Consider the following 113,424-nt stretch of genomic DNA (forward strand, 5'->3'; position numbering starts at 1 on the left):
GAGCCTGCCGGCAACTTCGTTCGCCTTTCCGATCAAGCCCGTTTCAACGAGGATCTCTGCGCATTCGTCGGACACGGCGCTTTCCGGCAACCGGTTGCCGAAGGCTCCGGCAACGATGAGGTTTTCAAAAACCGTCAGCTTCTCGAAAGGCTGCGGGATCTGGAACGTGCGTCCAAGTCCGCTGAGACACCGTTCCATCGGCGGGACGTGTGTTACGTCCTGACCGAGAAACGCGATCCGGCCCTCATCCACCGGCAGATTGCCGGTGATGAGGTTGAACAGGGTCGATTTGCCGGCGCCGTTCGGTCCGATCACACCCAGTGCCTCGCCTTCGGCAAGATCAAACGTGATGTGTTGCGAAACGCGCAGCGCGCCAAAGGCTTTCGACACATTGTCCAGTGCCAGGATCGTCATTGGCTCTCTCCCTCAAGCTCGGCGCTGACACGAGGTCCGCGCCTGTCAGAACTCAGGTGATCGGTTCCATCTTTCCGCCGGTCGGAATGTCCGGTGCGGTTTGGTTGTCGGTAATGACGAGGTCGTAGCCACCGCCGTCTTTCAGCCGCCACTGACCGCCGACCAGTGGTGTCTTGGCAACGTTCCTCTGAGCAAAGGGCGGCAGGCCCTTTCCGTCCCAGGCGATTGGACCGACGATGGTGTCGAGTTTCGTTGCAGCGATCACTTCCGCCACTTCGTCTGCATCCGTCGGATCGTTGGCGCGCTTCATCACATCCGCCGCCAATTCGAAAAGCGCATGAACAAAGCCGATGGGCTGGGTCCAGGGCCGTCCGGTGGCTTCGGTGAAGCCGGATGCGAGCTGGCCCGAGCTTTCGCCAGTGAGCGACGAAGAGAACGGATGCGTCGGGCTCCACCAGACTTCGGACGACAGGTTGTTGCCGGCATCGCCGAGCGCTTCGACGGCCTGCGGAAACAGGATCGCCTTGCCGATCGAGGCGACTTTCGGTGTGAAGCCCTGCTGCTTGGCCTGCGTCCAGAACGTGGTGAAATCCGGCGGGATCATCACGCCTGTCACGATGTCCGCGTTCGCCTGCTTGAAGGCATTGATCTGAGCCGTGAAATCGTCGGTCAGGTTCTGGTAGCGGCCGGGATCGGTCAGGCCGTAGCCGAGTTTTTCGAGGACCGGCGGAAAGCCCACATTCGGGTCACCCCAGGCATTGCCGTCACCGTCATTGGGAAACAGGCCGCCGACCTGCTTGTTGGTGTCGAGCTGCCCCCACATGTTGGTGAAGACCGCGATGACATCCTCAAGGCCCCAGAAGAAATGATAGGAGTAGTAGAACGGTTCCCAGCTTCCCGGGTCACCCGGATTGCCCTGCTGGCCGATGAACCAGGGTTGCCACGGCGCGACTGTCGAGATGCAGGGGATTTCTTCGCTCTCGCATGTGGTCGTGACCGGGTTGGTGGTTTCCGGAGTGGACGCCACCAGCATCAGGTTGATTTCATCGTCGATGATCAGTTCGCGGGCGACTTCGGCAGCCCGGTTAGGGTTGGACTGGCTGTCCTTGACGATCACCTCGATATTGAGGCCTTCGGCTTTCGCTGCCGCGTTGAAACCGCTGATGATGAAATTGTCGGCTTCGGCAAAGGCGGCAAGGGGGCCGGTTTGCGGGCTCACATAGCCGAGCTTGATCGGCGTGCCCTGCGCACGCGCAGGCAGGGTAAGACCGGATGAGCCTGCAAGAGCGGCGGTTGCCGCGGTCGATTTCAGAAATGTGCGTCTATTCAACATGTTGGTTCCTCCCAGACCAGGTGGTCAGACTGCGGGACGCGACCCTTCCCAGGCGTCCTGCAGCAGATTTCGGATGGACGCGCGGTCGATTGGGCGCGGGTTCCAGTACGGATTTTCGGTTGCGATATCGGCGGCGCGATCAAGGTCCGCTTCGCTGAGGCCAAGATCCCTGAGCGCTAGCGGCGCACCGATTTTCGTCGAGAAATCGAAGAGGCCTGCGCCCGGGGTCGCGCCGAAAAGATCGGCAATCGGCTGCAATTGTTCGGGAACTGCGGCGGCGTTGAAACCGACCGTGTGCGGAAGCATGATCGCGTGGGTTTCCGCGTGCGGCGTGTCGAAACTGCCACCGAGCGTGTGGCAGATCTTGTGGTGAAGCGCCATGCCGACAGTACCGAGGACCGTGCCGCAGAGCCACGCACCATAGAGCGCTGCGGAGCGGGCCTCGGTATCTGCCGGGTCTGCCTTGAGCAAAGGCAGAGCCTCGCTGAAGGCAGCCAGACCTTCGGCCGCCATCAGGCTGGAAACGGGATTGCGGTCCTGCGCGTAAAGCGCCTCGGCAGCATGCGCCATGGCGTTCAGGCCGCTGGTGATTGTCATTGAAAGCGGCAGGCCCGTCGTCAGGTCGGCGTCGTAGATCACCACCTCCGGCAGAATACTGTCGCCGCGCACGGTCGTTTTGCGGCCGCCTTCGGTCTGGCCGAGGATCGGCGTTACTTCCGATCCGGCATAGGTTGTCGGAATCACGATCTGGGGCAGGTCGGTGCGGTAGGCGATTGCCTTGCCGAGCCCGGTCGTGGATCCGCCGCCGAGGGAAACGACACTGTCCGCGCCCGACGCCTTCACAAGCTCCATCGCTTCGTCCGTAACGTCGACCGGCGTGTGCATCGTCGCCTTGGCAAACACGCCCACGGCAAGTGCGCCAAGGTCTCCGGCGAGCTTTTCCGCGTCATTTGCCTGATGCGGCGTGGACAGCACCAGCGCCTTTCCGCAACCGAGTTTTTCCACCCATACCCCGGTTTCGGCACGCTTGCCGGCGCCGAACACGATATGGGCTGCGCTGCCTCTGTAGGTGAAGGCGCGGGTCATGCATCAAGCTCCTGTCTGGCCGGGTTCAGGTGAAAGTCAATGTCCAGTTCCAGCGCCGCGTCCGTTCCCGGCCGGGCTTCCCTGAAGCAGCCGACGAGACCGGGCTTGACGCTGAAAAGCGGGTCTTTGCCAAGATTGGGATCCTCTCCGTCGAAGATCTGCGTCGTCAGGGTCTCGAAACCGTCTGCGGTCACCTGGAAATAGACATGGGCGGGCCGGCAAAGCGGCGCGCCGAGTTTTGCAAGCAGGTCTCCGAGCGGGCCGTCCTTCGGCACTTCGTAGCCGGACGGGCGAATGCTGCGATAGGAAACGCGGCCTTGATCGTCCGAAACGAAATGGCCGCGCAGATTGTGTTCCGGCTGAAGGTCAGGCTGCTGGTTCTCGTAGTAGCCCTGCGCATTGGCCTGCCAGGTCTCGACATGCGCCCCGGCAACGGGCTGGTCGTCCAGGTCCTTGAGGTGAAGAGTGACGTCAACGGGCGTTCCCGCACCGTCGAGCGATATGTTCACGCCGTGGTGCATGAGCGGAACGTCCGGCCGGTAGAAGGGCCCCCGCATGGTGTTCGGGGTTGCCTTTCCGGGGCGGTCGGAATTCAGCGCGTCGACGAGCGTTGACATGCCGAGGAGGTCGGATACCAGCACCCATTCCTGACGCCGGTCGTCGCAAAGGTGGCCGACTTCGGTCAGAAACTCGATTGCCGCGCGCCAGTCGTTCAGGCTCGGACGGGTCTCGCGGACAATCGCATGCAGATGCTCGGCGACCTTGCTGAGCACCAGGGCAAGCCGTTCATCCGAAGTCGTATCAAGCCTGTCGGCAAAGAGCCGGTCGGACGTTTCCGTCTTGAAATAGGCGATGTCGGACATGCCGGCCATGGTTCCTCCCTACGGTCATTTCCTGACCCTTCGGGAAGACTATCGGGCGGGAACAGTGCGGTTGATGATTTTCGAACTCAAGTTTATAACAAATTGCTATGAAGCTGGATGAGCGACATTTGATCCAACTGGCTGCAGTCGTTCAGACCGGCAGCGTGACGGAAGGAGCGGAACTGCTCGGCATGACCCAGCCGGCGGTCTCCCGCACGCTTTCTTCACTGGAAAAACGCCTCGGGGAACCGCTTTTTCAGAAAGGGCAGCGACCGTTGCTGCCAACCCCGCTGGCGCAGGCCCTGGCCGATCAGGGCATGGTGATGCTGGCGGCCTCACGCAAGGCGTCGGAAACGGTTCTGAACTTTCAGGAAGGCAAGGCGGGAACCGTGCGGGTCGGCGGAACGCCGTTTTTCATGGATGCGCTCATTTCCAGCATGACGGCCGACTTCCAGAACAGCTATCCGGAGATCCGCGTCGACCAGAGCTACGGCTATGTCCGGGACTTGCGCGAAGCCGTTCATGCGGACCGGATCGATCTGGCGATCTGTCCGATCGATATTCTGGGGGAGGGGTCCGGTCTGGTCTTCGAGGAGATCCTGCCTGGCCGGAATGTCGTTGCCTGCAGCGCCTTGCATCCGCTTCTGGGCAATCGCAGAACCGGGGCACAGGAACTGCTCGAATATCCCTGGATCGCCCCGCCGCCCGGCAGCCCGCTCTACGCAGACCTTCATTCGATCCTGCTTTCGCTCGGAGCCACCGAGATCAAGGTTCGCTATTCAGGCGGGTCGCTCGCCAGCGTGATCAACTACATGACCCGCACGAATGCCCTGACGGTGCTGCCGCACAGTGTTGTCTTTGCCTACCGGAAGGAACGCACGATGACGGCGCTGCCGTTCCAGATCCCGCACCCGGACCGGGCCCTCGGGATCCTGCGCCTGGCCGACGCGCCCTATCTGCCTGCCGTCGACAAATATGCACAGCACGTCGCCAAGAGCTTCGAAAACCTGCGGCACCTGATCAAGCGGCACGAAGATGCCGTTGTCTGGGGCGGTTGACGGTTGGGGGCCAACCTCCTTGCAGGGCAGATCGTCCTAAGACTTACCGTAACCCGGACAAAGAACCGCGTCTGGCGAAAGGGAAAGCAATGCCTCTCTTACACCAGACCTCGGCACGGGACCCCTACTTGTCGCATGCCGACTGATCGGAAGCGTCGCAGAAGTAGAATTTCGGATCTTTCGAGGAACAGTTGTAATGATCGGAATGAATGCCTTCCGGAACGTCTGTATGACACTCCTTCGGTTGGTTCGCGCCACCTTTCTTGAGTTTCACGGCAACATTGTCGTCAAGGTTGTTGCTCAGCTGCCAATGAAGGTCGATTTGATAGCTTGAATGCTTGATCTTCACATCAATTCCGCGGCTTTCCCCCGCGGGAATCGATGTCGGCATTCCTGTAACGCTGCTGTTGCTTGCTTTCTCAACGTAGCCGTTCGTGAAGTCATAGGTGGTGTTGTTGTGTACATGTACTGTCTTGTAGGTGTCATCAGACAGAGCCGACGTTGCAGGCATGACGGACAGGGCTGCGATAGCGGCAATCAGCGGAAATCTTAGCATGGGACAATCCTCGTGATGGGAACACACGAGGCCAGATTATGAGAATAAACGACACGTGAAAATTGTCAAACTAAGTGATGCAATTATTGATAGTGTCTGCAGGGGCAAGCGTAAAAATATCATTATTTGCCAGTGGTTGACCCGCTTTTGAGGCAGGAGAATGATATGAGGGGCCTGGATCGATACCGGTCCGCCAACTCCAACAAACGAGTCGTCCAGTCCATGTCCAGCGATCCGGGAAAAAGAACCTTCAATCCAACATCAGTGCGCGCGCCCTTCGGAGCCTATAATCACGGTCTTCAAGTGCCTCCGGGTGCAAGCCTCCTGGTGACGTCGGGACAGCTCGGCATCAGGCCGGATGACACAATCCCCGCGGACGTGACCGGACAGGCTGAGATCTGCTTCGAAGCGATCGGTGCGATCCTGCGTGAAGCGGACATGAGCTTTGAGGACGTGATTAGGATCTCGGGGTTCGTCACGCGTCGCGAAGACTTCGCCGACTACATGGCGGTGAGGGACCGGTACACTGGTTCGATCAAGCCGGTCTCGACTCTGCTGGTTGTCGGCGGCTTTACGCGCGCGGAGTTCCTGGTTGAAGTCGAGGTCACGGCCGCGAAGATCTTCTGAAAGAGGTCCGCGGCCGGATCATGACCAAATGTGCAGAGACGGCCGGCGTCAGAAACGTTCCATTTCCGCGCCGACCTTGTTCAAAAACGCGGAGGTCGTTTCCGGCGTGCAGTTGTTCATGTCGTAATGCGCCAGATACTTGACCGGCGCACCGATCTTGATCTGGGCGCGGATCACGCGCTTGACGATCTTGCGCGGCGGATCGCCGACGAGCAGCGCACGCCACCGGCTGCCGCCATAGGTCATCACGGCCCCGAGCTTCCGGATATGGCGCAGTGTCGGCGTCAGCTTGCCGTCTTCCAGGTCGAAGGAAACGCCGGGCAGCCAGACCCGGTCGAAATACCCCTTCAGGATCGCCGGAAAGCCGAAATTCCAGACCGGCGTACACAGGACGAGCGCCTCGCAGGCCTGCAGCCGCTCGCAATAGCCGTCGACGAGTTTCCTGTTGTCCGGAACCGTGTGGTAGATGTCCCGGTCATGGGCCGACAGGACGGGGTCGAAGCCTTCGTCATAAAGATTGCAGCGATCGACTTCATGGCCGGCCTTTTCCAGGCTTTCGCAGGTCTTGTGAAAGAGGGCACGGCCGAAGCTTGCCTCCTGCGGGTGGGAATGCAGAACCAGTACTCGCATTCGCTCACGCCTCGGCGAAGGACTGAAGCCCGGGGAAGAGATAGGTTCCGCCGGCATTAAAATCGAAATCCGGATTTTCCCACGCGATCATCTTGCCCGGATTGAGCAGGCCCTTCGGGTCGGTTTCCTTCTTGAAGTCCAGTTGTACCTGGTCCGTGCGCTTCATGCCGCCTTCTTCCAGCGTGTACCTGTGCGGATTGAACACCGCGCACCCGTTTTCCTCGTGCAGGCGGATGATCTCGTCCAGCCGTTCTTCCGTGGTGAACCGGATCAGCGGCAGGCCGGAGCATTGAACCTGACCGTCGAACCGCAGGAATTCCAGGTGCCCGAAGATCTCACCGGGAAACATTTCCGTGGTCTTTTGCACGAGTTCCACGTGGTTGGGGCTTGGATACTGTGTCTGCAGGTAGGTGAAGGAGCTGTCGAACTTGAGTGCGCGCAACGTGGTGTGGTTCCAGGCGAGTTCGTAGGCGTGCGGAATGCCCTTCATGCTCTCCACTTCGTCGGACCGGAACCGAAGACTACCCTTCATGCGCTCGGCAAGCGCCAGGACGGCAGACATGGACTGCGGCGCGACCATGAGTACGGTCACCGCTTCGCCTTCCTTCAGCCAGGGTTTGTGGCGGGTGAAATAGTCAAAGGGAATGGGCGCTGCGATCGGAGCGACTTCCTTGAGGAGAAGTCCGTTGCTGCGCGCGAGCCTGTCGGAGAAGACGACGGCATCCATGAAGGTGTCGTGGCCGACGATCACGTCGACCCAGTCGTATGCCGTGGTCAGGGGCATCTCGACCTCGGTGATGATGCCGTTGGTTCCGTAGGCGTGGCTGACTTTCTGCAGGTCCCAGGTCGACAGCTCGATCACGCGCGGTTCGGCCTCCATCGTGACGATACGCAGGCGCAGGATGTTGCCGAGGTCGCGCAGGCCGCCCCAGTGAACCGAACCCACCCCTCCGGATCCGCCGGCAATGAACCCGCCGATCGTGGCCGTCTGCGCCGTTGAGGGATGAAAGCGCAGTTCCTGGCCGGAATGGTCCCGCGTCTGCGCATCCAGCTTGGCCATCACGATCCCCGGTCCGCACACCACGCGTCCCGGTGCGATTTCCTTGACCTCGTCCATGCGCGACATGTCGAGCACAATCCCGCCGGAGAGCGGCATGGCCTGGCCGTAATTGCCCGTACCTGTTCCCCGTGGTGTCACCGGAACGCCGTGCGCAAAGGCGGTCTTCAGGACCCGGATGACTTCGTCCTCGTTCTTCGGCGAGATCAGGAGATCTCCGGTGACGTTGTCGAGCTGGCGTTTCAGAACCGGGGAATACCAGTAGAAGTCCCGGCTCTTCGCCTGCACGAGGCGCGGATTGTCTTCCACCGCCACACCGTCGAGCTCAGCCTTGATCTTTTCGTAATCGGCCATCGTCAGCCTCTCATCAGTGGGTCAAGTTCACGATAGTCCGGCAGGCGGCGGTCGATGCCCATGCCATTCCGCATCACGATGCGGTCCGCTTGCGGACGGGACAGAAATTCGCTCCAGGTTCTTGCGTTGAACAGAACCAGATCGGCTGCGCGGCCCTCGGCAATCCGGCCGGCACCCGGTTCCTGAAGGATATCCGCCGGCACACGGGTCACGAGCTTGGCCGCAGTGTCGAGCGGGTGGTCGAGATGAGCGATCCTGACAGCCTCGCGAAAGACCTCCACCATGTCGAGATCTCCGTAGGCATAGAACGGATCGCGGGTGTTGTCGGAAGCGACCGCGACGGGTATGTCCGCCGCCATGAGTTCATGCAACAGGGTGATCCCGCGCGATCGCGGGGTCCGGCCCGAATGCCGGTCTTGCAGATACATGTTGCACATCGGCAGGGAAACCACGGAAAGGCCGGCTTGTTTGACCTTCGCGATGGTTGCCGCGGCCGTATCCTCGTCTTGTCTTGCAAGCGAACAGCAGTGTCCGACCGTGACCGCGCCTTCGAAGCCGTTGCGCAGCTTGGCGTCCGCGATGGCGGCGAGGGTGAGCACGCTGGCATCCTGCGTTTCGTCGACGTGGAGATCGACATCCAGTCCTTTCCCGGACGCTGCCTGAAACAGCCGGTCGAGACGGCTGTCGAGATCCGGCATCGGATAGGTGACACCACCGAGCAGGCCACCATGTGCCGCAACGACGTTCACGAGGTCGGAGAAATAGTCCTCGTCGTCGATTGCGTCGATCGGAAAGAGGGCAACGGCCTGAAGCTTGATGCGATCGCTCCAGCGTGTCCGCATGTCCGAAAAGACTTCGAACGAGATCCGGTGCTGCGGTGCCAGGCTGTCGATATGGGTTCGGAGCAGGCTTGTCCCATGCGCATAGGCACAGCGCAGGGAGAAGTCCATGCGGGTTTCGACATCCTTCGCGTGCCAGTTGGCTTCCCGGTCCGCCCGCACCGCCGTCAGGGCGCCGTCGAAATCTCCGTTCGGATTGGGTTGCCGGTCCCAGATATGGCCCTTGTCGATATGCGTGTGCATGTCGGTGAAGCAAGGCCAGACCATCCGGTCCTCCAGGTCGACGCCGTCGATATCTGCCGGGGCCGAACCGGCTCTCAGAACGGCTTCGATCCTGCCGTCTGAAATGACGAGATCGGCAGCGCATAAGCCGTCCTTCGCCGCGCCGGTGCCTTCCGGTGCAAGCACGCTCGGAAGCGTCGCGGAGCGCAGGGCAAACCGGTTTCCTCTGGGAAGGTCGAGCTGCATCAGTTTTCCCGTTTCAGGCTGCTTTCATGCCAGCGATGCAGGGTCCACCAGGAGATAAACGAGGTGAGTGCAAATATCAGGACGCCGAGGCTGGCAAGAAGGAAGAGGGCTGCGAACAGCCGTGAAATGTTGAGCCGGAACTGCGATTCCAGGAGCCTGAAGGCAAGGCCCGAACCGGCCCCGGCGGAACCGGCGGCGAATTCAGCCACCACCGCTGCGATCAGCGCCAGTCCGCCACCGATCCTGAGTCCGGTCATGAAGTAGGGCAGGCACGAGGGAAGTTTCAGATAGATCAGCGTCTGCCAGCGGGTCGCGCCGTAGAGTTCGTAGAGATTGAGCAGATTGTGGTCGACGCTCTTCAGCCCCTGAACCATGTTGGAGAGGATCGGGAAGAACGCGACCACGAATGCGCAGATCAGAAGCGCGCTCTGCGTTGTCGGGGCATAGATCAGGATCAGCGGCGCGATCGCGATGATCGGCGTGACCTGCAGGATGACCATGATCGGATAAAGAGCGGTTTCGATCCAGCGAGACTGGACGAGCAGGATCGCCATTCCGCCGCCGCCGATCAGTGCGAGTGCCAGCGACATGAGCGTGATCTTGGTCGTCACCCAGAGCGCGGGCAGCAGGATATGCCAGTCGGACACCAGCGAGTTCACGACCAGCCACGGCCCGGGCAGGATGTAGTGCGGGATCTCGTTGACGGTCACGACGACATGCCAAAGGACAATCAGCGACGCGATCACGCACAAAGGTATGCTGATCGTGAGAAGGCGTTCCCGCCGTTTTTGCGCGGCCGCGGTTTCCTTTGTCGGCAACTGAACAGCGCCAGGCCGCGCGGCACTGGCGGACATGCTGTCGAGGCCATCCCTGTTTTTGGTGGTCACCTGAACCTTTTCGACCGGGACTGTCATGCGTGTTCCTCGCCCCCCATCGCTTCGGACAACCTGGCAGAGACTTCGGAGCAGGCCTGACGGTACTCTTCCGAGGTCCGGTAGTGACTGTCCCGCTCCAGACTTGTGTGCAGCGGAAAATCGGAATCGACCCGGCCCGGCCTGGCCTTCATGACAACGATCCGGTTGGCGAGGTAGGCGGATTCAAACACCGAATGCGTCACGAAAACGACCGTGATTCCCGTCGATTTCCAAAGCGCCAGAACGTCATCATTGAGTTTCTGGCGGGTAATCTCGTCGAGTGCGGCAAAAGGTTCGTCCATGAGAAGAAGCTTGGGTTCCGTGACGAGCGCACGCGCAATCGAAACCCGCATTTTCATGCCACCGGACAGTTCCCTCGGATAGGCCTTGTGGAAATCGGCGAGCCCGACGCTTTCCAGCGCGGACATGATGCGGTCGTTCGCGGCTTTCCTGGAAATGCCCTTGAGGCGCATCGGCAGATAGACATTCCCGAAGACGGTTTGCCATGGCATCAGGGTCGGTTCCTGAAACACGAAACTGATGTCGCCGTCTGGAAGACCGCGCGCGTTGATCCTGAAACTCGGCCAGTCGATGATCCCCTCGGAGATGCCGCCAAGCCCGGCGATGATCCTGAGGGCGGTCGATTTTCCGCAGCCCGACGGGCCGAGCAGGCTTATGAATTCGCCCGGCATGACCGTCATCGACATGTCCGAAAGGGCAACGGTGCCGTTTGAGAAGACCTTGGTGACATTCTTCATCTCGACAAGGGAGCGAGAGGCGTTGACGTCGGCGGTCGGTTGCAGATGCGTTTCTGAGCTGCCTTGTTCGGCTATGACCATCTTGAACTCTGGAAAGTGTGAGCGCCGCCCCGCACGTCGGCATGCGGGGCGGAAAAAACGCCGGTTCGACCTTACTTTTTCAGGTCGAGACCAACTCCCTTACAGACGAACTCAACGGTATATGACTGCTTGTAGTCAAGGGCCGGATCGACAACCTCGATCGAGGCGAGCGTGTCGAAAAACGCCTCAAAATGCGCATCGGTCATGCATCCGATGCCTTTTTCAAGTGTGTCACCTGAATCGACGATGCCGTATTCCTTCATCTTGGCGAGGGAATACGCGAGCTGCCCGTCGGTCATTTCCGGGTTGTCTTTCTTGATCAGCTCGTTTGCGGCGGCATTGTCGCCATAAAGATAGTTGTACCAGCCTTCGATGGACGCATCGACGAAACGCTGAACCAGATCAGGGTTCTCGTCGACCAGGGCCTTGGATGTGGTGATCATCGTGGAATAGGGCGTCCAGCCCTCGTCTGCCAGAAGGAACACCTTCGGCGCCCATCCCGCCTGTTTCTCGATTTCGTAGGGCTCTGATGTCAGGTAGCCCTGCTGCCCTGATTTCGGATCGACGATGAACGGGGCCGGGTTGAACGTGTAAGGCTTGTATTGCGCGTCGGTAAAGCCGTCGAAATTCTTCTTCATCCATTCGAAGTAGGTGACGTACCCGTCCTTGCCCATGAAGATGGTGTCGAGTTTCGTCAGGTCGGTGAACTTTTCAATGCCCTGATCGGGGTGAGCGGTCAGGATCTGGGGGTCCTTCTGGAACATGCTGGCGACGTTGATCAGCGGAATGCCTTCCTTGACGTAGTCGAACCCCTTGAGCGTGCCGCCCATGTAGAAATCGATCTTGCCGGAGATCAGGAGGGCGTCATTCGCTGCCTGCGGGCCGCCGGGTGCAATGGTGACCTTCAGGCCGTATTTCTCGTAAGTGCCATCGGCGACCGCCTGATAGAAGCCGCCGTGCTCTGCCTGAGCCAGCCAGTTTGTGCCATAGGTGACCTCGTCCAGGGCGAGGGCCGGCGCAGTCGCGGTTCCGGCCAAGAGAACAGTTGCAAGAAGCGTCCTTGCAGACGGGAAAACGGTCATTTCATACCCTCCAATTAAGCAAATCTGCCGCGTAACCGCACTTTTCGATAATATTTGAGCCCTTGAAGTGCGCGTTGAAAAGCATCAAAATTCGCCTGCAGCGATGACTATTAGTCATCACGTATTTCGGGTGGTGATCATTTGTGCTTCATGCACAAAAAGGAGGCGGTCGTTGACGCAGTTACATTCCCGCAAACTTCAGTATCTTGACGAGATCGCCCGGTCGGGGTCGATCCGCAAAGCCGCGGATCGCCTCAATGTCTCGTCTTCCGCGATCAACCGCCAAATTCTTGCGCTGGAGGAAGAATTCGGAGTGCCGTTGTTTGAGCGGCTCCCACGGGGTCTTCGCCTCACGGCCGCCGGGGAGCTGTGTATCGAGCACGTGCGCGACGTCCTGAAGGATTTTTCAAAACTCGAGACTCGCATCAGGGCGCTCAAGATGCCGCAAGCCGGGCGCATTTCGCTGGTCACGACCATCGGGCTCGCTTCAGGGCCGCTGCCGGAGATCATCGGACAGTTCATCGAACAGAACCCGAGGGTACATATCAAGCTGCGCAGCGATGGGGGAACCACCACGGTCAATCCGGTCCTGACCGGCGATGTGGACATTGGCCTTGGATTCAACATCGCGGCGATGCCGGGCATCCGCTCCCTCGCGACGTTCGATATTCCCATCGGTGCGGTCGTGCCGCCGGAGCACAGGCTCGCGGCGGGCACAGGCCCCGTCGACCTCGTGGATCTTGTGCAGGAGCGTATGGTGCTGGCGCAATCGGGAACAAGCCTGAGGGATGTCATCAACCTTGTCCTGTCCTCGATCCCTGTGCCTGTCGAGCCAGTCCTCGAAACGAATTCGTCGGAGACCGTGCGGCAGCTGGTACGCCGGGGGATAGGCATAAGCCTGCTGAATCCGCTTGATGTGGTCGCCGAGTGCCGGCGGGGCGAACTGGTGTTCCGGCCGCTCGCCGCCATGCAGACGCATCACCAGCCGATGAAGCTTTTCACCCGGGCGAGGGCCTCGGTGGACGCGTCGACAAGCCTCTTCATCGAGTTCCTGCTGAAGGAACTCGGTGCGCTGGTCGCGGACCTGCAGAAAGTCGGCAACCTGCCGGCACAAAGGGGATCATTCGGGCCGATAAAGACCTGACAGCGGATATGCGGCGAAGTCGTTCAGCATGTCGATGAAGCCGGACACCTGATGCGCGCAGATGGCCGACCCCTTGTCGGCCGTCGCATTGGAGGCATCACCGACCACACCGGCGGGATTGAGGTCGTGCGCAATCCAGGCCAGCGCGTGCGGCGGTGTCGGCTGAATGTATTTCGAGGCGGCCTTCATGTCCTCGGCCCTTGACCGGAAGTTTTCGGCGTTTTCCATCCGGACAAGATCGGGACGGAAATGCAGCATCAGCGAAGTTTCGACATCGCCGCCATGAATGCCGAAACGCGACTCGTGCTCCGAAACCAGTCCCGCCGGGTGTCCGAACCGGCTCCAGTGCGTCACCAGAACGGCCATGTCGAAGCGCACGCGAAGTTCCCGGGAAACAATGCTGATGATATCGGTATTGCCGCCGTGCGAGTTCACGATGACCATTTTCCGCACGCCCGCCTCGTTGACCTTTTCGCCGATCGCCGTCCATACGGGGATCAGCAGGTCGGCGCCGAGCGAAAGCGTGCCCGGACCATATTTGTGCTCGTTGGCCTTGCCGATTTCCTGTACCGGCAACACGAGAACATCCAGGTCTTCGGGCAATTGCCGGCGCGTTTCCTCCAGCATGCCGCGCGCGATCGAGACATCCGTCGAGATCGGCAAATGCGGACCGTGCTGTTCGGTCGAGGCGGTCGGAAGGATCGCGATGACACGTTCGGGATCCATATCGGCAAAGTCGGACGTGTTCAGTTCATTCCAGTAAAAACACTTTGCCATCTGCGTTTCCTCAAATCACAAAAACACGTTCCCTGATTGGGTTAGGAAAATCGGTGCGGCATGAGAAGCATCATTATGTCCACGGGTTGCTGCCTTTTTGCGGACGGTTGAGGTCCTTTGTCATGCCATTCTTGTTCCGGTTCGGGCCGGTTCGCCCGACTTCCCCCGAGACGGGGCGGGCATTTTCAGGGCTGCACTGGGTTGAACCCCCGGGGACGAGTCTCTCTGTCCGGTTTCCTGCCTGGTCCAAACCGCAGCGCCTTGCCGGTCCGGGGAAAACGTCTGACCCTTGGGAAAGAGCGATTGTTAATGGCTATAGTTAAAATAAGTGCCGTAACGGGAACTGTTTCAATATTGGAATGTTCGATTTTGAGAATTGCTTTGCCCGTTAAGGTTTTCCATTAATGAAATTGTTGACAATGCGCGCGACTTCACGCGTTTAAACGATTGAAAAATATAGAAAAAAGCAACATCCAAAATACGCTCGGATTTTGGCAAAGGAATTGCAGTCCTGTCCTCACGAATGAACCGGAGGAGTTTATTTATGCTTTCCCATGCCGAGTTTACGTCTTTTGACAGCCGCTCCGTGTCAACAGCTGAAGATGTCTTCGTGTTTGACCTGGCGGCGCTGGTCCCCGGCACGTGCTGCCAGATTGATCATGATTTTGCGGTTTACCTTCGCACCTTTGCAAACTCCCGGCACTGTTACCTTTTGACGAGCGTGACCTACAACGAACTGATGGCGCGGCTGCCGACCAGCGTCAGAAAGGCGTTCAGAGGCGTATTCGCGTCCTCCGGCGCCGAGCTTTGGAGTGGTGACGAGGTGGTCGAGCGTGTTGAGCACACGTTCTCGGATGATCTTTACGAGTATCTCGTGAAGGTTGTTCAAAACAGCGCTTATCCGGCCAAGGATGCTCCGCTTATCGAAAACGGGCCGGCAACGCTGAGGGTCTGCCTTGCCGGGACAAAGGCCTCGATCGGACAACTGGGCTCCTACCTGAACTGGGAGACCGAACATCGCGAGTTGCCGGTCATCGTAAATGAACTCCAGTCGAAGTTTCCGGATCACGATGTGCATCAGGATAGTGATACCAGCCTTTTGGTCACACCGGTGACAATGTCCACGTCGCGCGTCCATCGACGCATTGCATCCGAACATGCCAACGCGCGCGTCATTTCTTGCATGTCCCCGCGGTCGGCGAACGGGTTTGCCGGGCCGTTCTGCAATGCGCTTTGCGGGTCGGACCTCGCCACCGAGGTCGGCGGTCCGAGCGATCTCAGCCAGCTCATGAGTTACGAAATGCGCAGAAGAGCGGCAGATGAGCTGCTTGCAGCCGAGTAAGACCTGTTGAACGCCGCTGTCCTGCGGCACCCGATCGAACCGATCTTGATCCCGGGCCAGCGTGCCCGGGATTTTTTGTCGGGTTGGAGCCGGTTCGTTGCCGGTTTCAATCCGGCATTTGGCGCATCAAAGAGCGTGAACAACACGCTGAAAAACGTGTGCTCTTGTCAGATCCTGCCTGAAATGGAAGGCTGTCGGATCATGGGAAGGGGGGCGCATGGATCATTGGGTTGCCAAGGCCGTCGGAAAGATCACCGCGGATGCGCATCGGTCAGCGGACACGCATCTTTTCAAGCTGCAGATACCTCGCCTGGATGGCGTGGATCTCTACCTGAAGGACGAAAGCACACACCCAACGGGCAGTCTCAAGCACCGGCTTGCACGCTCCCTCTTTCTTTACGCGCTTTGCAACGGCAAGATCACGGAAGGCACCACTGTTGTCGAGGCATCATCGGGCAGTACGGCCGTGTCGGAAGCCTATTTCGCCAGGATGATCGGTGTTCCCTTCATTGCGGTGGTTCCCGAAAGCACCGCACACAGCAAGATCCGGCTGATCGAGTTTTACGGCGGCAAGGTCCACTACGTCGCGTCGGCACCGGAAATGCACGGGGCAGCGGTGGAGCTCGCCCGCTCGATCGGGGGATTTTTCATGGATCAGTTCGCCTTTGCGGAACGGGCAACGGACTGGCGTGGAAACAACAACATTGCGGAGAGCATCTACCGGCAGATGGAGTTCGAGCCTCATCCCGTGCCGAGACTGTTCGTCATGAGCGCCGGCACCGGCGGCACCTCGGCAACGCTTGGTCGCTATATCCGCTACAAGGGCCACGACACGGAACTGATGGTCGTCGACCCGGACTATTCCGTCTTCTACGAAAGCTACATGTCCGGCGACCCCGGTCTCACTTCGGCCAGGTCCAGCCGGATCGAGGGTATCGGGCGGCCGCAGGTGGAAGCTTCGTTTCAACCCGACGTGATCGATTCCATGCTCAAGGTGCCGGATGCGGCAAGCGTTGCAACCATCCTGTGGCTGGAAAAGCGTATCGGAAGACGGGCCGGCGGGTCGACGGGTACAAATCTCTGGGGGGCCTTGAAGGCTGCCCGGGACATCATGGAACGCGGTGAGTGCGGTTCAGTCGTGACGCTGATGTGCGACAGCGGCGAACGCTATCTGGACACCTATTACAATCCGGACTGGGTGGCAGAGCATATCGGCGACATCAGCACATATTCGGACGCGCTCAGTGAATGGGGGTAGGGCCGGACGCTCAGGCCCGGTTCGCGGCTACCTGGGTCAGTCTTCATTGCTGCAAAGGCAGGGACGGAAGTCCTAGCGGTCGAAGGCCTGGAGCAGGAGAGACATCACGTTGAGAAACTCGTCGCGCCTGTCGTGCGGCAGTTCGTTCACGTTGGAGACGCCATAATCCAGCGTCAGGATCATGTCCCACATTTCACCAAGGTTTGCCTTGTCGACGGCTGACTTCAGTTTGAGCGGCGACGTCGTTGATGGGGTGACGTGTTCGGGAACGTAGGCCCCGAGCGTCTTGTGAAACTGATGATGCATGCGCCCACTCTGTAGCCTGGATGTTGTGTTCTGCGCCGACCGTTCCAGCCGGCATTCTTATTGAGCGCGAGAAGCTTGGGGATCAAAGGAACACTTTGTCCCTTCACGCTAAAGTAGCTATTAACACAAGTTACGTGTCCCTGTCATCTCACCATGGGGTCAATATTCAGAAAGTTTACGCAACGAACGCCGTTGTTCTGACCCCATGTCGTTTACGTCACTGTAAGGCATGCGTTACAGAACGGTGTTGACTTCCGGGAGAAAGACGGGAAAAAGCTTTTCGGAAGGTTGAACCATCGACCATCGGATCAGGGAACGTTGACATGGTTGCGCGCATCTATCGTCCGGCAAAAACCGCGATGCAGTCCGGCAAGGCTAAGACCCAGCGCTGGGTCCTGGACTATGAACCGGAGGTCGCCAAATCTGTTGAGCCGCTGATGGGCTACACTTCGTCGTCTGACATGAAGCAGCAGGTGAAGCTTTATTTCGACACGCAGGAAGAGGCGGTTGCCTACGCCAAGCGCCACGGCATCGCGCACCGGGTGGAAAAGGCGCAGGAACGCAAGGTGCGCGGCGCGGCCTATGCCGACAATTTCAAATTCAACCGGGTCGCACCCTGGACCCACTGAAACGCCGGACCGCGCATCTCGTGTCCCCGGACGCGGGACGGTTCGAGGATTGCCTGTTGAAACCTTGAAACCCGCATCGACATGAATGCGAAAACAGATTTTAAGACGTAGTCCGACCGGTCTTTCGGCTGGTTCGATTTCAGGCCCCGTAGCTCAGCTGGATAGAGCACTCGCCTTCTAAGCGAATGGTCGCAGGTTCGAATCCTGCCGGGGTCGCCAACTCTCTGATATTGTTTTGAAAAATTGGCTTTCTTTGTCGAGGTTCTGCGTCGAACCGATTTTCAACGCGGAACCGGGCAGTCTCAAAAGCTGGGCAATCCGTCCTAATCCAGAGGTGCGGAGTGCAGCGGAGCCTCAAAGGATGGGCCACGCGGCTCTGAATGTGCCGCTGATCCTTCGAGACGGATCTGCCGGTCCTCCTCAGCTTGAGGACTGACCTTCAAGGCGTCGACCTGCCAACTGCAGCGAATGTCCAGGTTCTTGGAGCCAGATTCTCCGGGCAAACCGATGCAAGCGGCTTTGCTGCTTTTGCCGTCGGACGTCTCAACGCAACGGCAACCAATCACTCGACCCCGATATAGGCGATTGCCCAGACCTGCTGGCGGGCGTGCTCCTCCGTCAGGCTTTCATCTTCGACAGGCGGAAACACGATCATCGTTGGTCCGAAGCCGCCAATTCCCATTGGAACTCCGTCCGAATGGGTTGCCAGAATGGGCTTATGCGTGTCGATGCTCTGCCAGGATATCTTCGCCTGGTAGCCGTCCATGGCCAGCGGCAACGCGGTTTTGCCGTCAGCGCCTGCGGATATCATGACGTCGGACAGAAGCGGTCCGGAGAAGGAAATGTCCCGCTGCTTGTCTTTCGGACCGTAAGGGATCGTGATCTCGACCTGATCCATTGCATTCAGCATGGCTGCGTCGAAGCCGACCGCCATGTCATAGGTTATGTCGTGGAACCCGAGGAGACCGCCATCGGTTTCACGTCTTGCGGGCAGGTTGGTTTCGGTTACGGCACCACCCAGCGTTACGAGCACATGGCCCCGCGGCGCTTCGGTATCGGCAAAGGCCGGCAGTGCGATCAGGGCGAGTAGCAGAGTGGTTAGAATATGGCGCAAGGGTCTTTCCTCCTGATTTGATTGTTGTTGTGAAAATTACATCCTTAGCGAGATCGCGTGTTTCGAAATACAAACATCGCGCCGCAGGGGCGGCCATTTCCAGACGATCCAGCGGCCATCTTTGTTCGCCGCTCCGGCCTTGAACCGGGGCCTCTTGCCAGGTGTTTCCCAGGTCCCGGATCAGGTCCGGGGCGGCGCGGGTTGCGGGGCCATTCGCACAAACAGACGGAATTGACCCAACATCCGTCGCCCCGGTTTCCCTCTCCCGCTGGGGAGAGGGCAGGGTGAGGGGGCAAACGTCTGAGGCGTGCTGATAGCTCTGATCCCTCACCCGGCCTTTCAGGCTGACCTCTCCCACCGGGAGAGGTTATCGACCTTGCGGTGGGTCGAGTGCACGACGCAATACCTCGTTGCAAGAAGAAGGACGAGGCAATCCCGAGCGCCGCCCCGGCCCTGAGCCGGGGCCTTCTGCCAGCCATGTTCAGGTCCCGGATCAGGTCCGGGACGGCGCGGTCTGCGATACTCCTCATCAGAACCGGATCGCAAACCGGGCCATGCCCTCCAGTGCGTCAACGTCATCGGAAAGGTATCCCTGACCATCAAGGGTGAAGCTGGCCTGCGGGCCGAGGTTCAGGTCCAGTGCCGCGCCGAGATAGGCGGCGGAGCGGCCGGTTTCGCCGAGACCGATGGAATTGGTGATGCCGAGCAGCGTCACCGGTACATTATCATCGCCGGTGGAACTGCGCAGCAGATAGCCCGCGCGCCCTGTCACGGTTGCAATGCCGAAGCTTCTGGAAAGGGCGAGTTCAAAATCGCCTTCCACAACACCGAACGTGTGGCTGTCCACCGTGGCATTGGCGGCAGAGCCGCTTTCGGTGTAGCTGCCGGTCTGCTGCAGGGCATAGCGCCCGCGTATGGAGGGGGTCAGCACGATGCCGGTTTGCCCGAGGCCGAGGTCGGCGGAGAGCGATGCTTCCGGGGTCACGAACCAGCTGTCATAGGAGGCATCGGCGGTGCTCTCGCCAAGCGTGAGACCGCCGGTGAGGGCGGTGTTGTCGTTGACGAAGCGGCGGCTGTCACTGGTTTGCCAGCCGCCGGCAAGACCGAGGCCGAACGTAATGCGTCCGAAGCGCCGGTCGCCATGGACACCGGCAAAGACGCCGTTGCTGGTAATGTCCTGCGAATCCGCCCAGGTGCTTCTCGCGCTGATGGAGCCTTTCATGTAACCGAGCATAAGACCAAGGCGCATGTCCGGCGACTGGTGCCAGGCATAGCCGAGGGCCGCGCCGATCTGGTCGATTGTGTGATCGAGGGTGGTGTCATCGCCGTCGTAATTGGCTTCGCCGCCGAAACCGGTGAGCCAGAAGGACCCGGTCTTGAGGCCGTAAGCTGCGTCCGGCCCGGAATTTGTTGCCAGCAACACGTCGAATCCTTCGGAGAGTTGCGCCCCGTCCTCGCCATAGGCCAGTGCGGCGGATGCGGCAGCCGACGCTTCACTCCGCCCCGCCTGCCGGAGGCCGTAGCGCCCGAGGCGGCCGAGCATGTTGGCGGTGTTGGCCATCTGGTTGAAGCCGGTGGTGAGCCCGGTCGGATCGAAGGTGGCGAACTGGCCTGTCGCGCTGTCATAGAACCAGGGGACGGGACCCGAGACATTGGCCTGACCGCCCGCGACATTCGTCGTCGGCAGCTGCCAGAGCACCGAATGCGAGGCCCCGGTGGTGAGGTTCAGCGTCGTCTCGGAATCGAAGGTGATGGCCCCGCCGAGAAAGGAGGGGACGTTCAGATTGACGGTGGTGCTGGTGGAGAAGGAGTCAACAAAGATTGCGTGGCTCTTTTCACTGACGATCACTCCGCTGTTGGTGATCTTGGTGTAATCCGAACTGTAGATGTAAATGCTGATTGCGTCTTGCCCGCTTGTCCGGATATCGCCGCTGTTGATGATCGTGGTGATGTTACCCCAGTTGTAAATCCCGCGTGCGCTGTCCCCGAATGTCCGGATGTCACCACTGTTGATGATCGTGGCGTCGGAACCGATGTTGGAAATCCCGCCTGCGCTGTCCGCGAATGTCCGGATATCGCCGCTGTTGATGATCGTGGCAGTGTTATCGGTGTTGAGAATCCCGTATGCGTCGACCCCTGTTGTCAGGATGTCACCGCTGTTGGTGATCGTGGCGTTGGCACCGGTGCTGTAAATCCCGAATGCGTAGTCCCCTTCCGTCAGGATCAGGCCTTGGTTGCGGACCGTATTGCCGTCGCTCGGGCTGTTAACACCATGTTCGCCACCGCCTGTCGTTGAAATACTGCCGTCGCCGGTTATGACGATCGTGTCGTAGGTGACGCCGTTAACGGTCTGTGTATTGGTGACGGGCCCATCGATGATGAGATCCTGGGAAAGGGCATGGGAGGCCAGCGCAAGAACGAGCGCACCGGCGGAAAAGATGGTCAGCAGCAGCTGACGAGAAAACTTCTTCATTCTGGACGCCTACTGGTACTGACGTCCCCCACACCTGAACAGATTTAGCCTGTCATTTCTTACGATGAAAGCGAAATCTTGGGTTGCATGAAAAATCCCTCCGGAAAACGACAGACCGCATCTTTGCCGCAAGTCCCGTCCTGCTCAATTGATATGCAGGTTCGTTGCACTCACACTGATTTCCGGTTACCGGATCAAGCCAGGCAAAGGTTCCGGATCAGCGTTCAGCATCCGCGCCGCGCATGGCCGGGATAACGAACGCGCGGGGTAGTCCGTCTTTCCGGATGATAGCGGACAGCTCCAACCCCAGGCTCTCTCCCTCTCGCCGGTCATGCCTTGGCTTGACCATGGCATCCATGCCGTTTCGTTTCTTGCCGAAGGGCTTCACCGTTTTTCAAACGGAACGGCATGGATTGCCAGATCAAGTCTGGCAATGACTGAGGAAAAAACATCGACCCTCTCCTTCGTCACCCCGGGCGAACAGCGTGAGACCCGGGGCCGGGGAGCCCCGGGAGGGCGGAGCAAGAGCCTTAAGTCCACTGCCTCCCCGATCCCGGCTCTGCGCTGCGCTTGGCCGGGATGACCTGCGCGTGGGGTAGTCCGTCTTTCCGGATGACAGCCGACAGACCGACCCCGCGCAGACCTTCCTCTCCCGGGTCATGCCATGGCTCGACCATGGCATCCATGCCGTTTCGTTTCTTGCCGAAGGGCTTCACCGTTTTTCAAACGGAACGGCATGGATTGCCAGATCAAGTCTGGCAATGACGGAGGCAAAAAACACCGACCCTCTCCTTCGTCACCCCGGGTGAACGAAGTGAGACCCGGGGCCTACTCTCACCACCGCTTGCGAAAGCGGCGGATTCCGGCTGCCGCCTTGCTCCTTTCGTTCCGCTCTGGAAACGAGTGGGCCCCGGATCTGCGCCGCGCTGCGTCCGGGTGACGAGCGGCGAAAAACCTCATCCTGAGGAAGCGCGCCGGCGCTGTCTCGAAGGATGGGCCGCGCGGCAGGGTGCCAGCCTCCCATCCTTCGAGACGCACGCAGGCGTGCTCCTCAGAGACTGGCCCGAAATTAGTTGAGTGATCCCGGTCGCATGTGATTCCGTTTTTGCGCTAACAGAACGGAGCTTCGCCATGTGGACCGAGACCACCCGCGCCAACTATGACCGTCGCAGCTTGCGTTACGCAAGTGATCTCACGGACGAAGAATGGAGGTTCATCTGTCCCCATCTGCCAGCCCGACGAGATCGAGGTCGTCCGCGCACCACGTCGCTGCGGGAAGTCGTCAATGCCATTCTCTATCTGCTGCGCACAGGCTGTCCCTGGCGGTTTCTGCCTGCCGACTTCCCACCACGTTCCACAGTGCAGAGATACTTTTATGCGTGGCGTGACAATGCGTTATGGCCAGCGCTGAACCGGCGGCTGGTTGAGCGGCATCGCCAATCACAAGCGCGCAATGCTACTCCGACCGCCGGTGTCATTGACAGTCAGAGCGTCGCAACAATCCAAGTCGGCGGTCCTCGGGGACTTGATCCATTCAAACGCATCAAAGGTCGCAAGCGCCACATTGTCACTGATACGGACGGGCTTCTTTTGGACGTTCTGGTTCATCCCGCCAACGTCCAGGACGTCCACGGAGCGGTGCCATTGCTACGCAGCCTGCGGCAGACCTATCCCAACCTTGCTCATATCTTCGCCGATCGGGTCTACCGAGGGCCGAAGCTATTGAAAAAGATCGAGGATTGTGGACCGTGGACGATTGAGATCGTCGAACGGCCAACCGGGGTGAAAGGATTCGCGCTTCTGCCAAGACGATGGGTCATTGAGAGAACATTTGCCTGGTTTGGGCGACGGCGGCGTCTTGCAAAGGACTTTGAAGTCAAACAAGAAACACAGACCGCTTGGCTGTACATCGCTAGCATCGAACTCATCATCAGGCGCTTGGCAAAGGCTCAAGAATGAATTTCGAGTCAGACTCTCAGGATGAGGTCACTGGATTTGGTGACGCAGGCCGGTCTGATTGTGTTCCGGGTTCGCTGCGCTCACGCTGATGTCCGGTTTCCGGATCAGCGTGCAGCATAAGCTGCACTTGTCCGGAATGACGGCGCGAGCGTGTTGCACCCAACAACCGCCGCCCCGGCCTTGCGCCGGGGCCTCTTGCCAGTCGTGTTCCGATCCCGGATCAGGTCCGGGACGGCGCAGGTTGCAGGGCCAACATCACATACGACGGAATTGGGTCGGCGACCGCCATGCACATCTGCCCGTTCGTGTGCAGGTCGGACATCCTGGACGTGGAGTAGGCACATATCCGGCGTTTGTTGGCGAAGTCTGGATTGACGGCAACGGCATCATGCCTGCCGGACTTTCGCAGAACCGGTCACCGATCTCACCACCTGTTTGGACGGCCTGCCAGCAGCACAATCCTTGCAGCCGCTATTTCATTGAGGCCGCTTTTCTTGCCACTTCAGGTGCTCCGTGCGTGTTGGGAATGGCTTCCTTGAACACCTGGATGAGGTCCATGTCTTGCTCTTCGGCCGCGCTTGTCGGGGTGAGCGCCAGATCCGTGTAGGACTTGCGGTTCTCGTCGGCCAGGACGCGTTTCATGGCGGGCCGGAACTTGAGAAAGAGACGCGCCCAGGAAAAAGCGACCCAGACCGCCTCCACAGCGCGTTTGGGATAAAACACCAGCGGGTTCTCGAGTTTCATTCCGTATCTGCGCTGGTCGCGATGCTTGCGTCTGACGATGCCGCATTCAAGCGGGTGAACCTTCTCGATCAGGATCGCTCCGAGGAAATGGATCATCGATGAATAAAGCGCCTTGGTTCTGGCGCCGCGTGCGGCATCCCGCCGAAGGACCGTTTCCACATGCTCAGGCGTGTAGAACTGTTTCCAACTGTCGAAATAGACTTTCTCCCAGTCCGCATCGCTCATGATCGGGTGATGGGTGACGCGGTGATTGAGGTCATACTTGTTGAAGTCCGGGTCCATCCAGACACCCTTGGACGAGAGCACCTTGTGATCCTCCGAGCCGGGCAGGGGTGTCAGGAAGAAGAACTCGATCAGATCGAGCGGAAGCTCCTTCTTGATGATTTCGATGTTGCGCCGGATCTTGTCCGGTGTGTCGTCCGGGAACCCGAGAATGTATCCGGCATAGGTGATCACGCCGGCATCCTTCCAGGCCTGGAGCATCTTGCGGTATTCCCAGATCTTGTTCTGGCGCTTCTTGGCAGCGGTCAGGGCATCGGGATCGATGTTTTCCAGCCCGATGAAGACGCGGGCACAGCCTGCCCGGGCCGCCTTTTCAATGAAGCCGGGGAGGCGGTAGCAAAGCGTGTCGACCTGAAGCACAAGCTTGAATTTCAGCCCTTCTTCCTCGCGAAGCCAGATCAGACGGTCCAGGATCGCTTCCCAGTTCTTGTTCCGGGCAAAATCATCGTCCGTTATGAAGAACCGGCGAATTTTCTGCGCCGCATTTGCCCGGATGATCGCCTCGACATCATCGGGTGTCCTGAAACGCGACTTGCGTCCCTGGACATTGATGATCGTGCAGAACGAGCATTGGAAAGGGCAGCCGCGCCCCGCGTCGAAGCTGGTATAGGCGCCTGCCATCTTGCGGACGGCGTCGGCCGGCAGGATTGGCTGAATAGCACCCTCCAGGTGAGGCAGATCCTTCATGAAGTTGTAGAGCGGCTTGAGCTGTCCGGCCCAGGCATCGGCAAGCAGCGCGTCCATGCGCCCTTCGGCTTCCCCCGCGTAGATGCTGAGACCCATCTCCTGCGCCTTGACAATCTCGGGAGGCACCTCCGGGAGCATGGAAATACTGCCTGCGGCGTGAAATCCGCCCGCGGCAACCGGAATTCCTTCTGCGATGAATTCCCTCGCGATATCGACTGCACGGGGAAACTGGTTTGTCTGCACACCCACCAATCCGACAAGACAACCGTCGGCCTGTTTCAGGGACCTGGCCAGTTTGGCGACGTCCACCTTGGTGTTGGTTTCGTCGATGACCTCGATTTCGATCGCAACATCGTCACCGAGTGTCCGTCTCTCCGCGCAGTCCTTAATGAGGCCGTAGACGGAGGCCAGCGAGTTCGAAGGGATCGGCGCACGTACCCACTGAATCACGTAACCTTCATCATCGTAATGTGAAGGTTTGATCAGCAGGATTGCAAAGCGCTTGGACATGAATCTCCGGACTCTCATTGCAAATCGGTTTGGCAGTGTTTCCGCGACCTCAAGCACGCGGGTTTATCTTTGCGGAACAGGCGATCTGCCGCAAGGGAATAATTGTCGGGTGACCTTGGGAGAGCAGGAACATTTTTCGAAACCTGTTGCCGGCTGCGTGACGGCTGCGAGCCTTTTGCAAGGACAGGCGCTAATTTGCGATGCAAAACAGAATTTACTTTTGATTTCAGAAGTGATTGACCCGAGTCTTGTGCGCTGCAGTATTTTTCCTGTTGTTTTATCAACAAGTTTTCAACAGATTTAGCGTAATCTGTTAAAATACATGAAGAGTACTGGACAGTCGAAAGTAGTTTGGGCACTATCCTATTCACTACTGGTTCGGTGCTGAGAGCGGATTGGCAAACGCAGTCAAGGCCCAATGACCGGTAGCCCATGCCAGGACTGGTGCGAGGTCATCTGATGGGTTCGAGCTATTTCTGGGCGCCACATGGGGAACGCCGGACGCATTCACGTGAAGCGAAGGGCGTCCCGGTAGACCGGTAACGGCGGGTAATCCGTTTGATCGGCGCGGACTGGAAACCTTGTGTTTTCGCGTTCGTGGGCCTGGGTTCTCCAGAGAAATCAGGTCAGTGTAAAAGTGGAGAGTTTTGACAAGCGGTGACTGCTCAGCGCTTATTGTCAAAGCAAAATCTTCCTTTAACGCAGGGGGGCGCTGGTTTAGGCCAGCGTCCTTTTTCTGTGTAAAAGTCTGCGAACACACGGCATCGCCGGATGCAAGGGCAGGCGCAACGGGCCCGCCGCATTCAGGGCAGTTTCCGAAAAATCCGATATCTGTGAAGAGGAGGAGTTGCGCGTCTTGTCGCGTCTTGAATGGCTGCCCCGCCATGGGAGCGGTTGGCTTGCCTGAATTTGCGCCCTGGAAAACCGGGAATATCGCTGCTTTCGGTTAGGCGCTTATGGATGGAACACCGGATCGCTCGGAGCGAACCGGTGTTTCCAGCAAACGTTTCAGATCAGGGGCGGTCTTCAGGACTTCCGCTGTTCCGAGTTGGGCTGTCCAACCATCAACGGCGTGATTTTCGTCTTCAGAATCATATCGAGCTCTTCAGACCCGTCTTCAAGCGACTGAAGTGCCATATCCAGGCAATAAGAGCAGAAAGTACGACCGTCCTTGTCGGCCTCTTTCTTGGTGTAGCGGATCATCCGTTTGATCGCTTCAACCGCGGGTTCCTGCTCATTTGAAATGCGTTCAGACTTACTAACTGTCTTTGACATTGTTATACCCACCAGTATTCGAATTTCCGTTCGCAGCGAAGCTGCCGTAACCATCCACGAGAAGCATGCTGTTGCAGCGTGATACTAGCGTGATAAAGTATTGTTGTATATCAGGTTGTGAGACATTCGCTCGCGAGTGTTAAAACAAACGACAATGCGTGATGGAAATACGGGGAATGAATGGCAAACGCGTCATGCTTTGCATGCCTTGGACGGCCGTTGCTCCTAAGCAAAAATGGCGAGCCTGCTGCGGTCAAGACTCGTAAGGCTCTGGCAATCATGGGCTATTTGAGCCGCGTCAGTGGCATGAACGCGCCCAGAGAAACGCTTGCGGACCTTCTTTGGAGCAATGCGGAACGGCCGAAGGCGATGCAATCCCTGCGCCAGGCGCTGCGTCAGTTGAAGACCGCCGAGCAGGCGGTTGGTCACGATGTTGTTCACGCTTCCAGCAATGACGTCAAGCTTGATCAGTCGGAGTTTTCATCCGATCTTTCGCAAGTTATGAAGCTGCTGGAGCAGGACGATGCCGAAGGATACCTGCGCGCTGGTGAGCTCTGGCGCGGAGAATTCCTGACAGGATTTGAGGAACTCGATCCTGAATTCACGGACTGGCTCCAGGTGGAGCGTGAACGCGTGCGCTCCGACATCGTTACGGCGACTTTCAAACACCTGAATGATGTTTCGACCTCCGACGGCGGGCGCAAGACCGAGGCGGGAGCCAGGTTCCTGCTCAAAATCGATCCCGCCCTCGAGGCAGCGCATCGAGTACTCATCCGCCTGTATCTGAAACTTGGCCAGCGTGAACGGGCTGAACAGCAACTCAAGACATGTGAACGGGAGATGCACCTGCATTTGGATGCGGCGCCTGATCGGCAGACATATTCGCTTCTAGAAGCAAGGAACGATGCCGGCATCAACAACAAGGAATTTCTGCAGCCAGGCATCGGCGGAGCAGTGCAGCCGCCCGTGTCGAATGCCGACGGCATAGTGCGCCTTCCCGAGATCTTTATTGTCTCGGCATCGCTGGCAAAAAGTAACGCTAATGACGCAATTTACCTGCGTGAGGAGATCGTTTCTGGTCTTTCTTCTTTCCGGTCCTTCGAACTCTTCCAGTCCGAGTATTTTGGCGAGGCCAATGCGCCGCAGACCGCTTTGGTTGAAGGTTACGATATGGGCAGCTATCTGCTGAGGTTTAGACAGGATGAGCGCTCGGGCAAGGTCGTGGTCCAATTCGAGGATCGGGAAAACGGTCAAATCGTTTTCAATGAAATCGTCGACCTTGCGTTGTGGGACGGTATCCTTCCGGCAGCAAGCCACATAGTGAGCCGCGTGAACGCGCATGCGATCGAGAAACTCCGCAATCCGTCGAACAAATCAGTTTTTGCGCGTTGGTGTCAGGCGGACGCACTCTTGTGGGAGTTCACGCCTCAGTCAGACGCCAAGGCAATGCGTCTTCTGGATGAACTTGAGAAATCGAACAGACGTTTTTCTAGAACCTATGCAGGCAAGGCCTCCATAATAATGAAGCAGGCACTGCATTTTCCTATGAACGACAGAACATCCGCTCACGGTTTGAGCGATCTGTTGAAGCTGGCTGAGCAAGCGATCATGCTTGATCCCTGGCAGGCGGTGAACCAGCGTGTCTATGGCTGGGCGCTGATTCTATCCAACATGCCGCTCGAGGCGAAGAGGGCGTTCCAGAGTGCAGGGCGACTGAGTTCTTCAGACCCTTCCAACCTGATGTCCGTCGCCGAGGGGCTGGCATTTTCCGGTGACGTCGTCAAAGCACGCGAGATTGCGGAGCGTGCGTACGATCTGTTTTCCTACGTCCCGCGCGTATTCTACGAATACATGGCAAACATATCATTCGCCGAAGAAAACTTTGAAGGTGCACTGCAGCATATCGAGAAGAGCGCAGGAACCAGTCTTAAGGGACTGACCACCCGGGTTGCTGCCCTCGTTTGCCTCGGGCGGCACGCGGAAGCAATACAGACGTTGCGCAGGTATGAGGAGCACCGACTTTCGCTGCTCAGCGCATCCAAGCTAGGTATGCGTGATCCGGAAGACTGGCGCAGACGTGTGAATTTTTTCCAGAACCAACAGGTACACGCCAGTTACGACAAGGGTGCAGAACTTGTGAAGAGATTCCTGTTTGAAGGCGAGCTTTCAGTTTAAGCTTCGGCTCGGGAACAACCGGGACAGGCCACCCAGATACTCGGGGTCTTCGTTTGCGAGTTTGGCCGCATTCAATCTGTAGGGCAGTGTAACCGATTTACTTGAAGTGTCTTCTGAGACGACTTTAAAGTTAAGGAGTTCGGTCGCCTCCGGTGGCAATCCAATTTCACGCAAAAACGAGGCCGGGTCTTGCATGAGCGCATGTCTCACGCTGGCCTCGGTGGCCGCGCGTGCGAGCAATTTACCTAGCTTTGCTTGGTTGCTTTTGTAGTGTGGAAATCGAGCCATTTTGCACCTCTGCCGCAAAACAGCCGCCTGAGTTTTGAGCTCAGGCGGCGGGAGATTCAATGAACTAGGCCTATTCAGGAAGGTCTTCGTAATAGCAGCTGCCCAGGGCGGCAAGGCCAAGCTCTTCGAAATAGGCTTCATCGTCCGCTGCAACACGGGTCTGATCGACCTCCGCAGGAATGATCAGATGAACGAGGTCTGCGGTGTCGGCATAGATCGTGACGTCGGATTTGGCTCCGATCTCGCTCAATACGGCTTCCGGGCTTTCAATGAGCTGCTCCCGCGCTGTAGCATCTTGAATGATAGCGCCGAGTTTCGCTCCAACTTCCATTTCTTTGCGGGAGGTAAGAGTAGCGTGCATGGTGAAGCTCCTGTATTTAAAGTTGAAAATTGACACGGTGAGTAGTTGGATGGTCACGATGTCAAATCGAGAGCAAGAAAAAGCGACGTAAAAAACCAAAACAAATTGGCTTTACTTTGCAATTGCTGCTTTCAACTAAAAATATAGAACCAACAAAAAAAGTACTTCAATAGAAACGGCAGTTTTTTACATGAAATGCAATTTAAGGTAGAGTGTGCACGTTTGGCTGGGTGTTGGTGTGAAGTTCGAGTGAGCGGGAACGGGGGTGGTTACCGATGGCGGGGAAAGTGCCAACTGAGATCGAATTGCCCGATCATTGCTGGTCGGACCTTGTACGCTCAGGTCTTGCATCGCGTGCCGGCGATGCGTCCGGATCCGGACGATTTCATGTCGAGCCCGACCTCGGTTTGTTCCTACCGTTATTGTCCCGTTTCGACGTTCGGCTGGCTCCGATGCATGTAAGAGGCTGTCCTGTTAAATTTTGCACCGGTACGATAAAATTGGCGCGTGATCCGGCGATGCGGCGAAGTGCAGCGGCAACGACGATACCGGCGGGCGGTCAATCGGATACATCTTCTGGTGCAGCTTTAAGTTGTTTAGGCGAACTGTCTGAGCGATTGAGTCTTTGTTCTCTGGGAGAGCAGGATTCCAGAGTTGAAATAGACTTAACATTGCAATCACAGATCGAAATGGCGAAGGTGCTCGGGTTCAGTGCGCGGCAGTTGCGCGGTGTTGCGCGTCAGGTCGGACGCCAGGTGGAGGGCGCGGGTCCCGATGTGCCCGATCTGGAGCAATTCTCCGCAAGGACAGTAAACGTGCGGCGATTGGGGGATGGGATGCCCGCTTCCTGTCCGAGCGCAGGTGTTCTGTTCGGTGAATTCGAGCTAATCACAGGCCGTCCGGGAGGGTTTGCGTCAACGGTGGGCGCTGCGGTTTGGCGAGATCGCGACGGTGCGCGGAAGCGTGCGCTTCTCGAGTTGGTCGAGCGCGATGCGGTTGCTCAGGCATGGTACAACCGCTTGGGGATAACTAGGATCAAAATTGGGTTTGTTTCTTCGGTACTGCCGCAACAGGTGGCCGCGCATCTCGATGAAAGCCGGAGATTTTGGGGACTCTACTCGGTTGCAACCGACCTTCAGGTTCATATCGCACTGGCCGTGTCTTGTGAAGCCGATGGTCGCAGGACGGCTTTCGGCTCTGCTGCCGGCTGGGATCTCGCTTCCGCCTGCAAATCGGCGGTCACCGAGATGCTGCAATCTAAAAATGCTCTGGACCTCATGGAAAGGGCCTATGGGCCGCAAGGCGCCGGATCGCGTGAACCGCAGAAGCTGCCGAAACATCTTTCGTATGCACGGGACAGGTCGGTTTTCGACGATTTTCTTTTGAAGGCGGACGGTTCAAGTGCGCCGCCAGACCCGGAAACCGTTTTCACATACGATGACCTCCTCGATAGCTGCACCGCCAAGGGCATCGCCATTTGGGAATTCGATGCGACCCGATCCGACCTTGGGATCCCGTGCATCAAATTGATTTCGCCGGAACTGTGCAGCTGGGAGCCGCGTTTCGGCAAAGACAGACTGTTTCAGGGGGTCGTCGAACGCGGCTTGCGCGCTCATCCGGCCGCTGAATCCGAGTTCGAGAGCCGTCCGTTTCCGTTTTGAATCCTGATGGGACTCCGGTTTGACACGGTCACCAACCAAGATACGAAAACATGATGAAAAACTCGTATTTAGCGGCGCGTTCGGATGATGACCCGGTCATTCGATCCCTGGAAGAAACTGGGCAGGAAAATTTCGCCCAGCATCACCTGACAGCCGGGCGCCCGTCTGATGTCGGTCGTGCCAGCGTCAGGACCCAGAAATTACGCCACTTGCCGGTATTCCTGTTTGTCCGGGCAACGCCGACGCGCGTGACGTAGGGGTTGAGCAGGTTCTTGTTGTGGCCCTGGGACCCTTGCCAGCCTCTGAACGCAGCTGGCAGGTCCGCATACCCGGCACCGAGATTTTCCGCGCCCGCATAGTTTCCGTAGTTGGCCTTGCTCAGCCTTTGCGACAGGCCGAACGAACTGTGCTGCCAGGTGTCCATGCTGTCACGTTCCGCGATGTGGCGCGCCATTTTTTGCGAGACCTCGTCCAAAACGGGGTCGTGTTTCAGTGCTGGCAGATTGTTCTGGCGTCTGTAGCTGTTGATGAGGGACAGCAGCTGGCTCTTGTCGACAGGCTGATCTGTCAGCACAATTTCGTCTTCGAGCTCCCCGCCGCCCGGCAGGACGCCACATGCATTGAGTGAAACCGCAAGGGCGAGGAACAAGAGGACTTTCAGTCCGGGAGCGAACACGTCCAGGGCTCTCATCTGGGTTCGTCTCCCGGCCAGGAAACGCCTTCATCGGCGAAAAAGTGATAGGGGCCGGGAAAGCTCTCGACATAGGCCATGTGGGTTACGAGACCGGTCTTTTCGCTGTGGTAATGCACGAAATAGGCCGGCGGTTCGAAACGGAACATGGCCGCTCCGTCCGGTGACAGGTCGAGTTCGACCTGATGGCAGGTGCTGGGGGCAAGCGTCATGATCTTGCCGGCGAATTCCGCGATGATCGGCCGGTGCAGGTGACCGCACAGCAGTCTTTGAACCTGGGGATGTGGCGCGATCACTTCTGCCAGCGCCGGCGCATCGAGAAGACCCATCGCGTCCATGTGTGCGATGCCGGACAGTGCAGGAGGGTGATGCAACGCGATCATCGTCGGTGCGCCATTGCCGGATAGCGTTTCTTGCAGCCAGATGAGCTGTTCCTGGCCGATTTGTCCATGAGGGCGGCCCGGCAAGTGCGTGTCCAATGCGATGATGCGGACGTCGTTGACCATCGCCGCGTAGTGGATCTTGCCGTCTCTGGTTTCGCCGATGCCCGGAAAGCCTGCCATCTCCCGGCGCATACCGTTGCTGCTGTCGTGATTGCCCGGCATCAGAAAGACCGGGATATCGAAGCGCTCGAGCAGCGCGCGGGCAACGGCATACTCGCGCGGATCGTCGCGGTCGGTGAGATCTCCCGTCATGATGACCGCATCCAGCCCGGGTGAATAGGCAAGCAGCGACCTTACGGCGCGTTCCGCCATCATGTTGGTATCGGAGACCCTGTAGCAGGCCAGACCTCTCGGACGAAGATGCAAATCAGTTATCTGTGCAATATGGGTCATCTGGAATCCCGGGATTCGGAGCTGTCAAGAAACCTCCGGAACGATAGCTTAGCTCTTGATGAGAGCAAGCACTTGTTTCCCTTTTCCGAAAGCTCATGTAGGAGAAACTCAGTGTCGGAAGCGCGCAGGCCGCTCTCCGCACAGGTCAGAATTTTGGCAAACGGCATTTGTGGCAGGTATGAGCGACAATTCGAAGGTTCACACACGAGTCAAGGCTGAAACGGCAGGAGATGAAGGTACCGGCGCTTCCCGGACCGACCCGGGACCTGCAGACGAAAACGTCTCCGCACAAGACGGCGCTGCAAAACAGTCCGGGACGCTGCGCAAGCCGTTCTGGCTCAAGGTCTTCGGTCATGACCTGACAGCACCTTTTCTTCTTTTGCTCCTGTCGCTCCTCCTGTTCGTGCCGGGCCAATGGACGGTGCCTCCGCTTGACCGCGATGAACCGCGCTACACCCAGGCGACCAAGCAGATGCTCGAGACGGAGGACTACATCGATATCCGGTTCCAGGAGCAGGCGCGTCACAAGAAGCCGGTCGGCATTTACTGGCTGCAGGCCGCTGCCGTGAAACTGACCGGACATGGCGTCGATGCGCCGCTGTGGGTCTACAGGCTGCCGTCGATCATCGGCGCCGTGCTCAGCGTACTGGCGTCCTTCTGGATGGCCCGTGCCTTTCTCGGTCCTTCCGGGTCATTGCTCGTCGGTGGCTTCGTCGCGCTTGCGATCATCGTCGGTGTCGAAGCCCGGCTGGCAAAGACCGACGCGATGCTGTTTGCGACGGTCATCATCGCACAAGGTGCGCTCGCGCGGATCTGGCTCAAGGACGCCGATCAGCGGATGTGGGGGCTGAGCTTCCTGTTCTGGACCGCGCTTGCTGCGGGCGTGTTGATCAAGGGGCCGGTCGGACTGATGGTGGTGGGCTTTACCGTCGCGGGGCTCATGATCGCCGGCAGGAAGGTGAAGTGGTTCAAGGCCGCGTCTCCGCTGCTCGGTTTCTTGTGGTTCCTGCTGCTCGTCTCGCCCTGGTTCGTCGCCATCTGGATTGCGACGGACGGGACTTTCTTCACCGAAGCGATCGGCCGGGACCTTCTCGGCAAGGTCGGACAGGGTCAGGAAGGGCACGGCGCTCCGCCCTTGACCCATCTGGGCGCCATGTTCGGCATCTTCTGGCCGCTGCCGGCGTTCTTCCTGATTTCGCTTCCGTTGATCTGGAAAGAACGCTCAAGCCCGCTTGTGGTGTTCTCTTTGGCCTGGTTCGTTCCGACCTGGATCGTTTTCGAATTGGTGGCCACGAAGCTGCCGCACTACACCTTGCCGATCCTGCCGGCGCTCGCGTTGCCTGTGGCCGCTGCTCTCATGGAAGGCGCCGGGGAGGCGACCGGCAAGTGGATGAGGCGGGTGGGCGTGGTTTTGCTGGCGCTTCCGCCGGTCGGACTTGCCGTGATCTCGTTTGCAGGGCCGTTCGTGCTGGGAGTCTGGCCGTCGCCACCGGGGGCCGTCATCATGGCGATCGGCGCGGTTTTCGGTGTTGCGGCCGCATCAAGGCTGAGCAAGGGGATTGCGCTTCACGCCTTTCCGGCGGCAACGCTAAGTGCCGTCTGCATCGCGATCGGGTTCTGGGGCTTCGTTGGTCCCGCCCTGACCCCGATCTGGGTCAGCCCGCGCCTTGTCGCTGCAATCGACGAGATACCCGGCTGCGCCGCCAGCAGGCAAGTCGTCACCTCAGGGTTTCACGAACCGAGCTTCATTTTCCTGGAAGGGACAGGCACGCGCATCATTTCGCCCAAAGGCGCCGCGGAGTTTCTCGCCGAGGCAACGCCGGACGGTGGCAGCGGATGCCGCATTGCCGCGATCGAAAGCAGGGAAGAAACCTCGTTTTTGCAGGCAGCCAAGGAGATTGGCCTTGTGCCCGAGGTCCGAAAAAGGGTAGACGGCCTCAACATCAATGGCGGCGACAACGTTGATATAGCTCTATATCAGAAAGCCGGCGCGACAACGGGTGCAGAAGAAAGCGGCAATGTCGAACAGCAGTAACAACGTCTGGCGGATACTGGCGCGCATGCGCGGGAACATTCGCCGGGCACAGATGCTGTTCTCCGGCCGCAGAGAACGGGCGCGCCATAGCCTGGATCCTCTGCCGCCCGGGCAACGGCCACAGGATATCTTCGCCATTCTCCTCTTGACTGTCGGGATTGCCGTCGTCGTGTTTGACGTGCCGACCTATCCCTGGCTGCGCTCCCTGCCGAACGAGTACAGAAACGCGTTCCGGGCGTTCACGGACTTCGGCAAGGCGGACTGGATCCTGATCTCGACGGGCCTGACATGTCTTTTTCTGCTGGCGCAGGACGCCGGCCGCTACGCCTTCCGGATACGCATGGCGATCGGGTCGCTCTTCACTTATGCCGCGTTCATTTTCTATTCCGTGGCTGCAACGGGTCTTCTCGCGATCGCCTTCAAGTGGTCGCTGGGACGGGCGCGGCCGAAGCTCTATGAACAGGTCGGGCCGGTCCGTTTCGACTTTCTGGCGTTCGATGGCACCTATACCAGTTTCCCGTCCGGCCACTCGACGACGGTGGCGGCGCTTGCCACGGCGCTTGCCTTCATCTTTCCGGCCTATCGCTGGCTGATCGTGGTTGCCGCGTTCTGGCTTGCCTTCAGCCGCGTCATGGTCGGTGCGCACTATCCGAGCGACGTCATTGCAGGAACGCTTCTGGGCGTGACTTTCACCTTCTTTACCGTCAGGGCCATGGCGCGCCGCAGGGTCGGGTTCCACCTTTCCTCCTCGGGAAAGATCGAACCGAACATGAATGCCAGGTCGGCGCGTGCGTGCGTGCGTGCGGTCTGGAGGGTCCTGCGCGGCCAACGCGGTTTGCATAGGGTGCCGGTCGAACCCGTGCGGCTGGAAGAGACAGATCGGACAACTTGATGCCAAAGAGTTTTATTGAAGGTCTGGCGGAAGAGACGGGGACCCTTGCCGTGACCGTGGTCGTTCCCGCCAAGGACGAAGCGCAGAACCTTCCGATCCTTCTCGACGAGATAGAGGCAGCGCTTCTGGGGCGCAGTTTTGAAGTGATTGTCGTCGACGACGGGTCCTCCGACGGAACCGATATCGTCCTTCAGGATTATGCGGCCACGCATGACTGGCTTCGGCCTGTGCGGCATCAGACCTCCTGCGGACAAAGTTGCGCCGTCAGAACCGGCCTGCACCACGCCCGCGGCAATGTTGTCGCCACGATCGATGGAGACGGTGAAAACGATCCCGCCTATATTCCGCAGCTTGTCGACGCGCTCGAACAGGCGGGCGCGTCGACGGCGCTTGCTGCAGGACAGCGGCTCGGCCGCAAGGCAAGCCTGGCGAAGCGCTACGCGTCGAAATTCGCGAACAAGATCCGCGGTGCGATCCTGAAGGACAAGACGCGGGACAGCGGCTGCGGCCTGAAGGCGCTGCGCCGCGATGTCTTCCTGCAATTGCCTTACTTCGACAGTTGGCACCGGTTCTTGCCCGCCCTTGTCATCCGGGAAGGTTTTGATGTCGTGCACATCGACGTTCAAGACAGGCAGCGGCGCCACGGGTCTTCGAAATACGGGATTTTTGACCGCGCGCTGGTCGGTGTGCTTGATTTGTTCGGCGTCTGGTGGCTCAGGCGCCGGCGCAAGAAAGTGCCGTCCGTCCGGCCACTGACGTGACCGATTTGTGAACCTTCAAACATGACGGGTTTCATTCCCGACCGGACCAATTGGACCTGCCAATGAGTGCTCTTTACGACTGGATCTACGCTGTTTTCGTCGAGCAATTCGATTTCTGGATCATCCTGGGGTTCTTCGCCCAGGCCATGTTCATGATGCGGTTCGTCATACAATGGATCGCGTCGGAACGCGTCGGCCGGTCCATTGTCCCGGTTGCCTTCTGGTTCTTTTCCGTCGCCGGCGGTTCGCTGCTGCTGATCTACGCAATTCAGCGCCAGGACCCGGTCTTCATCGCCGGGCAGGGGCTTGGTCTCATCATCTACTTCAGGAACCTGTGGCTGATCTTCAAGGAAAAGCGCGAAGATCCGACCATCTGAGACCGGCCGGCTGATTAATCCAGTTTGGAGCACGGGCGAAGTGGCCGCCTAACCGGCGGCCGCATCTGTGAGCGCTATCCGAAGGCCTTGCCGAGGGCCTGGCTCAGATCGTTGATGAGATCTTCGGGATCCTCCAGACCGATATGAAGGCGGATCGAACACCGGCTCTCGTCGACCGGTGTCACGGAGCGCGATCCCTTGAGCTTGGCCGGAATGGCGAGACTTTCGAACCCGCCCCAGGAATACCCGAGCCCGAAGATCTTGAGCGCGTTCAGGAAGGTGTTCGACTGATCGCGCGTCGTTCCGGCGACGAAGTCGAAGGCGCAGAGGCCCGAAGCGCCGGTGAAATCGCGTTTCCAGATCGCATGGCCGGGATCGGTGTCCAGTCCCGGATATCTGATCTGGGCGACAACAGGCTGGTCCCTCAGCCAGGCCAGGACGTCGAGCGTGTTGCGTTGATGCCGCTCCAGGCGCACGGACAGCGTGCGTAGACCGCGAAGTCCGAGATAGACGTCATCCGGCGCTACGTGACAGCCCATGGCACCATGCAGTTCATGGAGGCCCTCCCACGCACGTTCACTGGCCGCGATCGTTCCCAGCATCGCATCCGAATGGCCAACGATGTACTTGGTGCCGGCCTGGATCGACAGGTCCACTCCGAGCGCAAGCGGCTGGCAGAAAAGCGGCGTCGCCCAGGTGTTGTCCATGAGCACCAGCGCCCCGGCCGCGTGCGCCGCCTGGGCGATCGCCGGAATGTCCTGCATTTCGAAGGTGAGGGAGCCCGGGGCTTCGGTGAAGACCGCGGTTGTATTGGGCTTGAACAGTGCCGCGATGTCTGCGCCGAGCGCCGGATCGTAGTAGTCGACCTCAACACCGAATTTCGGCAGCACCGTATCGGCGAAATGCCGCGTCGGATGATAGGCGGTGTCGGTGATCAGGATGTGGTCTCCCGATTTGACGCAGGACAGCACGGCCAGGGACACGGCATTCAGCCCGGAGTTGGCAAGCAGGACGCCTTCGGCGCCTTCAAGCTCCTTGACCGCCTCTTCGAGGGAATCGGTGGTGGGGTTGCCGCGTCTTGCATAGGTGTATTTCTGCCCGCCCGGACGCATGGTTTCGACATCGGGAAACAGCACGGTCGATGCGTGCACGACCGGAGGGTTCACGAAACCATGGAAACTGGAAGGATCGCGGCCGGCATGCGCGAGCTTCGTATCGGTTTTGAGGAGTGTTTTGGGATCGGTGTCAGACATGAGCGAATGATTTCGGATTTGAGGGGAGTGATCTCGGGGTTGTACCCGGTAAGGAAGGCTTATTCCAGCCACGTCCGGCACCTGTCAACGGGCCGCCGGGAGGGCCGTTTGGCCGTCGGGTCTATTGATAACCTTGTTTTAAGGTTAACGCCGTGCGGCGCGGGGGAAAATCGGGATGAACTCTTTTTGAGCATTGAATGATTTCGAAATAGCCATGTTCGCTATTTGTGCATACGCGGCCGCCCCATTTGGACGTTCTGTTGCGAAATTTGACGAGATAATGACAGCAAGTACTTGACCCGAACAGCCAAATGCCATCGTATGGGCGCGTTGGGTGGAACGGGAGAAATCTGGAGGAAGCCGCGCTGCGGCAAGCGCTCGTCCGCAAACGAGACGCAGAGGAGGCCTCCCGCTGAGTTCCAACACTAAAAAAAAGTATGGGTAACAAATAAAGGCTGCATATCCATGTCCAATAAAATCCTTCCACTCGTTCTCGGCGCTGCAATGGGCGTCGCTGCTTCGACAGCTGCGGGTGCGACAACCTTGGAAGATGTCAAGGCGAAAGGCTTCATCCAGTGCGGTGTGAGCCAGGGTCTGCCGGGCTTCTCCAATCCGGATGCTCAGGGGAACTGGACCGGTCTCGACGTTGATCTCTGCCGCGCAATGGCCGCTGCAGTATTCGGCGACGCTTCCGCTGTTAAATTCACTCCGCTGTCCGCCAAGGAGCGCTTCACGGCTCTGCAATCCGGTGAAGTCGACGTTCTGTCGCGCAACACCACCTGGACGATGTCCCGTGACACCCAGCTTGGCCTGAACTTCGCTGGCGTGAACTACTACGACGGTCAGGGCTTCATGGTCCGCAAGGATCTCGGCGTGACATCCGCGCTTGAGCTGTCCGGCGCATCTGTCTGCACCAACACCGGTACGACGACCGAGCTGAACGTTGCTGACTACTTCCGTGCAAACAACATGCAGTACGAAATCGTCGCCTTCGAAAAGGCCGACGAAGTTGTGGCTGCCTATGATGCCGGTCGTTGCGACGTTTACACCACGGACGCCTCCGGCCTGTATGCACAGCGTCTGAAGCTGACCAACCCGGGCGATCATATGGTTCTGCCGGAAATCATTTCCAAAGAGCCTCTTGGTCCGGTTGTCCGTCAGGGCGACGATGAGTGGTTCAACATCGCGAAGTGGACCCTCAACGCGATGATCAACGCCGAAGAAATGGGCGTGACCTCCGCAAACGTCGATGACATGAAGGGTTCCGACAATCCTTCGGTCAAGCGTCTGCTGGGCGTTGAAGGTGCTTTCGGTGAAGGCATCGGCCTGTCCAACGACTGGGCGTACAACGTCATCAAGAACGTCGGCAACTACGAAGAAAGCTTCAACGCCAACGTCGGTCCGGACACTCCGCTCGGTATCTCCCGCGGCGTGAACGCACTGTGGAGCGATGGCGGTTTCCTCTACGCTCCGCCGGTACGCTAATCCTCATTCCTTGTGGGGAAAAAGGGGTTCCGGCAATTTGCCGGGACCCTCAATAAAACAAATCCGCGCATCACAAACCGGAAAACCGGTGAACGCGTGGGGGAACACCTGCTTCATAAGCCGATAGGGAGCACGCACCAGCGTGTTGCAGAAGCAGATAAAACGTGAAAGAGGCGAGGCGACAGGCCGGGCTCTTTTCGTGAACTTGGGCGAGGTTCTATGTCAGTAATGGAGCAGGACTCGGCGGGGGCGCCGGCGCGTGCTTCGCTGATGAACGATCCTAAAGTCCGCGGTTACTTCTATCAGATCCTTCTGGTGGTGCTGCTGCTGACCTTCGGATACATCATCGTGACGAACACTATCGCCAACCTGGAACGGCAAAACATTGCCTCGGGTTGGGGATTTCTTGAGAATACTGCCGGCTTCGGCATTATTCAGTCGCTTGTACCATACACGGAAACGTCGAGTTATGGACAAGCCATCTTCGTAGGCTTCCTGAATACGGTTCTGGTTGCGGTCGTCGGCATCTTCATTGCAACGGTCATCGGTTTCCTCGTCGGTATCGCGCGGCTTTCGAACAACTGGGTCATCAGCCGCATCGCCTATTGCTATGTCGAGCTGGTCAGGAACGTTCCACTGCTTCTGCAGATCTTCTTCTGGTATTTCGCGGTTCTGCGCGCAGTTCCCGGCAAGCGGGAAAAGTGGTCGCTCTTCGACACCTTCCATCTGAACATCGCAGGCTTGCGTGGTCCGAAACCCATCTGGGAGCCCGGTGCGGAATTCATCGGCTACGCGCTGATCATCGCTATCGTCGCCTCCGTCTTCGTGTCCCGTTGGGCACGCAAGCGTCAGGAGGAAACGGGTCAGCAGTTTCCGGTGTTCTGGACCGGTCTTGGCCTCATCATCGGCCTGCCGGTGATAACTTACTTCGTCACCGGAATGCCGATAACGCTGGAACACCCGAACTTCGTGGAGACGGGACCGGCACTGCGCAGAGGCTTTGAACTGGGTGTCGGGATGAACCTCATTCCGGAATTTCTCGCCCTGACGGCTGCGCTGGCGATCTATACCGCTGCCTTCATTGCGGAAATCGTTCGCGCGGGTATCCAGGCGGTCAGCCATGGACAGACGGAGGCATCGCATGCCCTCGGTCTGCGCCAGGGACCGACCCTGCGCCTGGTGATCATCCCGCAGGCAATGCGCGTGATCATTCCGCCGCTGACAAGTCAGTATCTGAACCTGACCAAGAACTCGTCGCTCGCGGTCGCGATTGCGTTTCCCGACCTCGTGTCGGTGGGAGGCACCGTGCTCAACCAGACTGGTCAGGCAATCGAAATCATCGGTATCTGGATGGCGGTCTATCTGTCTCTCAGCCTGATTACATCGGCCTTCATGAACTGGTACAACCAGCGCATGGCGCTCGTGGAAAGATAGGGAGCGCACATCATGGCTAACACTGATATCTTTCAGATGAGAACGGAAGAAGCGCCGACATTGCCGGCGCCGGTGTCCACCACCGGTGCTATCGGATGGATGCGCAAGAACCTGTTCTCCTCAGTAACCAACACGATCCTGACGTTTATCGGCATCCTGCTCGCTTACTGGATCATCGCACCCTTCATCCAGTTCGCATTCATTGACGCGGTCTGGACGGGGGACAACCGTGAGGCCTGCCTGCCGCAGGACGGCGGTCACGGAGGCGCGTGCTGGGCATATGTCGAGGCATATTTCCCGCAATTCATCTATGGCCGGTACCCGTCCGCCGAAACATGGCGCGTCGATATCGTCTATGCGCTCTTCGCTCTGCTCCTGGTGCCGCTTGCCATCCCGAGCGCACCGTTCAAACGGACCAACGCGATCCTGTTCCTGGTGGTGTTCCCGATCGTGGCGTACTTCCTGCTCACCGGTCTCGTCATCGGCGACACGGTCGTGCTTCCGATCGTTGAAACTGCGGTTTGGGGCGGTCTGCTTGTCACGCTTGTGATCGCGGTAACCGGGATCGTCGCGTCCTTGCCTCTTGGCATTGCATTGGCGCTCGGCCGGCGGTCGCAGATGCCGATCATCAAGCTGGTGTCGATCATCTTCATCGAGTTCTGGCGCGGTGTTCCGCTCATCACGGTGCTGTTCATGTCGTCTGTGATGCTGCCGCTGTTCCTTCCCGAAGGGGTGACGTTCGACAAGTTGCTGCGTGTTCTGATCGGCGTGACGCTGTTCTCCGCAGCGTATATGGCGGAAGTCGTGCGCGGTGGTCTGCAGGCCATTCCAAAAGGACAGTATGAAGGTGCAATGGCGCTGGGTTTGCGGTTCTGGCCGATGATGTATCTCATCATTCTGCCTCAGGCCCTGAAACTCGTGATCCCGGGCATCGTCAACACCTTCATCGGGTTGTTCAAGGATACCACTCTGGTCCTGATCGTCGGCATGTTCGATCTTCTCGGTCAGATCCAGTCGTCCTTCACGGATCCCACCTGGTCAACGCCAAGTCAGGGCCATACCGGGTATCTGTTTGCGGCGATCGTATTCTTCGTGTTCTGTTTCGGAATGTCGCGATACTCCATTTTCATGGAGAACAAGCTTCATACCGGACACAAACGCTAACGAACTGCAGCCGGAGCGCGCGGACGGCCGCAGCGCTCCGGTCCTTCGAAATTTTGGAGTGAACCCATGAGTGAAAATGCAGTAAACGCGGAAGAGCTCTCCGCCGACCGTTCGAAAATGCAAGTGTCCGACACGGATGTTGCGATCGAAATCAACAACATGAACAAGTGGTACGGCGACTTCCACGTCCTCCGAGACATCAATCTGAAGGTGATGCGCGGCGAGCGGATCGTTATCTGCGGACCTTCGGGATCCGGCAAGTCGACGATGATCCGCTGCATCAACCGGCTGGAAGAACATCAGGCCGGGCAGATCCTTGTTGACGGGATCGAGTTGACGAACGACCTGAAGAAGATCGACGAAATCCGCCGCGAAGTCGGCATGTGCTTTCAGCATTTCAATCTGTTCCCGCATCTGACGATCCTGGAGAACTGCACGCTGGCGCCGATCTGGGTGCGCAAGATGCCGAAGAAGGAAGCCGAAGATATCGCGATGCACTATCTTGAGCGCGTGAAGATCCCCGAGCAGGCCCTGAAATACCCGGGTCAGCTTTCCGGCGGTCAGCAGCAACGTGTTGCGATTGCGCGCTCCTTGTGCATGAACCCCAAGATCATGCTGTTCGATGAGCCGACATCGGCCCTCGACCCGGAAATGATCAAGGAAGTTCTCGACGTGATGGTCGGTCTTGCCGAGGAAGGCATGACCATGCTCTGCGTCACCCACGAGATGGGCTTTGCCCGCAAGGTCGCAAACCGCGTGATCTTCATGGATGCCGGCCAGATCGTTGAACAGAACGAACCGGAAGACTTCTTCGTGAACCCGCAGCACGAGCGCACGAAGCTCTTCTTGAGCCAGATTCTGCATCACTGATCAGTTGCGTCACCAACAACCGAAAAGGCCCTGGAACACGCGTTCCAGGGCCTTTTCTGTTTTCTCTTGGAGCGTCCGCCGGACGGCGTTCGTCTGACTACCGTCACGGTTCCCCGGTCACGACCTCCGTGTCGTCGCGGCCGCCCCATTCGGTCCAGGAGCCGTCGTAGACGCTGACATCCCGGACGCCGAGGACGGTGAGACCCAGAGTGAGGATCGCGGCCGTCACGCCTGAGCCGCAGGTCGTGGTAATCGGTTTCTGCAGGTCGACCCCGGCGTCCTTGTAGATCACTTCGAGGTCGGTGCGTGCGCGAAACGTTCCGTCTTCTTTGATCAACTGCGTGAAGGGAAGATTGAGCGCATTCGGCATGTGGCCCTGACGCAGTCCCGCTCTGGGCTCGGGTGCGGTACCGGCAAAGCGGTCTGCGGACCTGGCATCGAGCAACTGTCGGTCTCCTGTTTCGGTCGAGCGCCTGACCTGCGCCAGATTGGCGACCGCGCCGTGATTGAGCCGGGAGGTGAAGTGGCTTTGCGGTTTGCGCGGCACGTCGTCCGTGAAGGGCCTGTTTTCTGCGCGCCACTTCGGAAAGCCGCCATCCAGCACGTAGACGCTGTCGGCACCCATGGTGCGCAGGGTCCACCAGACCCGCGGTGCGGAATAAAAACCGAAATCGTCATAGACGACGATTGTCTGTCCGTCGCCGATCCCGAGCTTGCGCATCGCGGAGGAGAACACGTGCGGCGCAGGCAGCATGTGCGGCAGGTCGCTGTTCTTGTCGCAGATTTCGTTGACGTCGAAGAACACCGCACCGGGGATGTGCGCGTTCGGGTAGACCGGCGGTGCATCGGGATGCGTGACCGGTGGCATCCAGGCGTTGACGACCACCAGATCCGGGGAGTCAAGATGATCGGCCAGCCATTGGGTCGAAACAAGCGGATGGTCGGACATTGAAACTCCTCAACTCTGGTAGAGCCCTTTGGATTTGTGCCATTCCTCGATGGACAAATCGGGATAATTCTTGAAGTGGACGTGACCGATACCGAGCGGCACCTCGATCCAGTCGGGCTTGTACTCAAGCATGATATGGACGGTTTCAGGTGGCTTTGGCAAGGGGGTGTCGATGACACCGGCATGCGGATGGACCAGATCCGGCCAGCGTGGATCCCAAACCCAGAGATGCGTCCCGCATCGCTTGCAGAAGTGCCGTTCGGCAGGGCTCTGCGTACCGTCGATGTCTGCGTGATAAACGGCTTTCGCCTCAGTTCCTGTCGTCTTCAGACTGTCCGCATCGCCCATGAGGTTTATGGCATAGCCGGCACTACCGCCGACCTTGCGGCAGACGGAACAATAACAGCGCATGTAGGGGTAGGGCGTCTTGCTCTCCAGCTCAAACCGGATCGCCTTGCAATGACAACTGCCGGAAAGGTGCATGATCTTGCCTCCTGTACCCTAGTCCGCAAGACCTATGCGAACCCTTCTGTTCTGTTTGCCCTTCTTCTCGGTTTTGCCGATCGAAAGTTCCCCGATCTCCGAAGTTCTGGAAACGTGGGTGCCGCCGCACGGTTGAAGGTCGACATCCTTTCCGATCCGGACCAGCCTGACCCTGCCGGACCCTCTGGGCGGTTTGACGGACATGGTTTTGACAAGCGCCGGATTGGCGTCGAGTTCTTCGTCGGTGATCCACTCGGTAGTGACCTCGTGATCGCCGGCCGCAAGCTCATTGAGCACCTTGTGCAAGCTGTCCTTGTCCACTGTTTCATCGCCCATGTCGAAATCAAGACGACCTTCCTTGTCGCCGATCTGGCCGCCAGTGACGGGAAAGGGCAGGGCGACGGAGAGCAAGTGTAGCGCCGTGTGGACCCGCATCATCCTGTAGCGCCGCGCCCAATCGACATGCACAATCGCCTCGCTGCCCGGTTCGGGCAGGGATTGGCCCTCCGAAGGAACGTGAACAATGGAAACCCGGTCGGCGTCATAGACGGTCGTCGCGATCTCGATCTGCGTGCCGTCGGCAAGCTCCAAGTGGCCGCTGTCGCCAGGCTGGCCGCCGCCGGTGGCGTAGAAGACGGTTCGATCAAGCAGCAGACCACCGCGCTCGTTGACGCCCGTCACCTTTGCTTCGCACGTGCGCAGGTAGGCGTCGTCACGAAACAGGGGCGTGGTCATGGTTGGCTCCAGGTCATCGTGTTGCGGGCCGGTGAGCAGCCCGCTGGAAGGGTGAAACAGTCCCGCAGCCTATAGACCCGGACGTGATCCGTCGACCTTTGTTGCGGATCTGAAATCACTTGCCGAAGCACTGGTCCATCACGATGGTCGCGGCCGCCATGTTGCCCATGTGCAGGGCCGTCGGCGTGTTCTGGTGCCCCGGATAGGTGAGGTCGCCGGCGGCATAGATATCGGGCTCTGACGTGCGAAATCCGTCATCAACAGCCACGTAGCCCGCATCCGTCATTGTCAGATCCAGATTGGCGACAAGACTGGTCTGACGTTGGTGGGGAAACACCAGCAGGCAATCCAGGTCTGTCGTCCCACCACCCGGAAATTCCGCGCGCTGCAGGTTGCCATTTTCCGAAACCAGCCTTTGCGGCAGTCCGTCAATGATGTTGGCGCCGAGATCCCGGATCTGCTGACGCCTGTCCGGGCTCGGCGATAGTCCGGGGTTGACGAAATAGGTGAGGTTCGGCGTCCAGTTGCGGTAGATCTCCGCGGCATCGAGTACCTCCGGCCGATGCGCATAGATACCCCAGCGCGCGTCTTGCCATTCGATCCCGTGGCAGAACGGACAGTTGATGACGCTTTGGCCCCAGCAGGCCTCCAGTCCCGGCAGATCGGGCAAGATGTCGATCATTCCGGTTGCCAGAAGGACCTTGTCTGCACGGATCGATGATCCGTCATCGCGAACCAGCGTGAAACTGTCCTGTGCACGCTTCAACTCGCTGATGCCAACGTCCTCGATGACGGCATAGGGATAGGCGCCGATATCACCACGAATGTCTTTCCGAACGTCACCTGGCGCGCGTTTGTCCAACCCCGGCAAAGCCGCCACGAAGGGCGATGCCGCGTTTCTGGAGGGGGGCGGGGCATCGAAGACGATCGATGTCATCATGGAGCGTGACAGCGTCAGTGCCGCCGCGAGGCCCGCCGGTCCGCCGCCGATGATGGCCACTTGTGTCTTTTCCATGCTTGTTCCTCTTGGTTCGGCTGATTGCCCGGGCGGTGTAAAGCTGCAACGCAGGACCTGCCTGGCACCCGCAGGCATCCGCCCGGCGGCACAGCTGGACAAGCGTGACCGCCGGCGAACACCGGCAAACGAGACCGCCGGAGCACAAGAATGCAGATGAACAGAGAGCGCGCAACCAAATATATGCCCGGTCCCGGCGCGTGCTGCGCACTCAGAATATGCTGCGCATCCTTCGAGACAGGCCTGTGGCCTTCCTCAGGATGAGGCCCGCGATTGGCGAAACTTGCTTGACTGATGGATATTGTTGAAGAACCCATTGTCCCACCATCGTCACCCCGGGCGAACGGAGTGAGACCCGGGGCCGGGGAGCCCGGGTGTGCCGTGGGAAAGCAGACGAGCCGCAAGGGCAGAGACGCCCCGGTCCCGGTACGCGCTGCGCTTGGCCGGGAAGTCCCGTGTGCGCAAACAAACCTCATCCTGAGGAAGCGCCTTAGCGCTGTCTCGAAGGATGGGCCGGGTACTCGGAATATGCCGCCCATCCTTCGAGACAGGCCTTTGGCCTTCCTCAGGATGAAGCAGAGCGTCAGTCAAACACCCGAGCGGGCATAGGAATTGGGCCAAAACGTTTTGCTACCCACCGTCCTCACCCCGGACGAACGGGGTGAGACCCGGGGCCGTACTCTAGAGGATCGGAGACAGCAACCGGGCACCTTGCGCGAAAACGCGGAAGACGTAGCTTCTAGAGCGGAATGCGTCCGGCCATGTCAGGCTTGCCTTCTCGAAATCCACCTCCAGCATCGCCTCGACGTTCTGGATCATCCGCTCATGCGTGAACCACAGGGTCAGTTCGAAATTGATCTGAAAGGACCGGTTGTCGAAATTCACCGTTCCGATCGAGACCAGGTCATTGTCGAGCAGGGTCACTTTCTGGTGCAGGAAACCGTCCGTATACCGGTAGACCTTCACGCCGCGCTGAACGAGCGTATCCTCGTAGGCATGGGTTGCAAGCCATACCGTCCAGTGGTCCCGTTTCTCGGGCAGCAGGATACGCACGTCGACGCCGCGCATGGCCGCGGCTGCAAGTGCCGTCTGAACGTCGAGTGACGGAACGAGATAGGGTGTCGTGATCCACAACCGCTCCTTCGCGCGCGCAGCGGCCTCGACGAACGCGATGGCGCACTCCTCGAGTTTGTCCGCAGGTCCGGTCGGCATGACCAGAACCGACTCGTCGCCCGGCATCGGAATGTCGCGCACCTGCGGCAGGTCGATGCGCTCGCCGCTTGCCCACAGCCAGTCCTCAACGAATGACAGCGCGCAGGCAACTGCCGCAGGGCCTTCCACCTTCACATGGGTGTCGCGCCAGTGACCGAACCAGCGATCGCGTCCGACATACTGATCGGCGACGTTGTGGCCGCCCACGAATGCGGTACGGAAATCGATGACGACCAGCTTCCGGTGATTGCGGTAGTTCAGCCGCATCGGGCCGAGAAGCCGCAGGAACTTGTGGTTTTCGTTGAAACCGCACACCTCGACCCCGGCATCCTTGAGGCGATTGAGAAAGGCTCTGGACAAGGAATGGCTGCCGACGTCGTCATATAGAAACTGAACCCTGATGCCGTCCCTGGCACGCGAGATCAGGGCGTCCGCCATTTCGCGCCCGAGTTTGTCGTCGTGAATGGCGAAGAACTGAAAGAAGATGCTGCTTTCAGCGGCCGCAATCGCTTCCTTGATAGCCGAAAAGGTCGCATCGCCGTCGATCAGCAGTTCCGACGTGTTTCCGGCGAGAAACGGGACACCGGCGACGCGTGTCAGCACGGGCCAGTCCCGGGTTTCCTCGTGATCCGTAAGCCCGAGTTCGTCCGCACGTCGTGCTCTTTCGGCACGTCCAAGCGATGCCTGTATCTTCGCGTAGTCCGAAAACGACCTCCAGCCGAAGACGAAATAGAGCGGAACGGTCAGGTAGGGCAGGAAAAACAGCGACAGCAGCCAGGCAACGGACCCTTGCGAGGTCGTTGAATTCATGACTTCCCGGACTGCGCAGATAATGGCGGTGGCATACATGAGCACCACGAAGGCGGCGACGAGACCGAGATTGTTCGCCATCATGTCGAGAATGCCGACATCGGTGACGGCGTCCTGGATCACGGCCTGTGCGTCTGCGCCGTCCTGCGCGAGGGTCGGGTCATCCTGCCCCATGGAATTTCAACCCATGCTGTTCGGGCTCACTCGAACGGAGCCTGAAGTGTTGTCTGCTTTTCGAGCCAATCGGGCACCGGTAGATTCTTCGATCTGAGAAAATCCGGATTGTAGAGTTTTGAATGGTACCTGGTTCCGTGATCGCAAAGGATGGTCACGATTGTTTTTCCCGGACCGATTTCCTTTGCCAGCCGCCGGGCTCCGGCGAGATTGATCGCGCTTGAGCCGCCAAGAAGCAGACCTTCGTTTTCGGCCAGGTCAAAAACCAGCGGGAGTGCGTCCTCGTCGGCGATCGTGTAGGCGTAGTCCACCTTCACGTCCTGAACGATCGGTGTCTTGCGGCCGAGCCCGATTCCCTCGGAGATGGATCCCCCTTCGGACGCGACGGCTTCCCCTGTGGTGAAGAGCGATTGCATCGCCGCACCGCGCGGATCGGCGCAGCCGATAACGACGCCGGGTTTGTTTTCCTGAAGGTACTGGGAAACGCCCGACAGTGTGCCGCCGGAGCCGACGGCGCAGATAAAGGCATCCACGCGGCCGCCGGTCTGGGCCATGATTTCCGGCCCGGTCGTGACGTAGTGTGCCTTCTTGTTGTCGAGGTTGTTCCACTGATCGGCGAAAATGACCCCGTTGGGCTCGCTCTTGGCCATCTCCTCGGCCAGACGGCGCGCGACATGCTGGTAGTTGTTGGGATCCCTGAAAGGCTTTGCGGGAACCTCAACGAGTTCTGCGCCGCAAAGACGCAGCATGTCTTTCTTTTCCTGGCTCTGCGTTTCCGGAATGACGATCACGGTCCTGTAACCGCGCGCACCAGCGACAAGGGCAATGCCGATCCCGGTATTGCCGGCGGTTCCCTCGACGATCACACCACCCGGTTTCAGATCGCCCTTTGCTTCGGCTTCCAGGATCATTTGCCGCGCTGGTCTGTCCTTCACGGACTGTCCCGGATTCATGAATTCGGCTTTGCCAAGAATTTCACAGCCGGTTTCCTCCGAGAGGGCTTTCAGGCGAATCAGGGGGGTATTGCCAATCGCGTCGACAACGGAAGCGGACACAGTCATTTTTTCATTCCTGGCTGATCTGGCCACCAAGCGGGAAAAGGCCAAATGGTATTCATTGGACCGGGACGCTAAAGGCAGCAGCATCCAGGATCAAGTTTGCAATTTAAGTGCTTGGCCTTCGAATGCCAGCGCCGGCAACCGTTTTGCGATGGATTTTCCGCTAATCTATTGAAAGTGAGCATGGAGTTGTTCTGCAAAACCACTGGATGAAATTTTAAATTGGAATATTTTTGGTGTAGAACATGATCCGGAAAACGTTGCACTACGTACCGGCTTTAAAGCTAAATGGGTGCTTGGAGTTAAATGAGAGCGGAAATGGAAAAGAACGTGACCGGAATGGATGAACTGCTTGCTGGCTATGCGGCCGGTACGCTGTCCTACCCGGCACAGGCGCTGGTTGGAGCGCATCTGGAACTGAGCGACCAGAACCGGGGCTATGTCTCGTCGCTGGAAAGCCTCGGTGGTGTCAGCTTGAGCGACGCCGATCCGGTTGCATTCAACGACCGGGACTCCATGCTTTCGGCAATCTTCAGTGACGATGCCCCTCTTTCGAACGACAATACACCATTGGTGCAGAGCGGCAGTAATGTTCCGCATTCGCTGCAGAGCATTATCGGACGGTCGATGGAAGGGTTGCCCTGGAAGACTCTGCTTCCCGGCGTGAAGGAGTGCAAGTTCGGCGAAATCGACGGTTGCGCGAGCAGCTTGATCTGGGTGCGCGCTGGCCGGGCCATGCCCTCGCACACGCACCACGGTACGGAACTGACACTTGTCCTGCAGGGCGGGTTCACTGACGAGGACGGGCACTTCGTGTCCGGCGATCTTGCCTTTGCCGATGGCGATGTCGATCACAAGCCTATTGCTGACGAAGGCGAAGACTGCATTTGCTTTGCGGTGACCGCAGGGCGTCTTGAACTGACCGGACCGGTCGGCCGCTGGTTTGCACCTTTTATGCGGTGACCACAAATCCGCACTCCGGGGCCTGTGCGTATAATCGGTACAGGCCAAGGAGATCGTATTGCCTCAGACACAATTCGTTGCCCACCCCACACACGGAGCTGCCTGGATCACGGGAGCAAGCTCCGGCATAGGCTATGCACTTTCCCTCGCACTGGCGAAAGAAGGCTGGCGTGTTGCCGCTACGGCGCGCTCCAAGGATGCACTGGAAGCGCTGAGCGCAGCTGCGCGGGACCTCCCTGGAGAGATTGTTGCCTATCCCGGTGACGTGACGGACACGTCGCTTATGGCGGAGCATTGCCGCTCAATCGAGAGAGATTTGGGCGGTGTCGCACTTCTCGTGGTAAACGCGGGGATTTATCTTCCTCAGGATGGGCTGGACGCGGATGTCGATGCATTTCGCAAGAGTTTTGACGTCAACCTGATGGGCGCGGTGAATGTGCTGCTGCCGGCGATCGAGGCGATGAAACTGAGATCCCGCGGGCAGATCGCGATCGTGTCCTCAGTCGCGGGATACAGCGGTTTGCCGACATCAGCCGCCTACGGCGCCTCAAAGGCGGGGCTGATCAACATGGCCGAGTCATTGAAGTTCGATCTCGACCGGGCCGGCATTCGAATTCAGTTGGTCAATCCCGGTTTCGTCGATACGCCGGCCACCAAGTCCAACCCGTTTCCGATGCCGCATCTGATCACGCGTGAAGAAGCCGCCGGGGAAATCATCAAGGGTCTTCAGCACCCTTCGAAATTCGAAATCGCGTTTCCAGGGGCCTTTGTCAGGCAACTGAAGATGCTCAGGATGCTGCCCTACCGCGCCTATTTTGCCCTTGTCTCCAGATCGACCGGCTGGAACAAGAAAAAGCCCACACGCCTGGAGAGTAAAAGGCCGGCTGAAGAGCCGGCCTGAGAGTGTCTGGAAGCCTGATGCTTGGTCAGGAGGCCTTGACGTAGACCATCTGGCGCACGTCGATATTTCCGGCACGGAACCCGGCTTCACAATAGTGAAGATAGAACTCCCACAGACGTTTGAAGCGCTCGTCGAAGCCCATCGGCCGGATCTGCGGCCACGCTTGGCGGAACCGCTGCCGCCACTCGGCGAGCGTGCGCGCATAGTCCTGTCCGAAGATCTTCTGTTCGGCGAGGTCCAGACCCAGCGACTTTCCGATGTCGACGAGCCTGCCGGGCGGCGGAAGCATGCCACCTGGAAAGATGTACCGCTGTATGAAATCGGTGCCGCGCCGGTAGTCTTCGAACATCGTATCCTGGATCGTGATGATCTGAAGTCCGGCCTTGCCGCCCGGCTTGAGACAGTTGGAGAGCTGGCTGAAATAGGTTGTCCAGTATTTCTCTCCGACGGCCTCGAACATCTCGATTGATGCGATCCGGTCGTAGACACCACGCTCGTCGCGGTAGTCCTGAAACACCACGTCGACCTTTTCGTTGAGCCCGGCGTTGAAGATGCGCTCGCGCGCATAATCGTATTGTTCACGGGAAATCGTCAGCGCCTTGACATGCGCGCCGACCGTCCTTGCGACGTGTTCTGCGAACCCGCCCCAGCCGCAACCAATCTCGAGAACGGTATGACCAGGCTCGATGCCGGTCTGCTTCACCAGCGACGCATATTTTTCCGCCTGAGCCTGTTCCAGGTTGTTGGTTTCGTTGCTGTAGATCGCCGACGAATAGGTCATCGAGGGATCAAGCCATTCCTTGTAGAAGGCGTTCCCGAGATCGTAATGCGCGGAAATGTTCCGTTTCGACCCCCGGCGTGTGTTGGAGTTGAGCCAATGCCGGACCGAAAGCAGGATACGGGTCAACGGCTGTCCCTGGATCGCTTCAAGGGTCGATTCCTGGTTTATGCAGAACACTTCCAGGAACGTCGTTACATCCGGCGACGACCAGTAACCGGCCATGAAGGCCTCGCCGACTCCGACATCGCCCGCCTTGACCACCATGCGGAAGAACCGCCAGTCGTGAATGTCAAGCACGCCGTGAGGCCCGTCCTCGCGGCCCTGGATGCTGAACTTTCTGCCATCAGGAAAACTGATTTCCAGCGACCCGTAGCGGATTCGCAAGGCAAGGCTGGCAGCCATGCGCGCGAGGCGAGGGGCGCCCTTGAGTTGTTTGCGCAGATTATGTCTGGTTAGTGCAACAGGCTCACTCATCGCAAAACCTCTTGAAATGTCACTTGTCCGAAGCCAGTGAAACCGGCCGCTCTCCCAACCGGCCCTGACTTGAACGGTCAACGGGCCGGGGATGGAATGGTACACGCTTGAGCCAGATTTTAAAGGCTTCCCAATGGATTGCCATAATCACCTTCGCCGAGAGGAAGGGAACGCGAACGCATTCCCTGAAAATCGCACGGGATGTCAGCGGCGTACCGGACCCGGAAAAAGTCGCAGACAAAAGTGGCCCTTTGGCGTCCGTTTCGAGGATCCTGACCCTGACCGCATCGCCGGGCGGCAGCATGCGAAAATGGTAGTGCTGCTCCATGCTGATGAACGGCGAAACGTAAAACTCCTTTGACTGGCTCTGTCGCACGCCTGCATTGCTCATCTGACCGGTTTCGATCGGCAGGACGTAGGTGTGCAGCCCGCCAAACGTGTTGCGCACCTCGTAGACGATTGCCGTCAGTTGATCGTCGTCGTCATATGCGTAGTAGACGCTCAACGGATTGAACCCGTAGCCGAGGAGCCGCGGATACGCGAGAAGCAGCACCCTGGAGGGTCTTTTGACCGACTTCTTGCCGAGCAAGGTATCGATATGGCGCCTGAGATCGGAGCCGTCGCGCTTGCCGTGATCCTTCTCGTGAAAGGACAGGAGATTGAACCGGTTCACGGAAAAGAAGCGGGAAAGCTTGCGGGCTTTGCCGAGCTGGTCGAGATCTAACAGCAGTGAGAACACGGAGTAGCTGAACCTGTGTTCTGCAGGCTTCATGCGGTGGTGCATCACCTGACCGGAGTAAATAGACGCCGGACCGTCCGGCGGTTCGCCGTTGTCGCTCATGGTATTCCGGTTTTGCCGGGTCATTCCGCCGCTTCCAGATACGCCGTTTCAGCCTGTGGTTTTTCCCATGGCAGCTGCGCACCGAGCCGTTTTGCCACGGCAAGACCAGAGGCGAGGCCGTCCTCGTGGAAGCCATGTCCGTTCCATGCGCCGCAATACCAGGTGTTGTTCACACCCTGAATTTCTTCCATGCGCTTCTTGGCACGCAGTGCCGCGGCGTCGAATTGCGGATGATCATAGATGTATTTTGCGAAGGTCTTGTCCTCGGAAGGCGCTTCGAAAGGATTGAGGGTCACGAATACGGGTTTGCTGCGGTCGATGTTCTGAAGCCGGTTCATCCAGTAGCTGACCGTCACGTCGCGTGTTTCGCCCGCGTCGCGGTCGGACATGTAATTCCACGATGACCAGACCTTTTTCCGCTTGGGCATCAGGCGTTCGTCGCGATGAAGGTAGACTTCGTTCGGACGGTATCTGATGGCGCCGAGGATGTCCCGTTCCTGCGGGCTCGGATCTCCGAGCATGGCAAGGCTCTGATCCGTGTGGCTTGCCAGGATAACATGGTCGAAGACATCGCTGTGGCCGGTTGCGTCCTTCACCAGAACTTTCTGGTTTTTTCGCGTGATTTCGACGACGGGCGCCGCGAGCCTGATCTTTCCTGCCAGAGGGGCGAGCAGCCTGTTGACGTAGTTCCTGCTGCCGCCCGAGATCGTCCGCCAAAGTGTGGGTTCGAAGGACAGAAGGCGGTGATTTTCGAAAAACGCGACGAAGCTTTCTGCGGGATAGGAGCGCATCTCGTTGATCGGCGTGGACCAGATCGCTGCCCCCATCGCGAGCAGATAGTCATTTATGAACCCTTGCGAATACCGGTTCTTTTCCAGATAGCCGCCAAGGGTCTCTCCGGTCAGCCTTCCTGCGTGCAGATCCACAACGGACTGCTTGTTGAAGCGGAACATGTCCTTCAGCATGAAAAGGAACCGCGGCGACAGCAGGTTTGAGCGTTGCGCGAACACCGTGTTGACCGAGTCGCCGGACCATTCGAGGCTGCCGTTGTCGGCCGAAAGCGCAAAGCTCATGTCACTTGCTTCGGTGGCAACGTTGAGGTGGTTCAACAGCGCGGTGAAGTTCGGATAGTTGCGCTCATTGTAAACGATGAAACCGGTGTCCACCGAAATCGGCGTTCCGTCGTAGTCAATGTCGGCTGTCGCGCTATGGCCTCCGGCCCGGCTTCGTTTTTCGTAAAGCACGATGTCGTGCTGTTCACTGAGGGCCCAAGCAGCACTGTTTCCGGAGATCCCGGAGCCGATGACGGCAATCCGCATGTTCATTCCTTTTCGAGTCTGGGCAGTCCGCAAGGACTTGCGGCCAGGCGAGATTTTATTGCTTTTGTAAAGGGGGTTACGGCGCAGAAATCAGCTCGGATCACGCAGAGCGATGAATTTAATAATTTATTTTGCCCGGCAAAACTGGATCCTGATGCCGGGGGTATCAATTGAAACGTGCCGCGCCGGTTCAATTGCAGGTAACGGCGCACCATTGACGGACGCAAAACGGGCCCGCTCGGAAAACGGGCCCGTGAGTTTCGTCACGAAAAAAAGAAATAGTCCGGTCAGGCCTGCAGCGTGTCAACCAGCCAGTTCCAGGCAATCTCCACACGGGTTCTGGCAGCATCGAAAAACGCGACAATGTTGTTCCAGACCGATTGGCCGAAGTCTGCGACCTGCAACATCGTTCCGCGCTCGACCGGCTCGTTTTCGGTTTCGATCAGTTCGACGGTCGTTGCGTCCGCGCCTTCATTGACAACCCTGCGGGTCACCATGAGAGCGCCTTCGGTGACGAGACGCGACTCGTCCTTGCCGGCAACCACGGTCTCCTGATCCATTGAACGCACGACAACGGCACGCCCGTCAGGCAGCAGATGCGTCTCGTTCTGACTGACCTCGGAATCGTAAATGACTTCACCGTAGGAATCGATGAGTTCCACCCAGACGGTGTTCTTGCCATCGAGTTCGATTTCACCAACCCAGATGGTCAGCTCACTCTCCAGCGGATCCTTCTGGTCAACCGTCGCAGACGCAACGGTAACCGCTAGGCGGTCCTCCGGCAGGGTGATGGTCTCCTGAGGAAGTTGTTCGGCTAATGCGCCGCTCGCCATGGCGAGGATGAGACCGAGCGCAATAGTTCCAGCTCTGGTATTCCGTTGCATGTACGCCTCCCAAGGCTAATACAACCAGCTCAACCGCACTTGGGGCACTTGCGGATACGGCCTGTTTTTTGGCTCTTTTCCGCAGAATTTCTATGTTTTATAAGCGTGCGCCCCACGCTGCGCGGTCACGATTTTGCCATTATCGCACCACATTCTAGGTTTTGAGTGTAACGAACATCACATTTTTCGGTGATATCATTTACTTTCTATAAATAAATGTGGTTTTTGGTCGGCGATTCAAGGTCATTCACCGCGACGTGACCGAAACTATCCTGTTAAAATTGCTGATGAGTTGAAGCTGATCCTGTCATAATTGGCAATTGGTGTCTCTGAAAACAGGCCAATGGTAGCTTTGATTAAAATTTTCGGCAATCGTGAATCGTTCCTTAACGTAAATTTCGATGCTTTACGTCAGGTATTCTGTCCTAATCATTGGCAGTGACTTGAAGGACGCGGCATCTCAGACGGAACGTCTCACGTCCTGTTTTCGTCAAATGTGTCGATGGCGGCTCTCAGCAGCCGCACATGCTCGGCACTCGTCACCCGGATGCCATCCTGCGCTATGAAGCCCAGGCTTACTTCCGGCTGGTTCGATGAGTGGGCCTTCTCCAGTACCGAACAGGACGCGTGTAATTCGTGCACGCCCGTCTCGGCCAGAATGCGCGATGCGTTCAGATGGCTCACGCCCGACCCGGCCATGATGGAGATACGCCCCTCGGCGAGACGGACAATCTCGGCAAGCGCCTGAAGATGCCGGTCCGCTTTCCGGCCCTGGCCGGAGGTAAGAATGCGTTCGAAGCCGGCTTCGATCGCATCTGCGATCGCCAAGGGGAAATCGTGCAGCGTGTCGAACACCCGATGAAGCGTACCTTGAAGCCCGCTGTGGCGCAGGGCAGGGGAAAGGAACTCGATATCGAGACGTCCGTCAGAAGTGGCGGCACCTGTCACGATACCGCTCATGCCGTGGTGACCGGCCAGTTGAATATCCCTGAGCATGATCGTCTTTTCGGCGTCCGAATATCTGAAGTCACCCGAACGCGGCCGGATCATGGCATAGACCGGAATGGGCAATCTTGATGCCGCGGCCATCATGCCTGCAGACGGGGTCAAGCCGCCCTCGGACAGAGCTGCGCATAATTCGATCCGGTCGGCACCGTTTTCTGCCGCAATCCAGGCCCCTTCAATCGTGTCGACACACACTTCCAGGTTCGTGCCGGTCATTCCCCGACGCTCCCGAATATCCTGCGTGCGAAGATGCCTGCGCCGTGCAAGCCTCCGTTCTGCGCGAAGTCCCCCCGCACGACCAGTGGCTCTGCGTAGCTTGCCAGGACGAGATCCCGCGTTTTTCGGTCAATCAGTTCGAGTAGCTTGCTGTCATTGGACAGTCCGCCGCTGACCGGAATGACGTCGGGCCCGAGCGTATTGACCAGCACCGAAAGCGCACGGCAAAGAAGCGTCGTGAATGCGTCGACGGTTTCTGTTGCTTCCTCGGATCCTTGGTGCCAGTCACGGGTTATCTCACGGCTTGATAAACGGGTGCCATGCAATGAGGAATGGATGCGCTCCATTCCGCGGGCGGACCCCACGGCGTCAACGCAACCGACCAGGCCGCAGCCGCAGGCAAAGTGCCCGATCCGGCTTAGCGTTCCACCCGCCGCGGGATCAATGATGGGGCCGTGACCCCATTCCCCGGCAATCCCGCCGAAACCGGTGACGAGATCACCGTTGATCACCAGGCCGCCGCCGACGCCGGAACCCAGAATGATCCCGAAAACGACGGGTTTGTTGCGCCCGGTTCCGTCGACGGCTTCGGCAAGCGCAAATGCGTTGGCATCGTTGATGATTGCGACCGGAAGGCCGAGGGCAGCACTCAGTTCCTTCTCGACTTCGCGCCCGTGCAGACAGGGAATGTTGGCGACATCGGCAATCCCGGTCCTCTGATCGTAGGCGCCGGCAAGCGAAATCGAGATCCGCGATGTTGCCGTGGCGGCCGCCTTCTTCACGGCCTGCACAAATTCTTCCCAGTCGTTTCGGGGGGTCTCTATGCGTTCACTTTCCTCTACGGTACCTGCAGACTGCAGCGCGCCGGACCGGATGAACGACCCTCCAATGTCGTAACAGGATATCATGGCCGGTTCGCTGCTCCTCGTGCGCGACAATTGCAAGTCAAATTAGATACCAATATGCAACCAATTTGCCGGGCAGTAAATCAAAAAGTCGCGCTGCTGGTCGCCGCGTCTCCTGCGCCGGCGTTACAGAAACGAACGCAAATTCCCGTCGTTCCGCGCCAATGCATCTTCGGCGGCTTCGGCATCCAGGTCCTTCAACAGCATCAGGACCGCGACCTTCAACCGGCCATCTGCTTCCGTCAGCGCGTCCAACGCGTCCTGCGGACTGCAATCGGTCAGATCCTGAAGGATCCGCTGCGCGCGCTGTCGAAGCTTGTCGTTGTCCGCTACCAGGTTGACCATGTGGCCCCGCACGGCGTGTCCGAGCTTGAGGGCGACAAGCGTCGACATCATGTTGAGAGCCGCTTTTTGCGCGCTCGCAGCACCGAGCCGCGTTGAGCCGGCGATGATTTCGGGCGGTGTTTTCAGGAAGATGGCGTGTGTAACCTCGCGCATCAGCGGTGTGTCGGCGTTGTTGGCAATACCCACGGTCACGGTGCCTGCACGGTTTGCCGCCTGAACGGCTCCCAGCGTGTAGCGCGTCGTTCCGCTCGCGGAGACGGCAATCAGGACATCTCCCGCGCCAAGACCGGACTCCCCGAAGTCCTTGAGCCCGGCCTGCGTGTCGTCCTCATGCACACCGGCGAGATTGAGAAGATTTTCAGCGCCACCGGCATAGAGAATACACATGCGGTCCGGGGAAAATCCGAAGGTGCCCGGCAATTCAAGGCAGTCGGTCAGCGCCGTGAGGCCGGCACTCCCGGCACCTGCATAACCAATCTTGCCACCGGACGCCGCCGCCGTATGAAGACACGCCGCCGCCCTGCAGATCTGCGGGATAGCATCGCGGGTGGCTTCGAGCGCTTCCAGCTGCCTCTGGAGGATGATCGAGAGAACTTCCTCATCGGGCTTCGTCGACAGGCCAATGGATTGGGGGTCACGGTCTTCGGTCGTCGGCAGGGTCATATTCCGGAAACTCGAACACTAGGGTACGGACTCATAAATGAGGCGGAAATGGTTTGAGGCGGATTGCTTCTCCTCAAGGAGCGGAAGCGCGGGAAATGTGGTTCATTTTCAAGCCTTTCGAGACGCCGGGGAGGCGCAATCCGGTCAAATCCGAAGGACATGGAAATGGCTTCACCCCGTGTCGTCAGAGTGCTTGACCGGGCAGGAAGCCCGCTCTGCGCACCCTTCCTGACGGGATTTTGCCATTTCGCCTGCCATTTCAGTCTCATTTGTGGGTCCGTACCCTTGCGTTTTTTCGCCGAGACAAGCCAAGGAAAAGCAGGTCCACCATAAAGGCGGCTGCAGCTGCCGACGGTGCCTCGCGGTTGGGTGAATTTCTTTTAACACTTGATTTTAGGTTTCGATAGAGTTTAAATTGGTATCTGAAAGGTATTATTTTCACCAAGGCGTCGCGCCCAATGACAGACTTCGTTTCCATGCTGGAAAAAGGCGACTGGCTAGCTGCTTCAAGCGGGCCAAGATACCTGTTGTTGCGCCGGCGTATCCTGCAGGCGATCGACGAAGGCGTTTTGAAGGAAAACGAGCCTTTGCCCTCCGAAAGGGATATTGCCGCGATAACCGAACTTTCCAGGGTCACGGTTCGCAAGGCAGTGGCCGGTCTTGTCGAAGATCAGGTCGTGGTCCAGAAGAGGGGAAGCGGGTCCTTTGTTGCGCCGAAAGTGCAAAAGGTCGAGCAGCGCCTGTCCAGCCTGACGTCCTTCAGCGAGGACATGGCACGCAGGGGAATGGACGCCAGCAGCGAATGGCTGAAGAGAGGCCTGTTTCCCGCATCGCCGGAGGAAATGTTCACACTCGGCCTGAGTTCGGGCGAACGCGTTGCCCGTGTCGAGCGTCTCAGGAAAGCGGACGGCACGCCGATGGCGATCGAAAGGGCGTCGCTGTCGGAAAAGGTGTTGCCCAACCCGGAACAGGTTTCGACGTCGCTTTACGCGGTACTGCGCGCGTCCGGCATGCAGCCGGTGCGCGCGATCCAGCGCATCTCTGCCAGAAGCCTGGAGCAGACGGATGCCGGCATTCTCGGCGTTCCGGTCGGTTCCGCCGGTCTCAAGATCGAACGCGTTTCCTATCACGCATCCGGCCATGTCGTGGAATTCACGCGGTCGGTCTACCGTGGCGATGCATATGACTTCATTGCAGAGCTGCAAATTACGGAAGACTAAATTCAATGTCTGACAGTTCTTCTCCGAACATCCCGACGCATATGCGCCGCGAAATCGAGGAAATTCCGGACGCGGTCCGCCGTTTGCTGTCCGTATCGCGCCCGCGCATCCGCAAGATCGCCGAAGAGGCGGGGTCGCCCGTGTTTCTGGCAAGCGTGGCGCGCGGGTCTTCGGATCATGCTGCCATGTTTCTGAAATATGCCTCCGAAATCTATCTTGGCCTCGCGATGGCATCGCTCGGCCCGTCCGTGTCTTCGGTCTACGGCGGACGGGTTCACCTGGAAAAGGCGCTTGTCGTAGCGATTTCGCAGTCGGGCGCCAGCCCCGACATTCTGTCTGTCGTCGAGGCGGCCGTGAAACAGGGGGCGACCGCGATCGGTCTCACGAATACGGGCGACAGTCCGCTCGCGCGTCTTTCCACCGCGGCGATTGACATCTGCGCAGGCCCTGAACAAAGCGTTGCGGCGACGAAGACTTATGTGAATTCCGTGATTGCCGGCCTCTTGCTGCTCGCAGAGATCGGCAATGATGCAGAGCTGTCCCGCGCCCTTGACGCTGTGCCGGCCCATCTGGAAAAGGCGATTGAAACGGATTGGTCGGTCCTGGCGGATCCGATTGAAAAGCGCGGCTCACTCTATGTGGTCGGACGCGGCCCGGGGCTGGCGGTTGCCAACGAAGCGGCGCTGAAATTCAAGGAAACCTGCCAGATACATGCAGAGGCCTATTCCTCGGCCGAAGTCCTGCACGGTCCGGTCTCCATTGTCGAAGACGGATATCCGGTTCTTGTACTTGGTGTGCGGGATGCTGCCGAGGAAGGCCTTGCCCGGACAGCGGATCGAATGGCGGCTCAGGGCGGGATCGTCTTTGGCACCACAGACAAGCTTGAACACGCGAAACGGCTCGATTTTGAGGCCGCCGGGCACCCTCTGACCGATGCCATCACGCAGATCGTGTCATTTTATGCCTTCATCGAATGGTTCGCGCGCCGCCGGGGGTTCAATCCCGATGTTCCGCGGCACCTGAAGAAGGTGACGCAGACGGTATGACGGAGAGGGTGGCCTACACCGCGCAGCGGGTCTTCGACGGTGACGCGATCCACGAGAATGCTGCGGTTCTCGTTACCGATCGGGCCATTGCGGGTCTTGTGTCCGTCTCCGAGATACCGGACGCATTCCCCGTGGAGGATTTGGGTAGGGGGCTGCTGTCGCCCGGACTTGTCGATCTTCAGGTCAATGGCGGCGGCGGGGTCATGCTCGGAGACGCCCGGTCTCTGGACGATCTGGCCGCGATCTGCGCCGCGCATGTGCCGCTCGGGACCACCGCGATGACGCCGACGCTGATCACGGACACACCCGAGACAACACGCAGGATCGTTGCGCTCGGCATAGAGGCCGCCGCAAAGGGTGTCCCGGCCTTCAAGGGTCTGCACCTGGAAGGCCCTCACTTGTCGGCGAACCGCAAAGGGGCGCATGACGCCGGTCTCATAAGGCCGATAACGGAAGAAGATCTGACGCTTTATCTTGAAGCGGCCGGGCAGTTGCCCAGCCTTATGATCACGATCGCGCCGGAAACGGTCACGCCTGATCAGATTGCGCGCCTCGGAAATGGCGGCGTCCATGTCAGCCTCGGTCACACGGGTGCCGGTTACGAAGCCTGCCAATTGGCAGTGGACGCCGGAGCAGCCTGCGTGACCCATCTGTTCAACGCCATGAGCCCGTTGCAGCATCGCGAACCGGGGCTTGTCGGCGCGGCGCTCGACCTCGGCAACCTAAGCGCCGGGTTGATTGCGGATGGCATCCACGTCGACCCCGTGGCGGTCCGTGTTGCGATGAAATCGAAGCGCGGCCCCGGACGGATTTTTCTGGTGACCGATGCCATGTCACAGACCGGCACGGATGTGAGCTCATTCACTCTGGGAGGGCGCAAGATTTTTCGGAAAAACGGCATGCTGTGCCTCGCCGACGGGACACTGGCAGGCGCTGACATCGATCTTCCGGCGTCGATGCGCTTCCTTTGTGAGAGTGTCGGTGTCGACAGGCACACGGCGCTGAAGATGGCAACGAGTTACCCCGCCGATGTGATCGGACTTCCTGTCGGTCGCCTGCGCCCGGACCGCGCTGCCGACATGGTTCTGTTTGGAGCGGACTTTACCGTCGAGCGGGTCTGGCTCGGCGGAAAGCCTGCGAATTCGCCATAAGTCTTGCGGCCGAGTGGCGCGCCGTTTGGGGCGTCCGATGTCATCTGATCGCATGGCTTCAGGATCGTCCCACCATCCGCCTGAGCGTGTTGTCCCCGTCAACGAGATGATGCTTCAGGGCACCGGCCACGTGCAGGACGATCGCGGCGATCAGTGCATAGCCGGTGTAGTGGTGCACCTCTTCAGCCATTTCCGCCAATCCCTCGTTGAGGGCTTGCGGCCGGCCATTCTCGCCCGGATTGCCGGCCACGAGCTCGAGAGCGAAAATACTGAGGCCCTGGCCGCTCATGAGTGCGTCCAGCAATCCAGACAGAGGCATGATGACGGTTCCCAGGATCAGCGCCCAGTGTACGAAACGCGCGACAACGTGTTCCCAGGCCGGCCCGTCACTTATGCTTTCCGGCCAGCCCTTGTTCAGGCGCACAACCACCCGCACGGCAATGATCATGAACAGCAGCAACCCGATCGACTTGTGAATGTCGTAAAGAGAAAAGCTGCGTGTCTCGGACATGAAAAGCCCGAGGCCGATCAGTCCGACGATTCCGGCCGCGATCGTCCAGTGCAGCGACATCTCGAGCCTCGAAACAGGTTTGCTTTCCATCGATCTATTCCTCGCCGAATTCGGTCTTGCTAGCGCCCGTAGTCGGATTTCGGATTGCGGTACATGGTGTGGTAATGCCCGGCGCCGGACGCGTTGCCGCCGACATTCCAGCCTGTCGACAGAAGTTCGATGATCAGGCTCGGCCCCTGGATGCGCATGTAGGTCGGCGTGTTGACCTCATCGCTGCCGGTCCAGGCAAACGAGATCTCGTCCAGTTCGGCAGCAAGTTCATTCATCCGCCGTTCCGCATCCTCGGCCGGCAGTATCGAAACCCATTGGTGAATGGTGGTTTCCAGAAGATCCCTCTGGACCGCCGACATCGCGGATGCCGCAAGCCCGGCGACCGGTGGCACAACGCCGTCTTTGCCGGGGCCGGTCAGCACGTTGTCCGGCACCGCTCCCGCATCGGCAATGGTTCGTTGATCTTCATCGAGTGCGTCGAATACCGCGAAACCTGCCTGGTGCATGTCGAAGCCGACTTCATAGGCGGTCCCGTCGAGCGTGAAGATCGATGGCTCGGTGCCGACAAAGGAAGGGGAAAGCGATTTGACCGTGTCGCCGTCAATGGAGAGGTTGAGGCCGAGGTGATGGCCGCCGAATTGCCATGCCCATGGGGCCTCCGACGAAGGCGTGCCGTAAATCGCAAACCAGTAATTTTCCGGAGACCATTGAAAACGATCTGCGCGCGCGTCGCGGCTCAGAAAGGCTTCCGCCGCCATGATTTCCGCGACTCGTTCATAGCCGTCCTTGCTGAGTGCCGACGCAAGAAAGTCGAACAGGGACGAACGCTGCTCTGCGTCCATTTCGCCGACCGGGATGCCGGCCCGTTCGACCATGGCGGCGGGAAGGTTTGACCAGGTCGTCCGAGTGTCCGCGTCGAACTCGAAGACGAACCTCGCGGTCTCGCCGTCGTCGAAATGTGCCAGCAGCGCGGCTGCCGCCAGACGAGCCGATCTGGCCGAAGCCTTGCCGTAGGGTTGCGCATAGTCCGGTATTGGCACGACGCCATGGGTTTGCTGGTCCGGTACATCATGGGCGGCGAGCGGCGTTGCGATCAGCAGCATGCCGGTCGCGAAGGTCGGGAATTTCATGATCGGTCTCCGTAGAACTGCTTGACCGGTCCCATGCCTCGAAACGTTGACACAGACCCGACGGCACATCGCCGTATTGCGATGAATGCAACGGTTCGGTGACGACCACGTATCCGCGGCAAGAGACCTCGTGCCGGGATGATTAAACCCCATGCCTTCCGGTCAGGATTATGATGTTTGCGAATCTTCTGGCGATGCGTCCCGTGGTCCGCTCAGAAATCCATTCAAGAAACGGATTCGCACGATGCGGCGGCAGCACGTTTGAAGACCATGTGCGTGAACGTCTGGGTGCCGTCCTGCAAGCCGCGGCCGAACCTGACGCCCTGCGTCGGCAACGACGCGGCGATGCAACCGAGCGCCCGCGCTGCTTTCAATCGTCTTCACGCTTCTTTTTCCGGAGCCACGCTTCGTACTTCGGAACGTCTTCGCGCAGCTTGAGCGCAGCAGCTTCGAGCGCATCGGCAAGCGCTTTCGTTTCCCCGCGTTTCCGTTCCATGAACGAGACCGGATCCTGGTTACCGAATTCCGCTTTTGCTTCCGAAAACCCCATACCGGCATCATCTTCATCATCGTCACTGCGGCCAGGGCCGTCGAACAAGGTGCGTGCCTGAGTGTCGTAGCGCAGAGCATCATGAACGGCTTCAGCCAGTTCCATGAACCCGATCACGAACCCGCCCGAGCCCTGTTCGTCGTTGCTTGGATTGATCTGGAGAAGAAGCCGGTGATCGGCTCCCTTGGCGTCGCCGTTCAGGATCGCGCCGAACAGCGGACCGGACACCGAGTTTTCCCTGTAGTGTTCGACGGCGCGCTGAAAGTCGTTTTCTCTCAACGCCTCTGAGACCTTCTTCTTGGTCTCAGCAGTCTCCACCACGATCTTCGCCATATGTGCCTGCGTCAAAACTAAATCAAAAGTTGCATATAGCCGGACGCTAACTCATGGATTTTGGAAAGGGAAGTGCAGTTCCAGTAAAATACCCTGAGGAATGTACTGAAAAGATAAAACGTAAAGAAATTGTCTGAATTGTATCCAATTTCTTTCGTAGAATGTCTTGGTAAATATTACGAGTTACTGCCTGGTGTTACTCAAACGGGCACGTTGAGCGAATGGGTGCCGGAAGCCTGAGCGGAGTGGCTGAACCGGCCGGCATGTGTGCCGGATTGCGCGCAAAGTCACTCATGCGCCGGTAACCGCGCACGCTAAAGCGCTCACACACTACGTCTTGAATTGTCACATGAAAGAAGAGTGGTAATGGCTCCCCAGGCCGGACTCGAACCAGCGACCCAGCGATTAACAGTCGCTTGCTCTACCAACTGAGCTACTGGGGATCACCACGTTAGGACCGGTTCGCGACCGCCCCGTCGATGGGCAAGCGTATATCAAAGGCTTGATCCGTTTGCCAAGCCCCAGCGCGCGTTTTTTTCATTCAGCCGTCATTTTTTTGTGCTCCGTGTGGAGAACGTCAAGAAAAACAGATGTCTAGACGGATTTCTCAAATCGCGAAACAGCAACGTCCCAAGGCTCCGGGCGTCGTGGGAATCCTTCGGCGCCGCGAGGAAAGGGTCATGAGTCTGCGCCGATCTTCGGCGTGCCGTCGCCTTCGCGGTGGGTTTCCCGCGCTTGTCAATTGCCGAATATGCGTTTAGGAAGGATTCCGACGGTTCCGGAACGGGCTTGGCCCGGACCGGATGAAACGGGAATCCGGTGCAAGTGCCCTGCGCCAATCCGGAGCTGCCCCCGCAACTGTAAACGGCGAGCGATTGCACATGAGCCACTGGTCCGGCGGACCGGGAAGGGGTGCATGAGGCCACCAGCCGTGAGCCAGGAGACCGGCCGTCGGGAGACTAACCCTTGCAGCTGTCGGGTGGACGGCCGGGAGATTGTGGTGATTGAACGAACAGGGCCCCGGTCCACACTTGTCCTTGGGGGCGCGCGTTCCGGCAAAAGCACGTTCGCCGAACGGCTCGCGGTGCGCTCCGGCCTGCAAAAGATCTATGTCGCCACTGGCGCAGCTTTCGATGCCGAGATGGCCGACCGTATCGCCGCTCATCAGCATCAGCGCGGCGACGATTGGCAGACGATCGAGGAACAGCTGGACCTGGCTGGCGTCCTTGCGCGTGAATGCAGGCCCGGCCGGGTCGTGCTTGTCGACTGCCTCACGCTCTGGCTCTCCAACCTGACCTTTGCCGAAAAGGATATTGCCGCCGAGACGGCAAAGCTCTGCGACGCTGTTTCGGAGCTTGCGTCCGCCTGTGTCTTCGTGTCGAACGAGGTCGGCATGGGGATCGTGCCGGACAACCGTCTTTCCAGGTCGTTTCGGGATGCGCAGGGGCGTCTCAACCAGGATATTGCTCAAGCCTGCAGCCAGGTGGTTTTTGTCGCCGCCGGACTGCCCGTGCTTTTGAAACCCAACCCGCACATGGACATTGCACTATGAACACGATGAGCCCGCAGAAGGGACAGAAGATACCGGCAACGATCGTGACCGGGTTTCTGGGAGCCGGAAAGACGACGCTGATCCGGAATCTTCTGCAGAACGCCAACGGCCGCAAGATTGCCCTGATCGTCAATGAATTCGGAGACATGGGATTCGACGGATCTCTGGTGAATGGCTGCGCAGATCCGGACTGCGCGGCGGAAGAGGTCGTGGAACTCACCAATGGCTGCATCTGCTGCACGGTCGCCGACGACTTCCTGCCGACGATGGAAATGCTGCTTGCCCGCGAAACGCCGCCGGAGCACATCGTCATCGAGACATCCGGGCTGGCGTTGCCACAGCCGCTTGTGCGCGCGTTTTCCTGGCCGAGCGTCAAGACGAAGGTGACCGTCGACGGCGTTGTCACGGTCCTGGATGCCGCTGCCCTTGCCGAAGGCCGGATCGCGCTGGACGAGGATGCGCTTGAGGCGCAACGTGCCGCCGATGACGCGCTGGATCACGAAAGCCCGGTCGAAGAACTGTTTCAGGACCAGTTGCGCTGCGCGGATCTGGTTGTCTTGAACAAGGCCGATCTTGTTTCGGGCGACGCGCTGAAATCCGTCGAGGACAAGATCCAGGCGGACGTACGGTCCGCGGTTCACATCGTCTCCTCCGAAAAGGGCACCTTGCCGATCGAGGTTCTGCTCGGCCGCCAGTCTGCGGCCGAAGACGACATGGCGGCGCGCCACGAACACCACCATCATCACCATGACGATGATGACCACCATCACGACGACGACCATCATCACGACGACGACCATCATCACGACCACCACCACGATCACCATCACCACGATGATTTCGAAAGCCACGTTCTCGATGTTCCTGCGTTCCAGAGCTTGAAATCCGTCGAGGAAAGGGTGCTGGAAGGCATGGCTCTCAAAGGTGTGCTGCGCATCAAGGGGGCCGTCCGGATCGAAGGCAAGCCGGCACCTGCCATGGTTCAGGCGGTTGGCCCCAGGGTGGAGACCTGGTTCGCCGCCGGGGCGGAGAGCTCCGGAAGACTGGTGGTGATCGGCCTGAAAGGATTTGACCTTGATGCCGTCCGCGCGCTTTTCGGCAGCGTGAAGGCCGCCGCCTGAATGTGCTGCGGCACCTGATGTCAGCAAATTCGAAATAGCCATACCGCCCAGCGCGCCCCAGGAAGAAGACACGCCCGCATGCACATTCTGGCCAGTCAGACGCGACGGATTGACGACGGTGGTGATGCCGTCGACCTCGGGCAATCGCCCGCCGATATCGTTTTCCTTTCGGCAGCGGACACAGAGCTTGGCGGTTTCGCGTCCTCTCACGCCGCACTTGGGGCAGGCCGCGCGAGCCTGCGTCTCGCCAACCTGATGGCCCTGTCGCATCCCTATTCGATCGATCTCTACGCCGAACAGACGGTTAGGGGATCGAAGCTCGTGATCCTGCGTATCCTGGGCGGTGTCGAATATTGGCGCTACGGTCTTGAACGTATCGGCGAAGAGATCCGGGCGAACGGCAGTGAGCTGATCGTCATTCCGGGCGACGACAAGTGGGATGAGCAACTGACGTCCCATTCGACGCGCGCCGCCGAAGAGGTTCACAGGTTCTGGCGCTACTGCGTCGAAGGTGGTTCACAGAACTACGCAAACGCGTTGCGGTATGCCGCCTTTCTGCTTGGCCTCGCCGACGAACCGGCGCATCCGGTTCCACTCCCGCGCGCCGGGATCTACTTCAAGGGGCAGACGGAGTCGGATCTTCGGGCCTGGAAGGCAGTCTGGCCCGACGCGCCTCGGCCCGTCGCTGCCATCACCTTCTACCGGGCACTCATTCAGGGTGCGCAGACCGCGCCGGTCGATGCGCTTGTCGAGGCGCTCGATCAGGCCGGTATCAATGCCCTGCCGGTCTTCGTTTCCAGTTTGAAGGAAGCCGAATCCGTCGCGATCCTGGAAAGCCTGTTTGACGGGGCGCAGCCGGATGTCGTTCTGAACGGGACCGCCTTTGCGGTGTCCAAGGCGGGACGCGCGCATCAGCCGACACCGCTCGACAGGATAGGCAAACCCGTGCTTCAGGTGGTGTTTTCCTCGTCCTCGAAGGAAGGCTGGGAGGAAAGCGACCAGGGCCTGTCCATCCGGGATCTGGCCATGCATGTCGTCCTGCCGGAGATCGACGGGCGCATTCTGACGCGTGCGGTTTCCTTCAAGGAGGAAGGCGTTTTCGATGAGGCCACGCAATCGACCCCGGTGCGGTTCACGCCTGTTTCCGACAGGGTCGGCTTCGTCGCGGGCCTGGCCGCGAACTGGGCGGCACTCGGCCGGAAGCCCGCGGCTGAAAAGAAGACGGCGCTGATCCTCGCGAATTATCCGAACAAGGACGGCCGGCTTGCCAATGGCGTCGGCCTCGATACGCCCGCATCCTGCACCGCGCTTCTGGCCGCGATGGACGCAGAAGGGTTTGAGACGGGAGATGCACCTGAAACGCCGGCAGCGCTGATGAAGCTGCTCACGTCCGGCGTGACCAACGCGCTGCAAGGACGCGCGGACCGGCAGACTTACGAAGAACTCTCGCTCTTTGACTATCAGCGGGCTTACGGCGCGTTGCCGGCGGACTTAAGGACTGCCGTATCGGATCGTTGGGGGACACCGGAATGCGACCCGCATGTGGTCGACGGAAAGTTCCGGCTTGCGCTGCACCGGTTCGGTAATCAGATCGTCGGAATTCAGCCGGCGCGGGGTTACAACATCGATCCCAAGGAGACCTATCACGATCCGGATCTGGTCCCGCCGCACCACTATTTCGCATTCTACATCTGGATACGGCAGTGCTTCGGTGCCGATGCCGTCGTGCATCTCGGCAAACATGGTAATCTTGAATGGTTGCCTGGCAAGGCGCTTGCCTTGTCGCAAAACTGTTTCCCCGAAGCCGTTCTCGGTCCGCTTCCCAATGTTTACCCCTTTATCGTCAACGATCCCGGCGAAGGCGCGCAGGCAAAACGCCGGACATCCGCCGTCATCGTCGATCATCTGACACCATCCTTGACACGGGCCGAAAGTCACGGCGTTGCTGAGGAACTGGAAACGCTGCTGGACGAATACTATCTCGCCAGCGGTGTCGATCCACGCCGCCTGAAGGTTCTGACGCGTGACATTCTCGATGTGGCGGTGCGTCATGGCCTCGACAGGGACATCGGCCTCGACGACAAGATGGACGAGGAAACGCGGCTCGCCCGTCTCGATGCGCATCTTTGCGATCTGAAGGAACTGCAGATCCGCGATGGTCTCCACATTCTGGGCCAAAGTCCGGACGGCGATCAGCTTGTCGACCTGCTTTGTGCGCTTGCGCGTGTGCCGCGCGGCCCGGAACCCCGTCAGCAGAGCCTGCAAAGAGCACTCGCACGGGATCTGGACCTGGATGAGTTTGACCCGCTCGACTGCGACTTCGCGCAAGCCTGGTCCGGCGCGAGACCCGAGGCGCTTTTGTCGATCACCGGCGCGCCCTGGCGATCGAATGGTGACACCGTTGAAAGACTGGAACTTTTGTCCCGGGATCTTGTCGCAGGAAAATGCACCCCCGAAAGCGAGTGGTCTGAAACCGGCGCAGTGCTCGACGAGATCGAAACAACGCTGCGGCCGTCCGTCCTGGCGTCGGGTCCCTCGGAAACAGCGTCGGTTCTGAAAGCACTCGATGGCCGGTTCGTGGAACCGGGGCCGTCCGGCGCGCCTTCGCGCGGGCGTCCGGACGTGCTGCCGACCGGAAAGAACTTCTACTCGGTCGATGTCCGTGCGGTGCCGACCGAGACGGCCTGGCGGCTCGGCTGGCAATCGGCCGCCCTTGTCGCCGACCGCTACTTTCAGGAAGAAGGCGAATGGCCGACATCCCTGGTCCTGACCTGCTGGGGTACGGCCAACATGCGCACGGGCGGAGATGATATTGCCCAGGCCCTGGCGCTCATCGGGGCAAGGCCGGTCTGGGAGCAGGCGTCGGGCAGGGTGACCGGTTTTGAAATCCTGAAACTGTCGGACCTGGGGCGTCCGCGTATAGATGTGACATTGCGCGTGTCGGGCTTTTTCCGCGATGCGTTTCCGCACCAGATGGATCTGTTCGACAGCGCGGTGCGCGCCGTGGGGGCGTTGCAGGAGCCGGACGAGGCGAACCCGATCGCCACACGCATGAAAGCGGACGCACTCAGCCTCAGGGCGGAAGGCTTCGGATCGGACGAGGCAGAGCGCCGCGCCGGTTTTCGCGTTTTTGGTTCAAAGCCGGGCGCTTACGGGGCCGGGCTTCAGGCGCTGATTGATGAAGGGCTTTGGCAGGAACGCTCGGACTTCGCGGAGACGTTCCTCGGCTGGGGCGGATACGCCTATGGCGGCGGTGCGTCCGGAGCGGGCGCGAAGGAGGAGCTAACGACGCGTCTCACGTCTGTCGACGCGGTTCTGCACAACCAGGACAACCGCGAGCACGATCTCCTGGACAGCGACGACTACTACCAGTTCGAGGGCGGTCTTGCTGCGACCGTTGAAACGCTCAAGGGCGCAGCCCCGAAAGTGTTCCACAACGATCATTCCCGGACCGAACGCCCGGTCGTCAGGACACTTTCGGAAGAGATCGGCCGGGTCGTGCGCGGACGTGCCGCCAACCCCAAGTGGATACGCGGCGTGATGCGCCACGGTTACAAGGGCGCTTTCGAGATGGTTGCGACGCTTGACTACCTGTTCGCGTTTTCCGCCACGACGACGGCTGTGGGTGACCATCATTTCGACCAGCTCTTCGATGCCTATATCGACGACCCGGAGGTCCGCGACTTTCTGAAGGATGCCAACCCCGCCGGTTACGCGGACATGCTGTCCCGTTTTCTGGACGCGATTGACCGCGACCTCTGGACGCCGAGGCGCAATTCGACCCATGCTGTGCTGAACGACCTTAAGACGAGTTTTGAAGGGACACCCAAGCCGTGACTGCCGAAAGCGAAAAGCCCGAGCTGACCGAAGACGAACTGAATGCCCGTCACGCGGAGAAGATGCGCAAGAAAAAGGCCGCGCGTGACAAGATCATGGCGACCAAGACCATCGAGAAAGGGCTGCTGATCGTTCACACGGGCAAGGGCAAGGGAAAGTCGACCGCCGGTTTCGGCATGGTCTTCCGCTCGCTCGGCCACGGCCACAAGGTGGGTGTCGTCCAGTTCGTGAAAGGCCGGATCGAAACCGGTGAGCGCATGGCGCTGGAGCGCTTTTCCGATCTGGTGACGATCAAGCGCATGGGCGAGGGGTTCACCTGGGAAACGCAGGACCGCCAGCGCGATATCGATGCGGCGGAGCAGGCTTGGGAAGCTGCCAAGGACATGATCACCTCCGGTGACTACCGCCTGATCCTCTGCGATGAACTCAACATCGTGCTGCGCTACGACTACATCGATATCGCCAAGGTGGTCGAATTCCTGAAAAACGAAAAACCCGATGACGTTCATGTCGTCGTAACCGGCCGCAACGCAAAGGACGAACTCATCGAGATCGCCGATCTCGTCACCGACATGACCCAGGTAAAGCACCCGTTCCGGTCCGGCGTGAAGCCACAGGAAGGTATCGAGTTCTAGTCGTGAGATTTGGTGCGCACACGCAACAGGGAAGGATTGGACCCAATGGGCAAGATCTTTGATGACGGTCTGCGCTCAGCGTCACCCCATCATGCCGAACTGGTTCGCAAATACGAACTCTACCGGACCGTGGTCGAGTTTCTGGCCGCGCTGACCTTTATCGTCGGCAGCATCTTCTTCTTTTATCCCAAGCTCGTTTTTTCCGGGACATGGTTGTTTCTGATCGGGTCTTTCCTGTTCGCCGTGCGGCCGTCCATAAGGCTGCTGCTTGAACTTCGCCTCGCGAACCTGCCGGTGCCGGCAGAATTCAGACCCTATGGGGCCGCGCCGGTTGAAGGTGATCCGAGCCCATGACGCGGTCGGATTGGGAGCCGAAAACACCCGCGTTGATGATCCAGGGAACCGGCTCGAATGTCGGCAAGAGCCTCATTGTGGCAGGCCTGTGCCGGCTCTTTGCCAACCGGGGGCTGACCGTTCGCCCGTTCAAACCGCAGAACATGTCGAACAATGCAGCCGTTACGGATGACGGCGGCGAAATCGGCCGTGCGCAGGCGCTGCAGGCGCTCGGCTGCCGGGCACCGTCTTCGGTTCACATGAACCCGGTCCTCCTGAAACCGGAGACCGACACCGGTGCGCAGATCATCGTCCAGGGCAAACGCTTCGACACCATGCGCGCACGTGAGTATGGAAAGCAGAAGAATACACTTTTACCAAAGGTTCTGGAGAGTTTTTCAACCATTGCATCAGGAACGGATCTGGTTCTGGTCGAAGGCGCCGGCAGCCCGGCCGAGATCAACCTCAGATCCGGCGACATCGCCAATATGGGGTTTGCGGAAGCAGCCGGCCTGCCCGTGATCCTGTGCGCGGATATCGACAGGGGCGGCGTGATCGCATCCGTCGTCGGCACGTACGCGGTTCTTGAGCTGGAAGAACAGAACCGCATCAAGGGCTTTTTCATCAACCGCTTTCGGGGGGATCCCAGCCTATTCGACGAGGGTATGCACGAGATCGCGGCAAGGACCGGGTGGCGGGGTCTTGGCGTTGTGCCGTGGTTTGCGGACGCGGGAAAACTGCCGGCGGAAGATGCGCTCGGCCTCGAAGACGGGTTTGGGCAGGGCAGCCTCAAGATCGCTGTTCCCGTCATTTCCCGGATTGCCAATTTCGATGATCTCGATCCGTTGCGGCTCGAACCCGGCGTGTCACTTGCACTGGTTCAGCCGGGCGAACCCTTGCCGGGCGATGCCGATATCGTCCTTCTTCCCGGTTCGAAGTCGACGGTTGGAGACCTGGCCTTTTTACGCGGGCAGGGGTGGGACATCGATCTGAAGGCGCACCATCGTCGCGGTGGCCAGATCCTCGGGATTTGCGGCGGCTATCAGATGCTGGGAAAGACGATTTCCGATCCCGACGGCATCGAGGGACCGCCGGGAACCGTCGAAGGTCTCGGATTTCTGGATGTCGAAACCGTTCTCACGGCCGAGAAATCGACTGTCTATGCAGAAGGAACGCACCTTGCCAGTGGCGCGGCGTTTTCCGGTTACGAAATCCATATCGGCCGCACGGCGGGTCCCGATTGCGACCGCCCGATGATGCAGTTGAAAAACGGCTCCATGGATGGTGCGGTGTCGGAGGATGGACGGGTTTGCGGAACCTATGTCCATGGCCTTTTCACCAGCGACAAGTTCCGCTCCGCCTATCTGACCGCGCTCGGAGCATCATCCGACCTGGCCTACGGCAGGAGCATCGACCGCATCCTGGATGACCTGGCGCGCCATCTGGAAAGCGTTTTGGATGTCGACGCAATCTTTGAGATTGCCGGAGGAGGCAGCTCTCTGGCGCTTCGAGACGGCATCGGCGGCTAACGCACAACAACCGCAAAAAACAGGACCAAAAGTGCCTCAACGGCACATGCGCCTATCATGACGAAGACCGCCCGGTCGATGTCGTTCGCGGTCGCCTGTCTGCGCCCGGTGGTGTTCATGTAGGGATCGTCGACCTTGTAACCCGGATAGACGCGCGGACCGGCCAGGGCGATATCGAGCGCACCCGCCATTGCCGCTTCCGGCCACCCGGCGTTGGGTGATCTGTGCTTTCGCGCATCCTTGAAGATGCAGGCAAGGCTCTTGCCAGGAGAGCCGTGCGCGAGGGGTGCGGCAAGTGCGATGAAAAGTCCCGACAGCCGGGAAGCGGGCAGGTTGATGAGGTCGTCGAACCGCGCCGAGGCCCAGCCGAAGTCCTGATAGGTTTCGTTCTTGTGCCCGATCATGCTGTCGGCGGTGTTCACGGCCTTGTAGGCGAGAAGGCCGGGCAGGCCGAGAAGGGCAAACCAGAAGACGGGAGCCACCACGCCATCGGAAAAGTTCTCGGCGCAGGATTCGATCGCCGCCCGGGAAACGCCGGCTTCGTCGAGCTGTACCGGGTCACGGCCGACGATCATGGCGACGGCTTTGCGGCCCGCTTTCAGCCCGCCGCTTTCAAGCGCGTCGCGGACCGCGGCAACGTGACGATAGAGGCTGTTCTGCGCGATGAAGACGGCGGCGATGATGACTGTCAGCACTGCACCGAAGGGAACGCGCGCAAGCAGAGACTGGAGGATCGCTCCCAGGGCCAGTCCACCGACAACAAGAACGGCAAGCAGGAGCGTTCCCGCGCGCTTTCGCTGACTGGAATTCAGCGACGGACGGTTCATCCTCCTGTCGAAGAACGTGATCACCTTGCCGATCCAGACAACCGGATGCGGCAGGCGGCGCCAGAGCCAGTCCGGATCGCCGGCGACCGCATCAAGCAGGATCGCGGCGAGGAGCAACCAAAGCGCATTCTCGTAGATCAGCATTTCGCTTAGCTAGAACAATTCCCGGGAAAGGGAAACCGGCTTTCCCGTCTGTCCCGCGCGGAGTTGGCGATCACAGCTCGTTGCGCGCTTCCGAAAGGGCATCGGACAGCCGCTGCAGGTTCTCCGGGCCGCCCGGCAGACCGAAGCGGATCCATGTCGGCGCATAATCGAAGATCCGTGTCCAGATATGCCGCCTTGCCAGAGCTTCATGCAGCGCGTGCGCCTTGCGGAGGCCCGCCAGTGCAAACAGGGGAGTGCCGCCGAAGACACTCAACTGATGTTCCGACAGGGTGATCGTCAGATCCGCCATTTCATCGGCAAGGCGGCGTGCCGTCTTCTCCTGCCACTCCTGGTCCCGGAGGGCCGTCGCCCCGATTTCCAGGGCCGGCCCGCTGACGCTCCAGCTTTCCAGGCGGGCACTGACCCGGTCGACGGTCTCCTGCGGACCGGCCAGGAAACCGAGCCGCAGGCCCGCGAGGCCGAAGAACTTGCCGAATGATCTCAGCACGACAATGTTCTGATCACTGACATGCGGTAGGACACTGGCTCCGGGCATGACGTCGGCAAAGGCTTCGTCCAGAACCAGGAAACCGCCTCGTTCGGTCAGGATCCGGGCAATCTCCAGAAGGCTCTTCACATCGATCAACTGACCGTCCGGATTGTTCGGATTGACCAAAACGACAATTCTGGCTTCCGCAGGCAGCGCGTAGACGCTGGACAGTTCGAGCGGGTCTCTGCCGTCCCTTTGCCAGACCTCCTTGTGGCTCGAATAGGTCGGTCCTGCCAGGGCCGCGGGTCCATCGGGAAGCAGTGACGGCAAGAGGGAAAGCAGGATCTGTGTGCCGGGCGCGGCGACGAGCCCGAGATGATCCGGAACCTGGTAGGCACGCCGCGCCGCGGCGAGCAGTTGTTCCTCCGCGACGCGGTTCGGCAGCGCGGTCCAGGCGGTGGCCGGGAGCGCTTGCGCAAACGGGTAGCTATACGGGTTTATCCCCGTCGACAGATCCAGCCAGTCATCCGCTTTTCCGCCAAAACGTTCAACCGCGAGCGACAAGTCACCACCGTGTTTCACGAAATCACCCTTTGCGCTTCCCCCTGGCAAACCGACGTGCCGGGACTTCTGGGGTATGGACCCATAAATGAAGTCAATTTGGTTTGGATCGTTTTGACCAGCTGCAAGGAGCGGAAGCGCAGGAAATGTGCTTCATTTTCAAGCCTTTCGCGACGCTGCAGATGGCCAAAACGGCCAAATCCGAAGGACGGCAAAATGGCTTTACCTCGCAGCGTCACCGCGCTTGACCGGGCAAAAAGCCCGCTCTGCGCACGCTTCCTCGCGAGATTTTGCCATTTCTGCCGCCAAATCGGTTTCATTTTTGGGTCCATACCCTAGTCTTTGATTTGCCGAGCATTATCCGATTTGACGGCCGGGGGCAGCACGTGAAACGACACTTCCCTTGTCAGAAACGCAAATTGACAGGAAAAATTCGGAAATTATAAGAACAAAACAGGAACATTAAATGTGGGGTGAGACATGGCAGCAGAACGGAGATCGAAGGGACCGAGGGACTTCGACCGGGACCTTCTCCTGGAAGCACTGGCGCGGGCCAGAAAGGCAATGGTCGACGCGCAGCGCGCAATGCGGCCGAAATCGGGCCTCTCCCGATCGGCCGACGCGGTCATTTCGGAAATCGACGAATTTGCCTTTGTGCTGACCGGCGAGCGGAGCCACTTTCACGCAAGAGCGCATGGGTCTCCCCCCGGATCGGCGAAAAAGACGGCTTAGGCGTGGCGACGATTACAGGTCTGCCAGCGTTTCCGCGATCAGGTGGTCGACGATCCTGTCGAGTTTGTCCGGGGCGATGAGCCCGTCATCGGGAATATCGCCGGCAATCTGCAGCTGCTTGTCGGCGGACGTGCCTTCCAGCGCAATGGTCCGGATATGCTCGACCTCCGCCTCGCACCCGAAGAAGACTGCGTCCGGCCTGACCAATTCGATCAGTTCCTCGACAAGGTTCACGAAGGGCGCGGTTTCGTTGCGGCCGAAATCGATCAGGCTCGCCTCGGTTCCATACCGCTGCGCCTGCCAGCGGTTTTCCGCGAGCAGGAACCGGGAATAGGGGCGCCAGCTCTGGTTGGCCCGCCTGAGCCTGTAGAGCATCCGGCACAGGCAGCGGTAGAGCGCAGCGATCGCGACCGCGTCATCGAGCCGGGGGCAGACATCCGTCACGCGCAGTTCAAGCGTGGGGAACCTGTCGGAGGGCCGGAGGTCCCACCAGATTTTCGTGGCGTCCTCCAGGACACCGGCGCTGCTCAGGATGTCGACGATGTGCCGGTATTCGTGATGACTTTCGAATCGCGGGGGCAATCCGGTGCGGGGCATTTCGTTGAAAACGGCAAGGCGATAGGACTTCAGTCCCGTGTTCCGCCCGCGCCAGAAAGGCGACGATGTGCTCAGCGCCAGAAGATGCGGCAGGAAATAGGCGAGCTGATTGAAGAGATCGACACGCAGTTCCTCGTCTTCGATGCCGACGTGAACATGCATGCCGCAGATCAGCATTCTTCTGGCAACGACCTGCATCGTCCGGGCAATCTGGTTGTATCGTTCCTTGTCGGTATGCGGCTGGTCGGTCCATTCCGCAAAGGGGTGCGTGGAGGCGGCAATCGGCGCAAAATCATGCGCGGCCGCTTCCCTGGCGACGGTCTTGCGAAAATAGGCAAGCTCCGCACGCACTTCGGAAAATGTCAGGCAGACCGGCGTTCCGACTTCGATCTGGCACTGCAGGAATTCCGGACTGACCCGTCCCTCAAGGGCGCTTTCGCAGGCAGAGAAGAGTTCCTTAGGCGGGGAACTCGCCAGCTTTCGGGTGGATCTGTCGACCAGCAGGTACTCTTCTTCAACGCCGACGCTGAAACTTGGATCTTTCATCGGGTCAGCATCGGCGGTTTTGAAGGCTCAAGTCAAGCGACGGCCGGCACAAGCGCTTGCAGCCGTTGGGAATATGTCTTTCCGCCGTCACCATATGTTGCCTACGCCGGGCGTGTACACCGCCGCGATCACCGTGTTCGTCTGGAGCACGTCGCATTCTAGGATGCCGGAAAACTTTGCGACGGGAACGCTCGCCTCGAATGTCGCCGCCGCTGCCATGACCTTGCTGCCGGCCGACAGCTCCACGGTGTCCATGCCCTGGATGAGAACACTCTTCTGAGAACTGATGACCACATCCTGTCCCTGGATGGAGACAATGCTCTCAAGCTCGGCAACCCGCGATTCCAGATCGTTGATCCTGGTGCGAAGCGTTTCGACAAGCGCTTCGATATCGGGGCCTTGAGGAACAATTTGCGGGGACTTTTGCGGCCGCGGCGGCTGCACCCGTTTCATGCTTGATATCTTTATCGCACGGGGTTGTGCCGCCGGGAACGAAGGACTTCCGCCTGGTTTTTTCATGTCGCGTTTCTCCGTATGTGCAATCCGGAGAAAACGCTAGCATGACGCAACGGAAACAGGTAGCGCCGCGTTCAGCGGACGATTGCGCACCCGTCTTCCGGCCGGAAACGGCCAGCGCGGGAAGGGGGCGCCGCCCCGGGGTTGAGAGCTGGCGAGATTTCTGCGTTGATTTGACACGTGTGCGACCAGCCGGATGACGGAGAGCTGCGATGGGGGTGTTGAGGTCACTTGTTGACGCGTTTTTGGGAACCAAGATCCGCGAATGGTCAACCGAATTGTCGTCCGGCAGGAAGCTCAAGCTCATTCTCAAGGAGCGGGATACGCGGCGCTATGTCCTGATACGCTTTTCAAGCGCCGGAGACTACCAATACGAACATCTGGAAGCTGATGAGGTAATGCGACTTGCCCAGGCGCTGGCGGAGATATCGGTTACCATGCAAAAAAAGACATGACCCGGGCTTTTGCTGATTCCGGAGATCTGCACGCCGGGCAAAATCCGATCAGAATGTCCTGGAACAGGAGATGGAGGCCCCGACCGGAATCGAACCGGTGTACACGGATTTGCAATCCGCTGCGTCACCACTCCGCCACAGGGCCTTTATGCCGTCTTTTCAGAGACTTAAGCGATTGCCTCAAGTGGTGTCAGGCAGTTTCGCAGCAAGTGTTAGGCAAATATCCGGTCCCGGAGTGTCCGTCAACCCGTCTTTGCGTTTTTCACACGCAATGCGCCGTCGACCTTCATACACGCGCACCCGAGCGTGTTGCGGTCGGTCGCTCCGCGGCTTCGCGTCGCCGTGCTGTACGACCGAGACGCCGGGAACACAAACGTCCGAAGCGCGGTTCATCAGGCTGCCGGTTGCGTGGACTGGGCCGGAACATTCTGCGCTCGTTGCCTAACCCGGAGTGCCCGAAACCCTTAGATTGAAAGCCGAACCGTTCTGAATGAGACGGTATCGTTTGCCGGGTGGCCTGGCCACCAGGCAACATGGGTGCGCCGTTGATGGGCATTGCGGCGCACCTTTGTTTTTCGCGGACGTGGATTGCGGACAACAGGGTGAAACATGCGCAGCATCGTGCTCTCCAGTGGCGGTCCGACCGGGTTCAGGCAGCGGCTGAAACACCTCATGTGGCGTTTGATCCAGGTGTTGCCGGACCGCAGCTTTGTTTCCCTCAAATTCTTTTCGATTGGCGGCCGCTTTCCAAACCTGGATGCGCCAAGAAACTTCACCGACAAGGTGCAGGTTCGAAAGCTCTATGACCGCGATCCCCGCTTTCCCGTCATGGTCGACAAACACGCGGTCAAGAATCTCGTCCGCGACCGGGTGGGTGAGGACTATGTCATAACAACACTGTGGGTCGGACGGGATCTTGCCGAGGTCGACTGGACAACGATCCAGCTGCCGGTCGTGGTGAAGCCGACGCACGGCAGCGGTCATGGCGTTTTTCTGGAACAACAGGAAGATATCAACAAGTTGCTAGAAAGCGACCTTCCAGAAAAATGGCTGGAAACCAGACACCATCGTCATAACCGGGAATGGGCATACGGACAATTTGAACCGCAACTGATCATTGAAGAAATGCTTCAGGGTGCAACGGATGCGCCGGATGACTACCGCTTCTTCGTGTTTTCCGGACAGGTCCGCCTGATTGCCGTCCGGTTACGGCGGAAGGGTGCCTCTTATGAGGCGTTTTTTGCACCCGACGGGACCCGTCTTGACCTGCAGACCGGGTATCGAACGCCTGCTTCCGGTGATGTCGCGCTGCCGGCGAGCCTCGCAACGATGATCCGGGTTGCCGAGCAAGTGGTGCGTGACACCGATTTCGTGCGCGTCGATCTTTATGCATTGGAAGACCGTGTTTTCGTCGGTGAACTGACGCTTTATCCCGGCGGAGGATTTCCGGGCTGTGTCCCGGATGCCTGGGACCGGAAACTTGGCGACATGTGGGATCTGCGCGCAAGGCCTCCTGCAAGAAGGTAGCTGCTTTTGTTGAACCACGGCCGGACCACGCTGCGCATGCTGCATGCTCGCGGGTATGCGCTTCAATTCGGTCCGGTCGCATTGTCGAACTGGTCCCACGTCGTGACGGCGCAGTCCGGGCCGTGTTTCCTTGTTCGATCTGCCTCACTGGCGCGCTGTCCACTCCGGTGCCCATCGTGCCTTCCAACCCGTTTCGGCGGCGTGCGTCACTTCGCGGGTCGATGCAATTGCGCCCGACACTTGTCAGGCCGTGTCTGCGTCGTTAATGAACCTATTTGTGAGGTGCCGGAAACCCGGCCAGGCAGAGCGAGGGCCGAAATGACGGACTATAGTCAGTCCCGCCGCAAGATGGTGGACAACCAGCTGCGGACCAACGATGTGACCGATCACCGGATCCTGGACGCCATGGAAGATGTGCCCAGGGAAAATTTCGTCCCGGCCTCCAGGAAGTCGGTGGCCTATATCGACGAAGACCTCCCGGTCGGGTCGGACGAGGGGGGCCGCGTTCTGATGAAGCCTCACATTTTCGGAAAACTGCTTCAGCTTGCAGACATCCGCGCGGACCATATCGTGCTCATCGTCGGGGCCGGCACGGGTTACAGCGCCGCGGTGATTGCGAAACTCGCCGCGTCCGTCGTTGCGCTCGAGGAAGACGAGGCCCTTTTCGGCGCAGCCACCGAATCGCTGGTCGAACTCGGTATCGAGAATGCCGTGGTGGTCGATGGACCGCTGACCGAAGGATTCTCCACCGAGGGTCCCTACGACATCATTTTCGTTGATGGGGCCGTGGAGCTTCTGCCCGAGACACTCACCAAGCAGCTGAAATCATCCGGCCGTCTGGTGGTGATCGAAGGGCAGGGCGGTGCCGGTGTCGCACGGCTTTACCAGAAGTCAGGAGAAGCGGTGAGCAGCCGATTCGGTTTCAATGCGTCGGTCAGTCTTCTGCCGGGCTTTGCCAAATCCGAGGAATTCGTTTTTTAACGAATTGGTAACCAGCTTGAACCAGTCTTCACTAGAAGATGGTGGGTTTTTCAATGCGGCGAATGGCTTATCCCGGTTTCGGGTTTGTTGCCTGAATGCCGCAGTCTCTGAAAAACGGATATAATCCGTCGCAATCGGTTGAAGAGTAACGTTCTTCGGTTTACTCAACTATCCTATATGTCGTGATCCGGAAGGAGCGTTGGGTGTCGTGTCGTTCAACATTTAAGGCAGCTACCATTGGGTTTATGCTGATGGGCGGGGTTGCTGCCGTTTCGTTGACCGGATTTGCAGTATCTCCTGCAAAGGCTGAGACGATCTGGCAATCGCTCGCATTGGCTTATGCCAACAATCCGAGCTTGAACGCCGCACGTGCAAGCTTGCGCGGTACGGACGAGGGTGTTCCCCAGGCCTTGTCGGGATGGCGTCCGACGGTGTCGGCAGCCGGTAGCATCGGAAGGAGCTGGAGCGACAGCAACACCGGAAATCTGAATTCTGTGCAGAACAACGCATCGATTTCGCTGACGGTCAGCCAGACCGTTTTCGCGGGTTTTCGGACTGTGAACTCGGTTCGCCAGGCCGAAGCGATCGTTCGCGCGCAACGGGAAAGCCTTATTTCCACCGAACAGGACACCCTGCTGTCGGCTGCGACCGCTTACGTAAGCGTGATCCAGGACACCGCGCTTGTGTCACTCCAGAGAAGCGATCTGGCCTTCCTCCAGGAACAGGTGCGTGCTGCGCGTGACCGGTTCGATGTCGGCGAGGGAACGCGGACGGACGTGAGCCAGGCGGAAGCCCGCGCCGCGGAAGCGCAGGCAAGCCTGAACTCGGCACTGGCGAACCTCAATGCAAGCCGCGCGGTTTATCGCCAGATCATCGGCATTGAAGCGAAGAATTTGTCCGCCGACACCGGCATTGCGAAGTTCGTTCCCAAATCGCTTGATTCTGCGCTGAAGACGAGCGAGACGAAACAGCCGCTCATCCGGCAGGCACAGCATCTTGTCGATGCTGCGATCTACAGTGTTAAAACCGCAGAGGGCGCACGTTTGCCGACAGTATCCCTCGACGGCTCCCTGTCGAGAAGCGTAAATCCTGGAACATTCTTTGCGGAAAACGTGGACTCCGCGTCCATCACCGGAAGTGTGAGCATCCCCATTTACCAGGGCGGCAGTGTCTCCTCCAGCATCCGGCAGGCGAAGGAATCCCTGGGCGAAACCCGGCTTCAGCTGGACGTGACGCGTGATCAGATTCGGGCAAACGTGATTTCGGCCTGGGGGAACTATCAGGCCGCCGAAGCATCGATCGTGGCAGCCCAGGCTGCCGTTGAAGCCTCGAAACTGGCCCTTGAGGGCGTGATCGAGGAACAGCGTGTCGGCCAGCGGACGACACTGGATGTTCTGGACGCCCAGCGTGAACTTGTAACCCAGCAGTCAAATCTTGTTCAGGCTCAGAGCAACCGCATCATCAGCGGCTATCAGCTGGTCTCGTCGATCGGCGGACTCAGTGCGACCGATCTGGGTCTGCGCGTGCAGATCTATGATCCGACCCAACATTACAAGGCGGTTCGGGGCAAATGGTTCGGTTCGAGGACGCCTGACGGCCGCTGAACCAACCAGACAAAATTCACAAACGGCTGGAAACCCCGGTTTCCGGCCGTTTTTCTGTTTGAAGGCGCGCACTACTGGCGTGTTCTTCGCATGTCGCTGCGATATCCGGCGTGATGAATACCGGACTTATGAGGGGATAAGGCAAACGGAACAGACGCGTTTGCTTTGCGGGTGTGTCTTCCAGACGCATAATTTCGATTAACGAATCATTTGCGACGCCGAATGTGCTGCAGCGCGGACGAAGTACACGGGGGAAGTCATGGCAGAGGCGAAAAAGGCCGACGAGCCGTCGATGGAGGAAATCCTCGCATCGATCCGCCGTATCATTTCCGACGAAGATGCACAGGGAGACGCCGGCAGCGAAGAAAATGAAGCCGAACAGCCTGATACTCCAGTAGAAGAAGCGGTGGAAGAAATGGGCGACGCTGCCGAAATGTCACAGGACGATCTCGACAAGCTGTTCGACGTGGAGCCGAGCGGTGGCGGCGGTGGAGACAGTGCGTCAGAAGATGAAGCCGATGACATGGCGGCGGCAATGGAAGCTGATGCCGCCGAAGACGAAGGCGATGACGATGTTCTGGAGCTGACCGAGGAACTCGCGGTACCGGACGACATGGAAATGGTGGAAGGTCTCGCGGAAGACTTCGACAGTCCGGGCGGTGACCTGTCGTTCGCTGAGGCACCCGAAGCGCCTCCGGCGCCCGCGCCGATACCTCCGTCCTCAATGGAGACATCGCCCGTTCCCGACGATTTGCCGGATGTGGCTGCCGATGCCTTCCTGACCTCCGACAATACCGGCGATGCGGTGCATGCCGCATTCGACAACCTGTCGAACATGTTTGTCGGATCGCAGGCTCAGACGGTGGAAGAACTTGTCAAGGAAATGCTGAGACCGATGCTGAAAGCATGGCTGGATCAGAACCTGCCTGGAATGGTCGAGCAGATGGTTCAGAAGGAAATCCAGCGCGTAACGCGCCGCCGCTGACGCGGGTCCGTACCCTACCGGCGATGTGGTTTCCTGCCCGGTTCCAGACGGCATCCCCGATAGTTTTTCGCCGCGATGGACGAACACATTGCTTGCCATTCGCAGCCGTCACAGGCTGTGCGGAACATGCCGTCTGCGTAGGCGCGGCGCAACGCCTCGACCTGCGCGCGGGTCAGATTGAGCTTCTGGCCAGGTTCCATATTCAGTCCCAGCAGCTCGTGGATGCGCCGTGACGCGGTATCGTCACGCGCCCTGATGCTTTCCTTGTGGCAGTGATGGTCGGCCTCGGCGAGCATCGGCCTGCAGATGTCATCCGGGCCATCCACGATTTCAAGCTCTTCACCTGAATTCAGCCGGTCCACGATGCGCGTGTAGTTTCGCACGAAAGGGGCCGTATATCCCTTTCCCAGAAATGTCAGCATGCAAAGAAAGTGATGGGGGCGGATCCGGATCGTCATGGCCGGTTTATGGCAGTAAATCCGATTGGACCCAAGTCCTGGAAGTTCAGCGCGCGCAAAGAATCCTCAAGGCTTCGTATCCTTGCCGCAATCAACGCATAACCGGTTGACTTGCGCGGACGCTTCCGATTTACACGGGGGCTCACGAATTTCGACAGACATCTTCCCTTCGAGTGACCCTGATGCTTGAAAAGACCTACGATGCGGCCAGCGTTGAGCCGCGGATTTACGAAACCTGGGAAAAGGTGGAGGCCTTCAGGGCCGGAGCGGGTGCCAAGGATGGCGCACCGGCCTTCTCGATCGTGATTCCGCCGCCGAACGTGACCGGTTCGCTTCACATGGGTCATGCCCTCAACAACACGCTGCAGGACATTCTGGTCCGCTGGAAGCGGATGCAGGGGTTCGATGTCCTGTGGCAGCCGGGCACCGATCACGCCGGCATCGCGACGCAGATGGTCGTCGAGCGCGAACTCATGGAAACCCAGCAGCCCGGCCGCCGCGAAATGGGCCGCGACGCGTTCGTCGAGCGTGTCTGGGAGCAGAAGCGGAAGTCCGAAGGCACGATCCTCGGCCAGTTGAAGCGCCTGGGCGCGTCCTGCGACTGGAGCAGGACCGAGTTCACCATGTCGCCCAATCTCTCCGCGGCAGTGCTCAAGGTTTTTGTCGATCTCTACAATGAAGGCCTGATCTATCGCTCCAAGCGCCTTGTGAACTGGGACCCCAAGTTCGAAACGGCGATTTCCGACCTTGAAGTCGAGAACATCGAGACCGACGGCCACATGTGGCACTTCAAGTATCCGCTGGCCGGCGGCGAGACATATGAATATGTCGAGAAGGACGAGAACGGGAACATCACCCTCCGAGAGACCCGCGACTACATCTCGATTGCGACCACGCGTCCCGAGACGATGCTCGGTGACGGCGCCGTTGCAGTTCATCCGGGCGACACCCGTTACGCCCCGATTGTCGGCAAGCTGTGTGAAATTCCGGTCGGGCCGAAGGAACATCGCCGGCTGATCCCGATCATCACCGATGACTATCCCGATCCGGACTTCGGTTCGGGCGCGGTGAAAATCACCGGCGCGCATGATTTCAACGACTATGGTGTTGCCCAGCGGAACAGGATCCCGATGTACCGTCTCATGGACACCAAGGGCGCGATGCGTTCCGACGGTGCGCCTTATGTCGAGGAAGCGGCGAAAGCGCAGTCGATCATCGACGGGGCCGAGATGACCGTCAACGAGGTCGACGAGATCAATATTGTGCCGGACGATTTGCGCGGCCTTGACCGGTTTGAAGCGAGAAAACGTGTTATCGAACAGATCACGGCAGAAGGCCTTGCGGTCATGGTTCCGGCGGATCATCCCGAGGTTGCCTGGATGAAGGGCCAGGCGCCGGACTGGCATCCGCAGGGGCGGGCCATCGTTCGCGCGCTCGGCGAAGAGGAAACCGGACCGTCCGCACTGCCGATGGTCGAATCCAAGAAGATCATGCAGCCGTTCGGCGATCGCTCGAAGGTCGTCATCGAGCCGATGCTGACCGACCAGTGGTTCGTCGATGCCAAGACACTGGCAGCCCCGGCGCTGAAGGCCGTTCAGGACGGCAACACCAAATTCGTTCCGGAAAACTGGGACAAGACCTACTACAACTGGCTGAACGACATTCAGCCCTGGTGTATTTCGCGTCAGCTCTGGTGGGGACACCAGATCCCGGTCTGGTATGACGAAGACGGCAACGAGTACTGCGCGGCGACCGAAGAAGAGGCTGTCGCGAAAGCCGGCGGCAAGGCTCTCACGCGCGACGAAGACGTTCTCGACACGTGGTTCTCTTCCGCGCTCTGGCCGTTCTCGACGCTGGGGTGGCCGCATGAGACGCCCGAACTGGAGCGGTATTACAAGACCGACGTTCTGGTCACCGGCTTCGACATCATCTTCTTCTGGGTGGCCCGCATGATGATGCAGGGCATTCATTTCATGAAGGAAGTCCCGTTCCACACGGTCTATATCAATTCGATCGTCGTCGACAAGAACGGGAAGAAAATGTCGAAGTCGCTCGGCAATGTTCTTGACCCGCTCGAACTGATCGACAGCTACGGTGCGGACGCGACCCGGTTTGCGCTTGCAAGCCAGGAAGTCCAGTCGCGCCGGACGCTGCGTATGTCAGACCAAGCGGCGGAAGGCGGCCAGCGTTTTGCGACGAAGCTCTGGAACGCGTCCCGTTTCGCCGAAATGAACGGCTGCGCGCGCGTCGAGGGTTTTGATCCCGCGGCCACGAAGCACACGCTCAATCGCTGGATCGCCACCGAAATGGGACGCTGCATCACGGAAGTGACGGCGGCGCTTGAGGACTACCGGTTCAATGATGCGGCCGGCGCGGTCTACAAGTTCACCTGGAACAGTTTCTGCGACTGGTTCCTGGAGCTTGCCAAACCGATCTTCAACGGTGACGACGAAGACGCCAAGGCTGAAACCCGGGCGACGACGGCATGGGCGATCGACGAGATTCTGAAGGTCCTGCATCCCTTCATGCCGTTCCTTACCGAGGAATTGTGGGAACGCCTTGGTGAAGAGGGACAAGCTGCCGGCGACTTGCTCATGCTCACGGCCTGGCCGGAGGCGAAGGTCTCGGACGATACGGCTGCCGCGGAAATCAACTGGCTGGTCAACCTGATTTCGGAAATCCGCTCGGTGCGTGCGGAAATGAACGTTCCGGCAGGTGCTAAGGTTGCCGTCGTGATCACGGGGGCGAGCGAAGAAACCAGGGAACGTTTGTCCACCCACGAATCCGCCGTACTTCGTCTGGCACGGGCTGAAAAGGTCGACCTTGCGGATGCAGCTCCGAAGGGCTCTGCGCAGATCATTGTCGGGGAAGCGACGGTGTGCCTGCCGCTTGCCGGCGTCATTGATCTGGGCGCCGAAAAAGCGCGCCTTGAAAAGGAAGTCGGCAAGCTCGACGCGGATATTTCCAAGATCGAGAAGAAGCTCTCCAACCCGAAATTCGTCGAAAAGGCCCCGGCTGACGTTGTCGAGGGAGAGCGCGAGAAGGTGTCCGAATTCACGGAAAAGCGCGCGAAGGTGCAGATCGCACTCGATCGATTGGCGGAGATCGGCTGATGCCGGGACGCGGCTCCGGGACGGTTGTCTTGCCGGGGCCGCAATTCGGTGCTAGCGCCAGCAATCTGGATAAAGCTATTCTAACCCCAGCGACTCAAACACCGATGGCAGACGTGGTCAAAACCTGGAATACAGCAAGACGAGTTTTAGCCGGGGCCGCTCTCGTTGTGTTTGCCCCCCTGGTTTTGCCGGCGTCGGCGCAGACCGAGAAAATTGAAAATCCGGTAGCGGTCTTTTCCGGGCTCGACAAGATCACCGGCCGGATCATTTCATTCGATGTCTATATCGGCGAAACGGTTCAGTTTGGCGCGCTCCAGGTGACGCCAAGGGTCTGTCATACGCGGCCTCAGACGGAGTCGCCCCTGACCACCGGTTTCGTGCAGGTAGACGAAATCACGCTCAACAATGAAGTGCGGCGGATTTTCTCCGGCTGGATGTATGCCGCCAGTCCGGGTCTGCACGCGGTGGAACACGCGGTCTATGATATCTGGCTGACAAACTGCAAGCTCGCGTCAACGGTTCCGCCGCCCGAAGACTATGACGGGCCGCCGATCCAGGGCGTCGTTGCCGATGGCGAGGACCCGCTCGCCGGACCGGATGATGGCGTTGAGTCCGGACCCGGCATACCGCGGAAAAAGCCGTTTCAGGGCTGAGGCTCAAAATTCACGTGATCTTTCGCGGCGCGTAACCGGGCTGTCTCAGCTCAAAGCCCACCTTGCTGCGCTTGAAGCCCATGTTCTCGTAGAACCCGTGCGCGGTCCGGTTGCCTGAACCGGACATCAGCATGATCTTGAAGCAGCCGGCCTCCCAGGACAGGTCAATTGCTGCCTTCATCACCCGTTTGCCGATGCCTTTGCCCCGGCACGATGTCAGCGTGACCACGTTTTCCACAAGAGCGTAGGGCGCGCAGGCGCGGGTGAGGTTGGGCACGATCACAAGCGTCAGCGTCGCGACCGGTTTGCCATCGAGGAACGCAAGCAGAACCGTCAGTCCGGGTTGCGCGAGCATCCGTGCGTAGGTCTGTTGCTGTGCGGATGCTTCGGCGGTGAGATCGTCCGGGTTGAGATCGTGATAGAGCGACAGAAGGTCGGAAAGGTCCGATGAGGTCGCCGGGCGGATCAGAAGATCTTCAGACATGAAAAAAGCCCGCCGGTCCGGCGGGCTCCTCTTGGAAAAGGTCAGTCGATATCGACGTAATCCTCTGGTGTCAGACCGAGCCGCCCGTCGACATAGGTGCCGCAACGCTCAAGCAGTTCGTCCATGTCGTTTTCGAAGAAGTGGTTGGCACCCGGGATTGTCTCGTGGTCGATCACGATACCCTTTTGCGTCTGCAGCTTGTCGACAAGGGTTTGGACATCCTTCTGCGGCACGACCTTGTCGTTGTCGCCGTGGACGATTAGTCCTGACGAGGGGCAGGGGGCCAGGAACGAAAAGTCATGCAGGTTTGCCGGCGGCGCAACGGAAATGAAACCCTCGACCTCCGGGCGGCGCATCAGAAGCTGCATGCCTATCCAGGCACCGAAGGAAAATCCGCCGATCCAGCACGCACGCGCGTCCGGATGTACGGTCTGGACCCAGTCGAGCGCTGCTGCCGCATCGGACAATTCACCCTGACCGTGATCGAAGGTGCCCTGAGACCGGCCCACACCCCGGAAGTTGAAGCGGAGAACCGCAAAACCGCGCCGCGCAAACATGTAGTACATCTGGTAGACGATCTGATTGTTCATCGTCCCGCCGAATTGCGGGTGAAGGTGTAGAACCAGTGCGATGGGAGCGTTGCGTTTTTTCGCGGGGTGGAACCGGCCCTCGAGCCGGCCGGCGGGACCGTTGAAGATCACCTCAGGCATGAAGCGCTATGTCCTTGTCATATTGTCGCGCCGAGACGGGAGGCGCTGAAATTTCGATTCTGTATACGTGATTTCCCGTAAGTCTAAACTTGACTCTTTGCCTCCGAGTTTCTAGAACCTTGTTTAGAATTATTCGAAAGTTCGCATCATCCGCCAAAGGCAGGCAACACTCGGTTCGACCGGTTGGGGGGTGTTATCGTCATCACAGAGAAAAATTTCAAGTTTTTCGAACATGTGTCTGGCAATAAAGCGGAATTTCGTCGCCGTCAAACTTGTCGATCCTGGCTTTTGAGGTCTCATGCCGCGTCTATCGGCCCCGATCTATCTCGATTACAACGCTGGAGCGCCGCTGCGCCCCGGCGCGCGGGATGCCATGATCGAGGTTTTGAAGGACACCGGCAACGCCTCCTCAGTGCACGCGAACGGCCGCAGGGCACGCGGCAGGGTTGAGGCCGCCAGGGACAGTGTTGCCCGGTTGTGCGGTGCGGGCACACGGTCGGTGACGTTCGTTTCCGGCGGCACGGAAGCGAACATGACCGCTCTGTCCCGCGTCTGGCAGGACGGCGGCAACCCGGTCTATCTGGACAAGCTTTTCATCAGCGCCGTCGAGCACCCTTCCGTAATGACGGGCGGCCGGTTCGCCGTGGCGGACCAGGTGATCGTCCCGGTTGACGGCGACGGCGTCATTCGTCTCGACGCGCTCAGACAATCCATTGAAGGTGCCGAGCCTGGCCTTGTTTCCGTGATGGCCGCCAACAATGAAACAGGTGTCATTCAGCCACTTGCGGAAATCGGCGCGATCGCACGCGAATACGGACACTTCTTCCACGTGGATGCCGTACAGGCCGCCGGCCGCATTCAGATCGACATGGAAAGCTGGCAGGCCGATGCAATCACTTTGTCCGCGCACAAGTTCGGCGGGCCGCAGGGCATTGGCGCGATCGTCTCGAGGTCGACGTCCAGATCGCCCGCACCACTGATGATCGGTGGAGGCCAGGAGAATTGGCGCCGGGGCGGAACGGAGAATGTTGCGGCAATCGCGGCATTCGGTCATGCGGCGGAAGACGCGCGGTCGGACCTCGATGCCGTCAGGCATCTGCAGGACTTGAAATCAAGGCTCGAAGCCGGATTGAAATCGGTCTGCCAAGACACAGTTATCTTTGGCGAGGGTGCCGACCGGCTGGCAAACACAACCTGTTTTGCCGTTCGGGACCTTCCCGCCGAGACTGCGCTGATCGCTTTGGATCTTGAGCGCGTATCAGTCTCATCCGGGTCGGCTTGTTCGTCGGGAAAGGTGTCCGTATCGCACGTTCTGACCGCAATGGGTGTGGACGAGGCGCTGGCGCGATGTGCGATCCGTGTGAGCATGGGCTGGGACACCCGGCCTGAGGAGATCGACGCATTTCTGGAGCTCTGGCCGGCGGTTGTCGACAGGCTCAACCCGAAGGCGCGCAGCAGGGCTGCGTGACGCGGTAATCCGGCGGGAGACCGCCAAAGCTATGGCCGGAACGCACCAGACGGTCCGGCGTGTGTTCAAGACGCGGACAAGGTCCGCCAGATGGAGGCAAGGGATGCCAGCTGTACAGGAAACCATCGATCAGGTGAAAGCTATCGATGTTGACCAGTATAAATACGGCTTTGTGACCGACATTGAGTCGGAAAAAGGCGCCAAGGGTCTGTCCGAGGAAACAATCCGGTTTCTGTCCGCAAAGAAGAACGAGCCGGAATGGATGACGGAATGGCGCCTGGACGCGCTGCGCCGGTTCCAGCAGATGGACGAGCCGGACTGGGCGCGCGTCTCGTATCCCAAGATCGATTTCGACGACCTTTATTACTGGGCCGCTCCGAAATCCGTGGAAGGGCCGAAGAGCCTCGATGAGGTCGATCCGGAACTTCTGGCGACCTATGAGAAGCTCGGTATCCCGCTTGCGGAGCAGGAAATCCTGGCCGGCGTCGAGCCGAAGAACCGGGTTGCCGTCGACGCTGTCTTCGATTCCGTCTCCGTCGTCACGACCTTCAAGGAAGAACTGAAGAAGGCGGGCGTCATCTTCTGTTCCATCTCTGAGGCGGTGCGCGAATATCCGGACCTGGTCAAGAAATATCTCGGCTCCGTCGTTCCGGTGACCGACAACTATTACGCCACGCTGAACTCCGCCGTGTTCTCCGACGGGTCCTTCGTCTACATCCCGGAGGGCGTCCGCTGCCCGATGGAACTGTCGACCTATTTCCGAATCAACGAGCAGAACACCGGACAGTTCGAACGCACGCTGATCATTGCCGAAAAGGGTTCTTACGTTTCCTATCTGGAAGGCTGCACGGCGCCGCAGCGCGACGAAAACCAGCTGCATGCGGCTGTTGTTGAACTGGTTGCGCTGGACGATGCCGAGATCAAGTATTCCACCGTCCAGAATTGGTTCCCCGGCGACAAGGACGGCAAGGGCGGCATCTACAATTTCGTCACCAAGCGTGGCGACTGCCGCGGCAAGAACTCCAAGATTTCCTGGACGCAGGTCGAGACCGGGTCCGCGATCACGTGGAAATACCCGTCCTGTATCCTGCGCGGCGAAAATTCCCGCGGTGAGTTCTATTCCATCGCCGTTTCCAACGGTTACCAGCAGGTCGACAGTGGAACCAAGATGATCCACCTGGGCAAGAACTCGTCCAGCCGGATCATCTCCAAGGGCATTTCCGCCGGCCGGTCCCAGAACACCTATCGCGGTCTCGTGTCAGCACACAGGAAAGCGTCGAACGCGCGCAACTTCACGCAGTGCGATTCGCTGCTGATCGGTCAGGACTGTGGTGCGCACACCGTCCCCTATATCGAAAGCAAGAACGCGTCGGCACAATTCGAGCACGAGGCGACCACCTCGAAGATCTCGGACGACCAGATGTTCTACTGCCTGCAGCGCGGGCTGTCGGAGGAAGAGGCGGTTGCGCTGATCGTCAACGGCTTCGTCAAGGACGTGATCCAGCAGTTGCCGATGGAATTCGCCGTTGAGGCGCAGAAGCTGATTTCGATCAGCCTGGAAGGATCGGTGGGCTGAGGCTCCATCAACCCGAATGTGATTGTTTGGGCTGTTTTGCCCGCTGAATAACGAGGAAATATCTCATGCTTGAGATCAAGAACCTTCACGCCCGCATCGCGGAAGACGAAACGGAAATCCTGCGCGGGGTCGATCTGACCGTGAAAGCGGGCGAAGTGCACGCCATCATGGGCCCGAACGGCTCTGGCAAGTCAACCCTGTCCTACGTTCTGGCCGGCAAGGAAGACTACGAAATCACCGAGGGCGAAGTGCTCTTCAACGGTGAGAACATGCTGGAGATGGAACCGGACGAGCGGGCAGCGGCCGGCATGTTCCTTGCGTTCCAGTACCCGATCGAAATTCCGGGTGTCGCCACCATGGAATTTCTGAAAACCGCCATGAACGCGCAGCGCAAGGCTCGCGGCGATGACGCTTTGTCCATTCCGGACTTCATGAAGCGGGTCAAGGCGGCGGCAAGCCACCTCAACGTTTCCATGGACATGCTGAAGCGTCCGCTCAATGTCGGCTTTTCGGGCGGTGAGAAGAAACGCGCTGAAATTCTCCAGATGTCGCTTCTGGAACCGAAGCTCTGCGTGCTCGATGAAACCGACTCCGGTCTCGACATCGATGCGTTGCGGATCGTGTCCGAAGGCGTCAACAAGCTTCGCGGACCGGACCGGGCCATGGTCGTCATCACGCACTACCAGCGTCTGCTTGATCACATCGTGCCGGACGTCGTCCACGTTCTGTCCAAGGGCCGGATCGTCAAGACCGGTGACAAGGATCTGGCGCTCGAGCTGGAGAAGAACGGTTACGCAGACTACGTCGACGCAGCGGCTTGAGGGAACAAAGCGATATGAACGCCAGCATGCCTATCAGACACACCCAGGCCGAAAGCGATCTATTCGACCGTTTCGAGACCGCGAAACCGGACCTTGCCGGGTCCGTTGCCGTTTCCGCCTTGCGCGAGGCAGCGGTCGACCAGATCAGGGACCGCGGATTGCCGCATCGCCGCGTTGAAGAATACAAATATTCGGACCTGCGCGCGTTCATGAAGTCCGCGGCACAGCTTGTTTCGAACGCCGAGGTTGCCAGCACGGAACAGCTGCTGGCGGACCAGAACCTTTTCGGCGACCTGGAACGTCACCGGATTGTCGTCGCCAACGGATCATTCCTCGCGGAACTGTCAGACGTCGTGGCGCTTTCGGCTGAAGGTGTGACGGTCACCGATCTCAACGACGCGCTTGCCGGTGAACACGGCTCTCAGCTGCTTGCCTCTCCGAAGACCGGCCCGAGCGACGGTGTTGTCGCCCTCAACACGGCCTTCGTGCAAGGCGGTGTCGTTGTCGAGGTTGCAGACGGCGCCGAGGTGTCGAAGCCTGTCGAGCTTGTCCACGTCGCAACGTCGTCCGGCGCCCAGGTGACCCGCAACAAGGTCCGCGTCGGCGCAGGTGGAAACCTGAAACTGCTGGAAACCTTCGTCGGTGAGACCGGCGACGGAGAAATCAATGCTGTTTTCGACTACGACGTTGCAGACAAGGCGTTCCTTGCAGCGACCCGTCTGATCGTCGGGTCGAACGATGCCGCCAACCTCCTGACGACGATCGCGACCATTGGCGCGGACGCGGAATTCAAGTCGCTTGGCTTCATGGCAGGCCCGCGCTTTGCGCGCAATCAGCAGTTCATCAATTTCACGGGTGAAAACTCCGAAGCCAAGATCTACGGCGTGACAATGGCCGGCGGCAGCGATCTGGCGGATCAGACGCTGATCGTCGATCACGCTGTGCCGCATTGCAACAGCCGCGAGTTCTTCAAGACCGTGCTCGATGGCAACGCCAGGGGTGTTTACCAGGGCCGGATCAACGTCGCGCAGCATGCACAGAAGACCGACGGCGAAATGATGACGCAGGCGTTGCTTCTGTCGGAAGACGCCGAGATGGCGAACAAGCCCGAACTCGAGATCTTTGCCGATGACGTGCTCTGTGCCCATGGTGCCACAAGCGGCCAGATCGACGAGGACCTTCTGTTCTACCTGCGTGCCCGGGGCATACCGGAAGACGAAGCCAAAACGCTCCTCGTTCTTGCCTTCCTCTCGGAGGCGATCGAGGAGTATGGCGAGGACGACGTGACCGAAGGCCTTGAAGCGCGTGTGCGTGACTGGCTTGCGGGTCACTAGACCGCGCCGAAGGCTTTGGAGATAAGGATCAGCGCCGAATGACCGTCGCGACTGCAGAAAAAGAACCCGTCACAACGGGATACGACGTGGAAGCCATCCGCCGGGATTTTCCGATTCTTTCGCGGGAAGTTTACGGCAAGCCACTGGTTTACCTGGACAACGGCGCGTCGGCACAGAAACCGAACGCTGTGATCGATGCCGTCTCCAAGGCGTATTCGGAAGAATATGCCAATGTACATCGCGGATTGCACTTCCTGTCGAACACGGCGACGGACAACTACGAGGCGGCGCGCGAAAAGGTGCGCCGGTTCCTGAATGCCAAATCCGTCGACGAGGTCGTCTTCACCAAATCGACCACGGAAGCCATCAACCTGGTTTCCTATGGGCTCGGTCCGGATTTCTTCGGCGAGGGCGACGAGATCGTGCTCTCGATCATGGAGCACCATTCCAACATCGTGCCGTGGCATTTCCACCGTGAGCGGCATGGCTCGGTTCTGAAGTGGGTGTATGTGCGCGAGGACGGCTCTTTCGACCTCGATGCTTTCGTGGACACGTTGAGCGACCGGACGAAACTTGTCGCCATCACGCAGATGTCCAATGTCCTCGGCACGGTGGTTCCGATCAAGGAAATCTGCGAGATCGCGCACGAACGGGGCATTCAGGTTCTGGTCGATGGCAGCCAGGCCGCGGTTCACATGCCTGTCGATGTTCAGGATCTCGGCTGTGACTATTACGTCTTCACCGGCCACAAGGTCTATGGTCCTTCGGGGATCGGGGTCCTGTGGGGAAAGCCGGAGCGTTTGAACGCCCTGCGACCGTTCAACGGCGGCGGTGAAATGATCCTTGATGTTACCGAGGACGTCATCACCTACAACGATCCGCCGCACAGGTTTGAAGCCGGGACGCCGCCGATTGTCCAGGCGATCGGCCTTGGTGCCGCGCTGGACTACATGGACCAGATCGGGCGCGAGAACATTGCGCGCCACGAGGCGGATCTGAAGGACTATGCGCATGAGAAGCTGCGCGAGATCAACTCGCTGAGGATCTTCGGAAATGCCCCGGGCAAGGGCGCCATCGTCTCGTTCGAGGTTCAGGGTGCACACGCGCACGACGTTGCGACCATCATTGACCGCGCCGGCGTTGCGGTGAGGGCAGGCACCCACTGCGCACAGCCGCTCTTGGCAAGATACGGTGTAACCTCTACATGTCGTGCAAGCTTCGGCCTCTACAACACGCGCGCGGAAGTGGACGCGCTTTATGAGGCCCTGTTGAAGGCACAAAGCTTTTTCGGGTAAGGACGGACCCACGATGGAAAATGCAACAACGATAGATACCGCCGCGGACGGTGCGGAACTGCAGGCAGAAGTGTCTGCGAAGACGACGATCCCGGAGGCAGAGCTCGACAGGCTGACGACGGACATCGTCGGCGCGCTGAAATCGGTCTACGATCCGGAAATCCCTTGCGATATCTATGAACTCGGCCTGATCTACAAGGTCGATATCGAAGACGATCGTTCGATCAACATCGATATGACCCTGACCGCGCCGGGATGTCCGGTGGCCGGGGAAATGCCGGGTTGGGTCGAAAACGCCGTTTCGGCCGTCGCCGGCGTCGGACCGGTCAATGTCGATATGGTGTTCGATCCGCCCTGGACGCCCGACCGTATGTCGGACGAAGCGAAAGTGGCACTCAACTGGTATTGAGTTCGAAACCTTTTTTCCGATAATCTGAATTCCTATATCAGGTTTCGAACCTTAGAAGCAGATAGAGGACCGAATGGCATCCGCCGGAAAATTCCAGGTCATGACCATGACCGACAGCGCCGCCGAGCGCGTCAGGGAACTTGTCGAAAACGCCGACAAGAATGCCATCGGATTGCGCGTCGGGATCAAGAAGGGCGGCTGCGCCGGCATGGAATACACCATGGACCTGGTCGAAGACGCCAAGCCGGGCGATGACGTGATCGAAGACAGGGGTGCAAAGCTCTTCATCGATCCGTCTGCAGTTCTGTTCCTTCTCGGAACGGAGATGGACTTCGAAGTCACAAAATTCCGGTCCGGTTTCGTGTTCAAGAACCCGAATGAAGTGTCTGCGTGCGGCTGCGGCGAATCCGTGTCGCTTCAGGCAGCAGACGAAGGCGCGTTACCCCTCAACTGATCCGGTGTCCGGATCAATCTGCGACGAGAGTTTCCATGACATTGTTTGAACGGCTCAAGACGCATGCAGCGTCCCAGTGGGCCGACTACACGCGCCACCCCTTTGTCGAACGGCTCGGCAAGGGCGATCTTCCGATCGAGTGTTTCAAGCATTATCTCGTCCAGGACTACCTGTTTCTCATCCAGTTCGCGCGCGCCTATGCGCTCGGCGTCTACAAGAGCTCGACGCTTGCCGACATGCGCCACTCGCTTGAAGGGGTGAAGGCGATCCTGGATGTCGAACTGGAGCTTCACATCGAGATTTGTGGCCGCTGGGGAATGGAGCGGCAGGAGATCGAGAACGCGCCCGAAGATACGCCAACGATGGCCTATACGCGATTTGTGCTGGACGCCGGCATGTCCGGCGACCTGCTGGACCTGCAGGCCGCATTGGCTCCGTGCATCCTCGGGTATGCGGAGATCGGCAAACAGCTGCAGCAGGATGGTTGCGACAATCCCGACAATCCGTATCAGCGCTGGATCCAGGAATATGCCGGTGAAGGCTACCAGGATCTGGCAAGGGGATTCGAGGCCTGGTTCGAGGCAACCTCGGACCTGGTCCTGACGGATCACAGATATCCGCGTGTCCTGTCACTCTTTGAAAAAGCGTGCCGGCTGGAAAGTGATTTCTGGCAGATGGGACTTGACGCGAAAGGATAATCGGTCAGGCAGGTTCGGAAGGGCTCGTCCGCGTGGTCAGAACCGCGGGCAGGGCATGTTGCTCGCCGTCAGGCGACGTTTTCTGCGGCCTTTGCGGAGGGCAGGTCCAGTTCGGTCTTGACCAGGTTCCGGCCGGCATTCTTGGCTGCATAAAGAGCCTCGTCGGCGCGGGACACGATCGAGTGTGCCGTATCGATCTGATCAAAAGTTGCGATACCGACCGATATCGTCACGCGCCCGAGATTCTCGCCGGTGGATCGTTTCACCAGTTCCTTCGACATCACTGCGGTTCTGATGCGCTCGCCGATTTCACCCGCTTCTTGAAGGTTCGACTGAGGCAGGATGATGGAAAACTCTTCGCCGCCATACCGGCAGGCAATGTCCTGTGTTTTGATGTTCTGCTTGACTGCCAGCGCAACGAGACGCAGCACCTGGTCGCCCGTCTGGTGTCCGTAGGTGTCATTGAATTTCTTGAAATGATCGATATCCGTCATCAGCAGAGCAAAGCTGCGCTTGCTGTCTTTGGACTGGTCGACGATCTTTTCCAGTGAAACTTCAAAGTGTTTCCGGTTGTTCAGCGTCGTCAACTCGTCCGTGAGGGATTCATAGCGAATCGCTTCGAGCGAGGACTGCAGGTTCTCGATGTGCTTTTTGGACTCCAGCAATTGGCTTTCGAGCTTCCGGTTTGAAGCCACGGCGTTTTGGGTCGATTTCACGAGATGCGTGACGTAGAGCTGCAGTTTCTGAGGATCGTCCAGCCGCTTGATCTTTTCGCCGGCCTGTTCGAGGGAACTGCCATAATCGGATGTCGCGTCTGCGCTCAGTTTTAGCGATTCGATGAGTTCTTCGACTTCCCTGGAAACCTTGGTGCCGACTTCATCGAGGCGGTCGCCGAGGCGCGTCGGGGACAGGAAACGCCCGTAGAGGTTCAGCATTTCATCGGTGCTGACCCGGCCTTTTTCCTTGATGGTCTCGTTGACGGCCCTGTTGAGACCCTGATTGTAACCGGCCGCATACGTGTACCAGAGCTCATAGGAGCGCGGGTACGCCGGCAGCGTGTTTTTTCTAATATAGCCGACAGCGGACTCACCATACTTGATGGTCCGGCTATGGTCGTCTTCTTCAGACATAGAGCTTCTCTCACCTTCACCTTGCGAATCCGCCCCACACGGTCGCAAGATATAGGTCCCAAGGTCTGACGGAAGATTTAAGGAGCGGTTAAGCCTAAAGGAATTCACTTGTAAAAAGTGACGTTACGACGCTTTTTTCGGACGCGGTTCGCGAAGCAGGAAAGCAGGGATGTGAACACCCGGGCTGAAAGCAGGCTCGAGTTTGTCGTTTCTGGACTTTTTGCTCGCGGGTTTTTGCGGAAGTTCCGAAACTGATACCGGGCTCATTGCGTCTTTCTGCTCCTGTCTGCCGTCCGTGTCGGTGTCGCGCTGTTTGGACTGCGAAGTACGACGTCTGCCAGACGACTTTGTCTGAGGGGCGTCGTTGTCATTGCTGGATTCGCTCTTCGAGGTCTTGCCCGATTTGCGGCGCGCCTTGCGCTCCTTGGCGGCTGCCTCGAAATCAATCGGCTCGCCGAGCCAGTCGATTGTCTTGTTGATCAGCGTTTCAATCGCATCGAGATACTTTTTGTCCTCGCCGGTCACGAGTGTGTAGGCGGTCCCGCTGCGGCCTGCGCGTCCCGTCCGGCCGATGCGGTGAACATAGTCTTCCGCGTTGATCGGTACGTCGTAGTTGAACACGTGGCTGACTTCGGGAATGTCGAGCCCGCGGGCTGCGACATCGCTGGCAACGAGCAGCTTGATGCTGCCTTTCCGGAAATTGTCCAGCATCATCATGCGGGTGCGCTGGTCCATGTCTCCGTGAAGGGTGCCGACATTGTATTCATGGCGCTCGAGCGAGCGGAACAGCGTCGAAACATCCCGCTTCCGATTGCAGAATACGATCGCGTTCTTCAGTTCCTCCGCACCGTCCAGGAGTTCGCGCAAAGCTGCGCGCTTTTCAAAATCCTTGGACGGAGACGCTTTCAGTTGCTGGCTGACATTCTCTGCCGTGGACGACGTGGGAGCAACTTCGATGCGCGCAGGGTTCTGCAGAAAGGTGTCCGTCAGGCGCTGGATTTCCGGCGGCATGGTTGCCGAGAAAAACAGCGTCTGGCGCGTGAACGGGATCAGCTTGCAGATCCGCTCGATATCCGGAATGAAGCCCATGTCCAGCATGCGGTCGGCTTCGTCGATGACAAGGATTTCAACGCCTTGCAGCAGGAGCTTGCCGCGCTCGAAATGGTCGAGCAGCCGCCCGGGCGTCGCGATCAGCACGTCTGTGCCGCGATCGAGTTTCCTGTCCTGCTCGGCGAAGGAAACACCACCGATCAGCAGGGCCACATTGAGTTTGTGGTTGGTGCCGTATTTCTCGAAATTCTCTTCAACCTGGGCGGCGAGTTCGCGCGTCGGCTCCAGGATGAGCGTCCGTGGCATGCGTGCTCTTGCACGGCCTTTTTCAAGCAGCGTGAGCATGGGCAGCGTGAAGCTGGCCGTCTTGCCGGTCCCGGTCTGCGCAATGCCGAGAATGTCCCGCCGTTCCAGAACCTGCGGGATCGCGCCGGCCTGGATCGCTGTGGGTTCCTTGTAACCTGCTGCATCAACTGCAGAGAGCACCTTCTCGCTAAGACCGAGAGTATCAAATGACATGGAGCGTTTTGCCCAAATGTTGTGATTGTTAAACGACAGAACGGCGGGGAACCCGGGCGCTATCGTGCGCACACACTACATTCATGCGCTCCGGTGTCAATGCGCCATTGAGGTAAATTTCCAAGAAAATCGAGTATTTCTGAGCAATAATTTTCAACTGAGTTAATAGTGGGGGTAGCTGCACTTGTTTTTCTGCTTCGTGGTGCCTTCACCTGCCGCAATAATTTGCAAAATGATTGCCTGTTTTTGCAACAAAAAATCCGCGCCAATCGTGCCGGGAGCGTCCCAAATTCTGTGAAAAAGCTTATGGAACAACACGTTCGATTCACGTGACGCGAAAGCAACAGGGCCGGTTCATCTAGATGTCGAGGTCATCGGCGAATTCGGCGTTCTCCTGAATGAAGCGGAAGCGCGCTTCAGGCTTGTTGCCCATGAGCCTTTCAACCGTATCGTTTGTCGTTCCGATATCCATCTCGTCCACCGCGACCTTCAGCATCGAGCGTTTCGAGGGATCCATCGTGGTTTCCTTCAGCTGCGCCGGCAACATTTCACCCAGGCCCTTGAACCGGCCGATTTCCACCTTTGACTTTCCTTTGAAGGCTGTCTCCAGCAGTTCGTCCTTGTGCGCATCGTCGCGCGCATAGAGCGTCTTGCCGCCCTGGCTCAGGCGATAAAGCGGCGGGACGGCGAGGAACAGGTGGCCGCTGCGTATGAGTTCAGGCATTTCGCGGTAGAAGAAGGTGATCAGCAGGGACGCGATGTGCGCACCGTCGACATCCGCATCCGTCATGATCACGATCTTCTCGTAGCGCAGGTCCGCATCCCGGTACTGTGACCGTGTTCCGCAGCCGAGCGCCTGGATCAGGTCCGCGAGTTGCTGGTTCGCAACGAGCTTGTCCCGTCCCGCGTTGGCGACATTCAGGATCTTGCCGCGCAGGGGCAGGACGGCCTGGTTCGAGCGATTTCGTGCCTGCTTCGCTGAGCCGCCGGCCGAGTCGCCCTCCACGATGAACAGCTCCGTTCCGTCCGCCTGGTTGGCCGAACAGTCGGCGAGCTTGCCGGGCAGGCGAAGTTTCCGCACCGCGGATTTGCGCGCAACGTCCTTTTCCTGCCGGCGTCTCAGGCGCTCGTCGGCGCGGTCGATAACCCATTCAAGCAACTTGTTTGCCTGGTTCGGGGATGCGGTCAGCCAGTGATCGAACGCATCGCGTACCGCGGCTTCGGTGACACGCGTTGCTTCATTGGTTGCGAGCTTGTCTTTTGTCTGTCCGACAAATTCGGGTTCGCGGATGAACACTGACAGCATGCCGCCGGCAGAAGTCATCACGTCGTCGCCGGTGATGATGCTGGCTTTCTTGTTGTTCGTGAGTTCGCCATAGGCTTTCAGGCCGCGCAGCAGCGCGTAGCGAAACCCGGCTTCATGCGTTCCGCCTTCCGGTGTGGGGACGGTGTTGCAGTAGGAATTGACGAAGCCATCGCCAGCGAACCAGTTCACGGCCCATTCGACGGAGCCGTGTTTTCCCGTCTTGTCTGTCCGGCCGGCAAAGATCTCATCGACCACGCGGCGTTCACTCGTGAGGCGCTCGGCCAGAAAGTCCTTCAGGCCGCCCGGGAAGTGGAAGACAGCTTCCGCAGGTGTTGCTTCCTTGCCGTCGATCAGGTCGGGATCGCAGTGCCACCTGATTTCGACACCGCCGAACAGGTACGCCTTCGAGCGTGCCATCTTGAGGAGGCGGGCGGGTTTGAACCTTGCATTTTTGCCGAAAATCTCCTCGTCCGGTCTGAAGCGCACAAGCGTGCCACGCCTGTTTTGCGTGTCTCCGACCATTTCGAGCGCGCCTTGCGGGTGCCCCCTGCGGAATGTCTGGCGATAGAGTTTCCGGCTGCGCGCAACCTCGACGACAAGTTCTTCGGAGAGCGCGTTCACCACCGAGACACCTACGCCGTGCAGGCCGCCGGACGTCTCGTAGACCTTGCTGTCGAACTTTCCGCCCGCATGAAGCGTCGTCATGATCACTTCAAGCGCGGATTTGTCCTTGAACTTTGGGTGCGGATCAACGGGGATGCCGCGCCCGTTGTCGACGATCGTGAGGGAACCATCCGCCGCAAGCGTCACATCGATCCAAGTCGCGTGCCCGGCGACGGCTTCGTCCATGGAGTTGTCGATGACTTCGGCGAAGAGGTGATGCAGGGCTTTTTCGTCTGTCCCGCCGATATACATGCCCGGCCGGCGCCGGACCGGTTCAAGGCCCTCGAGAACCTCGATGTCGGCCGCTGAATAGTCTTCCGGGTTTGGAACGGCTGCGATTGGGCGCTTTTTTGCGGGCGCGGTTTTCGGGCTGGTGTCGCCGATGGTCGTCGCTCTCGCCGCATTGCCGGCAAATAAATCGTCTTTTGCGCTCATTCCGTCTCGCCTGAAGGGTCACATTCCGAACGGTGTCGGGTCCATGTCGATACCTACACCGAATCACGAACAAGTTTGAAGGACAAATGCAGAACGGCAAAGGATTTTGCCCCAAAGCCCCGGTTTTCAACAGAGACGATTGATTTTGGCCGGTGGAAACCGATCATCAACCCGCTTGTGTTTATCTGGGAACGAAGGAACCGGGGGCATCCCTTAAATGTGCTGTTTCGGCAACACTCCTCGACAGAGTCACGGTTGTGAGCCTGGAAAATCAAAGTTGCCCATGTTCAGCCATGTTTGGGCAGCAACCGTTACGCTAAGTTCGGTTGTCCGGGAAACGATGCATGCATTGTTCTTTGAGCAATCGCTAACGGAAGAAACCCGCAAATCGTCTTATTTGCGCCAACAATGGCCAAACTTAAGCCGAATTGCTTGGCCAGTTTGGGCACATCAAAAAGAAACCGTCCGGGCATGAGGGCGGAACGAAGAGACAGGAAATGCGCGAGGCGCGAACAACATTAAAAGCCGTCGAGAACGAACGGCCTGCCGCTCGACTTCGGCTTGGCGGTTATCGCGAGTTTTGTGGGCGCGATTGGTTTCCGCTGCTGAAGGGCATTGGAAAACAAGGCCTGCTGTGCGCTGCCCTGTGTCTTGGACTGGGTGGTGCGGCAGCCGCATTTGACGGTCAATCCAGTTCCGACGTGACGATTGGCGGCGAAACCCTGTCGCCTTCGGAAGCCTTGCGTGCAGGCGCGCGGCAATACTATTCGGGCGACAAGGCAGGCGCCCTCAGTTCGCTGCAATACGCCGCCGAAAACGGACAGCCGATGGCCGCGTGGAAACTTGGCGAGATGTATGCCAAGGGGGACGGTGTTCAGGAAGACGACCTGAAGGCATTCCAGTATTACAGCCAGATCGTGCGTGAACATGGCGATGACAGTCCGAGTGCCCCCGACGCGCCGTTCGTATCCAGCGCGTTCGTTGCACTCGGCTCTTATTACCTCGATGGGATCGAAGGCTCCGTTCCAAAGAACGAACTGCGTGCACGCCAGATTTTCACGCATGCAGCGTCCTATTTCGGTGACGCCGATGCCCAGTACCAGTTGGGACGCATGTACCAGGACAACAATCATCGCATGGCCGTGCGGTGGTACAATCTCGCTGCCCTGAAAGGTCATGTCGGGGCGCAGGCAAGACTGGGCGAAACGCTCTACACGATTGGCACCTCCGAGAAGAAAAAAGCGCGCGGCCTCATGTGGCTCACCGTTGCCAGGGAGCAGGCGGACGGCGCGGACGCCGTCTGGATCAACGCAATGCACGAGCAGTATTTCGCGGTGTCCCCGGAACCCGTGCGGGAAAAGGCACGCTCGCTCGCCGATGGCTGGATCCAGCAAAACCGTCCGGACATGCTGACCGCTCAGCAGCTCAAAACCCAGTAATTCAATGACATCGAAGCGAAGTGCGCGCCCGGATCAATAGGGCGTGTCAGCCCAGTTCCTCGCGCGCACCATCGATCCGTTCGGACGTGGTTCCGTCCCGGTGATCAATGATGTCACCTGTCAGGTTCTTGTCGTATTCCAAAGGCAGCATTGAAAGCGGGCAGGGCGCGTTGGTGAATTTCCACGACGTGTTGTTCAGGACCATGGAACAGGTTGCCATCTTCATCCCGTTCGGGCTCTTGAGACAGATGGATTCCCCGACACCGTAGTCGGACCCCTTGTATCTGCATGTGCAGCTGATGTTCTGAGCATGCGCGAGAGTGCTCAGGAAGACCACCCCGAAACCGGCCAGCAACGCTGACAGTTTCGCCGCCCTGGCAAGCGACGGAGCAAGTGCCGGGCGTAATCCCGGACCGCAATGGTGCCTGCTTTTTGCCGGTGCAGGCGAGAAGTGGCGAAGAGTTATCCCATTGCGAAAAGAGTACCACGCAGACGTTTGTCCGCAAGTACTCCAAGCGATTTGTAATAATTTCAAGAATTACGGACGCGCCGCAGCAACGCAAGTGTTGCCGGGAAACGCAACCTTACGCGGTCAGCTGAACCCACACCGGTACGTGATCGGATGGCTTTTCCCAACCGCGAACGTGCTTGTCGATGCCGCAACCGGACATCCGGTCGGCTGCCTGCGGAGACAACAGGATGTGGTCGATCCTGATGCCGTTGTTTTTTTGCCATGCACCCGCCTGATAGTCCCAGAACGTGTAGGTTTCCGGTGCTTCTGTGCAGGCACGCACGGCCTCTGTCAGGCCCAGGTTGGTAAGGGCTCTGAAACGTTGCCTGCTTTCAGGTTGAAAGAGGGCATCGTCGAGCCAGTTTTGCGGGTTCCTGGCGTCGATTGGATCCGGTATGACGTTGAAATCGCCCAGGAGGATATAGGCGTTCTCATCGCGCAGCCGGTCTTCCGCATGCGCAATCAAACGGTCCATCCAGCCGATCTTGTAGGGAAACTTCTCGCTTCCCATCGGGTTTCCGTTCGGCAGGTAAAGGCATCCGAATCGCACGGCGCCCAAATCCGTCGAAACCGACGCTTCGATGAACCGGGCCTGCTCGTCGCCGTCATCCCCGGGGAGCCGCCGCATGACATCCTCGAGCGGCTTTTTGGAAAGCAGCGCAACACCGTTGAAGCCCTTCTGGCCGTGGGTTTCCACGTTGTAGCCCAGATCCTCGAACGGCTGGCGCGGGAAATTCTCATCGACCGACTTGATTTCCTGAAGACAGGCAATGTCCGGCGACGTCTCCTTCAACCATTCAAGAACCGTGTCGATGCGCGCCTTGACGCCATTGATGTTCCAGGTGGCAATCCGCATCCGCCCGTATGTCCTGTGCTGGAGTTCTTGCCGCGCGATCCGGCTTGAAAAGGAAGAGTACCTGATTCAGATCGTGAAGCTGGTGCCGCATCCGCAGCCGGCAGTGGCATTCGGGTTGTTGATCTGAAACGATTGACCGATGAGATCGTCGACGAAATCGATCTCCGACCCGCCCATGTACTGAAGCGACACGGAATCGACCAGCACGGTCGCCCCTGTCTTTTCAATGACCAGATCATCGTCTTCCGAGCGATCGACGACGTCGTATTTGTATTGCAAACCGGAGCAGCCGCCACCTTCGACACTGACCCGAAGCATGCTTCCTGCGGGCTCGCCGGACAAAATCTTGGCAATGCGCTTGGCAGCGCGATCGCTCACTGTTACTCGATTTTCAAGTGTTTCGGTCATCTTCTGCCGACTCGCTGTGCTCTTGTAAGTGGCCAAGAGCAGGAAACCTGACTTATTCAGATAAGTAAGTTTTGAATGCGCTCGCGTCAATCTGTGGCACGCGATAAGACTGGGTGAAGCAGCATTGAACGGTGACGGGTCGCAGATGAACAAGGATATTGGCTACGGAGCGCAGTCGCGCGCCATCTATGCGGAAAACCCGGCGGCGAGCAGGGGACGGCTGTTCGCCGAAGCCGAGAGCCCGACCCGGACGCCATTCCAGCGCGACCGTGACAGGATCATACACTCGTCGGCCTTTCGAAGGCTGAAGCACAAGACCCAGGTTTTCGTCTATCACGAGGGCGATCACTACCGCACGCGCCTGACCCACACCATCGAGGTTGCCCAGATCGCGCGTTCCCTGGCCAGGGCGCTGCGTCTCGACGAGGATCTGGCGGAATGCCTGGCGCTGGCCCACGATCTGGGACACACCCCTTTCGGCCATGAGGGCGAGGACGTCATGCACGAGTGCATGGCACCCTATGAAGGCTTTGACCACAATGCGCAGTCGCTGCGCGTGGTGACAAGCCTGGAACACAGGTATGCCGATTTCGACGGTTTGAACCTTGCGTGGGAAACGCTTGAGGGTCTCGTCAAGCACAACGGTCCCCTGGTTTCGGACGACGGAACGCCGCTCGGCAAGTTCAGGCATGGCGAGCTTCCCTTCGCGATCCGGCAATATGCCGAAAAGCAGGACCTTCTCCTGCACACGTGGCCCGGCGGTGAAGCCCAGGCGGCCGCCATCGCGGATGACATTGCCTATGATGCGCACGATCTCGACGATGGCCTCAGGGCCGGGCTTTTTGCCGTCGAGGACATGCAGTCGGTTCCGTTCCTTGCCGACATACTGAAGGAAGTCGACACACGGTATCCGGGTTTGGAGGAAGGGCGCCGCATACATGAGATCGTCAGGCGTTCGATAACGAGGATGGTGGAGGACGTCATCCGGCATTCCCTTGCCAACCTCACCGAGACCGCACCCGAAAACGCATCGGACATAAGAGCGGCTGGCAAGTGTCTGATCGGCTTCTCCGATACGATGACGCCGGCGGAAAAGGAAGTGAAACGCTTCCTGTTCGCGCGCGTTTACCGGCACGACGACGTTCTGGCGGTGCGCAGGATCGTTGCCAGGATCGTGAGAGACCTGTTCGACAAGTTCCGGTCCGACCCTGGTCTGATGCCGAAGCCGTGGAGCGAGGGTCTTGAAGGATTGAGCGATGCCGGGATCGCACGCCGCATCTGCGACTATATCGCGGGCATGACCGACCGGTACGCCATTGACGAGCACCGCAGACTGTTTGACGACACACCGGAATTAGGGTAGGCGCTTGATCGACTTGATCACCCTGTTGCGCCGAGGATGACACCCTTCGCTGCGCCGGGGTGTTTTGTGCTTCCAGGACCAAGCTCGATCGGTGCGAAATGAATATCTTTGCTGACTTCACTCAACGCGTGAAAAATGCACTCCAAAGCCTTGACTTAAAAAATTCAAATGGAGATGCGCCTGATCTTTCCCGCGTGGTCGTCGAAGCGCCGAGAGACCCTGCGCACGGCGACCTGGCGACCAATGCCGCGATGGTTCTGGCAAAGCCCCTTGGCATCAAGCCGAGAGACCTCGCCGAACAGCTCACAAGGAAACTCGACGAAGACCCCGATGTCACCGAAACGACGATTGCGGGACCGGGCTTCATCAATATGCGTGTTGCGCCTGCGGTATGGCAGGGTGTCCTGAAGGGTGTGCTTCAGGCCGGCAACCGTTATGGCGCGATCGAGCAGGATCCGGCGCCGAAGGTGAACGTCGAATATGTGTCGGCCAATCCGACCGGGCCGATGCATGTCGGCCATATCCGGGGGGCGGTCGTTGGCGACGCGCTTGCCAATTTGCTGCAATTTGCCGGCAATGACGTGACCAAGGAGTACTACATCAACGATGCCGGGTCGCAGATCGATACGCTGGCGCGCAGCGCCTTTCTTCGCTATCGCGAGGCACTCGGCGAGGACATAGGCGAGATCCCGCCCGGTCTTTATCCCGGCGACTATCTCAAGCCGGTCGGTGAGCGCCTGAAGAAAGAATTCGGCGACACGCTGCTGGAAAAACCGGAAGCCGAATGGCTTCCTCTCGTCAAGGAAGCCGCGATCGCCGCGATGCTGGACCTGATACGCGAAGATCTTGCCGCGCTCGGTGTCGAGCACGAGGTGTTCTTTTCGGAGAGAACGCTGCATGAAAGGTCGGGCGCAAACGGTTCGAAGATCGACGTCATGCTCGACGGATTGCGCGCCAAGGGGCTCATCTACCAGGGAACGCTGCCGCCACCCAAGGGACAGGTTCCGGAAGACTGGGAAGACAGGGAACAGACCCTGTTCCGCGCGAGCGATTTTGGCGATGACACCGACCGCGCCCTGAAGAAGTCGGACGGGTCCTACACATACTTCGCCGCAGACGTCGCGTATTTCCAGGACAAGTTCGACCGTGGTTTCGATGAGACGATATATGTCCTCGGCGCAGACCACAGCGGATATGCAAAGCGCTTGCAGGCGGTCGGAAAGGCCGTTTCCGACGGCAAGACCGATGTGGTTGTCAGGTTCTGCCAGCTCGTCAAGCTGATGCGCGACGGTGAGCCAGTGAAGATGTCGAAACGCTCCGGTGATTTCATCACGCTGAGGGAAGTCGTCGAGGAAGTCGGACCGGATCCCGTCCGTTTCATGATGCTCTATCGCAAGAATGACGCCCCGCTCGACTTTGACTTCAAGAAAGTCACGGATGAGACGAAGGACAACCCGGTCTACTACGTTCAGTATTCCCACGCGAGGTTGAGGTCCAACCTGAGAAAGGCGCAGGAGGAATTCCCTGGCATGAGCATCGGGGATGCCGACCTGGAAAAAGCCGATCTGGCGTTGCTGGACGATCCCGGCGAACTCGAACTCATGGCCAAGGTTGCGGAGTGGCCGAAAGTTGTAAACGTCTCGGCCAATACTCATGAACCGCACCGAATCGCGTTTTATCTGTACGAGTTGGCAACAACTTTGAGCAGGCATTACACCAGAGGCTATGATTCGCCGCATTTAAAGTTTATTCAGACTGGTAACCCGAAATTAACCCTGGCACGTCTTGCATTGGTTCGTGCAATATCTTTGGTACTTGGGGCTGGGTTGTCGATCTTGGGGGTAAATGCCCCCGAAGAAATGCGCTAACTTAGTACAACATCCTCTACGGCAAAGTAGAGGATGCCAAGTAGAACGGGACCGGTTTTCGTAAAGCTCATGGCCAATGATTACGAAAATGAGAAATCGGACTTGCACGGGTCGCCCGAAGCGGCTGACACGGATCGTCCGGCTATGGATGATCCGCTTCTCGAATTGGCAAGAATCGTCCACAAAAACAATCAATTGGGTGCAAATGTGAGCAGCGGTCGCGTTGGCAGTACAGACTACTTTGCGGGGCTTGATGATTTTGCGGACGATGTCGCAGACAAACCGCAATCCGAGCCTCAGCGCGTTGAGCCGTCGTTCCCCAATACCGCCTTCAGACCGGGTAATACGGACGCGCCGCCGCTGGGACCGGACAAGCATCCGGCACCAATCGTTGGCGAGATCAGGAACCAGTTTTTTGCGCGTACCGGCAGCGAATCGGCGCTGCCTGCGGCTGTAATTCCGCCGCTGGATACGCAGCAGCACGGTGGTGAACGCGCCGAAAACGTTTCGCCTTTGTGGCCCAGGCTCGACAATCCACAGCCTGATGTGCCTGCCGGCGTTGCCGCGCCCGGATCCCCTGTGCCGGACGTTGATGTCGACCCTGTCCGCGAACCGTTCGTTGAACCGTCCGGGTACCGGACTGAAACTGCCAATGAACCGGCAGGCGGCCTTGCGAGAAATAGCCACGACGTGGCCGCGCCGCTTGCACCAAACGTTGCCATGGACATCGAGCAGAGCCTGACCGCTGAGCTCGAAGACGAACTGATCGGCGCGCTCCGTCAATCGGTGGACGAAGACGTTGCAAAACCGGCTCCCGCGCCAACGGAAGAGGCTGCTGCAACGGATGCATTTGCAGACATCACCGAAGCCGTGGTGGCTCACGAGGTTCCCGCGACCTTCGCCGCCGAGCCGGCTGCCACGGCTGAGGAAACCCAGTGGGCGGAAGAAAGCGCAACGCGGCAACCGCTTGACGAAGCACCGTCTTCCTATCTTGAGCCGGATCTGACGAACAGGATCGGTCAAACAGCGGTGGGAACCGGGAGCCCGGGGTTTTCCGCGGTGTCTGAAGTCGCTGCGGCAAGGCCGCACCTGGATCGTGCAGACGACGTCCGCAGACCGGCGATTGACGAGAACGAACTGTTTTCTGCTCTGAATACCGCGGATTCAGCGCATTCATCTGCCTCCGGCCTGCCGCAGGCGCGCCAGGATCTGGAAAGCCCGGCCGGCATAGATGCCCTTTTTGCCGATCTTGATTTTCCGGAGCGCGAAAACCGTGCACCGGTTGTGGCCGAACCGGTGGCACCCGAGCCGGAGCCGGAACCGATTGCAACTGCGGATGACATTGACGAAATGGCGTGGCCTGAAGCCGCCAATGCCGTGCCCGATGTGGAGGACCGCGAAGACGACACGCCACCGCCGCCGGAAGGCTACGATCTCGACGCCGTTGCGCGGGCGATGCAGGAGAGCGATCCGAGCCTGAGCGGGGCCGGGGTGCTTCCACCGCATCCGGAAACCGAACGAGTGGCAGCGGACCAATCGACCGGCAGATCACGACGGGGCCTTTATGCGGCTCTGTGCGTCGTCGGCGTGGCCGCGCTCGGTGGTGCGGGTTTCTTCCTTTACGACGGGAACTCCGTTCAGGTGCCGAGCGGCCCACCACCGGTGATCAGCGGCCTGCAGGAACCTTTGAAGATATTCCCGGAGCAGAGCCAGACCAATGCTGCCGGGCAGTCGTCGACCAAGATTACGGACCGTCTTTCGAGCACCGGCGAGAGCGTCCCTGAACGCCTGAACATTCCCGAAACGCCCCAACCCGTCGAACTGCCTCCGGCTCCGGCGGCCTCGGACGGCAGCTCGGAACTTGCGCCCGGGACGCCGAAACAGGTCCGTACCGTGATCGTCCGCCCCGACGGTACCATCGTTTCCGGCGAAGAAGCGCCCGTTATCAGCGCACCGACAACCGTGGAAACCCCGGCGCCGCAAGCACCCGAGATAGCCGCACCCGCGGTCACGGCTGAAACGCCTCAGATCGTCGCCACGGAGACGGTGAACGCCGTTCCCGTACAGACCGAACCCATCGTTGTAGCCCCTCAGACGCAAGAAACCCCGGTCCCGGAGACGGTTCCCGTACAGCCGCAAACGGAAGAAACGGCCGCACCTGTTCCTGTCGAACCCGCAGCGCCAGCCGTTCCTGAAATTGTGACCCAAACGGATGAGCCCGTTCAGGCGGAGACCGAGGCGCAGGCTCCGGCAGCGCCGGTGCCGACGGTCGTTCCGCGCAAAAAACCGCAGGCCCCGGTTCAGGTTGCAGCAGCTCCCGTCGCACAGGCCGCACCTGCGGCTCAGACTGCACCGCCGACGGCGCAGCGCCAGAACGGACCGTTGAACCTCGCCAACACGGGCACCGCCCAAAACCAGCCGGCGGCATCGACGGGCGGGTCAATTCCGTCCGGTACCTATATTGTTCAGGTCACCTCGCAACGCTCCGCAGCAGCGGCACGTGACGCGTATGCAGGACTGCAGAGAAGCTATCCGGGCGTACTTGGAAACCGAAATGCGGTCATTGTTTCCGCAGACCTTGGCGATCGCGGTGTCTTCTACCGTGCGCGCATCCCGACTGGCTCGCGAAACGAAGCGAATTCGCTTTGTGAAAGCCTGAAGGGGGCAGGTGGGGACTGCTTCGTGCGGCGTCAGCCCTAGAGTACGATCCCTGAACCGACAAGCCTCGCAGGCGCGATTGCAAGGTCGCGTCTTTTACCGGACTATTCCGCAGCCTGCCTCACATCATGGACCGTGCCTGTCAGGCGCGGTCCCATGATCCTGTAAACACGCGCAATCGCGTTCATCGCGGTCTGGACAGCAGGTTCACGCCGCACATCCCGGTGAACGATGATGTGCTCGGGGTTGGTCAGCTCTGCGAGGGGGCCCGTAATCCCGACAAGCGACGGATGGCTGTCTCCCATGAATACCGGCAGCAGTGCCAGTCCCTGGCCGGCGGCCGTCATGTTCATGAGTGTCGTCATCGTGTTGGTGCGCATCCGGGGACGGTTGATGTTCCGGGCCTCCATCCAGCGGGCCTGAGCCGGGTACCAGAGATCGTCGGGCGCAAATCCGAGCCAGTCGCATTCGGCACATTTCAGATCGCGCAGGACTTCGGGGTTTTCCTCGACATATTGCCTGGAACCGAAGACGCCGTATGCAACATCGCCCACTTTTCTGGAGATAAGCGTGTCCGTCTCTGGCAGGCAATTCCTGATCTGCAGTTCTATGCCACGCGACTGATGATCCGCATGCAAATGGCTGGAAATGATCTCCAGCTCAACTCCCGGCATCAGAGCGCAAAGGTCCGCGAAACAGTCGGTAAGAATCCTGGCGCGCACTTCGTCGACGGCAACGCGAACCACTTTCAATGCGGATCCCGAAAGATCCGGCAGAACCCGGATGGCCGCGTCCGCGCTCTTGCGCATCTCCTCGGCAAGAGGAATGAGGCGCAGACCGGCCTCGGTCGGTTTGAGACCCGTCGGCGTCCGGTCGAACAGTCTCGCGCCTACCTTGTCCTCGAACGCCTTGAGGCGGCGGCTCAGTTGTGGCTGGCTCAACTTGAGTGCCTTTGCCGCTCCAGAGAGCGAACGCATGCGCGCGGCCGCGTTGATCAGTTTGAGGTCATCCCAGTTCATGATCAACATATACAAAACTACACTGAGGTGTTCAATTCCATGCGTTTACGCATGGCCGGCATAACGATTTGGCGACTGAGCGGCAGGTCGGTTTGCTGCTAAGGAACAGGCCTTCAAGAGGCTGGAGACAAGATGCCGCCAAATTCCGACTGCATGCGCCGTGAAAACACAGCCCTGGCCTACGGTCTTGCACTGGCGGGCATGGCGGCGTTCACTCCCGTCTTCGCGGCCGGGAAAATTGCGGACGGCCTTCTGCCGGTGGTCGTTCTGGTCTGGCTCCGGTTTCTCGGGGGCGCCGTCACGATCGTCGGTTACGGAACAATCCGGCGGGTGCCGCTCTTTTCCAGGGTCAGTCGGCTCTGGAAGCTGCATCTGATGCGTGCTTTCTGCGGCATCGGTGGCCTGGCCTGCTCCATTTACGCGGCGAGCATCCTGCCGCTTGCAGACGCGACTGCCATAGGCCTGACCAAGGGCATCATCGCGATCGCGCTGGCCGGACTTGTTTTGAAGGAACTGATCACCGGCCGTCATTGGCTCTCCGGTGGCTTGTGCGCGATCGGTGCCTATCTTGTCGTCAGGTCCGTGAGCGGCAACGAGGGCCTGAATGCGCTCGCTCTGGACGGTGTCGCCGCAGCACTGATGGCCGCTGTCTTCATGGCCTGCGAAGCGCTGATCATGCGCTACATCGCGCAGCGCGAAAACACCGTCACGATCCTGGCTTATGTCAACATCTTCGCCACCGTTCTGCTGACGATACCGGTTCTCTGGATCATCCGCGCGCAACAGGTGCCGATGTCCAGTCTCTGGGCATTTGCGTGGCTCGGACCGCTTGCCATTATCGGTCAGTCACTCAACATTTCCGCCTACCGGCGCGCCGGCGCTGCAACGTTGGCACCGATTTATTACAGCAGCGTCGTCCTGGCCGCCGCGTTCGCGTATCTTGTCTGGGGCGAAGTTCCGTCACCAATTGCAGCGCTTGGTGCCGGCCTGATCGTCCTGGGCGGCCTGGTCCTGACCCTTAGACGCCCGGTCAGTCGCCCAGCAGTTTCTTGGCGAGGAATGGAAGGCTCAGATCCAGCCGGTAGTCGATCGAGGAATGGTTGTCGTTGAACTCCTCGTAGACGCA

104 protein-coding genes, 3 tRNA genes and 1 riboswitch (2 of these 108 cut by a window edge) are annotated in these 113,424 nt (G+C 59.1%); of the genes, 51 read left to right on the plus strand and 56 right to left on the minus strand.

Annotation, left to right across the window (positions count from 1 at the left end; translation table 11 throughout):
* The 4 genes in view from ACO07N_RS20805 to ACO07N_RS20820 are tightly spaced (at most 52 nt apart) and all read right to left on the minus strand, a layout consistent with a single transcriptional unit that may run on beyond the window.
* A protein-coding gene (locus ACO07N_RS20805; RefSeq protein WP_421982863.1) for an ABC transporter ATP-binding protein crosses the window boundary here: on the minus strand, positions 1 to 414 show its 5' portion. It extends 306 nt beyond the left edge of the window; the window shows 414 of its 720 coding nt (coding positions 1–414); its start codon is at positions 412 to 414; the stop codon falls past the left edge of the window.
* Positions 415 to 466: 52 nt separating this feature from the next.
* Positions 467 to 1,747 carry an ABC transporter substrate-binding protein gene (locus ACO07N_RS20810; RefSeq protein WP_421982864.1) on the minus strand — a complete coding sequence of 427 codons (1,281 nt, stop codon included), beginning with the start codon at positions 1,745 to 1,747 and terminating at the stop codon, positions 467 to 469.
* Positions 1,748 to 1,771: 24 nt separating this feature from the next.
* Complete coding sequence (locus ACO07N_RS20815) at positions 1,772 to 2,833, minus strand: maleylacetate reductase (RefSeq protein ID WP_421982865.1); 1,062 nt, start codon at positions 2,831 to 2,833, stop codon at positions 1,772 to 1,774.
* Positions 2,830 to 3,705, minus strand: a complete 876-nt coding sequence (locus ACO07N_RS20820) for a dioxygenase (RefSeq protein ID WP_421982866.1) — start codon at positions 3,703 to 3,705, stop codon at positions 2,830 to 2,832. Before ACO07N_RS20820 ends, ACO07N_RS20815 begins: the two co-directional genes overlap by 4 nt.
* 98 nt (positions 3,706 to 3,803) lie before the next feature.
* On the opposite strand from ACO07N_RS20820, the gene ACO07N_RS20825 reads away from it, so the two are divergent.
* Positions 3,804 to 4,754, plus strand: a complete 951-nt coding sequence (locus ACO07N_RS20825) for a LysR family transcriptional regulator (protein ID WP_421982867.1) — start codon at positions 3,804 to 3,806, stop codon at positions 4,752 to 4,754.
* A 124-nt stretch (positions 4,755 to 4,878) separates the two neighbouring features.
* Here ACO07N_RS20825 and ACO07N_RS20830 read toward each other — a convergent pair whose 3' ends face one another.
* Complete coding sequence (locus tag ACO07N_RS20830; protein WP_421982868.1) at positions 4,879 to 5,310, minus strand: hypothetical protein; 432 nt, start codon at positions 5,308 to 5,310, stop codon at positions 4,879 to 4,881.
* A gap of 222 nt (positions 5,311 to 5,532) precedes the next feature.
* Between ACO07N_RS20830 and ACO07N_RS20835 the strand changes: the two genes are divergently transcribed.
* Positions 5,533 to 5,937: a RidA family protein gene (locus ACO07N_RS20835; protein ID WP_421984464.1), complete on the plus strand. Its 405-nt coding sequence runs from the start codon at positions 5,533 to 5,535 to the stop codon at positions 5,935 to 5,937.
* Positions 5,938 to 5,985: 48 nt separating this feature from the next.
* On the opposite strand, the gene ACO07N_RS20840 is transcribed toward ACO07N_RS20835, so the two are convergent.
* The 6 genes from ACO07N_RS20840 to ACO07N_RS20865 all read right to left on the minus strand — a co-directional run bounded on the left by ACO07N_RS20840 (position 5,986) and on the right by ACO07N_RS20865 (position 12,120).
* Positions 5,986 to 6,567, minus strand: coding sequence for an NAD(P)H-dependent oxidoreductase (locus ACO07N_RS20840; protein WP_421982869.1), 582 nt, complete (start codon positions 6,565 to 6,567; stop codon positions 5,986 to 5,988).
* 4 nt (positions 6,568 to 6,571) lie between these two features.
* Positions 6,572 to 7,978 carry an FAD-binding oxidoreductase gene (locus ACO07N_RS20845; RefSeq protein WP_421982870.1) on the minus strand — a complete coding sequence of 469 codons (1,407 nt, stop codon included), beginning with the start codon at positions 7,976 to 7,978 and terminating at the stop codon, positions 6,572 to 6,574.
* A gap of 2 nt (positions 7,979 to 7,980) precedes the next feature.
* Complete coding sequence (locus tag ACO07N_RS20850) at positions 7,981 to 9,285, minus strand: cytosine deaminase (RefSeq protein ID WP_421982871.1); 1,305 nt, start codon at positions 9,283 to 9,285, stop codon at positions 7,981 to 7,983.
* Positions 9,285 to 10,139: an ABC transporter permease gene (locus ACO07N_RS20855; RefSeq protein WP_421984465.1), complete on the minus strand. Its 855-nt coding sequence runs from the start codon at positions 10,137 to 10,139 to the stop codon at positions 9,285 to 9,287. The genes ACO07N_RS20850 and ACO07N_RS20855 overlap by 1 nt, the downstream gene beginning before the upstream one ends.
* 56 nt (positions 10,140 to 10,195) lie before the next feature.
* Positions 10,196 to 10,957 (minus strand): ABC transporter ATP-binding protein, encoded by a 762-nt coding sequence (locus ACO07N_RS20860; protein ID WP_421984466.1) that lies wholly within the window; start codon positions 10,955 to 10,957, stop codon positions 10,196 to 10,198.
* Positions 10,958 to 11,109: 152 nt separating this feature from the next.
* A complete protein-coding gene (locus ACO07N_RS20865; protein ID WP_421982872.1) occupies positions 11,110 to 12,120 on the minus strand; it encodes an ABC transporter substrate-binding protein in 1,011 nt (336 codons plus the stop codon).
* 172 nt (positions 12,121 to 12,292) lie between these two features.
* Between ACO07N_RS20865 and ACO07N_RS20870 the strand changes: the two genes are divergently transcribed.
* Positions 12,293 to 13,264 (plus strand): LysR family transcriptional regulator, encoded by a 972-nt coding sequence (locus ACO07N_RS20870; RefSeq protein ID WP_421982873.1) that lies wholly within the window; start codon positions 12,293 to 12,295, stop codon positions 13,262 to 13,264.
* Here ACO07N_RS20870 and ACO07N_RS20875 read toward each other — a convergent pair.
* The gene (locus tag ACO07N_RS20875) at positions 13,241 to 14,041 is read right to left on the minus strand and encodes a creatininase family protein (protein WP_421982874.1); all 801 of its coding nucleotides are present in this window, start codon (positions 14,039 to 14,041) and stop codon (positions 13,241 to 13,243) included. The genes ACO07N_RS20870 and ACO07N_RS20875 overlap by 24 nt on opposite strands.
* A 586-nt stretch (positions 14,042 to 14,627) precedes the next feature.
* Here ACO07N_RS20875 and ACO07N_RS20880 point away from each other — a divergent pair.
* Both ACO07N_RS20880 and ACO07N_RS20885 read left to right on the plus strand, forming a co-directional pair.
* Positions 14,628 to 15,383: a hypothetical protein gene (locus ACO07N_RS20880; protein WP_421982875.1), complete on the plus strand. Its 756-nt coding sequence runs from the start codon at positions 14,628 to 14,630 to the stop codon at positions 15,381 to 15,383.
* A 217-nt stretch (positions 15,384 to 15,600) separates the two neighbouring features.
* On the plus strand, positions 15,601 to 16,641 hold the full coding sequence (locus tag ACO07N_RS20885; RefSeq protein ID WP_421982876.1) for a PLP-dependent cysteine synthase family protein: 1,041 nt from the start codon (positions 15,601 to 15,603) through the stop codon (positions 16,639 to 16,641).
* A 72-nt stretch (positions 16,642 to 16,713) separates the two neighbouring features.
* Here ACO07N_RS20885 and ACO07N_RS20890 read toward each other — a convergent pair whose 3' ends face one another.
* Positions 16,714 to 16,947, minus strand: a complete 234-nt coding sequence (locus tag ACO07N_RS20890) for a hypothetical protein (RefSeq protein WP_306146057.1) — start codon at positions 16,945 to 16,947, stop codon at positions 16,714 to 16,716.
* 323 nt (positions 16,948 to 17,270) lie between these two features.
* Here ACO07N_RS20890 and ACO07N_RS20895 point away from each other — a divergent pair, with 323 nt between their 5' ends.
* Both ACO07N_RS20895 and ACO07N_RS20900 read left to right on the plus strand, forming a co-directional pair.
* Entirely contained in the window at positions 17,271 to 17,576 is a 306-nt protein-coding gene (locus ACO07N_RS20895) for an ETC complex I subunit (protein WP_319387289.1), read from the plus strand.
* Between the two features lie 142 nt (positions 17,577 to 17,718).
* Positions 17,719 to 17,795 (plus strand) — tRNA-Arg (locus ACO07N_RS20900).
* 343 nt (positions 17,796 to 18,138) lie between these two features.
* Here ACO07N_RS20900 and ACO07N_RS20905 read toward each other — a convergent pair.
* Positions 18,139 to 18,690, minus strand: coding sequence for a hypothetical protein (locus ACO07N_RS20905; protein ID WP_421982877.1), 552 nt, complete (start codon positions 18,688 to 18,690; stop codon positions 18,139 to 18,141).
* Between the two features lie 529 nt (positions 18,691 to 19,219).
* Positions 19,220 to 21,163, minus strand: coding sequence for an autotransporter domain-containing protein (locus tag ACO07N_RS20910; protein ID WP_421982878.1), 1,944 nt, complete (start codon positions 21,161 to 21,163; stop codon positions 19,220 to 19,222).
* A 1,131-nt stretch (positions 21,164 to 22,294) separates the two neighbouring features.
* On the opposite strand from ACO07N_RS20910, the gene ACO07N_RS20915 reads away from it, so the two are divergent.
* Positions 22,295 to 23,122, plus strand: coding sequence for an IS5 family transposase (locus ACO07N_RS20915; RefSeq protein ID WP_421979445.1), 828 nt, complete (start codon positions 22,295 to 22,297; stop codon positions 23,120 to 23,122).
* Between the two features lie 471 nt (positions 23,123 to 23,593).
* On the opposite strand, the gene ACO07N_RS20920 is transcribed toward ACO07N_RS20915, so the two are convergent.
* A complete protein-coding gene (locus ACO07N_RS20920; RefSeq protein WP_421982879.1) occupies positions 23,594 to 25,345 on the minus strand; it encodes a B12-binding domain-containing radical SAM protein in 1,752 nt (583 codons plus the stop codon).
* Between ACO07N_RS20920 and ACO07N_RS20925 the strand changes: the two genes are divergently transcribed.
* Positions 25,338 to 25,649 carry a hypothetical protein gene (locus tag ACO07N_RS20925; RefSeq protein ID WP_421982880.1) on the plus strand — a complete coding sequence of 104 codons (312 nt, stop codon included), beginning with the start codon at positions 25,338 to 25,340 and terminating at the stop codon, positions 25,647 to 25,649. The two genes, ACO07N_RS20920 and ACO07N_RS20925, sit on opposite strands and share 8 nt — an antisense overlap.
* Before the next feature lie 722 nt (positions 25,650 to 26,371).
* Here ACO07N_RS20925 and ACO07N_RS20930 read toward each other — a convergent pair.
* Positions 26,372 to 26,620, minus strand: coding sequence for a hypothetical protein (locus ACO07N_RS20930; RefSeq protein WP_306145079.1), 249 nt, complete (start codon positions 26,618 to 26,620; stop codon positions 26,372 to 26,374).
* Between the two features lie 180 nt (positions 26,621 to 26,800).
* Between ACO07N_RS20930 and ACO07N_RS20935 the strand changes: the two genes are divergently transcribed.
* Positions 26,801 to 28,795: a BTAD domain-containing putative transcriptional regulator gene (locus ACO07N_RS20935; protein ID WP_421982881.1), complete on the plus strand. Its 1,995-nt coding sequence runs from the start codon at positions 26,801 to 26,803 to the stop codon at positions 28,793 to 28,795.
* Here the strand turns inward: ACO07N_RS20935 and ACO07N_RS20940 are convergent.
* Both ACO07N_RS20940 and ACO07N_RS20945 read right to left on the minus strand, forming a co-directional pair.
* Positions 28,787 to 29,083 (minus strand): hypothetical protein, encoded by a 297-nt coding sequence (locus tag ACO07N_RS20940; protein WP_421982882.1) that lies wholly within the window; start codon positions 29,081 to 29,083, stop codon positions 28,787 to 28,789. The two genes, ACO07N_RS20935 and ACO07N_RS20940, sit on opposite strands and share 9 nt — an antisense overlap.
* 70 nt (positions 29,084 to 29,153) lie before the next feature.
* Positions 29,154 to 29,444 (minus strand): hypothetical protein, encoded by a 291-nt coding sequence (locus ACO07N_RS20945; protein WP_421982883.1) that lies wholly within the window; start codon positions 29,442 to 29,444, stop codon positions 29,154 to 29,156.
* A 275-nt stretch (positions 29,445 to 29,719) separates the two neighbouring features.
* Between ACO07N_RS20945 and ACO07N_RS20950 the strand changes: the two genes are divergently transcribed.
* Positions 29,720 to 31,105: a YcaO-like family protein gene (locus ACO07N_RS20950; protein ID WP_421982884.1), complete on the plus strand. Its 1,386-nt coding sequence runs from the start codon at positions 29,720 to 29,722 to the stop codon at positions 31,103 to 31,105.
* Between the two features lie 142 nt (positions 31,106 to 31,247).
* On the opposite strand, the gene ACO07N_RS20955 is transcribed toward ACO07N_RS20950, so the two are convergent.
* Complete coding sequence (locus ACO07N_RS20955; protein ID WP_421982885.1) at positions 31,248 to 31,796, minus strand: CAP domain-containing protein; 549 nt, start codon at positions 31,794 to 31,796, stop codon at positions 31,248 to 31,250.
* Positions 31,793 to 32,632: a phosphodiesterase gene (locus ACO07N_RS20960; RefSeq protein ID WP_421982886.1), complete on the minus strand. Its 840-nt coding sequence runs from the start codon at positions 32,630 to 32,632 to the stop codon at positions 31,793 to 31,795. Before ACO07N_RS20960 ends, ACO07N_RS20955 begins: the two co-directional genes overlap by 4 nt.
* Positions 32,633 to 32,810: 178 nt before the next feature.
* Between ACO07N_RS20960 and ACO07N_RS20965 the strand changes: the two genes are divergently transcribed.
* The 4 genes from ACO07N_RS20965 to ACO07N_RS20980 all read left to right on the plus strand — a co-directional run bounded on the left by ACO07N_RS20965 (position 32,811) and on the right by ACO07N_RS20980 (position 36,697).
* Positions 32,811 to 34,667, plus strand: coding sequence for an ArnT family glycosyltransferase (locus tag ACO07N_RS20965; protein ID WP_421982887.1), 1,857 nt, complete (start codon positions 32,811 to 32,813; stop codon positions 34,665 to 34,667).
* The gene (locus tag ACO07N_RS20970) at positions 34,651 to 35,559 is read left to right on the plus strand and encodes a phosphatase PAP2 family protein (protein WP_421982888.1); all 909 of its coding nucleotides are present in this window, start codon (positions 34,651 to 34,653) and stop codon (positions 35,557 to 35,559) included. Before ACO07N_RS20965 ends, ACO07N_RS20970 begins: the two co-directional genes overlap by 17 nt.
* Complete coding sequence (locus tag ACO07N_RS20975; RefSeq protein ID WP_421982889.1) at positions 35,559 to 36,320, plus strand: glycosyltransferase family 2 protein; 762 nt, start codon at positions 35,559 to 35,561, stop codon at positions 36,318 to 36,320. Before ACO07N_RS20970 ends, ACO07N_RS20975 begins: the two co-directional genes overlap by 1 nt.
* 62 nt (positions 36,321 to 36,382) lie before the next feature.
* Entirely contained in the window at positions 36,383 to 36,697 is a 315-nt protein-coding gene (locus tag ACO07N_RS20980) for a lipid-A-disaccharide synthase N-terminal domain-containing protein (RefSeq protein ID WP_306145069.1), read from the plus strand.
* A gap of 74 nt (positions 36,698 to 36,771) precedes the next feature.
* On the opposite strand, the gene metC is transcribed toward ACO07N_RS20980, so the two are convergent.
* Positions 36,772 to 37,950, minus strand: coding sequence for a cystathionine beta-lyase (gene metC / locus ACO07N_RS20985; RefSeq protein WP_421982890.1), 1,179 nt, complete (start codon positions 37,948 to 37,950; stop codon positions 36,772 to 36,774).
* A gap of 465 nt (positions 37,951 to 38,415) precedes the next feature.
* On the opposite strand from metC, the gene ACO07N_RS20990 reads away from it, so the two are divergent.
* The 4 genes from ACO07N_RS20990 (at position 38,416) to ACO07N_RS21005 (ending at position 42,903) form a co-directional block, all read left to right on the plus strand.
* Positions 38,416 to 39,435, plus strand: coding sequence for an amino acid ABC transporter substrate-binding protein (locus ACO07N_RS20990; RefSeq protein WP_421982891.1), 1,020 nt, complete (start codon positions 38,416 to 38,418; stop codon positions 39,433 to 39,435).
* Positions 39,436 to 39,663: 228 nt separating this feature from the next.
* Entirely contained in the window at positions 39,664 to 40,869 is a 1,206-nt protein-coding gene (locus ACO07N_RS20995; RefSeq protein ID WP_421984467.1) for an amino acid ABC transporter permease, read from the plus strand.
* 12 nt (positions 40,870 to 40,881) lie between these two features.
* A complete protein-coding gene (locus tag ACO07N_RS21000; protein ID WP_421982892.1) occupies positions 40,882 to 42,033 on the plus strand; it encodes an amino acid ABC transporter permease in 1,152 nt (383 codons plus the stop codon).
* A 66-nt stretch (positions 42,034 to 42,099) separates the two neighbouring features.
* Entirely contained in the window at positions 42,100 to 42,903 is an 804-nt protein-coding gene (locus tag ACO07N_RS21005) for an amino acid ABC transporter ATP-binding protein (protein ID WP_421982893.1), read from the plus strand.
* A 103-nt stretch (positions 42,904 to 43,006) separates the two neighbouring features.
* Here the strand turns inward: ACO07N_RS21005 and sseA are convergent, their stop codons facing one another.
* From sseA to ACO07N_RS21035, 6 genes are all read right to left on the minus strand, one after another.
* Positions 43,007 to 43,852, minus strand: a complete 846-nt coding sequence (gene sseA, locus ACO07N_RS21010; protein ID WP_421982894.1) for a 3-mercaptopyruvate sulfurtransferase — start codon at positions 43,850 to 43,852, stop codon at positions 43,007 to 43,009.
* Between the two features lie 9 nt (positions 43,853 to 43,861).
* Positions 43,862 to 44,335: a GFA family protein gene (locus ACO07N_RS21015; protein ID WP_421982895.1), complete on the minus strand. Its 474-nt coding sequence runs from the start codon at positions 44,333 to 44,335 to the stop codon at positions 43,862 to 43,864.
* A gap of 18 nt (positions 44,336 to 44,353) precedes the next feature.
* Positions 44,354 to 45,070 carry an alanyl-tRNA editing protein gene (locus tag ACO07N_RS21020; protein ID WP_421982896.1) on the minus strand — a complete coding sequence of 239 codons (717 nt, stop codon included), beginning with the start codon at positions 45,068 to 45,070 and terminating at the stop codon, positions 44,354 to 44,356.
* A 115-nt stretch (positions 45,071 to 45,185) separates the two neighbouring features.
* Positions 45,186 to 46,085, minus strand: a complete 900-nt coding sequence (locus ACO07N_RS21025; RefSeq protein ID WP_421982897.1) for an FAD-dependent oxidoreductase — start codon at positions 46,083 to 46,085, stop codon at positions 45,186 to 45,188.
* A gap of 681 nt (positions 46,086 to 46,766) precedes the next feature.
* Entirely contained in the window at positions 46,767 to 48,281 is a 1,515-nt protein-coding gene (gene cls / locus ACO07N_RS21030; protein ID WP_421982898.1) for a cardiolipin synthase, read from the minus strand.
* Between the two features lie 26 nt (positions 48,282 to 48,307).
* Entirely contained in the window at positions 48,308 to 49,342 is a 1,035-nt protein-coding gene (locus tag ACO07N_RS21035; RefSeq protein WP_421982899.1) for a cysteine synthase A, read from the minus strand.
* 315 nt (positions 49,343 to 49,657) lie between these two features.
* Between ACO07N_RS21035 and ACO07N_RS21040 the strand changes: the two genes are divergently transcribed.
* Positions 49,658 to 50,302, plus strand: a complete 645-nt coding sequence (locus ACO07N_RS21040; RefSeq protein ID WP_421982900.1) for a ChrR family anti-sigma-E factor — start codon at positions 49,658 to 49,660, stop codon at positions 50,300 to 50,302.
* Positions 50,303 to 50,360: 58 nt separating this feature from the next.
* Positions 50,361 to 51,203, plus strand: coding sequence for an SDR family NAD(P)-dependent oxidoreductase (locus tag ACO07N_RS21045; RefSeq protein ID WP_421982901.1), 843 nt, complete (start codon positions 50,361 to 50,363; stop codon positions 51,201 to 51,203).
* A 25-nt stretch (positions 51,204 to 51,228) separates the two neighbouring features.
* Here the strand turns inward: ACO07N_RS21045 and ACO07N_RS21050 are convergent, their stop codons facing one another.
* The 7 genes from ACO07N_RS21050 to ACO07N_RS21080 all read right to left on the minus strand — a co-directional run bounded on the left by ACO07N_RS21050 (position 51,229) and on the right by ACO07N_RS21080 (position 58,636).
* Positions 51,229 to 52,458: a class I SAM-dependent methyltransferase gene (locus ACO07N_RS21050; protein WP_421982902.1), complete on the minus strand. Its 1,230-nt coding sequence runs from the start codon at positions 52,456 to 52,458 to the stop codon at positions 51,229 to 51,231.
* A 19-nt stretch (positions 52,459 to 52,477) separates the two neighbouring features.
* Positions 52,478 to 53,323 (minus strand): DUF1365 domain-containing protein, encoded by an 846-nt coding sequence (locus ACO07N_RS21055; RefSeq protein WP_421982903.1) that lies wholly within the window; start codon positions 53,321 to 53,323, stop codon positions 52,478 to 52,480.
* Positions 53,320 to 54,618 (minus strand): NAD(P)/FAD-dependent oxidoreductase, encoded by a 1,299-nt coding sequence (locus ACO07N_RS21060; protein WP_421982904.1) that lies wholly within the window; start codon positions 54,616 to 54,618, stop codon positions 53,320 to 53,322. Before ACO07N_RS21060 ends, ACO07N_RS21055 begins: the two co-directional genes overlap by 4 nt.
* Before the next feature lie 287 nt (positions 54,619 to 54,905).
* A complete protein-coding gene (locus tag ACO07N_RS21065) occupies positions 54,906 to 55,502 on the minus strand; it encodes a hypothetical protein (protein WP_421982905.1) in 597 nt (198 codons plus the stop codon).
* 474 nt (positions 55,503 to 55,976) lie between these two features.
* Complete coding sequence (locus ACO07N_RS21070; protein ID WP_421982906.1) at positions 55,977 to 56,723, minus strand: copper homeostasis protein CutC; 747 nt, start codon at positions 56,721 to 56,723, stop codon at positions 55,977 to 55,979.
* On the minus strand, positions 56,720 to 57,631 hold the full coding sequence (locus tag ACO07N_RS21075; RefSeq protein WP_421982907.1) for an ROK family protein: 912 nt from the start codon (positions 57,629 to 57,631) through the stop codon (positions 56,720 to 56,722). The genes ACO07N_RS21070 and ACO07N_RS21075 overlap by 4 nt, the downstream gene beginning before the upstream one ends.
* A gap of 123 nt (positions 57,632 to 57,754) precedes the next feature.
* On the minus strand, positions 57,755 to 58,636 hold the full coding sequence (locus ACO07N_RS21080; protein ID WP_421982908.1) for an N-acetylmuramic acid 6-phosphate etherase: 882 nt from the start codon (positions 58,634 to 58,636) through the stop codon (positions 57,755 to 57,757).
* Positions 58,637 to 59,094: 458 nt separating this feature from the next.
* On the opposite strand from ACO07N_RS21080, the gene ACO07N_RS21085 reads away from it, so the two are divergent.
* From ACO07N_RS21085 to nagA, 3 genes are read left to right on the plus strand one after another with little or no spacing between them, the layout of a single operon-like run.
* Entirely contained in the window at positions 59,095 to 59,856 is a 762-nt protein-coding gene (locus tag ACO07N_RS21085; protein WP_421982909.1) for a GntR family transcriptional regulator, read from the plus strand.
* Between the two features lie 5 nt (positions 59,857 to 59,861).
* Positions 59,862 to 60,902, plus strand: a complete 1,041-nt coding sequence (locus tag ACO07N_RS21090) for an SIS domain-containing protein (protein ID WP_421982910.1) — start codon at positions 59,862 to 59,864, stop codon at positions 60,900 to 60,902.
* The gene (gene nagA / locus ACO07N_RS21095) at positions 60,899 to 62,053 is read left to right on the plus strand and encodes an N-acetylglucosamine-6-phosphate deacetylase (RefSeq protein WP_421982911.1); all 1,155 of its coding nucleotides are present in this window, start codon (positions 60,899 to 60,901) and stop codon (positions 62,051 to 62,053) included. Before ACO07N_RS21090 ends, nagA begins: the two co-directional genes overlap by 4 nt.
* A gap of 58 nt (positions 62,054 to 62,111) precedes the next feature.
* On the opposite strand, the gene ACO07N_RS21100 is transcribed toward nagA, so the two are convergent.
* The 4 genes from ACO07N_RS21100 to ACO07N_RS21115 all read right to left on the minus strand — a co-directional run bounded on the left by ACO07N_RS21100 (position 62,112) and on the right by ACO07N_RS21115 (position 65,071).
* Entirely contained in the window at positions 62,112 to 62,654 is a 543-nt protein-coding gene (locus tag ACO07N_RS21100; protein WP_421982912.1) for a cytochrome b, read from the minus strand.
* A 29-nt stretch (positions 62,655 to 62,683) separates the two neighbouring features.
* Positions 62,684 to 63,745, minus strand: coding sequence for a DUF3500 domain-containing protein (locus tag ACO07N_RS21105; protein WP_421982913.1), 1,062 nt, complete (start codon positions 63,743 to 63,745; stop codon positions 62,684 to 62,686).
* Positions 63,746 to 64,115: 370 nt separating this feature from the next.
* Positions 64,116 to 64,628, minus strand: a complete 513-nt coding sequence (locus tag ACO07N_RS21110; RefSeq protein ID WP_421982914.1) for a hypothetical protein — start codon at positions 64,626 to 64,628, stop codon at positions 64,116 to 64,118.
* A gap of 367 nt (positions 64,629 to 64,995) precedes the next feature.
* Positions 64,996 to 65,071 (minus strand) — tRNA-Asn (locus ACO07N_RS21115).
* A gap of 313 nt (positions 65,072 to 65,384) precedes the next feature.
* Positions 65,385 to 65,595: riboswitch (cobalamin riboswitch) on the plus strand.
* Between the two features lie 33 nt (positions 65,596 to 65,628).
* On the opposite strand from ACO07N_RS21115, the gene cobU reads away from it, so the two are divergent.
* From cobU to ACO07N_RS21145, 6 genes are all read left to right on the plus strand, one after another.
* Positions 65,629 to 66,180, plus strand: coding sequence for a bifunctional adenosylcobinamide kinase/adenosylcobinamide-phosphate guanylyltransferase (gene cobU, locus ACO07N_RS21120; protein ID WP_421982915.1), 552 nt, complete (start codon positions 65,629 to 65,631; stop codon positions 66,178 to 66,180).
* Positions 66,177 to 67,301 (plus strand): cobalamin biosynthesis protein CobW, encoded by a 1,125-nt coding sequence (gene cobW / locus ACO07N_RS21125; protein ID WP_421982916.1) that lies wholly within the window; start codon positions 66,177 to 66,179, stop codon positions 67,299 to 67,301. Before cobU ends, cobW begins: the two co-directional genes overlap by 4 nt.
* Before the next feature lie 78 nt (positions 67,302 to 67,379).
* Complete coding sequence (gene cobN / locus ACO07N_RS21130) at positions 67,380 to 71,138, plus strand: cobaltochelatase subunit CobN (RefSeq protein ID WP_421982917.1); 3,759 nt, start codon at positions 67,380 to 67,382, stop codon at positions 71,136 to 71,138.
* Entirely contained in the window at positions 71,135 to 71,773 is a 639-nt protein-coding gene (gene cobO / locus ACO07N_RS21135) for a cob(I)yrinic acid a,c-diamide adenosyltransferase (RefSeq protein ID WP_319387332.1), read from the plus strand. The genes cobN and cobO overlap by 4 nt, the downstream gene beginning before the upstream one ends.
* 45 nt (positions 71,774 to 71,818) lie before the next feature.
* Entirely contained in the window at positions 71,819 to 72,127 is a 309-nt protein-coding gene (locus ACO07N_RS21140) for a YrhK family protein (RefSeq protein ID WP_421982918.1), read from the plus strand.
* Positions 72,124 to 73,635, plus strand: a complete 1,512-nt coding sequence (locus ACO07N_RS21145) for a cobyric acid synthase (protein WP_421982919.1) — start codon at positions 72,124 to 72,126, stop codon at positions 73,633 to 73,635. Before ACO07N_RS21140 ends, ACO07N_RS21145 begins: the two co-directional genes overlap by 4 nt.
* Here ACO07N_RS21145 and cbiB read toward each other — a convergent pair.
* The 3 genes from cbiB to ACO07N_RS21160 all read right to left on the minus strand — a co-directional run bounded on the left by cbiB (position 73,632) and on the right by ACO07N_RS21160 (position 75,977).
* Positions 73,632 to 74,606, minus strand: coding sequence for an adenosylcobinamide-phosphate synthase CbiB (gene cbiB / locus ACO07N_RS21150; protein WP_421982920.1), 975 nt, complete (start codon positions 74,604 to 74,606; stop codon positions 73,632 to 73,634). The genes ACO07N_RS21145 and cbiB overlap by 4 nt on opposite strands.
* Positions 74,607 to 74,676: 70 nt before the next feature.
* Entirely contained in the window at positions 74,677 to 75,678 is a 1,002-nt protein-coding gene (gene cobD / locus ACO07N_RS21155) for a threonine-phosphate decarboxylase CobD (protein WP_421982921.1), read from the minus strand.
* Entirely contained in the window at positions 75,675 to 75,977 is a 303-nt protein-coding gene (locus ACO07N_RS21160; RefSeq protein WP_421982922.1) for a hypothetical protein, read from the minus strand. The genes cobD and ACO07N_RS21160 overlap by 4 nt, the downstream gene beginning before the upstream one ends.
* Before the next feature lie 160 nt (positions 75,978 to 76,137).
* Between ACO07N_RS21160 and ACO07N_RS21165 the strand changes: the two genes are divergently transcribed.
* On the plus strand, positions 76,138 to 76,389 hold the full coding sequence (locus tag ACO07N_RS21165) for a hypothetical protein (RefSeq protein WP_421982923.1): 252 nt from the start codon (positions 76,138 to 76,140) through the stop codon (positions 76,387 to 76,389).
* 12 nt (positions 76,390 to 76,401) lie between these two features.
* On the opposite strand, the gene ACO07N_RS21170 is transcribed toward ACO07N_RS21165, so the two are convergent.
* On the minus strand, positions 76,402 to 77,532 hold the full coding sequence (locus tag ACO07N_RS21170) for a carboxylate-amine ligase (protein WP_421982924.1): 1,131 nt from the start codon (positions 77,530 to 77,532) through the stop codon (positions 76,402 to 76,404).
* An 87-nt stretch (positions 77,533 to 77,619) separates the two neighbouring features.
* Positions 77,620 to 77,985 carry a hypothetical protein gene (locus ACO07N_RS21175; protein WP_421982925.1) on the minus strand — a complete coding sequence of 122 codons (366 nt, stop codon included), beginning with the start codon at positions 77,983 to 77,985 and terminating at the stop codon, positions 77,620 to 77,622.
* A 275-nt stretch (positions 77,986 to 78,260) separates the two neighbouring features.
* Between ACO07N_RS21175 and ACO07N_RS21180 the strand changes: the two genes are divergently transcribed.
* Positions 78,261 to 78,503 (plus strand): hypothetical protein, encoded by a 243-nt coding sequence (locus ACO07N_RS21180; RefSeq protein WP_421982926.1) that lies wholly within the window; start codon positions 78,261 to 78,263, stop codon positions 78,501 to 78,503.
* 71 nt (positions 78,504 to 78,574) lie between these two features.
* Here the strand turns inward: ACO07N_RS21180 and ACO07N_RS21185 are convergent.
* A tRNA-Cys gene (locus ACO07N_RS21185) sits at positions 78,575 to 78,648 on the minus strand.
* A gap of 464 nt (positions 78,649 to 79,112) precedes the next feature.
* Here ACO07N_RS21185 and ACO07N_RS21190 point away from each other — a divergent pair.
* The 4 genes from ACO07N_RS21190 (at position 79,113) to ACO07N_RS21205 (ending at position 83,600) form a co-directional block, all read left to right on the plus strand.
* Positions 79,113 to 80,030, plus strand: coding sequence for an ATP-grasp fold amidoligase family protein (locus tag ACO07N_RS21190; protein WP_421982927.1), 918 nt, complete (start codon positions 79,113 to 79,115; stop codon positions 80,028 to 80,030).
* Positions 80,031 to 80,348: 318 nt separating this feature from the next.
* Positions 80,349 to 81,011 (plus strand): protein-L-isoaspartate O-methyltransferase family protein, encoded by a 663-nt coding sequence (locus ACO07N_RS21195; RefSeq protein ID WP_421982928.1) that lies wholly within the window; start codon positions 80,349 to 80,351, stop codon positions 81,009 to 81,011.
* Between the two features lie 251 nt (positions 81,012 to 81,262).
* Positions 81,263 to 82,615, plus strand: coding sequence for a TolC family outer membrane protein (locus tag ACO07N_RS21200; RefSeq protein WP_421982929.1), 1,353 nt, complete (start codon positions 81,263 to 81,265; stop codon positions 82,613 to 82,615).
* Between the two features lie 259 nt (positions 82,616 to 82,874).
* A complete protein-coding gene (locus ACO07N_RS21205) occupies positions 82,875 to 83,600 on the plus strand; it encodes a PopZ family protein (protein WP_421982930.1) in 726 nt (241 codons plus the stop codon).
* A gap of 14 nt (positions 83,601 to 83,614) precedes the next feature.
* Here ACO07N_RS21205 and ACO07N_RS21210 read toward each other — a convergent pair whose 3' ends face one another.
* Positions 83,615 to 84,058, minus strand: coding sequence for a DUF1284 domain-containing protein (locus ACO07N_RS21210; protein WP_421982931.1), 444 nt, complete (start codon positions 84,056 to 84,058; stop codon positions 83,615 to 83,617).
* 182 nt (positions 84,059 to 84,240) lie between these two features.
* On the opposite strand from ACO07N_RS21210, the gene ACO07N_RS21215 reads away from it, so the two are divergent.
* Positions 84,241 to 87,171 (plus strand): valine--tRNA ligase, encoded by a 2,931-nt coding sequence (locus ACO07N_RS21215; protein ID WP_421982932.1) that lies wholly within the window; start codon positions 84,241 to 84,243, stop codon positions 87,169 to 87,171.
* A gap of 104 nt (positions 87,172 to 87,275) precedes the next feature.
* On the plus strand, positions 87,276 to 87,824 hold the full coding sequence (locus tag ACO07N_RS21220) for a DUF2155 domain-containing protein (RefSeq protein WP_421982933.1): 549 nt from the start codon (positions 87,276 to 87,278) through the stop codon (positions 87,822 to 87,824).
* A gap of 10 nt (positions 87,825 to 87,834) precedes the next feature.
* Here ACO07N_RS21220 and ACO07N_RS21225 read toward each other — a convergent pair whose 3' ends face one another.
* On the minus strand, positions 87,835 to 88,308 hold the full coding sequence (locus ACO07N_RS21225; RefSeq protein WP_421982934.1) for a GNAT family N-acetyltransferase: 474 nt from the start codon (positions 88,306 to 88,308) through the stop codon (positions 87,835 to 87,837).
* 41 nt (positions 88,309 to 88,349) lie between these two features.
* Positions 88,350 to 89,018 (minus strand): alpha/beta hydrolase, encoded by a 669-nt coding sequence (locus ACO07N_RS21230; RefSeq protein WP_421982935.1) that lies wholly within the window; start codon positions 89,016 to 89,018, stop codon positions 88,350 to 88,352.
* Between the two features lie 298 nt (positions 89,019 to 89,316).
* On the opposite strand from ACO07N_RS21230, the gene ACO07N_RS21235 reads away from it, so the two are divergent.
* The 8 genes from ACO07N_RS21235 (at position 89,317) to tenA (ending at position 97,073) form a co-directional block, all read left to right on the plus strand.
* Positions 89,317 to 90,486, plus strand: a complete 1,170-nt coding sequence (locus ACO07N_RS21235) for a cysteine desulfurase family protein (protein WP_421982936.1) — start codon at positions 89,317 to 89,319, stop codon at positions 90,484 to 90,486.
* Positions 90,487 to 90,589: 103 nt separating this feature from the next.
* Positions 90,590 to 92,062 (plus strand): Fe-S cluster assembly protein SufB, encoded by a 1,473-nt coding sequence (sufB, locus tag ACO07N_RS21240; protein ID WP_421982937.1) that lies wholly within the window; start codon positions 90,590 to 90,592, stop codon positions 92,060 to 92,062.
* A gap of 65 nt (positions 92,063 to 92,127) precedes the next feature.
* Positions 92,128 to 92,883: a Fe-S cluster assembly ATPase SufC gene (gene sufC / locus ACO07N_RS21245; RefSeq protein ID WP_421982938.1), complete on the plus strand. Its 756-nt coding sequence runs from the start codon at positions 92,128 to 92,130 to the stop codon at positions 92,881 to 92,883.
* A 26-nt stretch (positions 92,884 to 92,909) separates the two neighbouring features.
* On the plus strand, positions 92,910 to 94,217 hold the full coding sequence (gene sufD, locus ACO07N_RS21250; protein WP_421982939.1) for a Fe-S cluster assembly protein SufD: 1,308 nt from the start codon (positions 92,910 to 92,912) through the stop codon (positions 94,215 to 94,217).
* A 38-nt stretch (positions 94,218 to 94,255) separates the two neighbouring features.
* Positions 94,256 to 95,512 carry a cysteine desulfurase gene (locus ACO07N_RS21255; RefSeq protein WP_421982940.1) on the plus strand — a complete coding sequence of 419 codons (1,257 nt, stop codon included), beginning with the start codon at positions 94,256 to 94,258 and terminating at the stop codon, positions 95,510 to 95,512.
* Between the two features lie 13 nt (positions 95,513 to 95,525).
* Positions 95,526 to 95,921, plus strand: coding sequence for an SUF system Fe-S cluster assembly protein (locus ACO07N_RS21260; RefSeq protein WP_319387356.1), 396 nt, complete (start codon positions 95,526 to 95,528; stop codon positions 95,919 to 95,921).
* 73 nt (positions 95,922 to 95,994) lie between these two features.
* A complete protein-coding gene (sufA, locus tag ACO07N_RS21265) occupies positions 95,995 to 96,375 on the plus strand; it encodes a Fe-S cluster assembly scaffold SufA (protein ID WP_421982941.1) in 381 nt (126 codons plus the stop codon).
* 35 nt (positions 96,376 to 96,410) lie between these two features.
* Positions 96,411 to 97,073 carry a thiaminase II gene (tenA, locus tag ACO07N_RS21270; protein ID WP_421982942.1) on the plus strand — a complete coding sequence of 221 codons (663 nt, stop codon included), beginning with the start codon at positions 96,411 to 96,413 and terminating at the stop codon, positions 97,071 to 97,073.
* Between the two features lie 68 nt (positions 97,074 to 97,141).
* Here tenA and ACO07N_RS21275 read toward each other — a convergent pair whose 3' ends face one another.
* From ACO07N_RS21275 to parE, 3 genes are all read right to left on the minus strand, one after another.
* Positions 97,142 to 98,203 carry a GGDEF domain-containing protein gene (locus ACO07N_RS21275; protein ID WP_421982943.1) on the minus strand — a complete coding sequence of 354 codons (1,062 nt, stop codon included), beginning with the start codon at positions 98,201 to 98,203 and terminating at the stop codon, positions 97,142 to 97,144.
* Positions 98,204 to 98,326: 123 nt separating this feature from the next.
* A complete protein-coding gene (locus ACO07N_RS21280; protein WP_421982944.1) occupies positions 98,327 to 99,772 on the minus strand; it encodes a DEAD/DEAH box helicase in 1,446 nt (481 codons plus the stop codon).
* A 358-nt stretch (positions 99,773 to 100,130) separates the two neighbouring features.
* Positions 100,131 to 102,176, minus strand: coding sequence for a DNA topoisomerase IV subunit B (gene parE / locus ACO07N_RS21285; protein WP_421982945.1), 2,046 nt, complete (start codon positions 102,174 to 102,176; stop codon positions 100,131 to 100,133).
* A gap of 497 nt (positions 102,177 to 102,673) precedes the next feature.
* Here parE and ACO07N_RS21290 point away from each other — a divergent pair, with 497 nt between their 5' ends.
* Positions 102,674 to 103,615, plus strand: a complete 942-nt coding sequence (locus ACO07N_RS21290; RefSeq protein WP_421982946.1) for a tetratricopeptide repeat protein — start codon at positions 102,674 to 102,676, stop codon at positions 103,613 to 103,615.
* Between the two features lie 46 nt (positions 103,616 to 103,661).
* Here the strand turns inward: ACO07N_RS21290 and ACO07N_RS21295 are convergent, their stop codons facing one another.
* From ACO07N_RS21295 to erpA, 3 genes are all read right to left on the minus strand, one after another.
* A complete protein-coding gene (locus ACO07N_RS21295) occupies positions 103,662 to 103,970 on the minus strand; it encodes a hypothetical protein (protein ID WP_421982947.1) in 309 nt (102 codons plus the stop codon).
* A gap of 229 nt (positions 103,971 to 104,199) precedes the next feature.
* Positions 104,200 to 104,982 carry an exodeoxyribonuclease III gene (xth, locus tag ACO07N_RS21300; RefSeq protein WP_421982948.1) on the minus strand — a complete coding sequence of 261 codons (783 nt, stop codon included), beginning with the start codon at positions 104,980 to 104,982 and terminating at the stop codon, positions 104,200 to 104,202.
* A 66-nt stretch (positions 104,983 to 105,048) separates the two neighbouring features.
* Positions 105,049 to 105,390 carry an iron-sulfur cluster insertion protein ErpA gene (erpA, locus tag ACO07N_RS21305; protein WP_421982949.1) on the minus strand — a complete coding sequence of 114 codons (342 nt, stop codon included), beginning with the start codon at positions 105,388 to 105,390 and terminating at the stop codon, positions 105,049 to 105,051.
* A gap of 145 nt (positions 105,391 to 105,535) precedes the next feature.
* Here erpA and ACO07N_RS21310 point away from each other — a divergent pair, with 145 nt between their 5' ends.
* The 3 genes from ACO07N_RS21310 to ACO07N_RS21320 all read left to right on the plus strand — a co-directional run bounded on the left by ACO07N_RS21310 (position 105,536) and on the right by ACO07N_RS21320 (position 111,321).
* On the plus strand, positions 105,536 to 106,753 hold the full coding sequence (locus ACO07N_RS21310) for a deoxyguanosinetriphosphate triphosphohydrolase (protein ID WP_421982950.1): 1,218 nt from the start codon (positions 105,536 to 105,538) through the stop codon (positions 106,751 to 106,753).
* A gap of 98 nt (positions 106,754 to 106,851) precedes the next feature.
* Positions 106,852 to 108,621: an arginine--tRNA ligase gene (gene argS, locus ACO07N_RS21315; RefSeq protein WP_421982951.1), complete on the plus strand. Its 1,770-nt coding sequence runs from the start codon at positions 106,852 to 106,854 to the stop codon at positions 108,619 to 108,621.
* 207 nt (positions 108,622 to 108,828) lie between these two features.
* The gene (locus ACO07N_RS21320) at positions 108,829 to 111,321 is read left to right on the plus strand and encodes an SPOR domain-containing protein (RefSeq protein ID WP_421982952.1); all 2,493 of its coding nucleotides are present in this window, start codon (positions 108,829 to 108,831) and stop codon (positions 111,319 to 111,321) included.
* A 62-nt stretch (positions 111,322 to 111,383) separates the two neighbouring features.
* Here the strand turns inward: ACO07N_RS21320 and ACO07N_RS21325 are convergent, their stop codons facing one another.
* A complete protein-coding gene (locus tag ACO07N_RS21325) occupies positions 111,384 to 112,298 on the minus strand; it encodes a LysR family transcriptional regulator (protein WP_421982953.1) in 915 nt (304 codons plus the stop codon).
* A gap of 132 nt (positions 112,299 to 112,430) precedes the next feature.
* Here ACO07N_RS21325 and ACO07N_RS21330 point away from each other — a divergent pair, with 132 nt between their 5' ends.
* Positions 112,431 to 113,408, plus strand: a complete 978-nt coding sequence (locus ACO07N_RS21330; RefSeq protein ID WP_421982954.1) for a DMT family transporter — start codon at positions 112,431 to 112,433, stop codon at positions 113,406 to 113,408.
* Here the strand turns inward: ACO07N_RS21330 and ACO07N_RS21335 are convergent.
* Positions 113,329 to 113,424: the final stretch of an alpha/beta hydrolase gene (locus ACO07N_RS21335; protein WP_421982955.1), read on the minus strand. The gene runs 921 nt beyond the window's last position; only the last 96 of its 1,017 coding nucleotides appear in the window; its start codon lies off the right edge, out of view; its stop codon occupies positions 113,329 to 113,331. The genes ACO07N_RS21330 and ACO07N_RS21335 overlap by 80 nt on opposite strands.

This window comes from Roseibium sp. (assembly GCF_965229775.1).
Lineage (GTDB): Bacteria > Pseudomonadota > Alphaproteobacteria > Rhizobiales > Stappiaceae > Roseibium.

Coding starts and splice junctions, on each gene's coding strand:
- ACO07N_RS20810 (WP_421982864.1), bottom strand. CDS start 1,747: ATGTTGAATAGACGCACATTTCTGAAATCGACCGCGGCAACCGCCGCT.
- ACO07N_RS20815 (WP_421982865.1), bottom strand. CDS start 2,833: ATGACCCGCGCCTTCACCTACAGAGGCAGCGCAGCCCATATCGTGTTC.
- ACO07N_RS20820 (WP_421982866.1), bottom strand. CDS start 3,705: ATGGCCGGCATGTCCGACATCGCCTATTTCAAGACGGAAACGTCCGAC.
- ACO07N_RS20825 (WP_421982867.1), top strand. CDS start 3,804: ATGAAGCTGGATGAGCGACATTTGATCCAACTGGCTGCAGTCGTTCAG.
- ACO07N_RS20830 (WP_421982868.1), bottom strand. CDS start 5,310: ATGCTAAGATTTCCGCTGATTGCCGCTATCGCAGCCCTGTCCGTCATG.
- ACO07N_RS20835 (WP_421984464.1), top strand. CDS start 5,533: ATGTCCAGCGATCCGGGAAAAAGAACCTTCAATCCAACATCAGTGCGC.
- ACO07N_RS20840 (WP_421982869.1), bottom strand. CDS start 6,567: ATGCGAGTACTGGTTCTGCATTCCCACCCGCAGGAGGCAAGCTTCGGC.
- ACO07N_RS20845 (WP_421982870.1), bottom strand. CDS start 7,978: ATGGCCGATTACGAAAAGATCAAGGCTGAGCTCGACGGTGTGGCGGTG.
- ACO07N_RS20850 (WP_421982871.1), bottom strand. CDS start 9,285: ATGCAGCTCGACCTTCCCAGAGGAAACCGGTTTGCCCTGCGCTCCGCG.
- ACO07N_RS20855 (WP_421984465.1), bottom strand. CDS start 10,139: ATGTCCGCCAGTGCCGCGCGGCCTGGCGCTGTTCAGTTGCCGACAAAG.
- ACO07N_RS20860 (WP_421984466.1), bottom strand. CDS start 10,957: ATGAAGAATGTCACCAAGGTCTTCTCAAACGGCACCGTTGCCCTTTCG.
- ACO07N_RS20865 (WP_421982872.1), bottom strand. CDS start 12,120: ATGACCGTTTTCCCGTCTGCAAGGACGCTTCTTGCAACTGTTCTCTTG.
- ACO07N_RS20875 (WP_421982874.1), bottom strand. CDS start 14,041: ATGGCAAAGTGTTTTTACTGGAATGAACTGAACACGTCCGACTTTGCC.
- ACO07N_RS20885 (WP_421982876.1), top strand. CDS start 15,601: ATGGATCATTGGGTTGCCAAGGCCGTCGGAAAGATCACCGCGGATGCG.
- ACO07N_RS20890 (WP_306146057.1), bottom strand. CDS start 16,947: ATGCATCATCAGTTTCACAAGACGCTCGGGGCCTACGTTCCCGAACAC.
- ACO07N_RS20895 (WP_319387289.1), top strand. CDS start 17,271: ATGGTTGCGCGCATCTATCGTCCGGCAAAAACCGCGATGCAGTCCGGC.
- ACO07N_RS20910 (WP_421982878.1), bottom strand. CDS start 21,163: ATGAAGAAGTTTTCTCGTCAGCTGCTGCTGACCATCTTTTCCGCCGGT.
- ACO07N_RS20915 (WP_421979445.1), top strand. CDS start 22,295: ATGTGGACCGAGACCACCCGCGCCAACTATGACCGTCGCAGCTTGCGT.
- ACO07N_RS20920 (WP_421982879.1), bottom strand. CDS start 25,345: ATGTCCAAGCGCTTTGCAATCCTGCTGATCAAACCTTCACATTACGAT.
- ACO07N_RS20930 (WP_306145079.1), bottom strand. CDS start 26,620: ATGTCAAAGACAGTTAGTAAGTCTGAACGCATTTCAAATGAGCAGGAA.
- ACO07N_RS20935 (WP_421982881.1), top strand. CDS start 26,801: ATGGCAAACGCGTCATGCTTTGCATGCCTTGGACGGCCGTTGCTCCTA.
- ACO07N_RS20940 (WP_421982882.1), bottom strand. CDS start 29,083: ATGGCTCGATTTCCACACTACAAAAGCAACCAAGCAAAGCTAGGTAAA.
- ACO07N_RS20945 (WP_421982883.1), bottom strand. CDS start 29,444: ATGCACGCTACTCTTACCTCCCGCAAAGAAATGGAAGTTGGAGCGAAA.
- ACO07N_RS20950 (WP_421982884.1), top strand. CDS start 29,720: ATGGCGGGGAAAGTGCCAACTGAGATCGAATTGCCCGATCATTGCTGG.
- ACO07N_RS20955 (WP_421982885.1), bottom strand. CDS start 31,796: ATGAGAGCCCTGGACGTGTTCGCTCCCGGACTGAAAGTCCTCTTGTTC.
- ACO07N_RS20960 (WP_421982886.1), bottom strand. CDS start 32,632: ATGACCCATATTGCACAGATAACTGATTTGCATCTTCGTCCGAGAGGT.
- ACO07N_RS20965 (WP_421982887.1), top strand. CDS start 32,811: ATGAGCGACAATTCGAAGGTTCACACACGAGTCAAGGCTGAAACGGCA.
- ACO07N_RS20970 (WP_421982888.1), top strand. CDS start 34,651: ATGTCGAACAGCAGTAACAACGTCTGGCGGATACTGGCGCGCATGCGC.
- ACO07N_RS20975 (WP_421982889.1), top strand. CDS start 35,559: ATGCCAAAGAGTTTTATTGAAGGTCTGGCGGAAGAGACGGGGACCCTT.
- ACO07N_RS20980 (WP_306145069.1), top strand. CDS start 36,383: ATGAGTGCTCTTTACGACTGGATCTACGCTGTTTTCGTCGAGCAATTC.
- metC (WP_421982890.1), bottom strand. CDS start 37,950: ATGTCTGACACCGATCCCAAAACACTCCTCAAAACCGATACGAAGCTC.
- ACO07N_RS20990 (WP_421982891.1), top strand. CDS start 38,416: ATGTCCAATAAAATCCTTCCACTCGTTCTCGGCGCTGCAATGGGCGTC.
- ACO07N_RS20995 (WP_421984467.1), top strand. CDS start 39,664: ATGGAGCAGGACTCGGCGGGGGCGCCGGCGCGTGCTTCGCTGATGAAC.
- ACO07N_RS21000 (WP_421982892.1), top strand. CDS start 40,882: ATGGCTAACACTGATATCTTTCAGATGAGAACGGAAGAAGCGCCGACA.
- ACO07N_RS21005 (WP_421982893.1), top strand. CDS start 42,100: ATGAGTGAAAATGCAGTAAACGCGGAAGAGCTCTCCGCCGACCGTTCG.
- sseA (WP_421982894.1), bottom strand. CDS start 43,852: ATGTCCGACCATCCGCTTGTTTCGACCCAATGGCTGGCCGATCATCTT.
- ACO07N_RS21015 (WP_421982895.1), bottom strand. CDS start 44,335: ATGCACCTTTCCGGCAGTTGTCATTGCAAGGCGATCCGGTTTGAGCTG.
- ACO07N_RS21020 (WP_421982896.1), bottom strand. CDS start 45,070: ATGACCACGCCCCTGTTTCGTGACGACGCCTACCTGCGCACGTGCGAA.
- ACO07N_RS21025 (WP_421982897.1), bottom strand. CDS start 46,085: ATGGAAAAGACACAAGTGGCCATCATCGGCGGCGGACCGGCGGGCCTC.
- cls (WP_421982898.1), bottom strand. CDS start 48,281: ATGGGGCAGGATGACCCGACCCTCGCGCAGGACGGCGCAGACGCACAG.
- ACO07N_RS21035 (WP_421982899.1), bottom strand. CDS start 49,342: ATGACTGTGTCCGCTTCCGTTGTCGACGCGATTGGCAATACCCCCCTG.
- ACO07N_RS21040 (WP_421982900.1), top strand. CDS start 49,658: ATGGAAAAGAACGTGACCGGAATGGATGAACTGCTTGCTGGCTATGCG.
- ACO07N_RS21050 (WP_421982902.1), bottom strand. CDS start 52,458: ATGAGTGAGCCTGTTGCACTAACCAGACATAATCTGCGCAAACAACTC.
- ACO07N_RS21055 (WP_421982903.1), bottom strand. CDS start 53,323: ATGACCCGGCAAAACCGGAATACCATGAGCGACAACGGCGAACCGCCG.
- ACO07N_RS21060 (WP_421982904.1), bottom strand. CDS start 54,618: ATGCGGATTGCCGTCATCGGCTCCGGGATCTCCGGAAACAGTGCTGCT.
- ACO07N_RS21065 (WP_421982905.1), bottom strand. CDS start 55,502: ATGCAACGGAATACCAGAGCTGGAACTATTGCGCTCGGTCTCATCCTC.
- ACO07N_RS21070 (WP_421982906.1), bottom strand. CDS start 56,723: ATGACCGGCACGAACCTGGAAGTGTGTGTCGACACGATTGAAGGGGCC.
- ACO07N_RS21075 (WP_421982907.1), bottom strand. CDS start 57,631: ATGATATCCTGTTACGACATTGGAGGGTCGTTCATCCGGTCCGGCGCG.
- ACO07N_RS21080 (WP_421982908.1), bottom strand. CDS start 58,636: ATGACCCTGCCGACGACCGAAGACCGTGACCCCCAATCCATTGGCCTG.
- ACO07N_RS21085 (WP_421982909.1), top strand. CDS start 59,095: ATGACAGACTTCGTTTCCATGCTGGAAAAAGGCGACTGGCTAGCTGCT.
- ACO07N_RS21090 (WP_421982910.1), top strand. CDS start 59,862: ATGTCTGACAGTTCTTCTCCGAACATCCCGACGCATATGCGCCGCGAA.
- nagA (WP_421982911.1), top strand. CDS start 60,899: ATGACGGAGAGGGTGGCCTACACCGCGCAGCGGGTCTTCGACGGTGAC.
- ACO07N_RS21100 (WP_421982912.1), bottom strand. CDS start 62,654: ATGGAAAGCAAACCTGTTTCGAGGCTCGAGATGTCGCTGCACTGGACG.
- ACO07N_RS21105 (WP_421982913.1), bottom strand. CDS start 63,745: ATGAAATTCCCGACCTTCGCGACCGGCATGCTGCTGATCGCAACGCCG.
- ACO07N_RS21110 (WP_421982914.1), bottom strand. CDS start 64,628: ATGGCGAAGATCGTGGTGGAGACTGCTGAGACCAAGAAGAAGGTCTCA.
- cobW (WP_421982916.1), top strand. CDS start 66,177: ATGAACACGATGAGCCCGCAGAAGGGACAGAAGATACCGGCAACGATC.
- cobN (WP_421982917.1), top strand. CDS start 67,380: ATGCACATTCTGGCCAGTCAGACGCGACGGATTGACGACGGTGGTGAT.
- ACO07N_RS21140 (WP_421982918.1), top strand. CDS start 71,819: ATGGGCAAGATCTTTGATGACGGTCTGCGCTCAGCGTCACCCCATCAT.
- ACO07N_RS21145 (WP_421982919.1), top strand. CDS start 72,124: ATGACGCGGTCGGATTGGGAGCCGAAAACACCCGCGTTGATGATCCAG.
- cbiB (WP_421982920.1), bottom strand. CDS start 74,606: ATGCTGATCTACGAGAATGCGCTTTGGTTGCTCCTCGCCGCGATCCTG.
- ACO07N_RS21160 (WP_421982922.1), bottom strand. CDS start 75,977: ATGAAACCGATTTGGCGGCAGAAATGGCAAAATCTCGCGAGGAAGCGT.
- ACO07N_RS21165 (WP_421982923.1), top strand. CDS start 76,138: ATGGCAGCAGAACGGAGATCGAAGGGACCGAGGGACTTCGACCGGGAC.
- ACO07N_RS21170 (WP_421982924.1), bottom strand. CDS start 77,532: ATGAAAGATCCAAGTTTCAGCGTCGGCGTTGAAGAAGAGTACCTGCTG.
- ACO07N_RS21175 (WP_421982925.1), bottom strand. CDS start 77,985: ATGAAACGGGTGCAGCCGCCGCGGCCGCAAAAGTCCCCGCAAATTGTT.
- ACO07N_RS21180 (WP_421982926.1), top strand. CDS start 78,261: ATGGGGGTGTTGAGGTCACTTGTTGACGCGTTTTTGGGAACCAAGATC.
- ACO07N_RS21190 (WP_421982927.1), top strand. CDS start 79,113: ATGCGCAGCATCGTGCTCTCCAGTGGCGGTCCGACCGGGTTCAGGCAG.
- ACO07N_RS21195 (WP_421982928.1), top strand. CDS start 80,349: ATGACGGACTATAGTCAGTCCCGCCGCAAGATGGTGGACAACCAGCTG.
- ACO07N_RS21200 (WP_421982929.1), top strand. CDS start 81,263: ATGGGCGGGGTTGCTGCCGTTTCGTTGACCGGATTTGCAGTATCTCCT.
- ACO07N_RS21205 (WP_421982930.1), top strand. CDS start 82,875: ATGGCAGAGGCGAAAAAGGCCGACGAGCCGTCGATGGAGGAAATCCTC.
- ACO07N_RS21210 (WP_421982931.1), bottom strand. CDS start 84,058: ATGACGATCCGGATCCGCCCCCATCACTTTCTTTGCATGCTGACATTT.
- ACO07N_RS21215 (WP_421982932.1), top strand. CDS start 84,241: ATGCTTGAAAAGACCTACGATGCGGCCAGCGTTGAGCCGCGGATTTAC.
- ACO07N_RS21220 (WP_421982933.1), top strand. CDS start 87,276: ATGGCAGACGTGGTCAAAACCTGGAATACAGCAAGACGAGTTTTAGCC.
- ACO07N_RS21225 (WP_421982934.1), bottom strand. CDS start 88,308: ATGTCTGAAGATCTTCTGATCCGCCCGGCGACCTCATCGGACCTTTCC.
- ACO07N_RS21230 (WP_421982935.1), bottom strand. CDS start 89,018: ATGCCTGAGGTGATCTTCAACGGTCCCGCCGGCCGGCTCGAGGGCCGG.
- ACO07N_RS21235 (WP_421982936.1), top strand. CDS start 89,317: ATGCCGCGTCTATCGGCCCCGATCTATCTCGATTACAACGCTGGAGCG.
- sufB (WP_421982937.1), top strand. CDS start 90,590: ATGCCAGCTGTACAGGAAACCATCGATCAGGTGAAAGCTATCGATGTT.
- sufC (WP_421982938.1), top strand. CDS start 92,128: ATGCTTGAGATCAAGAACCTTCACGCCCGCATCGCGGAAGACGAAACG.
- sufD (WP_421982939.1), top strand. CDS start 92,910: ATGCCTATCAGACACACCCAGGCCGAAAGCGATCTATTCGACCGTTTC.
- ACO07N_RS21255 (WP_421982940.1), top strand. CDS start 94,256: ATGACCGTCGCGACTGCAGAAAAAGAACCCGTCACAACGGGATACGAC.
- ACO07N_RS21260 (WP_319387356.1), top strand. CDS start 95,526: ATGGAAAATGCAACAACGATAGATACCGCCGCGGACGGTGCGGAACTG.
- sufA (WP_421982941.1), top strand. CDS start 95,995: ATGGCATCCGCCGGAAAATTCCAGGTCATGACCATGACCGACAGCGCC.
- tenA (WP_421982942.1), top strand. CDS start 96,411: ATGACATTGTTTGAACGGCTCAAGACGCATGCAGCGTCCCAGTGGGCC.
- ACO07N_RS21275 (WP_421982943.1), bottom strand. CDS start 98,203: ATGTCTGAAGAAGACGACCATAGCCGGACCATCAAGTATGGTGAGTCC.
- ACO07N_RS21280 (WP_421982944.1), bottom strand. CDS start 99,772: ATGTCATTTGATACTCTCGGTCTTAGCGAGAAGGTGCTCTCTGCAGTT.
- parE (WP_421982945.1), bottom strand. CDS start 102,176: ATGAGCGCAAAAGACGATTTATTTGCCGGCAATGCGGCGAGAGCGACG.
- ACO07N_RS21290 (WP_421982946.1), top strand. CDS start 102,674: ATGCGCGAGGCGCGAACAACATTAAAAGCCGTCGAGAACGAACGGCCT.
- xth (WP_421982948.1), bottom strand. CDS start 104,982: ATGCGGATTGCCACCTGGAACATCAATGGCGTCAAGGCGCGCATCGAC.
- erpA (WP_421982949.1), bottom strand. CDS start 105,390: ATGACCGAAACACTTGAAAATCGAGTAACAGTGAGCGATCGCGCTGCC.
- ACO07N_RS21310 (WP_421982950.1), top strand. CDS start 105,536: ATGAACAAGGATATTGGCTACGGAGCGCAGTCGCGCGCCATCTATGCG.
- argS (WP_421982951.1), top strand. CDS start 106,852: ATGAATATCTTTGCTGACTTCACTCAACGCGTGAAAAATGCACTCCAA.
- ACO07N_RS21325 (WP_421982953.1), bottom strand. CDS start 112,298: ATGAACTGGGATGACCTCAAACTGATCAACGCGGCCGCGCGCATGCGT.
- ACO07N_RS21330 (WP_421982954.1), top strand. CDS start 112,431: ATGCCGCCAAATTCCGACTGCATGCGCCGTGAAAACACAGCCCTGGCC.